Origin of the sequence: Enterobacter cloacae complex sp. 6730903, assembly GCF_048283985.1 — a bacterium.
GTDB classification, from domain to species: domain Bacteria; phylum Pseudomonadota; class Gammaproteobacteria; order Enterobacterales; family Enterobacteriaceae; genus Enterobacter; species Enterobacter hormaechei_C.
Genome location: NZ_JBLVXX010000002.1, coordinates 114,510 through 206,350 on the forward strand (window position 1 = coordinate 114,510; position 91,841 = coordinate 206,350).

89 protein-coding genes, 5 tRNA genes and 1 riboswitch (1 of these 95 only partly in view) are annotated in these 91,841 nt (G+C 56.6%); of the genes, 39 read left to right on the plus strand and 55 right to left on the minus strand.

Translation table 11 applies throughout. The features are described from left to right. The 9 genes from ACNQ0W_RS01485 to mntR form a co-directional block, all read right to left on the minus strand. Window positions 1-600, minus strand: partial view of a GntR family transcriptional regulator gene (locus ACNQ0W_RS01485; RefSeq protein WP_062932142.1) — the 5' portion only. Its footprint begins 117 nt before the window's first position; 600 of the gene's 717 nt are visible here — the first part of the coding sequence; it begins with the start codon at window positions 598-600; the stop codon falls past the left edge of the window. A 15-nt stretch (window positions 601-615) separates the two neighbouring features. Then, window positions 616-1,938, minus strand: a complete 1,323-nt coding sequence (locus tag ACNQ0W_RS01490) for a PTS sugar transporter subunit IIC (RefSeq protein WP_062932143.1) — start codon at window positions 1,936-1,938, stop codon at window positions 616-618. Between the two features lie 51 nt (window positions 1,939-1,989). Then, window positions 1,990-3,366, minus strand: coding sequence for a glycoside hydrolase family 1 protein (locus ACNQ0W_RS01495; protein ID WP_062932144.1), 1,377 nt, complete (start codon window positions 3,364-3,366; stop codon window positions 1,990-1,992). Window positions 3,367-3,527: 161 nt separating this feature from the next. Beyond that, a complete protein-coding gene (locus ACNQ0W_RS01500; protein ID WP_032608906.1) occupies window positions 3,528-4,568 on the minus strand; it encodes an aldo/keto reductase in 1,041 nt (346 codons plus the stop codon). A 102-nt stretch (window positions 4,569-4,670) separates the two neighbouring features. After that, window positions 4,671-6,194, minus strand: coding sequence for an efflux transporter outer membrane subunit (locus ACNQ0W_RS01505; RefSeq protein ID WP_062932145.1), 1,524 nt, complete (start codon window positions 6,192-6,194; stop codon window positions 4,671-4,673). Then, a complete protein-coding gene (locus tag ACNQ0W_RS01510; RefSeq protein ID WP_062932146.1) occupies window positions 6,194-7,765 on the minus strand; it encodes a DHA2 family efflux MFS transporter permease subunit in 1,572 nt (523 codons plus the stop codon). The genes ACNQ0W_RS01505 and ACNQ0W_RS01510 overlap by 1 nt, the downstream gene beginning before the upstream one ends. Continuing rightward, on the minus strand, window positions 7,762-8,856 hold the full coding sequence (locus ACNQ0W_RS01515; RefSeq protein WP_039271277.1) for an HlyD family secretion protein: 1,095 nt from the start codon (window positions 8,854-8,856) through the stop codon (window positions 7,762-7,764). The genes ACNQ0W_RS01510 and ACNQ0W_RS01515 overlap by 4 nt, the downstream gene beginning before the upstream one ends. Window positions 8,857-8,957: 101 nt before the next feature. Further along, entirely contained in the window at window positions 8,958-10,067 is a 1,110-nt protein-coding gene (locus ACNQ0W_RS01520) for an anion transporter (RefSeq protein ID WP_017384914.1), read from the minus strand. Further along, window positions 10,064-10,537 (minus strand): manganese-binding transcriptional regulator MntR, encoded by a 474-nt coding sequence (mntR, locus tag ACNQ0W_RS01525; RefSeq protein WP_015571059.1) that lies wholly within the window; start codon window positions 10,535-10,537, stop codon window positions 10,064-10,066. Before mntR ends, ACNQ0W_RS01520 begins: the two co-directional genes overlap by 4 nt. A 183-nt stretch (window positions 10,538-10,720) precedes the next feature. Between mntR and mntS the strand changes: the two genes are divergently transcribed. Both mntS and ACNQ0W_RS01535 read left to right on the plus strand, forming a co-directional pair. Continuing rightward, the gene (gene mntS / locus ACNQ0W_RS01530) at window positions 10,721-10,849 is read left to right on the plus strand and encodes a manganase accumulation protein MntS (protein ID WP_017384915.1); all 129 of its coding nucleotides are present in this window, start codon (window positions 10,721-10,723) and stop codon (window positions 10,847-10,849) included. 269 nt (window positions 10,850-11,118) lie between these two features. Further along, window positions 11,119-12,702, plus strand: coding sequence for a phosphoethanolamine transferase (locus ACNQ0W_RS01535; RefSeq protein WP_062932147.1), 1,584 nt, complete (start codon window positions 11,119-11,121; stop codon window positions 12,700-12,702). A 116-nt stretch (window positions 12,703-12,818) separates the two neighbouring features. Here ACNQ0W_RS01535 and ompX read toward each other — a convergent pair whose 3' ends face one another. After that, entirely contained in the window at window positions 12,819-13,337 is a 519-nt protein-coding gene (ompX, locus tag ACNQ0W_RS01540; protein WP_003858450.1) for an outer membrane protein OmpX, read from the minus strand. Window positions 13,338-13,690: 353 nt separating this feature from the next. On the opposite strand from ompX, the gene rhtA reads away from it, so the two are divergent. From rhtA to ybiO, 6 genes are all read left to right on the plus strand, one after another. After that, window positions 13,691-14,578, plus strand: coding sequence for a threonine/homoserine exporter RhtA (gene rhtA / locus ACNQ0W_RS01545; protein ID WP_047053111.1), 888 nt, complete (start codon window positions 13,691-13,693; stop codon window positions 14,576-14,578). Window positions 14,579-14,876: 298 nt separating this feature from the next. After that, window positions 14,877-15,380 carry a DNA starvation/stationary phase protection protein Dps gene (gene dps / locus ACNQ0W_RS01550; protein ID WP_000100801.1) on the plus strand — a complete coding sequence of 168 codons (504 nt, stop codon included), beginning with the start codon at window positions 14,877-14,879 and terminating at the stop codon, window positions 15,378-15,380. A 361-nt stretch (window positions 15,381-15,741) separates the two neighbouring features. Next, window positions 15,742-16,485 (plus strand): glutamine ABC transporter substrate-binding protein GlnH, encoded by a 744-nt coding sequence (gene glnH, locus ACNQ0W_RS01555; RefSeq protein ID WP_003858455.1) that lies wholly within the window; start codon window positions 15,742-15,744, stop codon window positions 16,483-16,485. A 93-nt stretch (window positions 16,486-16,578) separates the two neighbouring features. Continuing rightward, window positions 16,579-17,238 (plus strand): glutamine ABC transporter permease GlnP, encoded by a 660-nt coding sequence (gene glnP, locus ACNQ0W_RS01560; RefSeq protein ID WP_003858462.1) that lies wholly within the window; start codon window positions 16,579-16,581, stop codon window positions 17,236-17,238. Beyond that, entirely contained in the window at window positions 17,235-17,957 is a 723-nt protein-coding gene (gene glnQ / locus ACNQ0W_RS01565; protein WP_006809503.1) for a glutamine ABC transporter ATP-binding protein GlnQ, read from the plus strand. The genes glnP and glnQ overlap by 4 nt, the downstream gene beginning before the upstream one ends. A 120-nt stretch (window positions 17,958-18,077) precedes the next feature. Next, window positions 18,078-20,288 carry a mechanosensitive channel protein gene (ybiO, locus tag ACNQ0W_RS01570; RefSeq protein WP_062932148.1) on the plus strand — a complete coding sequence of 737 codons (2,211 nt, stop codon included), beginning with the start codon at window positions 18,078-18,080 and terminating at the stop codon, window positions 20,286-20,288. Between the two features lie 45 nt (window positions 20,289-20,333). On the opposite strand, the gene rlmF is transcribed toward ybiO, so the two are convergent. Beyond that, on the minus strand, window positions 20,334-21,245 hold the full coding sequence (rlmF, locus tag ACNQ0W_RS01575) for a 23S rRNA (adenine(1618)-N(6))-methyltransferase RlmF (RefSeq protein ID WP_032647782.1): 912 nt from the start codon (window positions 21,243-21,245) through the stop codon (window positions 20,334-20,336). Between the two features lie 242 nt (window positions 21,246-21,487). Here rlmF and mcbA point away from each other — a divergent pair, with 242 nt between their 5' ends. From mcbA to ybiJ, 3 genes are all read left to right on the plus strand, one after another. Then, window positions 21,488-21,751 carry a DUF1471 family periplasmic protein McbA gene (mcbA, locus tag ACNQ0W_RS01580; protein WP_003858470.1) on the plus strand — a complete coding sequence of 88 codons (264 nt, stop codon included), beginning with the start codon at window positions 21,488-21,490 and terminating at the stop codon, window positions 21,749-21,751. A 123-nt stretch (window positions 21,752-21,874) separates the two neighbouring features. Next, window positions 21,875-22,141 carry a DksA/TraR family C4-type zinc finger protein gene (locus ACNQ0W_RS01585; protein ID WP_062932149.1) on the plus strand — a complete coding sequence of 89 codons (267 nt, stop codon included), beginning with the start codon at window positions 21,875-21,877 and terminating at the stop codon, window positions 22,139-22,141. Between the two features lie 285 nt (window positions 22,142-22,426). Further along, entirely contained in the window at window positions 22,427-22,687 is a 261-nt protein-coding gene (gene ybiJ / locus ACNQ0W_RS01590; RefSeq protein WP_003858474.1) for a DUF1471 family protein YbiJ, read from the plus strand. A 115-nt stretch (window positions 22,688-22,802) separates the two neighbouring features. Here ybiJ and ybiB read toward each other — a convergent pair whose 3' ends face one another. Next, entirely contained in the window at window positions 22,803-23,765 is a 963-nt protein-coding gene (gene ybiB / locus ACNQ0W_RS01595) for a DNA-binding protein YbiB (protein WP_047053105.1), read from the minus strand. 256 nt (window positions 23,766-24,021) lie between these two features. On the opposite strand from ybiB, the gene ACNQ0W_RS01600 reads away from it, so the two are divergent. The 5 genes from ACNQ0W_RS01600 (at window position 24,022) to ACNQ0W_RS01620 (ending at window position 29,393) form a co-directional block, all read left to right on the plus strand. Continuing rightward, entirely contained in the window at window positions 24,022-24,558 is a 537-nt protein-coding gene (locus ACNQ0W_RS01600) for a fimbrial protein (RefSeq protein WP_047053102.1), read from the plus strand. Window positions 24,559-24,627: 69 nt separating this feature from the next. After that, window positions 24,628-25,302 (plus strand): molecular chaperone, encoded by a 675-nt coding sequence (locus tag ACNQ0W_RS01605; RefSeq protein WP_062932150.1) that lies wholly within the window; start codon window positions 24,628-24,630, stop codon window positions 25,300-25,302. A gap of 26 nt (window positions 25,303-25,328) precedes the next feature. Next, complete coding sequence (locus ACNQ0W_RS01610; RefSeq protein WP_074135636.1) at window positions 25,329-27,872, plus strand: fimbria/pilus outer membrane usher protein; 2,544 nt, start codon at window positions 25,329-25,331, stop codon at window positions 27,870-27,872. A 22-nt stretch (window positions 27,873-27,894) separates the two neighbouring features. After that, complete coding sequence (locus ACNQ0W_RS01615; RefSeq protein ID WP_062932151.1) at window positions 27,895-28,884, plus strand: fimbrial protein; 990 nt, start codon at window positions 27,895-27,897, stop codon at window positions 28,882-28,884. 5 nt (window positions 28,885-28,889) lie between these two features. After that, window positions 28,890-29,393, plus strand: coding sequence for a fimbrial protein (locus ACNQ0W_RS01620; protein ID WP_062932152.1), 504 nt, complete (start codon window positions 28,890-28,892; stop codon window positions 29,391-29,393). Here ACNQ0W_RS01620 and dinG read toward each other — a convergent pair. After that, the gene (dinG, locus tag ACNQ0W_RS01625; RefSeq protein ID WP_047053093.1) at window positions 29,380-31,557 is read right to left on the minus strand and encodes an ATP-dependent DNA helicase DinG; all 2,178 of its coding nucleotides are present in this window, start codon (window positions 31,555-31,557) and stop codon (window positions 29,380-29,382) included. The genes ACNQ0W_RS01620 and dinG overlap by 14 nt on opposite strands. A 97-nt stretch (window positions 31,558-31,654) precedes the next feature. Next, window positions 31,655-33,037, minus strand: coding sequence for an ATP-dependent RNA helicase RhlE (gene rhlE, locus ACNQ0W_RS01630; protein WP_062932153.1), 1,383 nt, complete (start codon window positions 33,035-33,037; stop codon window positions 31,655-31,657). A gap of 204 nt (window positions 33,038-33,241) precedes the next feature. On the opposite strand from rhlE, the gene cecR reads away from it, so the two are divergent. Genes cecR through ACNQ0W_RS01655 form a run of 5 tightly spaced genes read left to right on the plus strand, consistent with a single transcriptional unit; the run spans window position 33,242 to window position 38,930 of the window. Then, window positions 33,242-33,919 (plus strand): transcriptional regulator CecR, encoded by a 678-nt coding sequence (cecR, locus tag ACNQ0W_RS01635; RefSeq protein ID WP_062932154.1) that lies wholly within the window; start codon window positions 33,242-33,244, stop codon window positions 33,917-33,919. Next, the gene (gene hlyD / locus ACNQ0W_RS01640) at window positions 33,916-34,911 is read left to right on the plus strand and encodes a secretion protein HlyD (protein WP_023296152.1); all 996 of its coding nucleotides are present in this window, start codon (window positions 33,916-33,918) and stop codon (window positions 34,909-34,911) included. Before cecR ends, hlyD begins: the two co-directional genes overlap by 4 nt. After that, window positions 34,904-36,643 carry an ATP-binding cassette domain-containing protein gene (locus ACNQ0W_RS01645; RefSeq protein WP_062932155.1) on the plus strand — a complete coding sequence of 580 codons (1,740 nt, stop codon included), beginning with the start codon at window positions 34,904-34,906 and terminating at the stop codon, window positions 36,641-36,643. The genes hlyD and ACNQ0W_RS01645 overlap by 8 nt, the downstream gene beginning before the upstream one ends. Next, window positions 36,633-37,766 carry an ABC transporter permease gene (locus tag ACNQ0W_RS01650; protein ID WP_047740623.1) on the plus strand — a complete coding sequence of 378 codons (1,134 nt, stop codon included), beginning with the start codon at window positions 36,633-36,635 and terminating at the stop codon, window positions 37,764-37,766. The genes ACNQ0W_RS01645 and ACNQ0W_RS01650 overlap by 11 nt, the downstream gene beginning before the upstream one ends. 57 nt (window positions 37,767-37,823) lie before the next feature. Further along, window positions 37,824-38,930 carry an ABC transporter permease gene (locus ACNQ0W_RS01655; protein WP_062932157.1) on the plus strand — a complete coding sequence of 369 codons (1,107 nt, stop codon included), beginning with the start codon at window positions 37,824-37,826 and terminating at the stop codon, window positions 38,928-38,930. Here ACNQ0W_RS01655 and ACNQ0W_RS01660 read toward each other — a convergent pair. After that, window positions 38,892-39,302 (minus strand): YbhQ family protein, encoded by a 411-nt coding sequence (locus ACNQ0W_RS01660; RefSeq protein WP_003858499.1) that lies wholly within the window; start codon window positions 39,300-39,302, stop codon window positions 38,892-38,894. The two genes, ACNQ0W_RS01655 and ACNQ0W_RS01660, sit on opposite strands and share 39 nt — an antisense overlap. Window positions 39,303-39,435: 133 nt before the next feature. Between ACNQ0W_RS01660 and ACNQ0W_RS01665 the strand changes: the two genes are divergently transcribed. Genes ACNQ0W_RS01665 through ACNQ0W_RS01675 form a run of 3 tightly spaced genes read left to right on the plus strand, consistent with a single transcriptional unit; the run spans window position 39,436 to window position 42,394 of the window. Further along, entirely contained in the window at window positions 39,436-40,197 is a 762-nt protein-coding gene (locus tag ACNQ0W_RS01665) for an endonuclease/exonuclease/phosphatase family protein (protein WP_047053083.1), read from the plus strand. After that, window positions 40,194-41,432, plus strand: coding sequence for a cardiolipin synthase ClsB (gene clsB / locus ACNQ0W_RS01670; RefSeq protein ID WP_047364663.1), 1,239 nt, complete (start codon window positions 40,194-40,196; stop codon window positions 41,430-41,432). Before ACNQ0W_RS01665 ends, clsB begins: the two co-directional genes overlap by 4 nt. Next, window positions 41,432-42,394, plus strand: a complete 963-nt coding sequence (locus ACNQ0W_RS01675) for a lysylphosphatidylglycerol synthase domain-containing protein (protein WP_062932159.1) — start codon at window positions 41,432-41,434, stop codon at window positions 42,392-42,394. Before clsB ends, ACNQ0W_RS01675 begins: the two co-directional genes overlap by 1 nt. 125 nt (window positions 42,395-42,519) lie before the next feature. Here ACNQ0W_RS01675 and ACNQ0W_RS01680 read toward each other — a convergent pair whose 3' ends face one another. The 6 genes from ACNQ0W_RS01680 to moaA form a co-directional block, all read right to left on the minus strand. After that, window positions 42,520-43,227, minus strand: coding sequence for a Bax inhibitor-1 family protein (locus tag ACNQ0W_RS01680; RefSeq protein WP_015571081.1), 708 nt, complete (start codon window positions 43,225-43,227; stop codon window positions 42,520-42,522). A gap of 58 nt (window positions 43,228-43,285) precedes the next feature. Continuing rightward, on the minus strand, window positions 43,286-43,738 hold the full coding sequence (gene moaE, locus ACNQ0W_RS01685) for a molybdopterin synthase catalytic subunit MoaE (RefSeq protein ID WP_062932160.1): 453 nt from the start codon (window positions 43,736-43,738) through the stop codon (window positions 43,286-43,288). Window position 43,739: 1 nt separating this feature from the next. Then, window positions 43,740-43,985, minus strand: coding sequence for a molybdopterin synthase sulfur carrier subunit (moaD, locus tag ACNQ0W_RS01690; RefSeq protein WP_062932161.1), 246 nt, complete (start codon window positions 43,983-43,985; stop codon window positions 43,740-43,742). Beyond that, complete coding sequence (moaC, locus tag ACNQ0W_RS01695) at window positions 43,978-44,463, minus strand: cyclic pyranopterin monophosphate synthase MoaC (protein ID WP_017384934.1); 486 nt, start codon at window positions 44,461-44,463, stop codon at window positions 43,978-43,980. The genes moaD and moaC overlap by 8 nt, the downstream gene beginning before the upstream one ends. A 3-nt stretch (window positions 44,464-44,466) precedes the next feature. Beyond that, window positions 44,467-44,979: a molybdenum cofactor biosynthesis protein B gene (gene moaB / locus ACNQ0W_RS01700; RefSeq protein WP_045334163.1), complete on the minus strand. Its 513-nt coding sequence runs from the start codon at window positions 44,977-44,979 to the stop codon at window positions 44,467-44,469. Between the two features lie 24 nt (window positions 44,980-45,003). Next, window positions 45,004-45,993 carry a GTP 3',8-cyclase MoaA gene (gene moaA, locus ACNQ0W_RS01705; RefSeq protein ID WP_062932162.1) on the minus strand — a complete coding sequence of 330 codons (990 nt, stop codon included), beginning with the start codon at window positions 45,991-45,993 and terminating at the stop codon, window positions 45,004-45,006. After that, window positions 45,981-46,114, minus strand: a riboswitch (molybdenum cofactor riboswitch). (Overlaps the previous gene by 13 nt.) 226 nt (window positions 46,115-46,340) lie before the next feature. Between moaA and yvcK the strand changes: the two genes are divergently transcribed. Further along, window positions 46,341-47,249 (plus strand): uridine diphosphate-N-acetylglucosamine-binding protein YvcK, encoded by a 909-nt coding sequence (yvcK, locus tag ACNQ0W_RS01710; protein ID WP_062932163.1) that lies wholly within the window; start codon window positions 46,341-46,343, stop codon window positions 47,247-47,249. 78 nt (window positions 47,250-47,327) lie between these two features. Here the strand turns inward: yvcK and uvrB are convergent, their stop codons facing one another. Further along, on the minus strand, window positions 47,328-49,343 hold the full coding sequence (gene uvrB, locus ACNQ0W_RS01715) for an excinuclease ABC subunit UvrB (RefSeq protein ID WP_015571085.1): 2,016 nt from the start codon (window positions 49,341-49,343) through the stop codon (window positions 47,328-47,330). 748 nt (window positions 49,344-50,091) lie between these two features. Here uvrB and ACNQ0W_RS01720 point away from each other — a divergent pair. Beyond that, entirely contained in the window at window positions 50,092-50,814 is a 723-nt protein-coding gene (locus tag ACNQ0W_RS01720; RefSeq protein ID WP_062932164.1) for an ABC transporter ATP-binding protein, read from the plus strand. On the opposite strand, the gene bioD is transcribed toward ACNQ0W_RS01720, so the two are convergent. Genes bioD through bioB form a run of 4 tightly spaced genes read right to left on the minus strand, consistent with a single transcriptional unit; the run spans window position 50,777 to window position 54,404 of the window. Beyond that, complete coding sequence (bioD, locus tag ACNQ0W_RS01725; protein ID WP_062932310.1) at window positions 50,777-51,478, minus strand: dethiobiotin synthase; 702 nt, start codon at window positions 51,476-51,478, stop codon at window positions 50,777-50,779. The two genes, ACNQ0W_RS01720 and bioD, sit on opposite strands and share 38 nt — an antisense overlap. Beyond that, a complete protein-coding gene (gene bioC, locus ACNQ0W_RS01730; protein WP_062932165.1) occupies window positions 51,471-52,226 on the minus strand; it encodes a malonyl-ACP O-methyltransferase BioC in 756 nt (251 codons plus the stop codon). Before bioC ends, bioD begins: the two co-directional genes overlap by 8 nt. After that, window positions 52,210-53,367, minus strand: coding sequence for an 8-amino-7-oxononanoate synthase (bioF, locus tag ACNQ0W_RS01735; protein WP_062932166.1), 1,158 nt, complete (start codon window positions 53,365-53,367; stop codon window positions 52,210-52,212). The genes bioC and bioF overlap by 17 nt, the downstream gene beginning before the upstream one ends. After that, window positions 53,364-54,404, minus strand: a complete 1,041-nt coding sequence (gene bioB, locus ACNQ0W_RS01740) for a biotin synthase BioB (RefSeq protein WP_017384942.1) — start codon at window positions 54,402-54,404, stop codon at window positions 53,364-53,366. Before bioB ends, bioF begins: the two co-directional genes overlap by 4 nt. Before the next feature lie 86 nt (window positions 54,405-54,490). Here bioB and bioA point away from each other — a divergent pair, with 86 nt between their 5' ends. Both bioA and ACNQ0W_RS01750 read left to right on the plus strand, forming a co-directional pair. Beyond that, window positions 54,491-55,780 carry an adenosylmethionine--8-amino-7-oxononanoate transaminase gene (gene bioA / locus ACNQ0W_RS01745; RefSeq protein WP_074135635.1) on the plus strand — a complete coding sequence of 430 codons (1,290 nt, stop codon included), beginning with the start codon at window positions 54,491-54,493 and terminating at the stop codon, window positions 55,778-55,780. Between the two features lie 47 nt (window positions 55,781-55,827). Next, complete coding sequence (locus ACNQ0W_RS01750) at window positions 55,828-56,304, plus strand: kinase inhibitor (protein ID WP_062932168.1); 477 nt, start codon at window positions 55,828-55,830, stop codon at window positions 56,302-56,304. A 103-nt stretch (window positions 56,305-56,407) separates the two neighbouring features. On the opposite strand, the gene hutH is transcribed toward ACNQ0W_RS01750, so the two are convergent. The 5 genes from hutH to hutI all read right to left on the minus strand — a co-directional run bounded on the left by hutH (window position 56,408) and on the right by hutI (window position 62,653). Next, the gene (gene hutH / locus ACNQ0W_RS01755) at window positions 56,408-57,928 is read right to left on the minus strand and encodes a histidine ammonia-lyase (RefSeq protein ID WP_047053065.1); all 1,521 of its coding nucleotides are present in this window, start codon (window positions 57,926-57,928) and stop codon (window positions 56,408-56,410) included. Next, window positions 57,925-59,613 (minus strand): urocanate hydratase, encoded by a 1,689-nt coding sequence (gene hutU, locus ACNQ0W_RS01760; RefSeq protein ID WP_062932169.1) that lies wholly within the window; start codon window positions 59,611-59,613, stop codon window positions 57,925-57,927. The genes hutH and hutU overlap by 4 nt, the downstream gene beginning before the upstream one ends. 127 nt (window positions 59,614-59,740) lie before the next feature. Next, a complete protein-coding gene (locus ACNQ0W_RS01765; protein ID WP_017384945.1) occupies window positions 59,741-60,475 on the minus strand; it encodes a histidine utilization repressor in 735 nt (244 codons plus the stop codon). A gap of 19 nt (window positions 60,476-60,494) precedes the next feature. After that, window positions 60,495-61,433, minus strand: a complete 939-nt coding sequence (gene hutG / locus ACNQ0W_RS01770; protein WP_062932170.1) for a formimidoylglutamase — start codon at window positions 61,431-61,433, stop codon at window positions 60,495-60,497. Continuing rightward, window positions 61,430-62,653 carry an imidazolonepropionase gene (hutI, locus tag ACNQ0W_RS01775; RefSeq protein WP_015571093.1) on the minus strand — a complete coding sequence of 408 codons (1,224 nt, stop codon included), beginning with the start codon at window positions 62,651-62,653 and terminating at the stop codon, window positions 61,430-61,432. Before hutI ends, hutG begins: the two co-directional genes overlap by 4 nt. Before the next feature lie 223 nt (window positions 62,654-62,876). Here hutI and ACNQ0W_RS01780 point away from each other — a divergent pair, with 223 nt between their 5' ends. After that, entirely contained in the window at window positions 62,877-64,160 is a 1,284-nt protein-coding gene (locus ACNQ0W_RS01780; protein ID WP_062932171.1) for a putative acyl-CoA thioester hydrolase, read from the plus strand. 103 nt (window positions 64,161-64,263) lie between these two features. Here ACNQ0W_RS01780 and pgl read toward each other — a convergent pair whose 3' ends face one another. Next, a complete protein-coding gene (gene pgl / locus ACNQ0W_RS01785; protein ID WP_040117391.1) occupies window positions 64,264-65,259 on the minus strand; it encodes a 6-phosphogluconolactonase in 996 nt (331 codons plus the stop codon). 119 nt (window positions 65,260-65,378) lie between these two features. On the opposite strand from pgl, the gene ACNQ0W_RS01790 reads away from it, so the two are divergent. Continuing rightward, complete coding sequence (locus ACNQ0W_RS01790) at window positions 65,379-66,197, plus strand: pyridoxal phosphatase (protein WP_062932172.1); 819 nt, start codon at window positions 65,379-65,381, stop codon at window positions 66,195-66,197. On the opposite strand, the gene modC is transcribed toward ACNQ0W_RS01790, so the two are convergent. The 4 genes from modC to ACNQ0W_RS01810 form a co-directional block, all read right to left on the minus strand. After that, entirely contained in the window at window positions 66,198-67,256 is a 1,059-nt protein-coding gene (gene modC / locus ACNQ0W_RS01795) for a molybdenum ABC transporter ATP-binding protein ModC (protein ID WP_023303318.1), read from the minus strand. Beyond that, window positions 67,256-67,948 carry a molybdate ABC transporter permease subunit gene (gene modB / locus ACNQ0W_RS01800; protein ID WP_015571097.1) on the minus strand — a complete coding sequence of 231 codons (693 nt, stop codon included), beginning with the start codon at window positions 67,946-67,948 and terminating at the stop codon, window positions 67,256-67,258. The genes modC and modB overlap by 1 nt, the downstream gene beginning before the upstream one ends. Next, window positions 67,945-68,721 carry a molybdate ABC transporter substrate-binding protein gene (gene modA, locus ACNQ0W_RS01805; protein WP_022650631.1) on the minus strand — a complete coding sequence of 259 codons (777 nt, stop codon included), beginning with the start codon at window positions 68,719-68,721 and terminating at the stop codon, window positions 67,945-67,947. The genes modB and modA overlap by 4 nt, the downstream gene beginning before the upstream one ends. Window positions 68,722-68,899: 178 nt before the next feature. After that, window positions 68,900-69,052, minus strand: coding sequence for an AcrZ family multidrug efflux pump-associated protein (locus ACNQ0W_RS01810; protein ID WP_003858549.1), 153 nt, complete (start codon window positions 69,050-69,052; stop codon window positions 68,900-68,902). A gap of 127 nt (window positions 69,053-69,179) precedes the next feature. On the opposite strand from ACNQ0W_RS01810, the gene modE reads away from it, so the two are divergent. The 7 genes from modE to gpmA all read left to right on the plus strand — a co-directional run bounded on the left by modE (window position 69,180) and on the right by gpmA (window position 76,988). Continuing rightward, window positions 69,180-69,968: a molybdenum-dependent transcriptional regulator gene (modE, locus tag ACNQ0W_RS01815; RefSeq protein ID WP_033486384.1), complete on the plus strand. Its 789-nt coding sequence runs from the start codon at window positions 69,180-69,182 to the stop codon at window positions 69,966-69,968. 67 nt (window positions 69,969-70,035) lie between these two features. Beyond that, a complete protein-coding gene (gene modF, locus ACNQ0W_RS01820) occupies window positions 70,036-71,508 on the plus strand; it encodes a molybdate ABC transporter ATP-binding protein ModF (protein WP_062932173.1) in 1,473 nt (490 codons plus the stop codon). A 201-nt stretch (window positions 71,509-71,709) separates the two neighbouring features. Further along, complete coding sequence (gene galE / locus ACNQ0W_RS01825) at window positions 71,710-72,726, plus strand: UDP-glucose 4-epimerase GalE (RefSeq protein WP_003858554.1); 1,017 nt, start codon at window positions 71,710-71,712, stop codon at window positions 72,724-72,726. A gap of 9 nt (window positions 72,727-72,735) precedes the next feature. After that, the gene (gene galT, locus ACNQ0W_RS01830; RefSeq protein ID WP_062932174.1) at window positions 72,736-73,782 is read left to right on the plus strand and encodes a galactose-1-phosphate uridylyltransferase; all 1,047 of its coding nucleotides are present in this window, start codon (window positions 72,736-72,738) and stop codon (window positions 73,780-73,782) included. A gap of 2 nt (window positions 73,783-73,784) precedes the next feature. Further along, the gene (gene galK / locus ACNQ0W_RS01835) at window positions 73,785-74,933 is read left to right on the plus strand and encodes a galactokinase (protein ID WP_062932175.1); all 1,149 of its coding nucleotides are present in this window, start codon (window positions 73,785-73,787) and stop codon (window positions 74,931-74,933) included. Then, window positions 74,927-75,970 carry a galactose-1-epimerase gene (galM, locus tag ACNQ0W_RS01840; protein WP_062932176.1) on the plus strand — a complete coding sequence of 348 codons (1,044 nt, stop codon included), beginning with the start codon at window positions 74,927-74,929 and terminating at the stop codon, window positions 75,968-75,970. The genes galK and galM overlap by 7 nt, the downstream gene beginning before the upstream one ends. A 265-nt stretch (window positions 75,971-76,235) precedes the next feature. Then, on the plus strand, window positions 76,236-76,988 hold the full coding sequence (gene gpmA, locus ACNQ0W_RS01845) for a 2,3-diphosphoglycerate-dependent phosphoglycerate mutase (protein ID WP_047053047.1): 753 nt from the start codon (window positions 76,236-76,238) through the stop codon (window positions 76,986-76,988). 61 nt (window positions 76,989-77,049) lie between these two features. On the opposite strand, the gene aroG is transcribed toward gpmA, so the two are convergent. After that, a complete protein-coding gene (aroG, locus tag ACNQ0W_RS01850; RefSeq protein ID WP_003858564.1) occupies window positions 77,050-78,102 on the minus strand; it encodes a 3-deoxy-7-phosphoheptulonate synthase AroG in 1,053 nt (350 codons plus the stop codon). A gap of 304 nt (window positions 78,103-78,406) precedes the next feature. Here aroG and ACNQ0W_RS01855 point away from each other — a divergent pair, with 304 nt between their 5' ends. Further along, complete coding sequence (locus ACNQ0W_RS01855; RefSeq protein WP_062932177.1) at window positions 78,407-78,766, plus strand: protein YbgS; 360 nt, start codon at window positions 78,407-78,409, stop codon at window positions 78,764-78,766. A gap of 99 nt (window positions 78,767-78,865) precedes the next feature. Next, window positions 78,866-79,804, plus strand: a complete 939-nt coding sequence (gene zitB / locus ACNQ0W_RS01860; protein ID WP_047053044.1) for a CDF family zinc transporter ZitB — start codon at window positions 78,866-78,868, stop codon at window positions 79,802-79,804. Here zitB and pnuC read toward each other — a convergent pair. The 18 genes from pnuC to cydA all read right to left on the minus strand — a co-directional run bounded on the left by pnuC (window position 79,801) and on the right by cydA (window position 91,398). Further along, a complete protein-coding gene (pnuC, locus tag ACNQ0W_RS01865; RefSeq protein WP_062932178.1) occupies window positions 79,801-80,520 on the minus strand; it encodes a nicotinamide riboside transporter PnuC in 720 nt (239 codons plus the stop codon). The two genes, zitB and pnuC, sit on opposite strands and share 4 nt — an antisense overlap. 22 nt (window positions 80,521-80,542) lie before the next feature. Next, entirely contained in the window at window positions 80,543-81,586 is a 1,044-nt protein-coding gene (gene nadA / locus ACNQ0W_RS01870; protein ID WP_062932179.1) for a quinolinate synthase NadA, read from the minus strand. Window positions 81,587-81,916: 330 nt separating this feature from the next. Then, window positions 81,917-81,992: transfer RNA gene (locus ACNQ0W_RS01875), tRNA-Lys, on the minus strand. 31 nt (window positions 81,993-82,023) lie between these two features. Beyond that, window positions 82,024-82,099, minus strand: a tRNA-Lys gene (locus ACNQ0W_RS01880). Window positions 82,100-82,140: 41 nt separating this feature from the next. Next, window positions 82,141-82,216 (minus strand) — tRNA-Lys (locus ACNQ0W_RS01885). A 3-nt stretch (window positions 82,217-82,219) separates the two neighbouring features. Further along, window positions 82,220-82,295 (minus strand) — tRNA-Val (locus ACNQ0W_RS01890). Window positions 82,296-82,322: 27 nt separating this feature from the next. Then, window positions 82,323-82,398 (minus strand) — tRNA-Lys (locus ACNQ0W_RS01895). Window positions 82,399-82,559: 161 nt separating this feature from the next. Beyond that, complete coding sequence (gene cpoB / locus ACNQ0W_RS01900; RefSeq protein ID WP_003858574.1) at window positions 82,560-83,348, minus strand: cell division protein CpoB; 789 nt, start codon at window positions 83,346-83,348, stop codon at window positions 82,560-82,562. Window positions 83,349-83,357: 9 nt separating this feature from the next. Next, window positions 83,358-83,879: a peptidoglycan-associated lipoprotein Pal gene (gene pal, locus ACNQ0W_RS01905; protein WP_003858578.1), complete on the minus strand. Its 522-nt coding sequence runs from the start codon at window positions 83,877-83,879 to the stop codon at window positions 83,358-83,360. Window positions 83,880-83,913: 34 nt separating this feature from the next. Beyond that, window positions 83,914-85,206: a Tol-Pal system beta propeller repeat protein TolB gene (gene tolB, locus ACNQ0W_RS01910; RefSeq protein ID WP_017384962.1), complete on the minus strand. Its 1,293-nt coding sequence runs from the start codon at window positions 85,204-85,206 to the stop codon at window positions 83,914-83,916. A gap of 100 nt (window positions 85,207-85,306) precedes the next feature. Next, on the minus strand, window positions 85,307-86,554 hold the full coding sequence (tolA, locus tag ACNQ0W_RS01915; RefSeq protein WP_047053039.1) for a cell envelope integrity protein TolA: 1,248 nt from the start codon (window positions 86,552-86,554) through the stop codon (window positions 85,307-85,309). A gap of 28 nt (window positions 86,555-86,582) precedes the next feature. Then, the gene (tolR, locus tag ACNQ0W_RS01920; protein WP_003858589.1) at window positions 86,583-87,011 is read right to left on the minus strand and encodes a colicin uptake protein TolR; all 429 of its coding nucleotides are present in this window, start codon (window positions 87,009-87,011) and stop codon (window positions 86,583-86,585) included. Window positions 87,012-87,014: 3 nt separating this feature from the next. Next, window positions 87,015-87,707 (minus strand): Tol-Pal system protein TolQ, encoded by a 693-nt coding sequence (tolQ, locus tag ACNQ0W_RS01925; protein ID WP_003858590.1) that lies wholly within the window; start codon window positions 87,705-87,707, stop codon window positions 87,015-87,017. After that, window positions 87,704-88,108, minus strand: coding sequence for a tol-pal system-associated acyl-CoA thioesterase (gene ybgC, locus ACNQ0W_RS01930; protein ID WP_003858593.1), 405 nt, complete (start codon window positions 88,106-88,108; stop codon window positions 87,704-87,706). The genes tolQ and ybgC overlap by 4 nt, the downstream gene beginning before the upstream one ends. A 148-nt stretch (window positions 88,109-88,256) precedes the next feature. Continuing rightward, a complete protein-coding gene (ybgE, locus tag ACNQ0W_RS01935; RefSeq protein ID WP_003858596.1) occupies window positions 88,257-88,547 on the minus strand; it encodes a cyd operon protein YbgE in 291 nt (96 codons plus the stop codon). Continuing rightward, on the minus strand, window positions 88,547-88,660 hold the full coding sequence (cydX, locus tag ACNQ0W_RS01940; RefSeq protein WP_003858598.1) for a cytochrome bd-I oxidase subunit CydX: 114 nt from the start codon (window positions 88,658-88,660) through the stop codon (window positions 88,547-88,549). The genes ybgE and cydX overlap by 1 nt, the downstream gene beginning before the upstream one ends. Before the next feature lie 14 nt (window positions 88,661-88,674). Beyond that, complete coding sequence (cydB, locus tag ACNQ0W_RS01945; RefSeq protein ID WP_023303309.1) at window positions 88,675-89,814, minus strand: cytochrome d ubiquinol oxidase subunit II; 1,140 nt, start codon at window positions 89,812-89,814, stop codon at window positions 88,675-88,677. 15 nt (window positions 89,815-89,829) lie between these two features. Then, window positions 89,830-91,398: a cytochrome ubiquinol oxidase subunit I gene (gene cydA, locus ACNQ0W_RS01950; RefSeq protein ID WP_003858601.1), complete on the minus strand. Its 1,569-nt coding sequence runs from the start codon at window positions 91,396-91,398 to the stop codon at window positions 89,830-89,832. Between the last annotated feature and the right edge of the window lie 443 nt (window positions 91,399-91,841).

Genomic DNA, 91,841 nt, shown 5'->3' on the forward strand with positions numbered 1-91,841 from the left:
GGTTGGCTCGCAGACAAGGTGCTGCATATCCAGCTCACTGGGCTTCAGCGCCCGCACCACCCGATACGATCCCATGATCTTCAGCCCCAGCGTCTCCTGCACATACCGGAATACCGAACTTTCAAGATGGGTTTTGTTCAGACCAGGCACCAGATTGAGCGGCATTACCGTGGCGTCCAGAGACATCGGCTCACCGTTGAGTAAACGCAGACGGATAAAGTCATAGATCGGCGTATCCGGATTTATCATCAGCGATGCCTGCTCTTTCTCGTTCGGGAAGCGCAGCTCGAAGTGCACCACCTGGCTCGTCACCGTGCCTAAATGTTCCCAGGTTTTGGTCGCCCCGAAGTAGTCGCTGCCGGAGAGATCCCACTGGGAAAGCTGGAGGAAATTTTTGCGGATGAACGTGCCCTGCCCCTGTCGGGTGTAGACCAGCCCTTCGACAATCAGCTGACGCATTGCCTGCTGAATGGTCATCCGGCTGGTGCTAAACTCCGCCGCCAGCGCGAACTGGTCCGGCAGCGGTTCATTGGCGGCGTACTGCTGGGTAATAATACGTTTCTTGATTTCCCGCGCTATGGTGATGTACTTCGCCGCCATCGTCCTTCCTTACCGTTAGTTTTCTATCCCGCTGTTTTTCAACGCCACTCGCTCGGCAATCTTGAGGAAAGGCAGGTAGAAGAATACACCAAATACGATGATTGCCAACTGCACCACCACCGCCCGCCAGTCCCCCGCCGTCGCCAGCCAGGCGCTGAGGATCGGCGGTGTCGTCCACGGGATCATCACCACGCAACGCGACATGAGCCCCAGCGTGGTACAGAGCCAGGCAAAGTAAATCCCGATGGCGGGCAGCAGCACAAACGGGATCATCAGCGGCAGGTTAAAGACTATTGGCAGGCCGAAAATCACCGGCTCGTTGATATTAAACAGACCCGGCGCCAGCGACAGACGCGCCACCTGCTTCGCTGATTTCTGTCTTGAGAAGATGAAGATAGCGATCAGCAATGAGATTGTGCTGCCCGTCCCGCCCACCATGCCAAAAGTCGGCACAAAGATGTTGTTGATGATGTGCGGGATCGGCTGGCCGTTGGCGAAGGCCAGCATATTCTCATTGGTATTGATCAGCAGGAACGGCTCCAGCACCACGCTGTTGACCACCGACTGATGAATACCGAGCGTGAACAGGAAGTTACCGAAACTGTAAATGAAGATCGTCCCGGGCAGGCTGGTGTTGATCAGCCGCAGCGGCTGCTGAATAAATGTCGTAATGAGATGGATCAGATCCGTGTGCAGCACGTTCGCCAGTATGGCCGCCAGCACCGCAAACAGGGAGAGCGTGAGGATCGTCGGGATCAGCGCGGTAAAGGATTTGCTCACCGCTGGCGGTACGTTCTCCCCCAGCGAAATGTGCAGCGCCTTCAGCCGTGAAATGGCGATAAACAGCTCGGTTGAGAGCAACCCAATCAGCACCCCGGCGAAAATCCCGGTGGAGCCAATATTGGCGAACGTCAGCACCTGGGTGACGTTCACCGTGGCGTCGCTGCCGACGGGGGTAATCTGTAAGCGCATCGGCATCATGATGATGAAACTGCTGACGGCGATAACCACTGCCGAGACCGGATTGTCGAAATCTTTGTTGCGCGCCAGCGACCAGGCGATCATCGGCGCCAGCAGCAGCGCGGCGATGTTCAGCGTGCCGTTGATGATCGCCTCGCCCCACACCTTAAACTGCGTGAGCGTGTCGCCCGCAAAAATCCACGGGAACACCACGTTATTCACCAGCACCGCCAGACCGGCAAGGATGAAAATCGGCATTACCGTGGCGAAGGCATCGCGCAGGGATCGCAGGTGCACCTGGTTTGCCAGGCGCGCCGAGAACTCAACAAATTTATCGACAAAAGACTGCATGTGCGGTGTTATTTTTGTTTCAGACATAGCGGAGTGTTCCCATCAATCAGTCACAAAAACGGCCCGGCAGCGTACGGCTTACATCTCGCGTCCGTTGGTATGGATAACCTGTTTCAACCACGCGTAGCTCTTCTTCGGCACGCGCTTCAGGTCTTTCAGGTCGTGATTTTCACGGTTGACGTAGACCACGCCGTAGCGCTTACGCATGTCGCCCTGGGAGCTGAGAATGTCAATCAACCCCCAGCCGAGATAGCCCATCACCTCTGCCCCGTCCTCGAACATCGCCTCTTTCATGGCCTCGATATGCGCCCGGTGGTAGTCGATGCGGTAGGTGTCTTCTATCGGGTTTATGCCGTCCCAGGACTCAATCACCCCAATACCGTTTTCAATCGGGAATACCGGCATCCGCCAGTCGTTGGCATAGCGGGTGATGATGGTGCGAAAGCCCAGCGGATCGATCTGCCAGTTCCACTCGGTGGCCTTCAGGTACGGATTGTTTTTCTCGCCGTGCAGCAGGTAATAGTTAACCGGCGTGCCTTCCGGGATGGCATCGCTGTCCAGCGTTTTGCTGGCGTAGTAGCTGAAGGCCATAAAGTCGTTCTTCGTGCGCGCAAACAGCGCGAGATCGTCTGCGCGGTAGATATCGCCGAAGCCTTCCTGCTCCACCACCGCCATCACCGCCGGGCTGTAGCCCTGGCCCGCGAAGACGCGCAGCAGGTTCTGGTTGAGGAATTCGTCGTACTGCTGGGCGCAGAAGATATCGCGCGGTTTGCAGGTGGCCGGATAAATCAGCTGGTGCGCCAGCATGCCGCCCATCAGCTTGCCCGGCTTAGTCTGGTGCAGGTATTCGGTCAGTGTCATGTGCGCCACCATCGCATGGTGCTGAAGCTCATACAGCTCGCGCAGGGTTTGCTCGCCTTTCATGTAACCGGAAATGCGGAACGCTTCCGGCATATGGAAAATGTTCTGCTCGTTGAAGGTCAGCCAGTACTTCACCCGGTCACCGAAGCAGTCGATCATCTTTTTGCCGTAGCGGATAAAGGCCTCCACCACGCGGTGATCGTTAAAGCCGTTGTACTCCTGCGCCAGCGCCAGCGGCATATCGAAGTGGTAGAGACAGACCATCGGCTCGATACCGCGGGCGAGCAGATCGTCAATAAAGCGGTCGTAAAACGCGATGCCTTCGTCGTTGAACTCGCCGTCACCCTGCGGGCAGACGCGGCTCCAGGAGATCTGGAAACGGTAGCAGTTCATGCCCAGATCCTGCATCAGATCGAAATCTTCCCGGTAGCGGTGGTAGGAGTCGGTCGCCACTTTCCAGTCAGAGATGTTCTCCCCGGCTTCCCGAATGTCGTACACCGACATCCCCTTCCCGCCCTCATTCCATGCCCCTTCCGTCTGCATGCTGGATACCGAGTTGCCCCATAAAAAGTTGGCTGGCAGTGATTTGTTCATGGTCGCTCCCTATATGACTAGTCATTTAAATTTCATGACTAGTCATATAGGCGAAGATGAAATTTCGATCAAAGGTGTGGATCGTTTTTTGTGAGGTGGGTTGAAATAAAGACCAGAGTTAGTAGCCCCGGTAAGCGAAGCGCCACCGGGGAAAAGGAAGGTTACTGCTGCGCGAGCTGGCTACGACGGTATTCTCCCTGCCGCTCAAGCATCCAGCCCGGATATTCACGCGGCAGCGCGCTGACGGTATCCAGCTGTTTAAGCTCGTCTTCGCTTAAGCGGATCCCGGTGGCGGCAATATTATCGTCCAGCTGATCGACGCGTTTCGCACCAATAATGACACTGGTCACCGCTTTCTGGTGCAGCAGCCACGCCAGCGCGATTTGCGCCACGGAAACGCCTTTACTTTCGGCGATGATACGCATCACGTCCACGCAGTCGAAGGCGCGATCCTTATTCACCGGCGGGAAGTCGAACGCCAGGCGACGACTACCGGCCGCGCTCTGCCCGTCGCGATCGTATTTTCCGCTCAGCAGACCACCCGCCAGCGGGCTCCATACCATCAATCCAACGCCTTCGCTCTGCATCATCGGCACCAGTTCGCGCTCAAGATCGCGCCCGGCGATGGTGTAGTACGCCTGCAATGAGGCAAAACGCGCCAGCCCCAGACGCTCAGAGATGCCGAGCGCTTTGGCAATCTGCCATGCCGCCCAGTTCGAGACGCCGATATAGCGCACGTGACCGTGCTGCACAAGATTATCCAGCGCGTAAAGCGTCTCCTCGATGGGGGTAGCGGGGTCGAAACCGTGCAGCTGATAGAGATCGATATGATCCAGCTGCAAGCGACGCAGGCTCTCCTTCACGCCGCTGATGATGTGATAGCGCGAGCTACCGCGCGAGTTCACCCCCGCAGTGCCGGTTTCACCGAACACCTTGGTGGCAACGACCACGTTTTCGCGCGGAATTTTCAGGTTCTTCAGCGCCTGCCCGGTGATCTCCTCCGAACGCCCTTCCGAGTAAACGTCGGCGGTGTCGATAAAGTTGATCCCGGCATCCAGCGCGCGGCCCACCAGCTGCTCGGCCTCGTTTTGCTGAAGCTGACCAATTTTGCCCCACATGCCGCCTTCACCGCCGAAGGTCATGGTGCCGAGGCAGAGTTCAGAAACAAACAGTCCGGTATTGCCCAGTTTTTGATAACGCATAACGCTTTCCTCGCATGTCGATTGGGTGTCTGTTAGTTATACCCGCCCCCCAGCCATCGCGAATGTGGCGTTCCTGTCCGTTTCTTGCCCAATCCTCTGAATCTATCCGCGCGGGGCGTCGCCAAAGACGCTGTAGTCTGGCAGCCGCACCTGCTGATACGGCTCCCAACCGCCGCCGAGGGCTTTGTAGAGCGCCACCAGGTCAAGCGCGCTCTGCACCTGCGCCTGCGCCCGCTGCTGTTCGGCCTGAGCGAGCTGGCGCTGGGCGTCCAGCACGTCAATAAAGCTGGCGATCCCCTGCCGATAGCTGTCGCTGGCGAGATCAAAAGCGTTTTGCAGCGCGTCGATAGTTTTCGCCAGGCCCGCTTCACGCTGCTGGTCGGTGCGATAGCTCACCAGCGCGTTTTCAACGTCGCCGAGCGCCGTCAGCACCGTCTGACGATAGTCCAGCACTGCCGCCCCCTGCTGCGCACGCGCCACCTTGACGCTGGAGACCAGCCGACCGCCCTGGAAGATGGGTATGGAAACCTGCGGGCCAAAGCTGTAGAAGTGGCTGCTCCAGTCGGTCAGCCAGTTAGATTCGCTGTTGCGCAGGCCAAACTGTCCGGAGAGGGTAAAGCTCGGGAACAGCTCTGCCACCGAGACGCCAATCTGCGCCGTGGCGGCATGGAGATTCGCCTCGGCTTCGCGCACGTCCGGGCGACGGCGTGCGAGGGTGGACGGAATACCGGTCTGCACAATATCCGGCAGGGCAGGCATCAGCTGCACGGATTGCAGTTCGGCATCCAGCGCGCCCGGCGGCTTACCAAGGAGGATCGCCAGCCCGTTCATCGCCTGGCGTTCCTGCGCCTGATACTGCGGCAGCTGGGCTTCAAGATTGCCCAGCTGCGCCCGGGCATTTTCCACGTCCATCTGCGGCGACAGCCCGCCCCGCTGGCGGCTTTCGGTCAGATCCAGCGTCTGCTGCGCGCTTTCAATTTGCGTATTAAGCGTGGCAATGATGCTCTGCGCCCCACGCAGCTGTAGCCACGCCCGCGCCACTTCGGCTTCCAGCGAGACCAGCGCATCGTTACGCTGCTCGATCGCCGCCCGCTGCTGCGCCTCGGCCGCTTCTACCTGACGGCGCACCTTGCCCCACAGGTCGATTTCCCACTGGGCGTCGAAGCTGCCCTGATAGAGGTTAATCGGCTGCGTCAGCGGGCCTAACGCGCCCCGCAGTTCAGGATCGACATTATTCAACTGGTCGTACACGCCGTGGGATTTCAGCTCCCCTTCCAGCCCAAGCTGCTGGCGCGTCGCCTGCACATTGCCATTCACCGACGGGAAAAACGCCCCGCCGGCCTGGTTAATCTGTTCGCGCGCGCCGGCAATGCGTAATACCGTTTGCTGTAGCGTCAGATTCCCGGCGATGGCGCGTTCAATCAGGCTGTCGAGCTGCGGCGAGCCGAAGGTTTTCCACCAGCGCGGGTTAGTGGCCGCGGAGGAAGTTTGCGATTTCACCGCGCTGTCGCCCTTATCGTTCCAGTGCGTGGTAGCGGGCGGTGCTGGCTGTTGGTAGTCCGGCCCGACGGCGCAGCCCACCAGCAGCATCATTATCATCAGAGGGTGTAAACGTCTGTGTATCATCAGTGTGCTCCTGCACTCCCCTCGCTCTTAACCGGCGAGAGCAACAAACAAAACGGAATCAGTAATAGGGCTACCGCGCTCAGAATGGTAAAGACGTCGATGTAGGCCAGAAAGCGCGACTGCTCGATCATCGTCTGGTACATCCGCCCGGTGGCAATGCCGGTCGGATCGCCCACCTGAGTGGTGAAGTTCTGGATCGCCTGGGCGCTTTCGCGTATCGCCAGCTGGAACTGCTCATTAAACGGCGAAGCGTGGTAAGCCAGATGCGCGCTGTGCGCCTGCGAGCGCTCGGTGATCGCCGCCGTCGAGAGCGAAATCCCAATCGAACCCGCCACGTTGCGGAACATGGTAAACAGCGCCGCCGCGTCGGCGTTAAGCCGCCTCGGGATCGAGATAAAGGCGATGGTGGTCAGCGGCACAAACAGGAACCCCAGCCCTATCGACTGCGCGCTGCGGAACAGCACCAGCGTTTCGAAGTCGATATCCGGCGTCAGCGTGCGGGACCAGAAGAACGACACCGCCAGGCAGGTAAAGCCGAAGGCGATGATCCAGCGCGTCTGCACCACCGGCATCAGCTTCAGCACCAGCGGGATGGTCAGCACAATCAGCACCGCGCCGGGCGAGAGCACCAGCCCGGACCAGGTGGCGGTATAGCCCAAATCCTGCTGCGCCAGCTGCGGAATAACCACCGAACTGCCGTACAGGATCATCGCCATCCCCGCCATCAGCAGGCTGGAGATCGCAAAGTTGCGATCCTTCATGCAGTGCAGATCCACCACCGACTTTCTGGCATACATCAGCCAGTAGATCGCGCCGATAATGCCAACCAGCGTCAGTACCGCGAAGGTGCGGATAAAGTTCGAATAGAACCAGTCATCATCTTCGCCCCGGTCGAGCATCACCTGCAAACAGCCAAGACCGAGGGCGATCAGGCCGATCCCCGTCCAGTCGACGGTGAGCTTCTCTTCCGACTTTTTCTCCCACGGCGGATCTTCCAGCAGCTGATAGATAGCCAGCACCGTCACAATCCCTACCGGGATATTGATAAAGAACACCCAGCGCCAGGAGTAGTTATCGGTGATCCAGCCCCCCAGCGTGGGGCCGAGTACCGGCGCAACGATAATGGCAATGGATGAAAGGCCAAAGGCTTTGCCCCTGTCCTCCGGCTTGAAGTAGTCGAGTAGCACCGACTGCTGGGTGGGCTGCAACCCGCCGCCAAAGAAGCCCTGCATCACGCGGAACAGGATGATTTGCCATAGCTCGGTGGCGATGCCGCACAGGAACGAGCAGATGGTGAACATCACAATGCAGATCAGGAAGAACTGCTTGCGGCCAAACAGACGGCTCAGAAAAGCCGAAATCGGCAGCACGATGCCGTTCGCCACCAGGTAGCTGGTGAGCACCCAGGTGGATTCGTCATAGCTGGCCGAGAGCGACCCTGCGACGTGGGGCAGCGCCACGTTGACGATGGTGGTGTCCAGAATTTCCATAAACACCGCCAGGGTGACCACAATCGCCACCGCCCACGGGTTACTGGCGGGCTTCCAGTTATCGTGGCTGTGATCCGTCATTCCACGGTGACCTTCGGTTCAACCGACAGCCCCAGCGGCAGCGGCTTGTTCGGATCCAGCCCTTTATCAATGACGATTTTCACCGGCACGCGCTGAACGATCTTCACAAAGTTACCGGTGGCGTTTTCCGACGGGAAGGCGGAGAAGCGCGAGCCGCTGCCCTGCTGGATGCTGTCGATATGGCCTTCCAGCTCCATATCCGGCCAGGCATCGACGGACACGGTCACTTTGTCGCCCGGCTTCATGCGCTCAAGCTGCGACTCCTTGAAGTTCGCCACCACCCACACGTTCGGGGAAACCAGCGAGAACAGCGCCGTACCTGCCTGCACCAGCGTACCGGGCTGGACGTTGCGTTTGGTGACAAAACCGTCGAACGGGGCGCGGACTTCGGTATAAGAGAGGTTCAGGTTGGCGGTTTCCAGCTGCGCTCTGGCCTGATCGACCTGCCGTTCGCGGGCTTCGACGTTGGTCTCCTGCTGGCGGATTTGCAGCTGAACCTGCTCCGCCACTTCCAGCTGCGCCTGCGCGCTGGCCAGACCCGCCTGGGCACTCCTCAGTTGAGCGTTCGCGGCATCGATACTTTGTTGCGTGGTCGCGCGCGGGTCAACGCCGCGCTGACGGCGGTACTCCGCCTGCGCGTTGGCCATATCCGCCTGGGCTTTCAGTACCTGGGCTTTGGCTTCATCGCGCTGAGCGGGATATTGCACCTTCGAGAGCGCCAGCTGCGCCTGCGCCTGATGCAACTGCGCAACCGCCAGCCCAAGCTGGGCCTGGGCCTGATCGCGCTGGGCGGTGGTATCACGCGGATCGATCACCACCAGCACATCCCCTTTCTTCACGCGCTGGTTATCCCGCACGCGAAGTTCGGTGACGTAGCCTGCCGTTTTTGGGGCAATGGTCACTACGTCGCCGTCGGTGAAGGCGTCGTCGGTGGTCTCTTCGTTACGGGTTAAAAACCACCAGACCAGCGCCACAATCACCATCACGATGACCACGATGCCAAGGATAATTAACGGTTTTTTCCCCGGGCGCTTGCGCTCGTTATTGTTTTGATCCTGCTTGTCAGCAGGTGGGTTTTGATCTTCTGCCATAGTTCAGCAACAGTCCTGTCAGTGAGCGGCATCACACTATGCCGTTCACTAAAGCTAGGACGTTGCTATACATTTGCCAGGAAAAACTGACAAATTGCGCACTATATGAGAAGGAATAGTCCGAAACCGACCGCCGCTGACCAGAGCAGCATCGGGATTGACCATAAATGGAAGCGCCACCAGATGCGGCGATCGTTGGCCATCCGCAGGGCGATGAGGTTGGCCAGCGAGCCAGGCAGCAGCCCAAAGCCGCCGACGTTGACCGCCCACGCCAGCAGTACCGTTGGGGGAACATAGTTAAGCAGCAAAATGGTGGACGGCACGTTACTGATCACCTGCGAGAGACCAATCGCCGTCAGCCATAATCCCGGCTGTGACAGACCGCTGACGCTATGGAGAACGTTCTGCAATACAGGGAGCTGGATCAGGAGATGGACGTCAATAAACATCGCCATAAACACCAGCAGCAGCGTCCAGTCAACGCTCACCAGCACCCGCCGGGCGAGGAACAGGAAGCCGCACGCCACCAGCAGCGCGCCCGCCAGCGCCTGGTTTAACTCCAGCGCGATAAGGAAAACGATATACAGCCCCAGGCAGCTCCAGACGAGACGCGGCTGCCACTGGGGGCCGGTTGTACCGCTGTGGTACTGCAACGATTTATTCGGGAAAGCAAACCAGCCCACCGCCAGCAGCGACGCCACGATCGCCAGCGCCAGCGGCGCCATCTGCCCGGTAAACGCGGTAAACGACAGGCCGGAGCGTCCCCACAGCAGAATGTTCTGCGGGTTACCGATAGGCGTGAGCAGCGAGCCCGCATTGACGGCCAGCGCTTCAAAGATAATCAGACGGGTAACCGGTATTTCGCACAGCTTACGCAGCGTGAGCGTAAGCGGCACCACGATAAAAAGCGCCACGTCATTAGTGAGAAACGTCGACAACAGCGCCGCCGAAAAGACCATAAACAGGGCCAGCTTGCGCTCGGTGGCGAAGCGGCGCACCATTTTGCGCCCCAGCACGTCAAAATAGCCGCTCAGCTCCACGCCTTTGGTGAGCATCATCAAACCGCTCAGAGTAATAATGGTGCGCCAGTCTATGGCCGCCGGCCAGGTGTGCGGCGTGAAGGGCACAAAGACGCTGAGCCCAACGCCAGTGATCAGTAAAAGATGGAAAAAGCGATCGCGTTTCAGGGCCTGCAAGCCGGGGATGTTCATTCAGCGGAGGGACCGTATTTGAGCGTAAACTCGCGGAACTTCAACAGCGTCTCTTCACTGACGTGGTGTTCCATACCTTCGGCATCCCGACGGGCAATTTCCGGGCTGACGCCCAGCACCAGTAAAAAATTCTCGACGATCTGGTGTCGCTCGCGGCTCTCCTGCGCCAGCTTCTCGCCCTCAGCGGTGAGAAACACCCCGCGCCAGGGGATCATTTCGATCAGCCCGACCGACGCCAGACGTTTTAACATTTTGGCAACGGTTGGCTGCGACACCCCCAGGCGTGCGGCCATATCCACCTGGCGCGCTTCTCCAACCTCACGGATCAGATCAGAGATCAGTTCGACATAATCATCAATCAGCTCCCGGCGGTGCGCCTCACGCACCTGGCGGAAGCCTTCCACATGCTCTTCAACGTTCACCAGTTGCGTCGTTTTTTTTGTTGTTGGCTTACCTGCGCGACGGTTCATTGTGCTTCCTCAATGGGGTTGACGCTTCCAGCGCCCTGTAACGGAGCGCACATTGTAAACCATAGCTCTACAAGCACAAAAAATTAACGAATTAGCCATAGCTATACAATATAGCCTGTGCTATATCTGTATGTAATGCAGTCACCCTTCACGGATCGAAGGGATCATGAATCAGGAGGTCTTATGAATGAATTCAAGAGGTGTATGAACGTGTTTACCCACTCTCCTTTTAAAGTGCGCCTGATGCTGTTGAACATGCTGTGCGATATGTTTAACGCCAAACCGCAGCAGGACGACAATTCTTCCCACTAAGCGGCGTCGCGGTACGCCGCTTCATTTTCCCGTCACACTTACGTTGTAAACTGGCCTGTTCCCGATTATTTTTGCGGATTTGCAGCCCCCTTCGCAAAACATCTGTTTAGCAACTGTTGACCTTAATTCACGCTCGCACTATCTTCTTGCAGCCCTGCACAATTTGCGGCTCGCTGAAGCGGACCTCTCATTCCCTTTCCACGCACTGTCCGGCAGGCTTTGACCCTTGACGCCAGGGTGAGCACATGGCGTTTTCGTGATAGTGATCTATGAACGTAACCCTGATTGATACACTTGTTACCCGCAGCCGGGCCTTAAGCCCGTGGACGGGATTCTATTTTTTGCAATCGCTGTTGATTAACTTTGCTCTTGGCTACCCCTTTAGCCTGCTTTATGCCGTCGGATTCACCTGTATTCTTCACCTGCTCTGGCGAAGCGCACCGCGCGTGCAGAAAATGCTTATCGGGATCTGTTGTCTGATTGCTGCCGCCTATTTCCCGTTTGGCCAGGCCTATGGCGCGCCGAACTTTAATACTCTGCTGGCGCTCCACTCCACCAATATGGAAGAGTCCACAGAGATCCTGACGATCTTTCCGTGGTACAACTACGTGGTTGGCCTTTTCATTTTTGCCCTCGGCGTGATTGCGGTTCGTCGTAAGCCCGTCGGGAAAAAGGCATGGGGTAAAATTGAAAGCCTGTGCCTGGCCTTTAGCGTGGTGACGTTTTTTGTTGCACCGGTACAAAATCTGGCCTGGGGCGGCGTGTTTAAGCTTAAAGATACCGGGTATCCGGTGTTTCGCTTCGTCAAAGACGTGGTGGTGAATAACGAGGAAGTGCTCGACGAGCAGGCGCGTATGGCCGAGCTTTCCACCATGAAAGATACCTGGAACGTGCTGGCGGTGAAACCGAAGTATCACACTTACGTGGTGGTGATCGGGGAAAGCGCGCGTCGCGATGCGCTCGGCGCGTTTGGCGGTCACTGGGATAACACGCCGTTTGCCAGCGCCGTTAACGGTACGCTGTTTACCGACTACGTGGCGGCCAGCGGCTCGACGCAGAAATCACTCGGTCTGACGCTCAACCGCGTGGTGGATGGAAAACCGCAGTTTCAGGATAATTTTGTCACCCTGGCCAACCGGGCAGGTTTTCAGACATGGTGGTTCTCTAACCAGGGACAGATCGGCGAGTATGATACCGCCATCGCCAGCATCGCGAAGCGTGCCGACGAGGTACAGTTCCTGAAAAGCGGTGATTTCGAAGCCGATAAAAACACAAAAGATGAAGCGTTGCTAAAAATGACGGCGCAGGTCTTTGCTACTCAGCGCACCCAGCCGCAGCTGATTGTCCTGCACCTGATGGGGTCACACCCGCAGGCATGCGATCGTACCGGGGGAAAATATGCGGAGTTTGTGCAATCCAAAGAGACCTCGTGTTATCTCTACACCATGACGCAAACCGACGATCTGCTCAGCAAGCTGTACGCACAGCTGCGCAACAGCGGCGACAGCTTCTCGATGGTCTATTTCTCTGACCACGGCCTGGCGTTTAAGGAGCGCGGTAAAGAGGTGCAGTATCTGGCCCACGATGACAAGTTCCAGCAGAACTTCCAGGTACCGTTTATGGTGCTGTCGAGTGATGACAAAACGCATCGCATCATCAAAGCGCGCCGTTCCGCGAACGATTTCCTGAAATTCTTCTCACAGTGGACGGGGATTAAGGCGAAAGAGATAAAAAATGATTACCCGTTTATCTCCGGGAAGAAGGGCCCGCCAGTTTACATTACCAACTTTAAGTTACAGAAAGTCGACTATAACCATCTTGGGACGGATATTTTCGATATTAAGAGTAAGTAATTTCTGCCGTTTCGTGCGGACGGATGCCTTCACTTTGGCTCTCTCCCACGGAGAGAGGGTACAAATAAAAAAAATCCGCCTCAAAGGGCGGATTTTTTACTGGCTCACCGAAGTGATTAGAAGCGGTAACCTACGCCCGCGATCCAGGTGCCAACGTCAACGTTGCGGATACGGCTCTGCTCATAGGAGAAGTCCAGAGCAACGTTTTCGATTGGGTTGAACTGCATACCTGCGCCATAGGAGAAACCATAGTCGCTGTTGCTTGCAGTACGGTTCAGACCCTGGTTTTCGGTCTGCTGGAATTTACCGTAGCCAACACCTACAACACCGTAGATGCTTGCCCAGTCATTCAGGCGGTAAGCAGGACCCGCGGTGATGCCGTAGTACTGACCTTTATTGTAAGAGCCATTTTCAGTACGATCTTTCTCGGTGTAAGTGAAAGAACCGATCACACCCAGCGGGTTGTTGTCTTGCTCATAACGGTACTTCAGGTTGAAACCGTTGGTTTTGTTCATCACGCCCTGCATATCGCTCTGAGCGTAACCACCAGTTACAGTAGAAGTTGCCGCTACAGCGGTACCTGCGGAAACAGCCAGAACAGCTGCCAGTGCTGAAAGACATGCAATTTTTTTCATAACCACCTCAAATGTGCTTCAAGTAAGTCCGTAAGTTTTAAATATATCAAAAAATTCTGTAAAACTCTTTGTCATTCACGATGTCTAATGCGACCTTTCCTGTAACAGAACATTTCCAGCACCAGCTATCTCGTTCAAATAACTCCAGATTTTCACCTGTAAATGCTAATAGTGCGCGTCATCGCCATTTAGTTCATCCAGATTATTCCTAATCTTCAGGCGATAAAATCATCAACGTTTTCTCATTTTACGGATTTTCCCTGGATTTTTTTCAACAGTAGCTCAACCGTTGCAGCTTATTTCCATTACACTGCGACTTTTACCTCATTTGACATAAATTGACAGGAGAAAGGATGCCAGGTTTACCTCGTAAATCGTCGGTCTGGATGCCGGTGGCAGTCATACTTATCGCGATGATGTCCATACAAAGCGGCGCGTCGCTGGCAAAATCGCTGTTTCCGCTGGTTGGTGCGCCCGGCGTCACGGCGCTGCGTATCGCATTAGGCACCCTGATCCTCGTGGTTGTCTTTAAACCCTGGCGGCTACGGTTTAAAAAGGAGCAGCGACTGCCTCTGCTTTTTTATGGGCTGGCGCTGGGAGGGATGAACTACATGTTCTATCTCTCTATTCAGACGATCCCGCTGGGGATCGCGGTCGCGCTTGAATTTACCGGCCCGCTGGCGGTTGCCCTCTTCTCTTCTCGTCGTCCGGTAGACTTTATCTGGGTCATACTGGCCGTGCTGGGGCTATGGTTCCTGCTGCCGCTCGGGCAAAGCGTTTCACAAGTCGATCTGACCGGGGCAGCTCTGGCGCTGGGCGCGGGGGCGTGCTGGGCGGTGTATATTCTCACTGGCCAGCGTGCGGGCGAAGAGCACGGCCCCGCGACGGTCGCCTTAGGCTCGCTGATTGCCGCCGTTATCTTTGTCCCGATCGGAATGGCACAAGCGACGGACTCAATATGGCAATGGTCAATCCTGCCGGTTGGGCTGGCGGTTGCCATTCTCTCTACGGCGCTGCCCTACTCTCTGGAGATGATCGCCCTGACGCGCCTGCCCACGCGCATTTTTGGTACGCTTATGAGCATGGAGCCCGCGCTGGCCGCCATCTCAGGAATGATTTTCCTCGGTGAGACCCTGACCCTGGTACAAACGCTGGCGCTCTGTTCCATTATCGCGGCGTCAATGGGCTCCACCCTGACCATGCGTCCGGAACCTAAAGTGCAAAAAATCGACCTCAACTAAGCCTTAAATTCTGCATGGCTAACCCGCCATGCAGAATATACGTCTCGTCAGTAGTTCAAATAATTTCTTACAAACTCTCTTATATTGCCAAAATATTTCAGCTGCCCGCCTTCCCGGAGAGTGAATTAAGATTGATCTGTATCAACTTAAATAAACCACTTACTTTTCAAACAGTTGATAATACAAGCCTCCTTTCGCTATTAAACCAATAGGCAGAGCCAAACCGCAGAGAAAAAATCCGGTGCTATACTTAGTTCCGTAATTACCTGGGACACAAACATCAAGAGGATATGAGATTATGAGTACCGCTAAACTGGTGAAAACGAAAGCGTCTAATCTGCTTTATACCCGTAACGATGTATCGGATAGCGATAAAAAAGCGACCATTGAGCTGCTGAATCGCCAGGTGGTCCAGTTCATCGATCTTTCGCTGATCACCAAACAGGCTCACTGGAATATGCGCGGTGCAAACTTTATTGCCGTTCATGAAATGCTGGATGGCTTCCGCACAGCACTGGTGACTCACCTGGATACCATGGCCGAACGCGCCGTACAGCTGGGTGGCGTGGCACTGGGTACCACACAGGTGATCAACAGCAAAACGCCACTGAAAAGCTATCCGCTGGATATCCATACCGTTCAGGATCACCTGAAAGAGCTGGCGGATCGTTATGCGATTGTGGCGAACGATGTTCGTAAAGCGATTGGCGAAGCCAAAGACGAAGATACCGCTGATATCTTCACTGCCGCATCACGCGACCTGGATCAGTTCCTGTGGTTCATTGAGTCCAACATCGAATAATCCCTGCGGATTTTCCGAATAACCCTCGCCCCTGGCGGGGGTTTTGCACATTTATGGTGCGCACTTTTGCCCGCAACGGCCGCAAAAGTGAATAAAATGTAATAATCACCTCACACAACCGTTAACGGAAGATTGTTTTTTCGTCAGATTCTGCGCTAAATATCCCCCTGTCAGAAGACCTTAACGAAGCGCACCAAAACGGTGCTCCATTCTGGTGCAACCTGACAGAATTGCCACGCTTTTTGTGCAATGCGTGACATCATCCCCTTTGCAAAACAACAGCTTGTAAAACTGGCACGATTTTTTCATTGTGCCAGAGGTTCTCGCAGGGGATCGCCCCGTGGATATAAAAGGAAATGCTATGAAGTCTGTATTAAAAGTTTCACTGGCTGCACTTACCCTGGCGTTTGCGGTGTCCTCGCAGGCTGCCGACAAACTGGTTGTGGCGACTGACACGGCGTTCGTACCGTTTGAATTTAAACAGGGTGATAAATACGTTGGTTTTGACGTCGATCTGTGGGCCGCGGTCGCAAAAGAACTCAAACTGGATTACACCCTGAAGCCAATGGATTTCAGCGGCATTATCCCGGCACTGCAAACCAAAAACGTTGACCTGGCGCTGGCAGGCATCACCATTACCGAAGAGCGTAAAAAAGCGATCGATTTCTCTGACGGCTACTACAAAAGCGGCCTGCTGGTGATGGTGAAAGCGGATAACAACGACGTGAAAAGCGTGAAAGATCTCGACGGTAAAGTGGTCGCCGTGAAGAGCGGCACCGGCTCCGTTGATTACGCGAAAGCCAACATCAAAACCAAAGACCTGCGTCAGTTCCCGAACATCGACAACGCTTACATGGAACTGGGCACCAACCGCGCGGATGCGGTGCTGCACGACACGCCTAACATCCTTTACTTCATCAAAACCGCCGGTAACGGCAAGTTCAAAGCGGTAGGTGATTCTCTGGAAGCACAACAGTACGGTATTGCGTTCCCGAAAGGCAGCGACGACCTGCGTAACAAAGTTAACGGCGCGCTGAAAACCCTGAAAGAGAACGGCACCTATAACGAAATCTACAAAAAATGGTTCGGTACCGAGCCTAAATAATTTCACCTGACTTCAGGTTTGTAACGCCCGGTGGCGCTTCCGCTTACCGGGCCTACGTTTTTTGTTTTTCACCACGGTATACAGGAATACATCATGCAGTTTGACTGGAGCGCCATCTGGCCTGCCATTCCTCTCTTGCTTGAAGGCGCTAAAATGACCCTGTGGATTTCGGTCCTCGGTCTGGTTGGCGGGTTGATTATCGGTCTGGTGGCCGGTTTCGCCCGCACCTACGGCGGCTGGATTGCAAACCACATCGCACTGGTTTTCATCGAAGTGATCCGCGGCACCCCTATTGTGGTGCAGGTCATGTTTATCTACTTCGCCCTGCCGATGGCCTTCACCGACCTGCGCATCGACCCGTTCAGCGCCGCCGTTGTCACCATCATGATCAACTCCGGCGCCTACATTGCGGAAATTACCCGCGGTGCGGTGCTGTCGATTCATAAAGGCTTCAGCGAAGCTGGCCTGGCGTTAGGTCTTTCCCGTCGCGAAACCATTCGTCACGTGATCCTGCCGCTGGCGCTGCGCCGCATGCTGCCGCCGCTGGGTAACCAGTGGATCATCAGCATTAAAGACACCTCGCTGTTTATTGTTATCGGCGTGGCCGAGCTGACCCGTCAGGGCCAGGAGATCATCGCGGGTAACTTCCGCGCCCTGGAAATCTGGAGTGCGGTCGCCGTTGTCTACCTGATTATCACGCTTGTCCTGAGCTTTGTTCTGCGTCGTCTTGAAAGAAGGATGAAAATCCTGTGATTGAATTTAAAAACGTTTCCAAGCACTTTGGCCCAACCCAGGTGCTGCACAATATCGATTTGAACATCAGGCAGGGCGAAGTGGTGGTGATCATCGGGCCGTCCGGTTCCGGTAAATCCACCCTGCTGCGCTGCATTAACAAGCTCGAGGAGATCACCAGCGGCGATTTGATCGTCGATGGTCTGAAGGTTAACGATCCGAAAGTGGACGAGCGCCTGATCCGCCAGGAAGCGGGCATGGTGTTCCAGCAATTCTACCTGTTCCCGCACCTCACGGCGCTGGAAAACGTGATGTTCGGTCCTCTGCGCGTGCGCGGGGCCAGCAAAGCGGCAGCGGAAGCGCTGGCAAAAGATCTGCTGGCGAAGGTTGGTCTGGCGGAGCGTGCCCACCACTATCCTTCCGAGCTGTCCGGCGGCCAGCAGCAGCGCGTGGCCATTGCCCGTGCGCTGGCGGTGAAGCCAAAGATGATGCTGTTCGATGAGCCAACGTCGGCACTCGACCCGGAGCTGCGTCACGAAGTGCTGAAAGTTATGCAGGATCTGGCGGAAGAAGGCATGACGATGGTGATCGTTACCCACGAAATCGGCTTTGCCGAAAAGGTGGCGTCCCGTCTGATCTTCATTGATAAGGGCCGTATCGCGGAGGACGGGAATCCGCAGGCGCTGATTGCGAACCCACCAAGCCAGCGCCTCCAGGAGTTCCTGCAACACGTCTCCTGATAGCCACACCCAGAGCCGGGCATGCCCGGCTTTTTTACGCCGGATTGTTCCCAAAAACTCCCCTCCGCTCCCCGCGCTCTATACTTATCATTTTGCACGATATTTTTGTCGGAGGACGCCGTGCCGTGGATCCTGTTGCTACTGTTTAGCCTGTTTAGCGCGCCATCACTTGCTGTAACCCTTCCCGGCGTTACCACCGGAGCCACCGCCACCCAGCAAAATGCGCCGCCAGAGCCAGACGCTGAAAAGAAAAAAGCCGCCTACGGCGCGCTGGCCGACGTGCTTGAGAACGACACGTCCCGACAGGAGCTGATCGATCAGCTGAGGAAGGTGGCCGCCACGCCGCCTCAGGATCCGGTTCCTGCTATTGCGCCGCCGGAAGCCGAAGAAGAAAAAACGGTGCTGGAAAACGTCACCGACATCAGTCGCCGCTACGGGGAAGCCCTGTCGTCGCGTTTTGCCCAGCTCTATCGCAACCTGGTTGGCACCTCACATAAGCCTTTTAATCCTCACACCTTTTCCGCAGCCGCCACCCAGTTTGCTATTCTGGCCGGCGCCGTCTTCATTTTTTACTGGCTGTTGCGCCTGTCTGTCTGGCCGTTTTACCGGAAAATGGGCCAGTGGGGACGCAAAAAGAATCAGCATAAAAGCAGCTGGCTGCATCTTCCGGCAATGATTACCGGGGCGTTTGTCATCGATTTACTGCTGCTGGCCCTGACGCTGTTTGTCGGCCAGATGCTGGCCGACCGCCTTAATACCGGAAACAAAACCATCGCGTTTCAGCAGGGACTGTTCCTCAATGCATTTGCCCTGATTGAGTTCTTTAAAGCCCTCCTGCGGTTGATCTTCTGCCCGCGCGTGCCGGACCTTCGCCCCTTCGCCATTTCGGATCAGAGCGCCAAATACTGGGCGGTGCGGCTCAGCGTGCTGAGCGGGTTGATCGGTTATGGCCTGCTGGTTGCCGTGCCGATTATTTCCAACCAGGTTAACGTGCAGTTCGGGGCGCTGGCGAACGTGCTGATCATGCTGTGCATTACCGTCTGGGCGCTGTACCTCATCTTCCACAATAAAAAAGCGATCACCGACAGCCTGCTGCACCTGGCCGATCGCTCCCTCTCCTTTTTCAGCCTCTTTATTCGCGCCTTTGCGCTGGTGTGGCACTGGCTGGCCAGCGCCTATTTTATTGTGCTCTGTTTCTTCTCCCTGTTCGATCCGGGCAATAGCCTGAAATTTATGATGGGGGCGACGTTCAAAAGCCTGGCGATTATCGGCATCGCGGCCTTTGTCTCTGGCCTGCTCTCCCGCTGGCTGTCGAAAACGATCACCCTGTCGCCGCAGGTTCAGCGTAACTACCCGGAACTGCAAAAGCGGGTGAATGGCTGGATGACGGTATCCCTGAAGGTGGCGCGTATTCTGACGGTCTGCGTGGCAATTATGCTGCTGCTGAACGCGTGGGGGCTGTTTGATTTCTGGAACTGGCTGCATAACGGCGCGGGGGAAAAGACCGTTGATATTCTTATTCGTATCGCGCTGATCCTGTTCTTCTCCGCCGTCGGCTGGACGCTGCTGGCAAGCCTTATCGAAAACCGTCTGGTGTCGGATGTCCACGGCAGGCCACTGCCGAGCGCCCGCGCCCGCACGCTGCTCACCCTGTGCCGCAACGCGCTGGCGGTGATCATCAGCACCATCACCATCATGATTGTGCTGTCGGAAATCGGCGTGAATATCGCCCCGCTGCTGGCGGGTGCCGGCGCCCTGGGGCTGGCGATCTCCTTTGGTTCGCAGACGCTGGTGAAGGATATTATCACCGGCATTTTTATCCAGTTTGAGAACGGGATGAACACCGGGGATCTGGTGACCATCGGACCGCTCACCGGCACGGTGGAACGCATGTCCATTCGCTCCGTCGGTGTGCGTCAGGATACCGGCGCGTACCACATTATTCCGTGGTCATCGATCACCACCTTTGCCAACTTTGTGCGCGGCATTGGTTCGGTGGTGGCGAATTATGATGTCGATCGGCATGAGGATGCAGAGAAGGCGAAACAGGCGTTGCGGGATGCGGTAAGCGAACTGATGGAGATGGAGGATATTCGCGGGCTGGTGATTGGTGAACCGTCGTTCGCGGGCATCGTCGGGCTGACGAACACTGCCTTTACCCTGCGCGTGTCGTTCACCACCCAGCCGCTTAAGCAGTGGACGGTGCGCTTCGCCCTCGACAGCATGGTGAAAAAACACTTCGATCTGGCGAACGTGAGAGCGCCGGTGCAGACGTATCAGGTATTGTCGCCGCCCGCTTCGCCGCTCCCTCCGCAGGAGCCGACGCTGTAACCGAGCCGGGTGGCGGCTTCGCCTTATCCGGCCTGCGATGGGGTGCTATTTGCGGCGTTTGTTATCGTCCATAAAGGTCCAGGCGATAAAGCGGCTCTGCTTCTGGCCCTGCGCCATCTCTTTTTTGACCACTTTCACCGCGCCGACGTCGGTCAGGGCGCGGTAAAGCGGCGGCAGGTTATCACCGCGGGAAACCAGCGTGGTAAACCATTTCACCTGACGACCGAAGCCCTTACTCTCGGCAATCATGCGCAGAATAAATGCCACTTCCCCGCCCTCGCACCACAGCTCCTGCTGCTGGCCGCCAAAGTTCAGCGCGCCATCTTCAGCCTGGCCCAGGTTACGCCGCTTGCGTTCACTACCCGCACGAGCGGAGGCGGCAGAGTCGTGGAAGGGTGGGTTGCACAGGGTGGCATCATATTGTTCGTTCTTGTGGATAATGCCGTTGAAAATAGCAGCGGCATCCTTCTGACGACGCAGACGAACGGCCCGGCTTAACCCTGGGTTAGCGTTGATAATGGCCTGCGCGCTGGCGAAGGCCTCGGCGCCGATCTCGCTGCCGGTAAACCGCCACTGGTACTCATGAGCGCCTATCAGGGGATAGATCAGGTTCGCGCCCGTACCGATATCAAGCACGGTGGCCTGTTTCGGCACCACGCCGCCATTATCATCCGCCAGCAGATCGGCAAGATGATGGACATAATCCGCACGGCCTGGCACCGGTGGGCAGAGAAAGCCATCCGGGATGTCCCAGTGCGTAACGCCATAAAAATGGGCCAGCAGCGCTTTGTTCAGCGTTTTAACCGCCAGCGGATCGGCAAAGTTTACCGACGGTTCACCGGCTGGTGTCTGAACAATAAAATCCTGCAATTCCGGGCAGCTCAGGCACAGGGCTTTCATGTCGTAGCGGCTACGGTGGCGGTTACGCGGGTGCAACCCCGGCTTTTGGGAAGTCATGGCATTCTCCTTTAGACAGCCGCGTAAGATACCCTGTGACGGCGCGGGGGTAAATATCTGTCTGCGCGGCACAAAAAACTGACGAAAATCAGCAACCTGTATGTCTATGATCTGTCAGCAAATTGTCAGAATTTATCGTTCAAAAAATAAGCAGATCATCATCAAATTTTTGCGCTAAATCACACGCGTCAGGCTTCTAAACTTAAGAGGAATCACCTGTTGTTTCCCCTGAGGATGTGATTATGAAAAAGTATCTGACCTTTATTATTGCGGGTGCGCTGGCAGGCGCATCGTTCTCAGCCTGGTCCGTTCAACCGCTAACCGACAGCAACGACACCAGCCAGCTACGTGCGGCGGGGACGGTCTCTGTCAGCCGGGCAAGCAACCTGGATGACCTTCAGGACAAGCTGGCCGAAAAAGCGCGTCAGGAAGGGGCTAAAGGCTTCGTGGTAAACGCCGCCGGTGGCGATAACCATATGTACGGCACCGCGACCATCTATAAATAATCGATTTCCTTCCCACACTGCATCTGCCAGGCAGATGCAGTTCTCATTCCTTTCCTTCGCCTTGACTGTGCGTTTTTTAACCCCATATTAAGATGAATGGCTTAAACAGATCAGGAGAACATGATGGCTTCCGGCTGGGCGAATGACGACGCCGTTAACGAACAGATCAACAGTACCATTGAAGATGCGGTCGCGCGTGCTCGCGGTGAAATTCCGCGCGGCGAAAGTTTAACGGAATGCGAAGAGTGCGGAGATCCGATTCCTGAGGCACGGCGTAAAGCCATTCCTGGCGTACGGCTATGTATTGCCTGTCAGCAGGAGAAAGATTCAAAAAATTCGACACATTCAGGATATAATCGCAGGGGATCGAAAGACAGCCAGTTACGTTGACTTTCCTTTACCGAAGTTAACCGCGCCAGTCGTTTACTTTACGCTCACGACTTTTAGCGAAACGCGTAGCAAAACGTGCCCTTCCGATGGCTTCTGTAAAGCGCATCCACAAGAAGTGTCAATTGCGCTTCTGAATTTATTAATAATCAATAAGTTATTTGTCATTCAATTTTTTTGAGCAACCACGTCAATTCTCTTCTATTTTATCTTCCGCTAAAAACCGTGATACTTATCACATCGACGGAACATCGTCCCCTTAACAGAATAACCTGCGAGAATTGACCTATGAAAACCATCAAATATGCTGTTGCCGCTGTTGCCCTGTCCGCTCTCTCTTTCGGCGCTTTCGCCGTGGAGCCAGTCTCCTCTACTCAGGCACAGGATCTGAACAAAATCGGGGTGGTGAGTGCTGAAGGCGCGACCACGCTGGACGGTCTGGAAGCAAAACTGGCGGAAAAAGCGGCCGCTGCTGGCGCAAGTGGATACACCATCACCTCCACTAACGGTAATAACAAACTGAGCGGTACTGCGGTTATCTACAAGTAATCGAACAAATTATGCTCCACCCTCACCATACCCTCTGGTGAGATGCTCCAACCCTCATTGACCCTGTTGTTGTTACCCTTGTTTGCCCGTCCGCCACTGGACGGGCTTTTTTTGCTTAAAACGACTGCGCCACGCGCTGCAATCCGGCTTCCACGGATGCCACTTCCCCTGCCGCCAGCAGGCAACAGGCCATTTGCAGCTTGATCGACTGCGGAACAGGCACCTTTCCGGCCAGACACTGCACGATCCAGTGCGCGGTGACCTGCGGATCTTTCGACTCAGGCAGGATCACACCGCTGTTCTCTTCCCCACGCTCCAGCACGACCCGCGTCCCGGCAGGCTCAATCAGCATCAGCTGTGGACAACGCTGCGGGTTGGCGTAAACCTCCCCTTCCGTCCCGTGCATCAGCAGCGCCCGCCCGCCGATTTCGGCAAAGAATTGCCCGACCCGCGTCACATACTCCGGATGGGAGACGCTGGAAAGACGTAGCGCGGCGTCTTCGGCAAACGGCGTCGCCAGCTTCGCCAGGGTGTGGGCGCTGTTACGAACTCCCATACGCCAGCGCATGTCCAGCTGCTTTTCCAGCGGCGGGCAGAGCGCGCGCACGGGAATATAGACCGGCTGGTTCCCCTCCAGTTTGGCCTGCGCCTGGCCAGCATGGAGAGTAGGTTCGATGCCTAATAATTCCAGAATGGTCTCTGTCAGCACGCGCGTTGGATCTTCGCTCACGCCATGCACCACCACCGGGAAACCGAGTTTCTGCAACAGAATAGCCAGCAGCGGCGTGAGGTTTGCCTGCTTACGCGCGCCATTGTAGGTCGGGATCACAATCGGCATCGGCTTCGTGACGGGCGGGGTTAAACGCATCGTCTGCGACTGCATGGCCTCATAAAAACCGCGCATCTCTGCCTCACCTTCCCCTTTGATACGCAGCGCAATCAGAATGCCGCCCATTTCCAGTTCCGGCACGTCGCCATTCAGCATATGCGTGTACAACGCACGGGCCGTTTCCTGGTCCAGATCGCGAGCATGGTTTTTCCCACGCCCTACCTCTTTGATAATTTTGCGGTAATCCACGACATTTCTCCTGACAGCATCATCTTGTTAACAATATAGCCCGATGAACACGCACCCGATAGTGTTTTGTGATCATTATCAACCTGCTGTTTTCAGGTAAAAAAAATAAACTCAAGCATTATTTGCATTATTTGTGATTGGGACAAAAGATTCGTCTCTGCCCTTTTTTTGATTAAATAAACATCTGAAAGTCATTAAAGGTCAACGGTGAAAACGTCCAGGCAACGTTTTTGCCAGAAACACATTGGGATTTACTATGAACAAGGTTGCATTAGGGTTGTTTATCGCCGCAACGGTGGGATGTTCTGCATCCGCATTTGCGGCAACCAACGGTGAAGGGCAGATTAATTTCACCGGAGAAATTATCGATTCTGCTTGCCAGGTCGTGAATGGATTAAGTAATCCATTAAATGTTCAGTTGGGAAAAGTATCTAAAACGGTATTTACCGGCGCAGGCTCTACCAGCACATTAACGAAGTTTGATATTAAGTTAACCAATTGTCCGGAAACCGTAACCTCGGCTGCAATTAACTTCGGTGGTACCCCGGATGCGGATAATAATGCCGCGCTGGCATTAACGCCCGATACCGATGCGGCTACCGGTGTAGCTATTCAGCTGGTTGACACGTCCGGGCAGCCTGTCACCCTGTATACCCCTTCGCAGCAATATCCTTTAGCCTCCGGCACGGCGGTTAACGATCTGGAGTTCGGCGCACGTTATATTCAAACCCAGGCGGCAGTCACCGCAGGCCCCGCTAACTCTGTATCGACCTTCACCGTTATTTATAACTGATCTTATCAATCCTGAGATATTAATGCTTTTGCGGGCATTAATATCTCATCTTTTTATTGAGAAATCTTTATGCGCCACGGTTATTTACTGAGCACTCTTTTACTGGTAGCAGCCTCGGCACAGGCGGGTGTTGTGATTAATGGCACCCGCCTGGTCTATCAGGGAGATAAAAAGGAATCATCTCTTGGTCTTTCAAACCCGGATACCACGGATTATCTGGTGCAGTCCTGGGTCGATTCTGGCGGTAAAAACCAGGCTAATGCCCCGTTCCTGATCACCCCGCCGCTTTTCCGGCTGGACGCGAAAGAGGATAACGTCCTGCGCGTGGTCCGTACGGGAGGAAATTTACCGGAAGACAGGGAATCTCTGTACTGGCTGAATATTAAAGCGATCCCGTCCTCGAAGCATGTTGAAGGCGTAAATACGCTGCAAATTGCCATTAATACCCGCATTAAATTGCTCTATCGCCCGTCAGCGGTAAAAGGCAGACCTGAAGATGTGGCCGATAAACTTGAATGGCATCGCGAAGGTAATGATTTAGTGGTGAATAATCCCACACCTTTCTATATGAATTTTCAGACCGTCACCCTCAATGGTCAGAAAGTCACGAAAGCCACCTGGGCCGTGCCGAAAACTGAAACGCATTTTGCTTTACCTGGCAACGTCGGAGGCTCGACCGTCGCGTATTCCATTATTACCGATTACGGCAGCATCAGCCAGACATGGTCTAAACCCGTTCATTAATCGTATTACCCGGTAATAAAATCATCATGTACAGCCATAAAAAGCCGTTCACCTGCCGATTTTCGTCATTGCTGATGGCTATTTTTTGCCTGGCAATGGCGATCTTTGCGCAGCAGGTTTTGGCTGATGATTATTTTAACCCCGCCCTGCTGGACATTGATAACCCGCAGCAGGGAAAGACCGATCTGTCTGTCTATGAAAAAGGTCCCGGCCAGGCGCCAGGTAAATATCAGGTCGCGGTTTTTATCAATAACAATAAAATTGATACCCGCGACGTGACCTTTAACTTAGTTAAAGATCCACAGGGCACCAGCACGCTTCAGCCTTGTTTTACACTGGACGAATTAAAGCGCCTCGGGATCAAAACCCAAAACTATCCACGGCTGATGGTAGAGGGTCAGTGCGCCGATCTACACGCCATCCCTTCGGCATCCGCGACCTTTCGCGTGCGCAACCAGCAACTGCTGCTGAGCATTCCGCAAAAGGCGCTTGGACAGGTTCCTCGCGGTTACATCGACCCGAAAGAGTTTGACGAAGGGATCAACGCGGGCCTGCTTAACTACAGCGTCAACGCCAGCCAGAGCCATGCGCGCCAGCAGGGTGAAGAGGATAGCAGCAGCCAGTACGTTAACCTGCGTCCCGGCTTCAACATCGGGGCATGGCGCGTTCGTAACTACTCCACCTGGAATCGCAGCACCACGGGTAACGAGGAGGAACAGAAATTCACCTCCGTTTATACCTATGCGCAACGCGATATTGTGGCGATGAAAAGTGACGTGACGGTAGGGCAAAGCACCTCGCCTGCCGACGTTTTTGACAGCGTCCCCTACACCGGCGTGGAGCTGAAATCCGACAACGACATGTTGCCGGACAGCAAAAAAGGCTATGCCCCCATTATTCGCGGCACCGCCCACAGCAACGCGCTGGTAATGGTCCGCCAGAACGGATACGTGATTTATCAGAATACGGTCGCGCCTGGCGCGTTCGAAATTAACGACCTCTACCCCACCGGCAGCAGCGGCGACCTCCAGGTCACAGTGAAAGAAACTGACGGCAGCGAAAGTCATTTCGTCGTGCCGTTTGCCTCCGTGCCGGTATTGCAGCGTGAAAAAAACCTGCGCTACAGCGTAACCGCCGGGCGCTATCGCTCTTATGACAAAGACGTTGAAAAGACCCCGTTTGCCCAGGGGAGCGCCATCTACGGTTTACCTTATGGTTACACGGCCTACGGCGGCGTGCAGCAGAGCAGCCATTATCAGTCTCAGGCGATTGGCGCCGGGAAAAACATGGGCGATTTAGGGGCATTCTCCATTGACGTGACCCGCGCCAGAGCCCTGTTGAAAAAACAGAAGTCCAGCAAAGGCCAGTCATGGCGCATCCGTTACAGCAAAGATTTCGCCGGTTCGGGCACCAACTTTACCCTTGCGGGCTATCGCTATAACAGCAAGGGGTTTTACACCCTGGACGACACCATGGAGTCGTATACCCGCTCCGACGACTGGTCTGCTCCCCAGCAGCGCCGCGCCCGTACCGAAGCCACCGTTGACCAGACGCTGCCAGAAGGCTGGGGGTCGGTCACGCTGAGCATGGTGAAGGAAACCTACTGGAGCCAGAGTCAGGACATGACTTCCCTGAGCGTCAGCTACAACAACAGCTGGCACGGCGTGAGCTACAGCCTCAGCTACAGCATGAACAAAAACACCCACGACAGCGATGAAAACGGTAATGAGGTAACAAACGACAACCAGTTCTCGCTGAGCGTTTCGGTTCCGCTGGATCGCTGGATGCATAACACCTGGGCCACCTACAACCTGAACAACACCAAAGACGGCACCACGCAGAACATTGGCCTGAACGGTACGGCGCTGAAAGAAGACAACCTGAACTGGAATATCCAGGAAGGGCTGAGCAACACCGGCAGCGGTAACTCCACCAGCATCAACGCCGATTACAAAGCAACCTACGGCGAAGTGAGCGCAGGCGTCAGTCAGGATAAGTATCAGCAGACCCTGAACGTCGGTTTGCAGGGTGGCGTGGTGGCCCACGCTAACGGGATCACCCTGAGCCAGCCGCTCGGTGAAACCATCGCGCTGGTGAAAGCGCCGGGTACGCACGGCACCCATATTACCAACCAGACAGGCGTGGAGACCGACTTCCGCGGCTATACCGTCGTGCCGTTCGTGACCGCGTATCGCCATAACACTATCGCGCTGGATACCGAAACGCTGCCGGACGATGCCGACGTCACCCACGCGGCGCAGATCGTGACGCCGACCCGCGGGGCCGTGGTGCGCGCCAGCTTTACTACCCGCGTGGGTAACCGCGTCCTGATGACGCTTACACAAAATGGTAAACCGCTGCCCTTCGGCGCAACGGTCACCACCGGGGATAAGGACAGCGAATTTATTGTCGGGAATGACGGCCAGACCTACCTCTCGGGTCTGCCACAGCAAGGGCATCTCATCGTTTCCTGGGGACAGGAGGCGAGCGAGCACTGCGTCGCTGACTATGCGCTAACGGATGAGAAAGAGAAAACCAGCATCATTAACGCTGCCGCGCAGTGTCACTGATCCACCGTTCAGGCTAACGATTATGCAGATGATTAAACAGTGCTTTTTCTTACTGGTTCTGGGAACCGCCGCGTTATTTATGCCGCATGCGAAGGCGACCTGCACCACGCCGGATCTGCCCAAAATGATTAATGTGGCCTCCATCTCTGTCCCCACGACGCTGGCGGTTGGCGCAACCATTCCGGGTACAGAGCAGAGCGTTCATGTTGCCGGGCACTGCGATCAGAGTATCGACAGCGGACTGGAAATTGTCTCGTGTTACTACGGTACCGGAGCGGAAATTCCGGGGCTGAAGGGAGTATATGAATCCGGCGTACCGGGTGTCGGGGTCGCATTGATGAACGATCAGGGTCAGCGAATCAGCGGAGCAGGCGGAGTACAGTGCGATTCACGCGGAACGCCTGTTGGCTATGTTTCTGGTGATGGCACACAGTCGTTCAACTTTGACGTCACGCTTGAACTGGTCAAAACAAGCGACGCCGTGACCTCCGGCACGCTGGTGCAGTCTCAGACCGAATTTGGCATTGGCGTTTTCGGTCACGAAGGGATCGGCAGCCCTAACCATATTGCGTATGCAGGTAACGTCATTTTGCATCAAGTCACCTGCTCTGTTTCGCCAAAAAATCTCACCGTTAATTTGGGTGATTTTCCCGTCAGTGATTTTATGAGCGTGGGGTTTTTATCCAGCCCCGCTCAAACGTTTAATATCACCGTTAACTGTGACACAACCGTTCAGCCTGAGCTAAAAATCACCAGTGCTAACGGCTACGAGACGGCATTCGAGGGGGTGATCAAACTGACGAAGCAGACAGGCATGGCAACGGGCGTCGGGGTGAGAATGCTGTTTGATGACCGCATTGCGACCTTTGACACCTACGTCAGCACCCAAAGCCAGGCCGTTGCCAATGAAACGCTGGATATCCCCTTTCAGGTTCGCTACGAGCAGATCAGCGATGTGGTGACGCCCGGCCCCGCCAACACCGTAGCAACCATCACTCTCGCCTATAAGTGACCGACATGAAAAAGACAATCGCGTTTCTGGCGGTGGGCTTACTGGCCCAGGCCCACGCAGACGATATTCAGATCCAGATGACGGGAAATATTTACGCCAATACCTGCGTCATTGACAGAGCCAGCCGCAACCTGACGGTGGACTTAGGCCAGGCGGTGTCGGGCAGTTTTAAAGACGTGGGGGATACCGGCGAGTGGAAAGACTTTTCCCTGTCCGTATCGCACTGCCCTGCCACGCTGGCGCTTGCCACGGCCTTTTTCTATGGCCAGGCAGACAGCGTGCATCCGACAAAATTTGCCAATATCGGTAGCGCAAAGGGACTGGCGCTGGAGCTGGCAGACCGACAGGACAAAATACTGATTGCCCCGCAGGCCGCCTTTAACGCCGCCATCAATCCGGGTGACCACACAGCAACCTTTCCCCTGTCCGCACGTTACTATGCCACCTCAATGCCCGTCACTGCCGGGACATTCAGCAGCGTGATTCAGGTGACATTCACTTACCAGTAGGACCGCGCCCCTTAGCACGGAAGCTTTTTCGACGCCCGGCAGCAAGTTTTGCCGGGCGTTTTTTTACTTCCGGCACGTCCGGCTGCTCAATCGGGAAGATCGGCAGCGCATTCAGCAGCCGCTGGCCATAGTTTTTGGTGAGCAGACGTTTGTCATAAATCACCACCTCGCCCCAGCAGCCGTGGCTACGGATCAAGCGCCCGACCTGCTGGATCAGGTTAAACGACGCCGCAGGCAGGCTTTGCACTTCAAACGGATAACGGTTGAGGCTTTTCAGCCATTCGCCTTCGGTGATCACTACCGGGCTGTCGATGGGCGGGAAAGCGATTTTATGGATATGCACCTGCGTCAGGTAGTCGCCTTTCAAATCCAGCCCTTCCGCAAAGGACTGTAGCCCCACCAGCACGCTGCGCTCGCCGTTATCAATACGTTTACGGTGGGTTTCCACCAGCCGATAGCGCGGCTGATCGCCCTGCACCAGCAGGAGTAAGCGCAAATCGGTGACGTGCTCAAGGAAGCGTTGCATCGCGCGGCCACTGGCAAACAGCACCAGCATGCCGGGATATTTTTTACTCTCAACCTGCTCGCGGAAGTAGGCCGCCATTTCCGCAATATGCTGCTCTTCGTTATCGATAAGCGGCTCATAGTTCATGCGCGGGATCACCAGCTTGCCCTGCTCACAGTGGTTGAACGGCGAGTCAAGGGCCACAAAACGGTCGCCCGCTTTCTCTTTCAGGCCGCTCATTTCCTGCAACCTTGAGAAGCTGTTCAGGGAACGCAGGGTCGCCGACGTCACTACCACGTGCGGCACGCTGCGCCAGATCAGCTTTTCCAGCTGATCGGCCACGCGAATGCCCACGCAGTGGAAGAACAGATGTACCTGCCCGTCCCGCACTTCGCGGGTGGCCCACTTAGTCACTGGCGCCCCGGATGCCTGCGCCATTGAGGCCAGCCGCCAGAGTTTGCTCTGCGCCTCAAACATGCCCAGCGCGCGGTTCATTTGCAGCAGAATGCGGTGCAAGCGCACCACGTCATGGGTACCGGTTTTCTCGCTGAGATCGTTTAAGAACATCTCCGCCAGCCCGCGCAGCTTTTCAAGGTGCTTCGCCAGCTGCTGGCAAATCTCCATCACTTCCTGCGGCAACTCACCCATCGCAAAGCGGTGTTCCGCTTCCTGGGTGGCGGGGAGATACAGGTTGAGAATGTTATTCAGCGAGGCGATGAGGCCGTACACCTCTTCACAGTGCTCGCTCAACCGCTCCGGGACCGCCAGCGGCGGCGTGGTTTTCGGGCGGAACTGCTCCATGCAGGTTGCCACCAGCTTGCAGAACAGATCCAGTTGCAGGCGAAACCACGGGGCGGTAATTTCCGCGCTCATCTCCAGCGCATCCCGTGCCACGTCGGGCAGATGATGACCTTCATCAAGCACCAGCAGCAGGTTTTTGGGCTCCGGCAGGACCGCTTCACTCTCCAGGGCGGCCATCACCAGCGCGTGGTTGGCGACAACCACCTCCGCTTCCTGAATCTCACGCCGGGCGACAAAGAACGGGCACTCGCGGTAGTAGTGACAGTTGCGGTTCAGGCAGCTCGCTTTATCGGTGCTGAGCCTGCGCCACAGGTCGTCGCCGATTGCCTGGCTGGTGTGATCCCGCAGGCCGTCCCACCTGTAGCCGTCGAGATCGGCCTTCAGCTTTGCGCACTGCTCCTGCTCCGCCTTGTTATTTGGCGTCAGCTCGTCATCAAGAAACGCGAGCAGATCCTGCTGGGAGGGTTCACTGCTGGCCAGCGCCGCCAGATTGCGCGGGCAGACGTAGCGCCCGCGACCAAAGGCGGCGGTGAAGCGTAAATCGGGGATAATTTTGCGCAGCAGCGGTAAATCTTTGCTGAAGATCTGATCCTGCAAGGCCACGTTGGCGGTGCTGACCACCAGCGTTTTGTCTTCTTCCCGCGCGATGGCAATGCCGGGAATGAGATACGACAGGGTTTTCCCGACGCCGGTCGGGGCTTCAATCGCCAGATGTCGCCCGTCGTCCCCGGCGAGCGTTTTTGCCACGTCGGCAATCATCTGCCGCTGCGGGGCTCGGGGGATAAAATCGGGGATCTGCTGTTGTAGCGCCTTATACCATGCGCCAATTTGCGCCTTGAGCGCAGCGGTTAAAGCCATCGGAAAACCTGAAATACTGTATAAACAGCCACTATTGTGGCACTTTCTCTCCGCTGCCGCAAAAAGAAAAGCCCGGCTTTACGACCGGGCTTCCAGATTACTGCGGGTTAGCAGGTTTACGCGGGCGGCGTCGGCGCTGCCCCTCGCCTGCCGGTTTCCCTTCGCCGCTACGCCACGGGTTTTCACCGGCCGGTTTGCTGTCGTTATGACGACGCGGCGGTTTGCCCGAAGATTTCGGTGCGCCACCTTCTGAACGACGCGGCTGCTGGCCGCGACCACCGCCGCCCTGACCGCGCCCGCCGCCCTGACGACCGTTCTGAATTGGCTCGGCTTTGATCGACGGGTCCACTTCATAACCCGGGGTTTCAATGCGCGGGATCTCTTTCTTCAGCAGGCGTTCGATGTCGCGCAGCAGCTTGTGTTCATCCACGCAAACCAGAGAGAGCGCTTCCCCGGTTGCCGCCGCGCGTCCGGTACGGCCGATACGGTGTACGTAATCTTCCGGCACGTTTGGCAGCTCGTAGTTCACCACGTGCGGCAGCTCTTCAATGTCCAGGCCACGAGCGGCGATGTCGGTTGCCACCAGCACGCGAATGTCGCCGGATTTAAAATCAGCCAGCGCACGGGTACGCGCGCCCTGGCTCTTGTTGCCGTGAATAGCCGCGCTGCGGATGCCGTCTTTATTCAGCTGTTCCGCCAGGTGGTTGGCGCCGTGCTTGGTGCGGGTAAAGACCAGCACCTGCTGCCAGTTGCCCTGGCCGATCATCTGGGAGAGCAGTTCCCGCTTGCGCTTCTTATCCACAAAGTGAACGTGCTGCGTCACCTGTTCGGAGGCGGTGTTGCGGCGCGCGACTTCCACTTCCAGCGGGTTATGCAGCAGCTTTTCCGCCAGCGCCTTGATCTCGTCGGAGAAGGTCGCGGAGAAGAGCAGGTTCTGACGACGCGCAGGCAGTTTAGCCAGCACGCGGCGAATGTCGTGGATGAAGCCCATGTCGAGCATGCGGTCGGCTTCGTCCAGCACCAGAATTTCAACGCTATCGAGCTTCACCGCGTTCTGGTGTTCCAGATCCAGCAGACGCCCCGGCGTTGCCACCAGCACGTCCACGCCGCCGCGCAGCTTCATCATCTGCGGGTTAATGCTTACCCCGCCGAAAACCACCAGCGAACGAATGTTGAGATAGCGGCTGTATTCACGCACGTTCTCGCCAATCTGGGCTGCCAGTTCGCGGGTTGGGGTGAGGATCAGCGCACGCACCGGACGACGGCCTTTGGCGTGCGGCTGGTTTTTTACCAGCAGCTCCAGCAGCGGCAGGGTAAAGCCCGCGGTCTTACCAGTACCGGTCTGCGCGCTTGCCATCAGGTCACGACCCTGCAAAACGGCCGGAATGGCCTGCTGCTGGATGGGGGTTGGCTCAACGTAGCCCTGCTCTGCGATGGCGCGCAGAATTTCCGGGTTCAGACCAAGGGAATCAAAAGACATAAAAACTCCGAACCGCCCCGACCATCACAGGTGTAGTTTTCAGGGAGATATAGCGAATAGAAGGACAAAAACCACAATGTCGCGAAGGTGCGGAGTGTAGCAGCTTTTGTGACGTGGCGCATAAAATATCCCCGGCGATGACTCGACGTATACTGGAATCAGGCATAATCTTAATCAATCGATTGATTAATTTTTAATGCCGCTATGAATACAACACCCACAACAATCAAAGGCGAACAGGCGAAAAGTCAGCTTATCGCCGCTGCGCTGGCGCAGTTTGGCGAGTATGGTCTGCATGCCACCACGCGGGATATCGCCGCTCAGGCCGGGCAGAATATTGCGGCCATTACCTACTATTTTGGCTCAAAAGAGGATTTATACCTCGCCTGTGCCCAGTGGATCGCGGATTTTATCGGCACCAGCTTTCGCCCGCATGTGGAAGAAGCCACCGCGCTGTTCAGCCAGCCAGAGCCGGACCGGGCTGCCATCCGCCAGTTGATCCTTAACGCCTGTCACAACATGATCCGCCTGCTGACGCACGACGATACGCTGAACCTGAGCAAATTTATCTCGCGCGAGCAGCTCTCCCCCACTGCCGCGTACCAGCTGGTGCACGATCAGGTGATCGCCCCGATGCACGGCCATCTGACCCGGCTGATCGCCGCCTATACCGGACGGGACGCCAGCGATACCGACACCATTTTGCATACCCACGCCCTGCTGGGCGAAGTGCTCGCCTTCCGTCTGGGGCGTGAGACCATCCTGTTACGTACGGGCTGGACACAATTCGATGAGGATAAAGCCGCGCAAATTAGCCAGGTCATTACCTGTCACGTTGATCTGATCCTGCAAGGCTTAACGCAAAGGAGCCAGAAGTCATGAAAAAACCTGTCGCCATCATTCTGGTGGTTGTTGTGTTACTTGCTGCGGGAATCGGTGGCTGGCTGTGGTATCAGAGCCAGCAGGATCGTGGCCTGACGCTGTACGGCAACGTGGATATCCGCACCGTGAACATGAGCTTCCGCGTCGGCGGGCGGCTGGCCTCGCTGAACGTTGACGAAGGCGATGCCATCAAAGCCGGGCAGACGCTGGGGATGCTGGACAAAGCCCCGTTTGAGAACGCGCTGATGCAGGCAAAAGCAGGCGTTTCCGTTGCACAGGCGCAATACGACCTGATGCTGGCGGGCTACCGTGACGAAGAGATCTCCCAGGCGGCCGCTGCCGTTAAGCAGGCAAAAGCCGCCTATGACTATGCGCAGAATTTCTATAACCGTCAGCAAGGCTTATGGAAAAGCCGCACTATTTCCGCCAACGACCTGGAAAACGCGCGCTCATCCCGCGACCAGGCGCAGGCAACGCTGAAATCTGCCCAGGATAAGTTAAGCCAGTACCGCACCGGTAACCGTGCGCAGGACATTGCCCAGGCGAAGGCCAGCCTTGAGCAGGCGCAGGCGCAGTTAGCCCAGGCGGAGCTGGATCTGCACGACACCACGTTAGTCGCCCCGTCTGACGGCACGCTGATGACCCGCGCCGTGGAGCCGGGCAGCATGCTCAGCGCGGGCAGCACCGTGTTAACGCTCTCCTTAACCCGTCCGGTGTGGGTGCGCGCTTACATTGATGAGCCAAATCTTGGCCAGATGCAGCCGGGCCGCGAACTGCTGCTCTATACCGACGGTCGCCCGGACAAGCCGTATCACGGCAAAGTGGGCTTCGTCTCTCCTACCGCCGAGTTCACGCCAAAAACCGTTGAAACCCCGGACCTGCGTACCGACCTGGTGTATCGCCTGCGCATCATCGTCACCGATGCGGACGACGCGCTGCGTCAGGGCATGCCTGTTACCGTGACCTTAAACGACGGGGAACGACATGAATGATGCGGTTATCCAGCTCAATAATCTGGTCAAACGCTTCCCGGGAATGGCTAAACCGGCGGTCGCGCCGCTGAACTGTACGATCCAGAAAGGCTATGTGACCGGGCTGGTGGGGCCGGACGGCGCGGGCAAAACCACGCTGATGCGGATGCTGGCGGGATTGCTGAAGCCGGATGAAGGCAGTGCCAGCGTGCTTGGCCTCGATCCGATCAAAGACGACGCGGCGCTCCACGGCATACTCGGCTATATGCCGCAGAAGTTTGGTCTGTACGAAGATCTGACGGTAATGGAAAACCTGAACCTGTATGCCGATCTGCGCAGCGTTACCGGCGAAACCCGGCAGAAAACCTTTGAGCGTCTGCTGGCGTTTACTTCCCTCGGCCCGTTCACCGACCGGCTGGCGGGCAAACTTTCCGGCGGGATGAAGCAGAAGCTGGGGCTGGCCTGCACGCTGGTGGGCGAACCGAAGGTGCTCTTGCTGGATGAACCCGGCGTGGGCGTGGACCCGATTTCCCGCCGCGAGCTGTGGCAGATGGTGCACGAGCTGGCGGGTGACGGGATGCTGATCCTCTGGAGCACCTCCTACCTCGACGAAGCAGAACAGTGCCGCGACGTGCTGCTGATGAATGAAGGCGAACTGCTCTATCAGGGCGAACCTACCGAGCTGACGCAAACCATGGCCGGGCGCAGTTTTCTGCTGCACAGCCCGCAGGAATCCAACCGCACGCTGCTGCAACGGGTGCTCAAGCTGCCGCAGGTGAGCGACGGGATGATTCAGGGCCGTTCGGTGCGCGTGATCCTCAAAGAAGAGACTACCGCCGACGATATCCGCCGTGCGCAGGGGATGCCTGAGATCGACATGACAGAGACCGCGCCGCGCTTTGAAGATGCGTTTATCGATCTGCTGGGCGGGGCGGGAACCTCAGAATCACCGCTTGGTGCCATCCTGCACACGGTGGAAGGCACGCCGGGCGAAACGGTCATTGAAGCGAAATCGCTCACCAAAAAATTCGGTGATTTCGCCGCCACCGATAACGTCAATTTTGCCGTGAAGCGCGGTGAGATCTTCGGCCTGCTCGGGCCGAACGGCGCGGGAAAATCCACCACCTTTAAAATGATGTGCGGCCTGCTGGTACCGACGTCCGGCAAAGCGCTGGTGCTGAACATGGATCTCAAAGTCAGCTCCGGCAAGGCGCGCCAGCACCTGGGCTATATGGCGCAGAAGTTTTCGCTCTACGGCAACCTGACGGTGGAGCAAAATCTGCGATTTTTCTCCGGCGTCTACGGCCTGCGGGGACGGGCGCAGAATGAGAAGATCGGCCGCATGTGCGACGCCTTCGGCCTGACCGATATCGCCTCACACGCGACCGACGCGCTGCCGCTTGGCTTCAAACAGCGGCTGGCGCTGGCCTGCTCACTGATGCACGAGCCCGATATTCTGTTTCTGGATGAACCGACTTCGGGCGTTGACCCCATTACCCGCCGCGAGTTCTGGCTGCATATCAATAGCATGGTGGAAAAAGGCGTGACCGTGATGGTCACCACCCACTTTATGGACGAGGCGGAGTATTGCGACCGTATCGGGCTGGTCTATCGTGGCAAGCTGATTGCCCACGGCACGCCGGATGACCTGAAAGCGCAGGCCGCCGACGACGCGCAGCCAGACCCGACCATGGAGCAGGCGTTTATTACCCTCATCCACGACTGGGATAAGGAGAATACTCATGCGCAGTAACGCCCTTTCCTGGCGCCGGGTGCGCGCCCTGTGCGTCAAAGAGACGCGGCAGATTGTGCGTGACCCCAGCAGCTGGCTGATTGCGGTGGTGATCCCCCTGCTGCTGCTGTTTATTTTCGGCTACGGGATTAACCTCGACTCCAGCAAGTTGCGGGTCGGGATCCTGCTGGAGCAACAGAGCGAAGAGGCGCTGGACTTTACCCACGCCATGACCGGCTCGCCCTACATCGATGCCACCATCAGCGACAACCGGCAGGAACTGATCCAGAAAATGCAGGCCGGAAAAATTCGCGGTCTGATCGTCATCCCGGTCGATTTCGCCGCCAACATGGCACGCCCGGGCGCCGATGCCCCGATTCAGGTGATCACCGACGGCAGCGAGCCAAACACCGCCAACTTCGTGCAGGGCTACGCGGAGGGTATCTGGCAGCTCTGGCAGATGCAGCGCGCCGAAGACCGGGGGGAAAAGTTTGAACCGCTGATTGACGTGCAGACGCGCTACTGGTTTAACCCTGCCGCCATCAGCCAGCACTTTATTATTCCGGGGGCGGTGACGATTATCATGACGGTGATTGGCGCGATCCTCACCTCGCTGGTGATCGCCCGCGAATGGGAGCGCGGCACCATGGAGGCGCTGCTCTCCACCGAAGTGACGCGCGTCGAGCTTTTGCTCTGCAAGCTGATCCCCTACTACTTCCTCGGCATGCTGGCGATGCTGCTCTGTATGCTGGTCTCGGTATTTATTCTTGGCGTGCCGTACCGCGGCTCGCTGGTGCTGCTGTTCTTTATTACCAGCCTGTTTTTGCTCAGCACGCTGGGGATGGGTCTGTTAATTTCCACCATCACCCGCAACCAGTTTAACGCCGCGCAGGTGGCGCTTAATGCCGCCTTCCTGCCGTCGATTATGCTCTCCGGCTTTATCTTCCAGATAGACAGTATGCCAGCGGTGATCCGCGCCGTGACCTACATCATTCCGGCGCGCTACTTTGTCAGTACCCTGCAAAGCCTGTTCCTGGCGGGGAATATTCCGGTGGTGCTGATCATCAATACCCTGTTTTTGCTGGCGTCGGCGGTGATGTTTATCGGGCTGACGTGGATGAAAACCAAAAGAAGATTAGATTAGCCATCGGATTTTGTAGGTCGGGTAAGCGCAAGCGCCACCCGACAGGAGGACGACGCGATGTTTCACCGTTTATGGACATTGATCCGCAAAGAGCTGCAATCCTTGCTGCGCGAGCCGCAGACCCGCGCCATTCTGGTGCTGCCGGTGCTGCTTCAGGTTGTACTGTTTCCGTTTGCCGCCACGCTGGAGGTCACCAACGCCACCATCGCCATTTACAACGAAGACAACGGCAAGCATTCCGTCGAGCTGACGCAGCGTTTCGCCCGCGCCAAAGCCTTTACCCATGTCCTGCTTCTGGAAAGCCCGCAGGCGATCCAGCCCACCATCGACATGCAGAAAGCATTATTGCTGGTGCGCTTCCCGGCGGACTTCTCCCGCAACCTGGACACCTTCCAGACCGCGCCGATGCAGCTGATCCTCGACGGACGTAACTCCAACAGCGCCCAGATTGCGGCGAACTATTTGCAACAGGTGGTGAAGGATTACCAGCAGGAGCTGATGGCGGGCAAACCCAAACCCAACAACAGCGAGCTGGTGGTGCGCAACTGGTACAACCCGAACCTGGACTACAAATGGTTTGTGGTGCCGTCGCTGATCGCCATGATCACCACCATTGGCGTGATGATTGTCACCTCGCTGTCCGTGGCGCGCGAACGTGAGCAAGGTACGCTGGATCAGCTGCTGGTCTCGCCGCTCGCCACCTGGCAGATTTTTGTCGGCAAGGCGGTGCCGGCACTGATTGTCGCGACGTTCCAGGCCACCATCGTGCTGGGGGTGGGAATATGGGCGTACCAGATCCCGTTTGCCGGATCGCTGGCGCTGTTTTACTTCACGATGGTAATTTACGGCCTGTCGCTGGTGGGGTTTGGGCTGCTGATTTCCGCGCTCTGCTCAACGCAGCAGCAGGCGTTTATCGGGGTGTTTGTCTTTATGATGCCGGCGATCTTGCTTTCAGGGTACGTTTCGCCAGTGGAGAACATGCCGGTGTGGTTACAGGATTTGACGTGGATAAACCCGATTCGTCACTTCACGGATATCACCAAGCAAATCTATCTGAAGGATGCGAGTCTGGATATTGTATGGGGAAGTTTGTGGCCGCTACTGGTCATCGCGGCCACAACGGGCTCAGTGGCCTATGCGATGTTTAGACGAAACATCGCGTAGCTTTTTCTCTTTGGTGAGTAACGACACCACCGCAGGCCCTGCGAGGATAGCCAGACCCGCCAGGGCCAGCAGCAGGTTGTTTTGCAGCACGCGTGACAACAGCCACAGGACGATCATTGCCGCACCAAAATACCAGGTGGTGGTGAGCTCTTCGAGCACATCACCCACTTCACGCCAGCGCGCGTCGTGGTGACGCTGTAAAAACAGCATCGACAGCACGGTCACGCCGTAAACCACGCATAACCCTAAGCCGACGCGCACCAGCGTGCCGCTCATCCAGCCCATCACCAGTACGGCCACGACCAGTAAATGCAACATTATCTGCCAGCAACTCAAACCGGTTGCGACACGAACGCGTTGTTGCCACTTCATGGCTTCTCTCCTGAAGGATTTTTCTCTGCTAATTCAGACTACCGCACTTTACGGAAAATTCCGTAACGCCGCATCTTTTTGTGACGCCTACTACACTTTATTTTCATCGGGATAGTCACCCAGGAAGGTGTTTATGAGCAAAAAAACGCAGCATTTCTCGCTTAAGGTGCTGACGATAAACATTCATAAGGGCTTCACAGCATTTAACCGCCGCTTCATTTTACCGGAGCTGCGCGACGCGGTACGCACCGTCAGCGCCGATATTGTCTGCCTCCAGGAGGTCATGGGCGCGCACGAAGTGCACCCGATGCATTTCGAAAACTGGCCCGACACGCCCCATTACGAGTTTCTGGCGGATACTATGTGGAGCGATTACGCCTACGGGCGCAATGCGGTCTACCCGGAGGGGCATCACGGAAACGCGGTGCTGTCGCGTTTTCCTATCGAGCATTATGAGAACCGGGACGTCTCCGTTGGCGAGAGCGAAAAACGCGGGCTGTTATACTGTCGTATCACCCCCCCGGCGCTCGATTTTCCCATTCATGTAGGCTGTGTTCATCTTGGCCTGCGTGAAGCCCACCGTCAGGCCCAGCTACAGATGCTGGCAGACTGGACCAATGCGCTGCCGGAGGGCGAGCCCGTGGTGGTGGCCGGTGATTTCAACGACTGGCGACAGCGGGCCAACCATCCTTTGAAGGTGAATGCGGGGCTGGAAGAGATTTTCACCCGCGCACGCGGTCGTCCCGCGCGGACGTTTCCGGTGCGCTTCCCCCTGCTGCGCCTTGACCGTATCTACGTAAAAAATGCCCACGCCAGCAGCCCGACGGCGCTGGCTCTACTCAACTGGCGACATCTCTCCGACCATGCCCCACTCAGCGCGGAGATCCACTTATGAAATGCACATGGCAGGAAGGTAACCGTATTACGCTGCTGGAAAATGGCGATAACTACTATCCGGCGGTTTTTGAGGCGATTAGCCACGCGCAGCAGAAAGTCTTTCTGGAAACGTTTATCTGGTTTGAAGACGACGTGGGCAGGCAGTTGCACAGCGCCCTGCTGCATGCCGCCCGTCGCGGTGTAAAAATCGAGGTTCTGCTCGACGGATATGGTTCGCCGGATCTCAGCGACGAATTTGTTAACGAGCTCACCGCCGCAGGGGTGGTTTTCCGCTATTACGATCCCGGCCCGCGTCTGTTCGGCATGCGCACCAACCTGTTCCGTCGAATGCACCGCAAAATTGTGGTGGTGGATGAAACGGTGGCCTTCGTTGGCGGCATTAACTACTCCGCCGAGCATATGTCGGATTACGGTCCTGAGGCCAAACAGGATTATGCAATCCGCATTGAGGGGCCGGTAGTTCAGGATATCCAGCTGTTCGTGCTGGAAAACTTACCCGGCAAAGAGGCCGCTCGCCGCTGGTGGCGACGCCGTCATCGTCCGGAAGAGAACCGCAAGCCCGGCGAGGCGCAGGCGTTGTTTGTCTGGCGGGATAACGAGGAGCACCGGGACGATATCGAGCGTCATTACCTGAAGATGCTGGCGAACGCGAAGCGCGAGGTGATTATTGCCAACGCCTATTTCTTCCCCGGTTACCGGATTTTGCACGCCATGCGCAACGCGGCCCGACGCGGCGTGAGCGTGAAGCTTATCGTGCAGGGTGAGCCCGATATGCCAATTGTGAAGGTGGGCGCGCGTCTGCTCTATCGCTATCTGGTCAAAAGCGGCGTGCAGATCTATGAATATCGCCGCCGTCCGCTGCACGGCAAAGTCGCCGTGATGGATGACCACTGGGCGACCGTTGGCTCCAGCAACCTTGATCCGCTGAGCTTATCGCTCAATCTGGAAGCGAACCTCATCATCCACGATCGCCAGTTTAATCAGACCCTGCGCGATAACCTTCAGGGTCTGATCAATAAAGACTGCGTGCGGGTGGATGAGTCCATGGTGCCGAAACGCAGCTGGTGGAACGTGGGCATCGGCGTGGTGGTGTTCCACTTCCTGCGCCACTTCCCGGCCATGGTGGGCTGGCTGCCCGCGCATACGCCGAAACTGGCGCTGGTGGATCCGCCTGTGCAACCCGAAATGGAAACCCAGGACCGCGTAGAGGCGGAAGATGGAGGGAAAACCTGATGTCGAAATCTCATCCTCGCTGGCGGCTGGCGAAAAAAATCCTGACCTGGCTGTTCTTCATTGCCGTCGCGGTCCTGCTGGTGGTGTATGCCCAGAAGGTGGACTGGGAAGAGGTGTGGAAGGTTATTCGCAACTACAACCGGACAGTCCTGCTGGGAGCCGTTGGGCTGGTGATTGTGAGCTACCTGATGTACGGCTGCTATGACCTGTTAGGGCGCGCCTACTGCGGGCACAAGCTGGCAAAGCGGCAGGTCATGCTGGTGTCATTCATCTGCTACGCCTTTAACCTGACGCTGAGCACCTGGGTGGGCGGGATTGGTATGCGCTATCGCCTGTACTCCCGCCTTGGCTTACCGGGCGGCACCATCACGCGTATTTTCTCCTTAAGCATCACCACCAACTGGCTGGGCTATATTCTCCTCGGCGGGGTGATTTTCGCCATCGGCGTGGTGCAGCTACCTGCGCACTGGTATATCGATGAGGCCACGCTGCGCATTCTGGGCATCGTACTGCTGCTGATCATCGCGGCCTACCTGTGGGCCTGCGCCTTTGCCAAACGTCGCCACATGACCATTAAAGGCCAGAAGCTGGTGCTGCCGTCATGGAAGTTTGCCGTCCTGCAAATGGTGGTTTCCAGCGCTAACTGGATGGCGATGGGGGCCATTATCTGGCTGTTGATTGGCGAAGATGTGAACTACTTCTTCGTGCTGGGCGTGCTGCTGGTAAGCAGTATTGCCGGGGTGATTGTGCATATTCCGGCGGGTATTGGCGTACTGGAAGCGGTGTTTATCGCGCTGCTTGCAGGGGAGCATGTGTCTCACGGGACGATTATCGCCGCCCTGCTCGCGTACCGCATGATCTACTACTTCCTGCCGCTGGCGCTGGCAACGGTCTGTTATCTGGTGCTGGAGAGTCGGGCGAAGAAGCTGCGCGCGAAGAACGAGAGGATGTTAGCGAAGTGAGTTGTGTCGGGTAGCGCTGCGGTCTGATGCCCTCACCCCGGCCCTCTCCCACGGGGAGAGGGAGAAAAGCCCGCACCGTGCAATCCCCTCTCCCTGAGGGAGAGGGTTAGGGTGAGGGGAAATAACTAGCGACGGTTGCCGAAGATACGCAGCAGCATCAGGAACAGGTTGATGAAATCCAGATAAAGCGTCAGCGCGCCCAGAATCGAGTATTTGCGCAGGTTTGAACTGTCGCGAACATCAATTTGTTCACCGATGTTTTTCAGCTTCTGGGTGTCATAGGCGGTTAAGCCCACGAAGATCACCACCCCGATATAGGTCACCGCCCACATCAGCGCGTCACTCTTCAGCCACAGGTTCACCAGCGACGCCAGCACAATCCCAATCAGCCCCATAAACAGCATGTTGCCGAAGCCGCTCAGGTCACGTTTGGTGGTGTACCCGTACAGGCTCATCACACCGAACATCCCGCCGGTCACCACAAACGTGCTGGCGATGGAAGAGTAGGTGTAAACGATGAAAATACTGGAAAGCGTCAGCCCGGTCAGCGCCGAATAGAGCATAAACAGCGTGGTCGCCATACCCGCGCTGAGCTTATGCACCAGCCCGGAGAGCACGAACACCAGCGCCAGTTGCGCAATAATCAGCCCAAAGAAGGTGATTTTGCTGGAGAAGATAAACATCATCAGTTCAGGCGTATTTGCCGCATACCACGCGATAAACGCGGTAAGCAGCAGGCCAACCGTCATCCAGCCATACACCTGAGCCATGTAGGTTTGCAGCCCGCTACGGGTCTGCTGAACTATCGAATCGGAACGCGGAAATCGGTCCATGATTCACTCCTGATTAAGTAAACACACACGTTAAGACTAACACATCCACGTAAACCTGTTACCAGCGGCTGGCAGCCTGTTTGTCGCTGTCGCGCGATTCCACCCAGCGCTCACCTTCCGGCGTCGCTTCACGCTTCCAGAACGGCGCTTTGGTTTTAAGGTAATCCATGATGAACTCCCCCGCCGCAAAAGCACTCCCGCGATGGGCGCTGGTGACGCCGACAAACACAATCTCTTCGCCGGGCCACATTTCGCCGATGCGATGGATAACCGTAACGCGCCCCAGCGGCCAGCGGCCTCGCGCCTCTTCCACAATGGCCGCCAGCGATTTTTCGGTCATTCCCGGATAGTGCTCCAGCGTCAGCGCTTTTACGCTGTCGCCGAGATTATGATTACGCACTTTCCCGGTAAACGTCACGACCGCGCCGTCTTCGTCGCGCCCGGCCAGCCAGTCATATTCCGTGCCCACGTTAAAACGCTCATGGCTGACCAGAATTCGGGTTTCCGTCATCTTAACCCCCTGTAACTGGCGGGAAGAAGGCCACTTCGTCCCCATCGGCCAGCGGGTGGGTCAACTCCACCAGCGTCTGGTTCACGGCGGCCAGCAGTTTGCCTTCGTCCAGCGCCAGCGCCCAGCGGTCGCCTTGCGCCGCCAGATGCGCACGCAGGGCGGCGACGTTTTCGAAAGCGCCGTCCAGCGTCAGGCTGTCGGTATTCACCAGCTCACGGACTTGGGCAAAAAAGAGCACATTAATCATGGCTTTCCACCTTAAAATCACCGGATTTGCCGCCGCTTTTTGCCAGCAGACGCACCGGGCCAATCACCATATCTTTCTGTACCGCTTTACACATGTCGTAGATGGTCAGCGCCGCCACGGAGGCCGCCGTCAACGCCTCCATCTCCACGCCGGTTTTCCCGGTTAAGCGGCACAGGGACTCGATACGCACGCGGTTATGCGCCGGCTGCGCCTGCAAATTTACCTCCACTTTGCTGAGCATCAGCGGATGGCAGAGCGGGATGAGGTCCCAGGTACGTTTAGCGGCCTGAATACCGGCGATGCGGGCGGTGGCAAACACGTCACCCTTGTGATGGCTGCCGTCGATAATCATCGCCAGCGTCTCCGGCAGCATGGTGACGAACGCTTCAGCACGCGCCTCGCGCACCGTTTCGGCTTTGGCGGAGACATCCACCATATGCGCTTCGCCAGCGGCGTTTATGTGGGTCAGTTGTGACATAGCTTATTTCTTTAAATGGGGATGAAAATTACACGGACGGGTACGGGCATCCAGCTGCGGGGCAATAATGTTTTCCCACGCGGTGCGGCAGGCTTTGGTCGACCCCGGCATGGCGAAGATCAGCGTCTTGTTCGCCACCCCCGCAACGGCACGGGACTGAAGCGTAGAGGTGCCAATCTCTTCAAACGAGAGCATGCGGAACACTTCGCCGAAGCCTTCCACTTCGCGATCGAACAGCGGGAGCAGCGCTTCCGGCGCCTGGTCGCCTGCGGTAAAGCCGGTGCCGCCAGTGATCAGCACCACCTGGACGTCATCACCCGCAATCCACTGTGAGACCTGAGCGCGAATGGCGTAACGGTTTTCTTTGACGATCGCTTTATCAACAATCTGGTGTCCGGCCTCGTGTGCCGCCTCGCGCAGCCAGTGGCCGGAGGTATCATCCTCTTCACCACGACGATCGGAAACGGTAAGAATAGCAATGCGTGTCGGGATAAATTCCGCGCTTACCTGACTCATCTTTTGGTTCCTTCTAAAGCCTGATTACCCGCCGATATAGGACAGGTTCTGAGTAATGCCGGTGTTGCCCTGATGCAGGAAATGGGTCTGCTTTTTGTGCGTCAGCGCCTCGGAAATGCGTGCTTCAAGCGCGTCCTGCTGGGCGTCATCTTCCAGCAAATCGCGCAGATCGACGCCGCCATCCCCGAACAGGCAAAGATGGAGCTTGCCGACGGAGGAGACGCGCAGGCGGTTGCAGCTGGCACAGAAGTCTTTTTCATAGGGCATGATCAGGCCGATTTCGCCTTCATAATCCGGATGACAAAAGACCTGCGCCGGGCCATCGCTGCGCTGGCGGATCTGGTGGAGCCAGCCGCGTTTCAGCAGTTCGTCGCGCAGAACCATGCCGGAGATATGATGGCGACGGAACAGCTCGCTGCCCTCCCCGGTCTCCATCAGCTCAATAAAACGCAGTTGAATGCGGCGCGGTTTGATCCACGCCAGGAAGGTGTCCAGCTGATGGTGGTTCACATCACGCATCAACACGGTGTTGACTTTGACCTTGTCGAAACCGGCGGTGAACGCGGCATCGATGCCGTCCATCACCTGCTGGAACTTGTCCTGGCCGGTAATGGCGTGGAACTGACGGGCGTCCAGGCTATCGACGCTGACGTTGATCGCCGTCAGCCCCGCATCGCGCCAGTTCGCCACGTCACGCGCCATGCGGTAACCGTTGGTGGTTACTGCAATCTGGCGGATACGTTCGTTTTCACGCACGGCGGCAATGATGTCAGGGAAGTCACGGCGCAGGGAGGGCTCTCCCCCGGTAAGACGCACTTTTTCCGTGCCGAGTTCAGAGAACGCGCGCGTGACGCGGCGTACTTCATCCACGGAGAGAAAGCCGTTATTGGTGACGCTGCCCGGCTTGTAGCCATCGGGCAGGCAGTAGGTGCAACGGAAGTTACACACGTCGGTAATCGACAAACGTAAGTAGAAAAACTTACGCGCGAAAGCATCAGTAAGTTGTGAAGCCATGTACACCTTTCCAGATCGGGAGGCACAGTCATTTCTTTCTGTACCCTGGTGGCAAATCCGCCACGGCCAGGGCGCCATATCTCTCGACACAGGCGCCAGGGCTAGAGTGTATGTTTTCAGTTTTGAAAACGTGGTTATGGCGATAGTAGCGTGGAAATCGCGACTTCGCCATTGTCGCTTTTCGCTATATAAATTTATACATAACGATGTTATCGTGCATTTTCACTACAGAATACGCAAAAACAGCGCTTTCGCATTGATATACGTCATTATGGATTGTGAGAGGCATCGTCTTTTAGGAGTAGTTGCGTTACTGTGACGCAAGCTTAACAGGATAAGGAATTGGTATGCGCAATCGCACTTTTGCGGATCTGGACCGCGTGGTCGCTCTTGGCGGAGGTCACGGTCTGGGACGCGTCATGTCGTCATTATCGTCACTGGGCTCGCGCCTGACGGGCATCGTGACAACAACGGACAACGGCGGCTCAACCGGGCGGATCCGACGTGCTGAAGGCGGGATTGCCTGGGGTGACATGCGCAATTGCCTTAACCAGCTCATCACGGAGCCAAGCGTGGCCTCGGCAATGTTTGAGTACCGTTTTGGCGGGAATGGCGAACTTTCCGGCCATAACCTTGGAAATCTGATGTTAAAGGCGCTGGATCACCTTAGCGTGCGCCCTCTGGAAGCGATCAATTTAATTCGTAACCTGTTAAAGGTGGATGCATTCCTGATCCCGATGTCTGAACAGCCGGTGGATTTAATGGCGATCGATGCCGACGATCACGAAGTGTATGGTGAAGTGAATATCGACCAGCTTCTTCTGCCGCCAAAAGAGCTGATGACCTACCCCAGCGTACCCGCAACGCGTGAAGCGGTAGAAGCGATTGCCGAGGCCGATCTGATCCTGATTGGGCCGGGAAGTTTTTATACCAGCCTGATGCCGATCCTGCTGGTGAAAGAGCTGGCGCAGGCGCTGCGCAGAACGCCTGCGCCCATGGTCTATATCGGTAATTTAGGCCGCGAACTCAGCCCGGCGGCGGCAAGCCTGGCGCTGGCGGATAAGCTGGGCCTGATGGAACAGTACGTTGGTAAGAAAATTATCGATGGTGTCGTGGTCGGGCCGAAAGTGGATGTATCGGGGATTGGCGATCGCGTGGTGGTGCAGGAGCCGCTGGAAGCCAGCGATATTAAATATCGCCACGACCGCCATCTGCTGCGCGAGGCGCTGGAGAAGGCGATTCAGGCATTAGGTTAGGTTCGTTTTATGCGGCCTGATGCCCTCACCCCGGCCCTCTCCCACAGGGAGAGGGAGAAAACGCCACCGGGCAAAAAACTACGATGCCGCAATAAACAGATCCCGCAGCTGATGCAGCTGATCGCGGATTTGCGCGGCCTCTTCGAACTCCAGGTTCTGCGCGTGCTGCATCATCTGCCCTTCCAGCTCGTGGATCTTCTGCTGCAACGCTTTCGGCGTCAGCGCGACGGTATCCTCTTCCACCACGGAACGGGCCTTGCCGCGGCCTTTCGCTTTGGTCTTCGCAATATTCTGACCCAGCGCCAGGATATCCACCACCTTCTTGTTCAGCCCCTGCGGCGTAATGCCGTGCTCTTCGTTGTAGCGCTGCTGCTTCTCGCGACGACGTTCCGTTTCGCCAATCGCTTTGGCCATCGACGGGGTGATTTTATCCCCGTACAGAATCGCCTTGCCGTTGACGTTTCGCGCGGCGCGGCCAATGGTCTGGATCAGCGAGCGCTCGGAACGCAGGAAGCCCTCTTTGTCCGCGTCCAGAATCGCCACCAGCGACACCTCCGGCATATCCAGACCTTCTCGCAGAAGGTTGATACCCACCAGCACGTCGAACTCGCCCAGACGCAAATCGCGGATGATCTCCATACGCTCCACGGTATCGATATCCGAGTGCAGATACCGCACCTTCTCGCCGTGTTCTTCCAGATACTCCGTCAAATCTTCCGCCATACGTTTGGTGAGCGTGGTAACCAGCACGCGCTCGTTGATGGCGGAGCGGGCACGTATTTCCGAGAGCAGATCATCCACCTGCGTCGCCACCGGACGCACCTCGATAATCGGATCCAGCAGCCCGGTCGGACGCACCACCTGGTCCACCACGTCATCACCGGATTTTTCCAGCTCGTAGTTGCCCGGCGTCGCCGATACGTAGATGGTCTGCGGAGCAAGCGCCTCAAATTCTTCAAACTTCATCGGACGGTTGTCCAGCGCTGACGGCAGTCGGAACCCGTACTCCACCAGCGTCTCTTTACGCGCGCGGTCACCGCGGTACATCCCGCCGATCTGGGGGATCGTAACGTGGGATTCGTCGATCACCAGCAGGCCGTCCGCCGGAAGGTAGTCAAACAGCGTCGGCGGCGCTTCGCCCGGCCCGCGCCCGGAGAGGTAGCGCGAGTAGTTTTCGATGCCGGAGCAGTAGCCCAGCTCGTTCATCATCTCCAGATCGAACTGGGTACGCTGGCTCAGGCGCTGCTCTTCCAGCAGCTTATTGTTCGCCAGCAGCACCTTGCGGCGGTCCGCCAGCTCGGTTTTGATCTCTTCCATCGCCTGCACGATACGCTCGCGTGGCGTCACGTAGTGCGTTTTCGGGTAGATAGTGAAGCGCTGGATCACCGACTCGACGTGACCGGTCAACGGATCGAACAGCGACAGGCGTTCAACCTCTTCGTCGAACAGCTCCACGCGCAGCGCCATATCGTCCGACTCCGCCGGGAAGATATCAATCACCTCGCCGCGCACGCGGAAGGTCCCGCGCTGGAACGCCTGATCGTTACGGGTGTACTGCAACTCCGCCAGACGGCGCAAAATCGCCCGCTGATCGATGATCATCCCCTGCGTCAGGTGCAGCATCATCTTGAGATAGAGATCCGGATCGCCCAGGCCGTAGATCGCCGACACCGAGGCCACCACCACCACATCACGACGCTCCAGCAGCGCCTTGGTCGCCGACAAACGCATCTGCTCGATATGTTCGTTCACCGAGGCATCTTTCTCGATAAACGTGTCGGAGCTGGGAACGTAGGCTTCCGGCTGGTAGTAGTCGTAGTAGGAGACGAAATACTCCACCGCGTTTTCCGGGAAGAACTCTTTCATCTCACCATACAGCTGCGCCGCCAGCGTTTTGTTCGGCGCGAGGACCATCGTCGGACGCTGGAGATCGGCAATGACGTTGGCAATGGTGAAGGTTTTGCCCGAACCGGTAACCCCCAGCAGGGTCTGGTGCGCCAGCCCGTCTTCCAGCCCCTCTTCCAGGCGACGAATAGCCTCGGGCTGATCCCCGGAAGGACGGAAAGCAGAATTCAGTTTAAACGGTTTACTCATGGGCGACGACCTGATGACAGAATAAGCGGCAGGTGAGTAATTTTACTCGTTGTGGCCAGGATTGCCAGTAAAAAACACTGGATGAAAAACCAGTAGCGTGTCAGGATATTTAGCGTAGCGCAGAGAGGATTAGCGCGTTCGCGAGCCAAATTTCGACTGTGACAAAATAAAACACCAGCCTCAGGGGGTTATCCCCAGAACTATTACTTTTTTAACATTTGTCAAGGGCGGTTATGAAAGTTTTATGGCAACAGGTGTCGCTGGCGTTGAGGGAATTGCTTTTATCTAATTCGTTAAAAAATAAAGACTAATTTATTAAGCCGCGTTTCGCATCAATTTGGTCGTAACCCGCGTATTCTCTCGCTTATCGCGGGTTTTCTAACTCTAATGCACAAGGTTATCCACAGGAATAGTGGATAACTGCCTCCAGCCCGTACAGCATGCACTCCAGCAAATTCCCGGTTTTTCCCACGAAGCGGCAGTAAAAAATTTTTATCACTCTTTTTTGCCTGGAAAACGTTCATTTTTTCATAAGCGACTGGCGAGATCTTAATCACAATTCTGTCATTTCTCCTGCACCACGATTCGACATGCGCAGCACCGGGAGTGTGCATTTCGTATAAACGTTCAGCTTTTGATAGTGAGTTATTCCTAAAAATGGCCTTTTTTTAATCATTCTGAAGTTCCTGGCAGGCGTTTTGCAGACATCACTCTGTGCATCACCCCACACATTTTTAAGGAGAGAAAGATGTTGAGTCTGCGTGCTGTAAATCAGTTTTACGGAAGCCAACATACGCTATGGAACGTGAATATCGATTTCCCGCAAGGCATCTGTACGGGCATTGTTGGCCTGCCTGGGATGGGTAAATCCACGCTTATGAACTGCATTACCGGAAAGGTGCCCGTCGAGAGCGGCACCATCATCTGGCATGAGGCTGGCGCGCCGCCGCGTAATTTGCTCAGCCCTGTGTCAGCATTCCCGGCGCCGCCGACGATAGGCTACGTCCCGCAGGATCGGCGAATATTTTCCCAGCTGACCGTCGATGAAAATCTGCATATCGCTATGCGGGCGACGGGGAAACCCGACCCGGCATCAAAAAGTGACGTGTATGCCCTGTTTCCGGAGCTTTATCCGCTGCGACAGAGCCGTGCCTCTGCGCTGTCCCCTGACGACCAGTATCAGCTGGCCCTCGCCAGTGCGCTGGTTAATCGCCCGCGCGTGCTGATTCTGGATGAGCCCATGTATGGCGCAGGGCACGGTTTCGCGCGCAGGCTGGGGCAGCTGCTGGTGCGGCTGAATCGGGAGCTGGGAATGACGGTGCTGTTAGCGGAGCAACAGCTGTCGTTTATCCGCCGGGTAGCGGATCGTTTCTGCATGCTCTATCGGGGTCGTAACGTGGCACAGGGCCACGTTAACGAGCTGGATGACGATCTTATTGCGCACTGGATGGCGCGGGACATAAGGCGCTAAGGTCAAGATAGCGTCCGGTTTCCGCCTGCTCTGCGCCGTCGGCAAGCCACGGGATCTCGCCGAGAAACGGCGCAGGCAGCACCCGCTTCAGCGTCGCCAGATACTCAGGATGGCGTTTTCCCGGCGCTACCACGTCATTGGCAATCCACCCTGCCAGACGCAACCCGGCCTGCTGCACGGCCTGAGCGGTCAGCATAGCGTGATTGATACAGCCAAGCTTCACGCCGACCACCAGAATGACCGGAAGCTGCTCGGCCTGCACCCAGTCAGCAAATGTCTGCTCGTCGGACAGCGGGGTAAACCAGCCGCCAGCCCCCTCCACCAGCACCCAGTCGGCCTGCATTTCAAGAGCGCGTAACCCGCAAGAGAGCACCGAAAAATCAATCGGACGATCTTCATCGGCGCTGACGATGTGCGGCGAGGTGGGTTCAGCAAAGGTATAGGGGTTCACCGCAGAATAGGCCAGCGCAAGGCTGCTGTTACGCTGAAGCGCCAGCGCATCGGTATTGCGTAAGCCTTCCGGCGTCATCTCGCTGCCGGAGGCTACGGGTTTATACCCGGCCGTTGTTTTCCCCAGCAGACGCGCCGCCTGCAACAGCGCGGCGCTGGCAACCGTTTTACCGACTTCAGTGTCCGTGCCGGTAACAAAATAACGTTCAGTCACGTTCAATAATCCCATGAAAAAGATGATAAGAGAGCGGGAATCGGCCCCGCTCCTGCGGCCAGGCCAGCTCGAGACGCTGGAGTTGGCCGCGGGTAAGGGGTCTCTTCTCCCGTCCGGCGTGCAGGTGCGTCGCGCCTATGCCCTTAAGCGATCGCATGGCGCTTAACGCATCGCTAAATTCGAGGGTGACGGTCTGGACCACGCTGCGATAGCGCCAGCCTGCCAGCGCCTGAGTGACCTGTTCGTGTGAAAGAAACCGGTTGGCGTGCGGCTGCGCATCCACTGCCTTCCACGCCTGATTCAGCTCTGGCAACGAACTTTCCAGCAGGGTGGTAAAGGCCACCGCTCCGCCGGGCCGCGCCACGCGGTATAGCTCGCGTAAGGCCTGCGGCAGGCTGGCGCACCACTGCACCGCCAGATGGCTCCAGACGAGGTCAAACAGCGCATCCTCCAGCGGGATGGCCTCAATATCGGCCACCAGATAACGGTCTGCTGACTGCTGCTGGCGGGCCTCATCCAGCATCTGCGCGGATAAATCCAGCGCCGTGACGTGGCTACCCGTTGCACGCCAGTAGCGGCTATTGCCGCCTGGCCCGCAGCCAGCGTCGAGCACCTGCGCAAAACGCCCCTCACCGAGCGCGGCCAGCAGCCCGCGGGCGCTCAGGCGTTGCAGCTCATCGTGCTGTGAATAGCTTTGCGCTGCCCGGCCAAACGCGGCGGCAACGGCCTGTTTATTGACGGGAGACATACAGTGCCTCCAGAAGCGTATCGATATCCTGAGGCTCGTGCGCTGCGGTGAGCGTCAGACGCAAACGCGCGGTGCCTGGCGGCACGGTGGGTGGGCGGATCGCCGTGACCCACTGCCCGCGTTCTCGTAACGCCTGTGCCAGCATCACCGCCCGAGGGTTCTCACCCACAATCACGGGCTGAATGGCGCTGTGCGAGTCGGTAAGCCGGTAAGACAGCTCGCTTACCCCCCGGCGAAAACGCTGAATATGGTCGGCCAGCCGCGCCCGGCGTTCAGCGCCGTCTTCGCCGCGGATCACCGCAAGCGACGCAGAGAGCGCCACGGCCTGCGCCGGGGGCATGCTGGTGCTGTAGATCAGGTGCCGGGCGAACTGCACCAGGTAATCGGCCACCGGCTCGCTGCACAACACCGCCGCGCCGCTGACGCCGAAGCCTTTGCCGAAGGTGACCACCAGCAGTTCCGGCCTGACGCGTTGCTGGTGCGCGCTTCCGCGCCCCTCCTCGCCGGTGACGCCAATGCCGTGGGCATCGTCGACCAGCAGCCAGGCGTTCTGCTGCTTTGCGACGTCATGCAAGGTGGCAAGGGGCGCGCTGTCGCCGTCCATGCTGAATACCCCTTCCGTCACCGCCAGCTGAAGCCCTGAACAGGGTTTACCCAGCAGGACGTTCAGCTGAGAGGCATCGTTATGGGCAAAACGCCGCAGCTGCGCCGGGCTGAGACTGGCCGCTTCAAGCAGGGACGCGTGGCTCAGGCGGTCCGCGACGATGCGGTCATCTTTGCCCATCAGGGCGGCAATCACCGCCTGATTCGCGGCAAAACCGGAGATAAACAGCAGCGCCCGCGGGTACCCCAGCCAGTCGGCCAGCTCTTCCTCCAGCGCGTGATGCGCCGTGGTGTAGCCGCTGACGTGCCCGGAGCCACCGCTACCCACGCCGTAACGATCCGCGCCCTGCTGCCAGGCGCGAACGATCTGCGGGTGCTGGCTCAGGCCCAGATAATCGTTGCTGGAGAAATTACAGAACCGCTCTCCTTCCCGGGTGAGAAAACGGCCTGCACCGTTTTCCACGACCCTGCGTACCCGAAACGCATCCGCTGCCCGCCGCTCGTCGAGCGCGGTCCTGATACGTGCCTGCCAGGTCATACGGCTGCCGCGTTGTAGAACTGGTCGGTGTCGGCGTTGAAAATCTGCTGCTCCAGCTGCTGCTGTTGCTCGTTATCCCCCGCCTGTACCCCGGTCTGGTGTGGGTTCAGCCCCAGCTTGCGGAACAGCTGGACATCTTTGTCCTCTTCCGGGTTTGGCGTGGTCAGCAGTTTGCAGCCGTAGAAGATGGAGTTGGCCCCGGCCATGAAGCACATCGCCTGGGTCTGCTCGCTCATCTGCTCGCGACCGGCAGAGAGGCGAACGTAAGAGGTCGGCATCATGATGCGCGCCACCGCGATGGTGCGGATGAAATCGAAGGCATCCACGTCCTCGTTATCCGCCAGCGGCGTCCCTTTTACCTTCACCAGCATGTTGATGGGCACGCTTTCCGGCGGGGTCGGCAGGTTTGCCAGCTGTAACAGCAGGCCGGCACGATCTTTTACCGTCTCGCCCAGTCCCACGATCCCGCCGGAACAGACCTTGATCCCCGCATCACGCACTTTATCCAGCGTGTCCAGACGCTCCTGATAGGTGCGCGTGGTGATGATGTTGCCGTAGAACTCCGGCGAAGTATCGAGGTTGTGGTTGTAGTAATCCAGCCCCGCCGCCGAGAGACGCTGCGCCTGCTCCTCGTTCAGCGTGCCCAGGGTCATGCAGGCTTCAAGCCCCATCTCCTTCACCCCCTTCACCATCTGCTCCAGATAGGGCATGTCGCGGTCATGCGGATTTTTCCACGCCGCGCCCATGCAGAAGCGGGTCGAGCCAGCGTTTTTGGCCTTGCGCGCGGAGTCGAGCACCTGCTCGACTTCCATCAGGCGCTCGGATTCGAGACCGGTTTTATAGCGCGCGCTTTGCGGGCAATATTTGCAGTCTTCCGGGCAAGCCCCGGTTTTGATCGACAGCAGCGTGCTGACCTGAACATGACGCGGATCGAAGTGCTGGCGGTGCACCTGTTGCGCCTCAAACATTAGCTCCAGGAAAGGTTTGTTGAATAATTCAGTGACTTGCGACATCGTCCAGCGTGCGTGGTGAGCCATCGGGCTTCTCCAAAGGGTTTTGTTAATTGTCGGTTCGGTTTATACTTGTAAACCTAAAACTTTTCAAAATGGTTTACAAGTCGATTATGACCCAGGACGATCTCGCCTTCGACAAGCAGCATATCTGGCACCCTTACACCTCCACGACCCGCCCCCTTCCCGTCTATCCGGTAGCCTCTGCCCACGGCTGCGAGCTGCATCTCGCCAGCGGCGAGCAGCTTGTTGATGGGATGTCCTCCTGGTGGGCGGCGATCCATGGCTACAACCACCCGCGACTGAACGCGGCGATGAAAGCGCAGATTGACCAGATGTCACACGTGATGTTTGGCGGGATCACGCATCAGCCCGCGGTGGATTTATGCCGTCGCCTGGTAGCGATGACGCCTGAATCGCTGGAGTGCGTTTTCCTGGCCGACTCCGGCTCGGTGGCCGTGGAAGTGGCGATGAAAATGGCGTTGCAGTACTGGCATGCGAAGGGCGAAACGCGCCAGCGGTTCCTCACCTTCCGCAACGGCTATCACGGCGACACCTTCGGCGCGATGTCGGTATGTGATCCGGACAACTCCATGCACAGCCTGTGGAAAGGCTATCTGCCGGAAAACCTGTTTGCGCCAGCCCCGCAGAGCCGCTTCGACGGCGAATGGGACGAGATGGACATGGTGGGCTTCGCGCGGCTGATGGCGGCCCATCGCCACGAGATTGCCGCCGTTATTCTCGAACCGATTGTGCAGGGCGCGGGCGGAATGCGGATGTACCATCCCGAGTGGCTGAAGCGCATTCGGAAGATGTGCGACCGCGAAGGGCTCCTGTTGATTGCCGATGAGATCGCCACCGGCTTTGGCCGCACCGGGAAATTGTTCGCCTGCGAGCATGCGGGGATCGCGCCGGATATTCTGTGCCTGGGGAAAGCGCTCACCGGCGGCACCATGACGCTCTCCGCCACGCTTACCACCCGCCAGGTTGCCGATACCATCAGCGACGGCGACGCGGGCTGCTTTATGCACGGCCCGACGTTTATGGGCAACCCGCTGGCCTGCGCCGTGGCAAGCGAAAGCCTCGCCATTCTGGAAAGCGGCGCATGGCAGACGCAGGTGGCGGCGATTGAGGCGCAGCTGAAGCAGCAGCTAAGCGCGGCGGCGGAGGCGAAATACGTCGCGGACGTCCGCGTACTGGGCGCCATCGGGGTAATCGAGACAACGCATCCGGTGAACATGGCCGCGTTGCAGCGCTTCTTCGTTGATCAGGGCGTGTGGGTGCGACCTTTCGGTAAGCTGATTTACCTCATGCCGCCGTACAGCATTTCTGCGGATCAGCTCCGCAAGCTGACCGGGGCAGTGGTTAAAGCCGTTACCATTTCAGCGCATTTCACGATTTAACCCCATGCGTTACACTTTCTGAATGAGTGAGTAACGAGGGAAATCGGATGAAAATCATCAGTAAAGATTTGCGCGACGGCGAAAAGCTGCCGGAACGTCACGTGTTTAACGGGATGGGTTATCAGGGGGATAATATCTCTCCCCATCTGGCGTGGGACGATGTGCCCGCGGGAACCAAAAGTTTTGTCGTGACCTGCTACGATCCGGATGCGCCAACCGGGTCAGGCTGGTGGCACTGGATCGTGGCAAACCTGCCCGCCGACACGCGCGTGCTGCCGCAGGGCTCCGGTTCCGGTCTGGTTGCTCTGCCCGACGGTGCGATTCAGACGCGCACGGACTTTGGCAAAGCGGGTTACGGCGGCGCGGCGCCGCCAAAAGGGGAAACGCACCGCTATATCTTCACCGTGCACGCGCTGGATGTGGATAAGATTGAGGTCGACGAAGGGGCGAGCGGCGCAATGGTAGGCTTCAACGTGCATTTCCATTCGCTGGGTAGCGCGTCGATTACGGCGATGTATTCGTAATCGTGCGGGCTGATGCCCTCACCCCAGCCCTCTCCCTCAGGGAGAGGGAGAAAACCTAACAATTCCCTCTCCCTGTGGGAGAGGGTTAGGGTGAGGGTAAAAATCACAGCACGGAAGGTAACAGCCCCACCAGCCGCCCTTCTTCCAGAAGCTGCATTGCCTTATCAATATCCGGCGCAAAGAAGCGGTCGTCATCGTAGTGCGTAACGTGCTCGCGCAGCGTATGACGCGCCTGCTCCAGCAGCGGGCTGGATGTTAACCCTTCACGCAAATCAATACCCTGACACGCCGCCAGCCACTCCACCGCCAGCACGCCGCGGGTGTTAGAGGCCATCTCCCAGAGGCGACGCCCGGCAGCCGGGGCCATCGAAACGTGATCTTCCTGGTTGGCTGAGGTTGGCAGGCTGTCCACGCTGTGCGGATGCGACAGGGCTTTGTTCTCGCTTGCCAGTGCCGCGGCGGTGACCTGGGCGATCATGAAGCCCGAGTTTACGCCGCCGTTGCGCACCAGGAATGGCGGCAGCTGGGACATGTGCTTATCCATCATCAGCGCGATTCGACGCTCAGACAACGCCCCGATTTCGGCAATCGCCAGGGCGATGTTATCAGCGGCCATCGCCACCGGCTCGGCGTGGAAGTTACCGCCGGAGACCACCTCGTTTTCCTGGGCAAACACCAGCGGGTTGTCGGACACCGCATTGGCCTCCACCAGCAGCACTTCTGCCGCCTGGCGCAGCTGCGTCAGGCATGCGCCCATCACCTGCGGCTGGCAGCGCAGGGAATACGGATCCTGCACCTTCTCGCAGTTGTGATGCGAATCGGCAATGTCGCTGGTATCGGTAAGTACGTGGCGGTACATGGCGGCGGCATCAATCTGCCCGCGCTGGCCGCGCACCTCGTGGATGCGCGCGTCGAACGGACGACGCGAGCCGAGCACCGCCTCAGTGGTCAGCGCACCGCACACCACCGCGGAGGCGAACAGATCTTCCGCTTCAAACAGACCGCGCAGCGCGAAAGCAGTCGACGCCTGGGTGCCGTTAAGCAGCGCCAGCCCCTCTTTTGCCGCGAGGGTGATCGGCGTTAAGCCAGCTTTTTTCAGCGCCTCTTTCGCAGGCAGCCACTCCCCTTGCCAGCGCGCCTGGCCTTCACCCAGCAGGAGCAGCGACATATGCGCCAGCGGCGCCAGATCGCCGGAGGCGCCGACGGAGCCCTTCGCCGGGATCCACGGATAAACTTCCGCATTGACCAGCGCCATCAGCGCCTGGATCACGCTCAGACGAATGCCGGAGAACCCACGCGCCAGGCTGTTGATTTTCAACACCATCATCAGGCGGACGATCTCATCGTCCAGCGGCTGTCCAACCCCCGCCGCGTGCGACAGCACCAGCGAACGCTGTAAATTCTCCAGATCGTGCGTGGCGATGCGGGTCTGCGCCAGCAGGCCAAACCCGGTATTGATTCCGTAGGCGGTGCGCCCCTCCGCCACGATCGCCTCCACGCAGGCTACGCTGTCGTTAATGGCACGGTGGGCGCTTTCATCAAGGGAGAGTGTCACCGGCTGACGCCAGACGTGACGCAGCTGTTTGAGCGTCAGCGAGCCGGGAGTAAGTGTTAACGCGTTCATGCAGGCTTTCCTTGTGTGGCGGGGATCATCGGCAGGTTCAGGCCCTGCTCTTTGGCACAATCAATGGCAATCTCGTAACCCGCATCCGCGTGACGCATCACGCCGGTTGCCGGGTCGTTGTGCAGCACGCGAGCGATACGCGCGGCCGCTTCATCAGTTCCGTCACAGACGATGACCATCCCGGAGTGCTGGGAGAAGCCCATCCCGACGCCGCCGCCGTGGTGCAGCGATACCCAGGTCGCGCCGCTGGCGGTGTTCAGCAGGGCATTCAGCAGCGGCCAGTCGGAGACCGCATCCGAGCCGTCGCGCATGGCTTCGGTTTCACGGTTCGGACTGGCGACAGAGCCGGAGTCCAGGTGGTCGCGGCCAATGACGATCGGCGCGGAGACTTCGCCGCTGCGCACCATTTCGTTAAAGGCGAGGCCGAGTTTTTGCCGCCACTCCAGCCCGACCCAGCAGATACGCGCCGGCAGGCCCTGGAAGTTAATGCGTTCGCGCGCCATATCCAGCCAGCGATGCAGGTGTTCGTCATCGGCGACAATCTCTTTCACTCTGGCGTCGGTTTTGTAGATATCCTCCGGGTCGCCGGACAGGGCAACCCAGCGGAATGGCCCAACGCCGCGGCAGAACAGCGGACGAATATAGGCGGGCACGAAGCCGGGGAAGTCAAAGGCGTTATTCACCCCCATCTCTTTCGCCATCTGGCGGATGTTATTCCCGTAATCAAAGGTCGGAATCCCCATCTTACTGAAGGCCAGCATCGCGGAGACGTGTTCCGCCATGGCGCGTTTAGCCGCCAGTACCGTGCCCTCAGGATCGGTTTCCGCTTTTTGCTGGTAGTCTTCCCACGTCCAGCCTTTTGGCAGATAGCCGTGGAGCGGATCGTGAGCGCTGGTCTGGTCGGTGACCAGATCCGGACGCACGCCGCGCGCCACCAGTTCCGGCAGAATATCCGCCGCGTTGCCGCACAGGGCAACCGACACGGCTTTGCCTTCAGTAGTGTACTTTTTGATGCGCGCCAGCGCGTCATCGAGGTTGTCGGCCTGTTCATCGACATAGCGGGTACGCAGACGGAAATCGATGCGGCTCTGCTGGCACTCAATGTTCAGGGAGCACGCACCCGCCAGCGTCGCGGCCAGCGGCTGCGCGCCGCCCATGCCACCCAGTCCGGCGGTGAGCACCCAGCGGCCTTTCAGTGAGCCGTTATAATGCTGACGGCCCGCTTCCACGAAGGTTTCATAGGTGCCCTGCACAATCCCCTGGCTGCCGATGTAGATCCAGCTACCCGCGGTCATCTGGCCGTACATGGCCAGCCCTTTTGCGTCCAGCTCGTTGAAGTGTTCCCACGTCGCCCAGTGCGGCACCAGGTTGGAGTTGGCAATCAGCACGCGGGGCGCATTTTTATGGGTTTTGAATACGCCCACCGGTTTGCCGGATTGCACCAGCAGCGTTTCGTCGTTTTCGAGATTCGTCAAAGACTCGACAATCGCGTCATAGCACGCCCAGTTGCGCGCGGCGCGGCCAATGCCGCCGTAGACCACCAGTTCGTGGGGATTTTCTGCTACCTCAGGATCAAGGTTGTTCATCAACATGCGCAGCGGTGCTTCGGTGAGCCAGCTTTTTGCGGTGAGCGTGGTGCCGCGCGCGGCGCGGACAACCTGCTTGCGGTATTTATCTGACGACATTGTGTGTTCCTCATAAGGGACAGGTGATGCATTTAGATATACTTGTATAGACAAGCACACACAAGGTCGGATTTAACAAAAAAGATACAATTTTGCTATATTGCGTTAGCGATCACGCTTATAAAACTTATGACATAAAGTGGCCCTGCAACCGGTAGCGATTCCCCGGGAATAGCAGCTTCGCATGCGACACAATTTGCGAGGACGACCAGGTACGACGGCGGATCAGCAGACAGGGATCGTGCTCTTTAATACGCAACAGCTCGCACTCCTGCGGCGTGGCGCGCACGGCTTCCACGATATGCTCCCCTTCCGTCAGCGGGGCGACGAGCGAGAGATACGCATGCGGTGTGGTTTGGGTGTAATCCTGGCTCAGGTAGTCCGGTATCCGCTCCGCGTTGACGCAGCGGTCTTCAATCTGGACCGGAATGTCGTTCTCATAATGCACCATCACCGAATGGAAAATCCGGGTGCCCTCGGTAACGTTCAGCTCGATGGCCTGTTCGGCGCTGGCCTGCGTCTCTTCAAGCACCAGCACCTCGCAGTGGTGCTGATGGTTGCGGGCGGCAATTTCATCGGCAATGCTGCGGATTTCAAACAGCGCCGACTGTCCTTTTGGCTCGGCGACAAAGGTTCCGACACCCTGCAAACGCACCAGCAACCCTTCATCGGTCAGTTCACGCAGTGCGCGGTTGATGGTCATTCGGCTAAAGCCAAACTGCGCCACCAGCTCGGCCTCGGACGGAATGCGGTCATGCGGGCGCCAGACGCCGGCGGCGATTTTTTCGCTGATCGCCTGCTTCACCTTTTCGTAAAAAGGCGCGGGAGGGCTCGGCTGCGGCAGGGGCGAGCGTGAAAACATCATGACTCCTTGAATGTTGTTATGCCCACCAGTGAGCAATTTGCCAGGCCAGTCGGGCGGCAAGCTTCGCCCCCTGTCCGTCCCGATCGTAGTGCGGATTAAATTCCACCAAATCCGCCGCCTGTAGTTTACCGCTTCGGCAGATACGCTCAATCACCGGGAACAGATCCAGCGCCGGGATCCCCAACGCCGCAGGGGCGGACACGGCGGGCATTTCTGCGGCGGGCAGCACATCGAGGTCAACGGTAAGATAAACCCGGTCAGCTTGCGCAAGCACGCTATCCAGCGCGGATAGCGCATCCCGGCGAAAATCGAGATCTTCAACCAGCGTCACGTTCAACCGCTCAGCTTCCTCCCACAGCGCCTGAGTATTCGCCGCACGGCTTACCCCCAGGCATGCGTAGTGAAACGCCCGCGACTGAGACGCGCAGTAGTGCGCCAGCTGGCGGAACGGCGTGCCGGACGTTGCCCGTTCGGCCTTGCGTAAATCGAGGTGCGCATCCAGGTTGATCACCGCAATGCGATCGTTCGGAAAGGCGTCCAGCACGCCGCGCCCGTGCGCCCAGGCGGTTTCATGTCCACCACCGAAAACCAGAGTACGCATCCCGGATTGCTGGCACGCGGTTATGGCCTCGCTCAGCGCCTGCTGTGCCGCCTCCAGCGCGTGGCCTTCAACATAAATAGCGCCCATATCCACGAGGCGCGCATGCCCCTGATGGCTCGCCATATTCGCCAGCGCGCCACGCAACACATCGGGCGCCTGTGCAGCACCGGGCCTGCCCTGGTTACGCTTAACCCCTTCATCACATTCAAAGCCCAGCAGGGCGATGCCTGACGGCGCGGGAGAAAAGTGTTCGCGCTGCTGTATGGTCTGGAAGAGACGTTTCGCGGTGCTGGACTCGGCGCTGTCGTCACGACCCTGCCAGACCTGCGGAGAGACGGGATGCCACAGTTTCATGCTACCTGCCCCCGAAACACGCGTTGATACATAGGATTCCGCCCCGGCTCGTAAACCATCTCAACCGGATGATTCGCCTCCCAGACGACGAAATCAGCCACATAACCTGGCTTTAACTGCCCGTGCGTCGCACCACGTCCTAGCGCCTGCGCCGCATGCCGCGTCACGCCAGCCCAGGCCTCTTCCGGCGTGAGGCCAAACTGGACGCAGGCCATGTTCATTGCCAGATGCAGGCTGGCAAACGGGCTGGTGCCCGGATTGTAGTCGGTAGCCACCGCCATCGGCACGCCCTGCTCTCTCAGCTGCGCCACCGGTGGACGCTGGCGCTCCTGAAGAAAATAGAACGCGCCGGGGAGCAATACCGCCACCGTGCCGCTTTGCGCCATCGCCTGAATACCTGCATCATCGAGATACTCAATATGATCGGCCGACAGCCCTTTATACTGGCTGACCAGCGCCGCGCCGCCGAGATTCGACAGTTGTTCTACATGCCCTTTTACCGGGATCCCGAGCGCGGCGGCGGCCCGGAACAGGCGCTCGGTTTGCGCCGGGGTAAAGCCGACGTTTTCACAAAACACGTCCACCGCTTCAAATAACTCTTTTTGCCACAGCGTGGGCATGATCTGCTCACAGACCAGCGCCAGATAGGCATCCGGATCCTGTCGGTACTCGGCAGGAACGGCGTGCGCGGCCAGCAGCGTCGGGCTGATATCGACCAGATTATTCAGGCTGAGCTGGCGGGCAACCAGCAGCATTTTCTCTTCGGCTTCGGCATTCAGTCCGTATCCTGATTTGATTTCAACGGTCGTTACGCCTTCATTCATCAGCCGCTGGAGTCGCTGCTGCGCCACCGTCAGGAGCGTTTCCGGCGAACTGTTGCGGGTGGCCGTGACCGTGGCGTTAATTCCGCCGCCCTGCGCGCTAATGGTCTGATATGACACGCCGTTAAGCCGTTGCTCCCATTCCGCTGCGCGATCGCCGCCGAACACCAGATGGGTGTGGCAATCGATCAGGCCGGGGGTAACCAGACGCCCGTCGAGATCGACACACTGACGATGCCCGGAGGGGATCTCGGATTCAGGAATAATGGCCAGAATCGTCTGGCCGCGCACAACCAGGGCATGTTGTTCTCTCAGGCCGTAGGGCTCCGCCTCACCTGTCGCCAGGGTTGCCAGTCGCGCATTTCGCCATATCACATCATCGGGATGAAGCTGCTGCATGTGCCTTCCACTTGTCATGGGTTGTATAGACATTTATTTTCATCTACCGCCTGCTGTCAACCGCATTGGGGGAAAATGTTATTTATTTGTGATGACTTTCCCGTCGCCTGCGGGCAAAAATGCAACTTTTCCGGTTTTTATCTTCCCGTTTCGCTCAACTTAGTATAAAAAAGCAGGCTATTTCGTCTATCCAGATAAGACTTGCATACCCAGGAGCATTACCTTGAATATTTCCAGGATTTCCCGTCTGGCGTTGGCACTCGCCCTTGGCGTGACTTTATCCGCTTGCAGTTCAACACCACCGGATCAGCAACCTTCTGAGCAGGTTGCTCCGGGCACCGCTTCCCGTCCGATCCTGTCAGCGGCTGAAGCGAAGAACTTCACCCGTGAGCACTATTTCTCGGCGATGGATCCCAATGCAGCCCCGTGGACGCCTTCTTCTATTAACCTGCCTAAACAGCCAGACTTCGTTGTCGGCCCGGCCGGGGCGCAGGGTGTAACTCACACCTCTATTCAGGCAGCCGTTGATGCGGCAATCACCAAACACAGCGCATCTCGTCAGTACATTGCCATCCTGCCGGGTGAATACGAAGGAACCGTTTATGTTCCGGCGGCACCGGGAAGCATTACGCTTTACGGCCTGGGCGAAAAAGCGGTCGATGTAAAAATTGGCCTGGCGATTGATTCAGAGATCGACAGCACCACCTGGCGCCATCTGGTGAACCCGGCCGGTAAATACATGCCAGGTAAACCGGCGTGGTATATGTTTGATAACTGCCAGCGCAAGCGTGCCGCCACCATTGGCGTGATGTGCTCGGCGGTATTCTGGTCACAGAACAACGGCCTGCAATTACAGAACCTGACCATTCAGAACACCCTGGGCGACAGCGTTGACGCAGGTAATCATCAGGCCGTGGCGCTGCGTAGCGATGGCGACAAGGTACAGATTAACAACGTCAATATCCTGGGCCGCCAGAACACCTTCTTCGTGACCAACAGTGGCGTGCAGAATACCCTTCAGAACAACCGTCTGACGCGTACTCTGGTCACCAACAGCTACATTGAAGGCGACGTGGATATGGTCTCCGGCCGCGGCGCGGTGGTGTTTGATAACACCGACTTCCGCGTAGTGAATTCACGTACGCAGCAGGAAGGTTACGTCTTTGCCCCGGCCACGCAGTCTAACCTGTTCTATGGCTTCCTGGCCGTGAATAGCCGCTTTACTGCTGCTGGCGATGGCGTGGCGCAGCTTGGTCGCTCTCTGGACGTGGACTCCGCCACTAACGGCCAGGTCGTGATCCGCGACAGCGTGATTAACGAAGGCTTTAACATGGCGAAACCGTGGGCGGATGCGGCGATCTCGAAACGTCCTTTCTCCGGCAACACCGGCACGATGGATGATAAAGACAACGTGCAGCGTAACCTGAACGACGCTAACTTTAACCGCATGTGGGAATACAACAACCGCGGTCTGGGTAGCAAAGTGGTTGCTGAGCCGAAGCAGTAAAATGCCTGCTGCCGGGTGGCGGATGCGCCTTACCCGGCCTACCTCATGCATTAACCGCGCATAAAAAAACCTCGCATTTGCGAGGTTTTTTTTCGTCTACGGATCAGTGAGCGTTAATCACAACCCACATCGGCCCTTGTCCGACCGCATAGCGTCCTTTCTCTTCCAGTAGACCCTGCACGCCCTGGATTTCATAGAGCGCGATGTGGTGGGATTTCTGCCCCGCCGCAATCAGGTATTTGCCGCTGTGGTCGACATTAAAGCCGCGCGGCTGGGTTTCTGTCGGCTGGAAGCCTTCAACTGCCAGAACGCTGCCGTCTTCAGAGACGCTGAAGACGGTGATCAGACTGGAGGTACGGTCACAGGCATACAGGTGACGGCCATCCGGCGTGATGTGAATGTCTGCCGCCCAGCGTGTGTCGGAGAAATCAGCTGGCATCATATCCAGCGTCTGTACGCACTCGATCTGCCCGTTAGGATCGTTCAGCTCCCACACGTCTACCGAGCTGTTCAGCTCGTTAACGACATAGGCATACTGCTGATTCGGGTGGAAGACCATGTGGCGCGGGCCTGCGCCTTCCACGGTGGTGACTTCCGCCGGGCTCTGCGCGACCAGATGGCCGTCATCGCTCAGGGTGAACAGGCAGATGCGGTCCTGCTTCAGCGCTGGCACCCACAGCGTGCGGTTATCCGGCGAAATGTTGGCGGAGTGGCAACCTTCTAGCCCTTCTACCACGTCGACGGTTTCAACGGGAATACCGTCTTCCAGGCGGGTGACGCTCACGCAGCCTGCATTGTAGGAGCCGCTGAAGATAAAGTTGCCTTTATGGTCAGTGGAAATATGGGTCGGGCTGCCCGGCAGCGGGGCTTCTGCGGTATAGGTCAGCGCGCCGTCATCCGGGGAGATGCGGTATGCCAGCACGCGGAATTCCGGGCGTACGCCGACATAAAGAAAACGTTTATCCGGGCTGACGACCATCGGCTGCACCTGGCCTGGCACATCAACAACCTGAACCAGCGTAAGCGAACCTTCTGTATTCAAACGCCAGACATGGATCTGCTGACTTTCAGGACTGGCGGTATAAACGGTTTGTTTCATGAATACTCCTGATTATTTTTAACGGTGAATGCTGAATTGTAGTCCGGGATTTTGCAGGGTTCCGCTCTCGGTGTACCATCCCGACAGACCTTAAATTCAACATTAACCCGGAAGAAAAAATGACCTCGCGAGTGATTGCCCTGGATTTAGACGGAACACTGCTTACCCCTCAGAAAACCCTGCTCCCCTCTTCTCTTGAGGCCCTCAAACGAGCCCAGGAAGCGGGGTATCAACTTCTCATCGTAACGGGTCGACATCACGTAGCCATTCATCCTTTTTATCAGGCACTGGGCTTAGATACACCTGCAATTTGTTGTAATGGCACCTATATGTATGATTATCAGGCAAAAAAGGTTTTAGCCTCCGATCCGCTTCCCGTTACGCAGGCGCTGCAATTGATTGATTTGCTGGATGAGCACGCCATTCACGGCCTGATGTATGTGGATAACGCCATGGTGTATGAACGCCCTACCGGCCATGTGATCCGCACCAGCAACTGGGCCCTGTCTCTGCCGGAAGCGCAGCGTCCGGTATTCACTCAGGTTTCCTCCCTGCGCCAGGCGGCGGAAGACGTCGAAGCAATCTGGAAATTTGCCCTGACCGATGAAGACACCGCCAAACTGAATACCTTCGCAAAACATGTCGAGCATACGCTGGGTCTGGAATGTGAATGGTCCTGGCACGATCAGGTGGATATCGCCCGCAAAGGCAACAGTAAAGGAAAGCGTCTGACCCAGTTCGTTGAATCGCAGGGCGGATCAATGCAGGACGTGATTGCTTTCGGCGATAACTATAACGACATCAGCATGCTGGAAGCGGCCGGAACGGGCGTGGCGATGGGTAATGCCGATGACGCGGTGAAAGCGCGTGCTGACGTGGTGATTGGCGATAACACCACCGACAGCATCGCGCAGTATATTTATACCCACCTGCTGTAATCAGGCGGTGATGGAGACGCTCTTGATTTGCGCGTAAAGCCACAGGCCAGGCTTGATGCCCAGCTCATCCCTGGCCCACGGGCTGATGCGCGCCCACAGCGTTCTGCTGCCCACTTCCAGCTGCACTTCCACCTGGCCGTTATCATCAAAACACTGCGCTACTTTTGCGCGCAAAATATTGCGGATACTGGTTTGCAGCGGCGGTTGCAGGACCAGAGAGACATCCGACGCCTGAATGCGGATCCGTAACGTGGACTGAATCGGCGTATCGATTTTATTCACCCACAAATGCTGATCGCCCAGCGCCAGCGCAGTCATCGCGTAGTGCGGATGGTGCTCCAGCACGCTCACCTTCAGAATGCTGCTCTGCTGCTCCTTTGGCAGCCATGGATGCATAACGCTGCTGCCCCACACCTCCTCCAGATTGCCGAATGCCTTCACCCTGCCCGCTTCCAGCACCAGCACTTTGTCGGCCAGATGTAAGATCTCATCCAGCGAATGGCTGACGTAGAGCATGGGCACGTTGATTTCCCGCGCCAGACGTTGCAGATACGGCAGCAGCTCGCGCTTGCGCGGAATATCCAGCGAGGCCAGCGGCTCATCCAGCAGCAACAGTTCCGGCGCGGTTAACAGGGCGCGGCCAATCGCCACGCGCTGTTTTTCACCCCCCGACAGCGACGACGGCAGACGATCCAGCAGCGGTTCGATGCCCAGCAGCGCCACCAGCTTATCGAACTGTCCGGCCATGCTTTTTGCCATGCCGTAACGCAGGTTCCCGCGTACGCTGTAGTGCGGAAACAGGCGCGCATCCTGAAACACATAGCCGATACGGCGTTTGTCCGGTGACAGGCAGACCTTCTTCTCCGCGTCATTCAAGACGCGGTTATTTAACACAATACGGCCAGACTGGGGACGCGTCAGGCCGCTAATCGCATTAATCAGCGACGTTTTCCCCGCCCCGGACACGCCAAAAATGGCGGTGATACCGCTGGCAGGCAGCGTTTCGTTCAGCGTCAGGGTGTGGCTGCCCAGGGTTTGCGTAAAGTTGAGTTCCAGCATCACGGTTTCCCCATCCGTTCACGGCTGAGGCGCGCCAGCCACTCAGACACCAGCAGCGAGACCAGAGCGAGCACAATCGAAATAATACACAGCCGGGCCGCCGCACCTTCGCCGCCCGGGGTCTGAATCAGGGTATACATGGCCGACGGGATGGTCCGCGTCTCGCCGGGAATGTTCGACACAAAGGTGATGGTCGCGCCAAACTCACCCAGCGAGCGGGCGAAGGCTAACACCGTACCGACGATAATGCCCGGTAACGTGAGCGGAAGCGTAATGGTCAGGAATACCCGCCAGCGGCCTGCGCCCAGCGTGCGGGCGGCCTGTTCTAACCGAGTATCCACCCCTTCCAGCGCCAGACGGATAGCGCGCACCATCAGCGGGAAGGACATTACCGCCGCGGCCAGAACCGCGCCGCGCCAGCTGAAAGCAAAGGTCAGTCCGAACCAGTCGTACAGCCATTCGCCGATAAAGCCGCGTCGACCCATGGAGATCAGCAGCAGATATCCGACCACCACAGGCGGTAAGACAAGCGGAAGATGGAGAACACTGTCGAGCAGGGCTTTGCCTGGAAACTTCACGCGAACCAGTAACCAGGCAAAGAACACCCCAAAGGGCAAACTCAGCGCAACCGCCAGGGAAGAGACTTTCAGGCTCAGCAGCACGGCCTGCCATTCAGGTTCGGTCAATATCATTCGTGAGTCGTAAATCCGTAACGTTTAAAGATCGCGGACGCTTCTGGCCCCTTCAGGTAGTCAACGAAGGCCGTCACGCTCGCATTTTTATGTCCATCAACTATCGCAACAGGATATTCCACTTTCTTATGCGAGTCTTCCGGGAAGGTGCCCACCACCTTCACCCCTTTACTGGCGACGGCATCGGAGCCGTAAACGATCCCGAGTGGCGCTTCGTTACGCTCCACCAGCGCCAGCGCGCCACGCACATCTTCTGCGGGAGCCAGCTTCGGCGATAAGGTCTCCCACGCGCCCAGTTTTTGTAGCGCTTCTTTCGCATAAATCCCGGCAGGAACATGCTCCGGATCGCCTACCGCCAGACGGCCACCGTTGAGCAGACGGGTCCAGTCCGTCTGTTTGTTGATGGCGATGTCGCCCTGCTTGCTGTTTGCGGGCGCGACCACCACCAGGCTATTTCCCAGCAGCGTTTCGCGGGTAGCCGTATCAACAGATTTTTTCTCCACCGCGTAATCCATCCATTTCTGATCGGCAGAGATGAACAGATCCGCGGGCGCCCCCGCTTCAATCTGGCGGGCCAGCGTGGACGAGGAGGCAAACGACGAGACCACCTCGACGTTTTTCTCTTTTTTGTATACCGCAGCAATATCCTGCATCGCGTTAGTCAGCGACGCCGCCGCAAAGACCGTGATTTTGCCTTCATCCGCCAGCGCGTGGCCGGTGAGTGAGAGAGTCAGCGTGGCCCCTGCGAAAAGGCGTACCCATGAACGTGCCATTTGAAGCTCCTGTGCGTATCGTTATATACAAATAAATATAACGACATATCGCATGCGTTCCTAGCGCTAAATCGTACCCATTAATGCGTAAACTCAAGGAACGTTGTAAAAGATATCGGCGGGAGAGGAATAAACTTGAGAGCAAAACGCCCGGGCTGGCCGGGCGTTTTGGAGGAAATCATTGCTGCTTTTTAGGCTGGTCACGACGATGACCAATGTTCGAAAAGACGTTGAACACTTCACCCAGGCCGTAGATGGCACCGAGGATGATAGCCATCACTACTGGCACCATGATTACCGCGAATACCAGACTTTTCAACAACTCTAACATGGTTTTCTCCAGATCTTGTGAACGGCTTATTCTACCCTGAAAAGTAAGAAAAACATCCCCTTTTGTGCGGTGCGCTTTCCGCCCCCGGGCATTTGGGTCACAATAGCCTTTTTGCCGGGACACTGATATGCAGGCTGAAATTCTCCTCACCCTACGACTTCAGCAGAAGCTTTTCGCCGATCCGCGACGCATCGCCCTGTTAAAACAAATAGAACAAACTGGCTCGATTAGCCAGGGTGCCAAAAACGCTGGCATCAGCTATAAAAGCGCCTGGGATGCGATTAACGACATGAACACCCTGAGCGAACATACGCTGGTTGAGCGCGCCACCGGCGGGAAAGGCGGCGGCGGCGCCGTGTTGACGCGTTACGGGCAACGTCTGATCCAGCTCTACGATTTACTGGCGCAGATCCAGCAAAAAGCATTTGATGTGCTGAGCGATGACGACAACCTGCCGCTGGACAGCCTGCTGGGCGCCATCTCCCGTTTCTCTTTGCAGACCAGCGCCCGCAACCAGTGGTTTGGTACGGTGACGGGGCGCGATCATTCGCAGGTGCAGGAGCATATTGAGATCCTGCTCGCGGACGGTACGACGCGCCTGAAAGCCGCCATCACCGCGCAAAGTGGTCAACGCCTTGGGCTGAACGAAGGTCAGGAGGTGCTGGTATTACTCAAAGCGCCCTGGATCAGCATCGCACTCAACCCTGAGCAGGCCGCAGAGGCCGACAACCAGCTACGCGGGCGTATCAGCCACATCGAGCGCGGCGCAGAACAGTGTGAAGTGCTGATGACCCTGCCGGATGGACAGTCGCTCTGCGCCACCGTTCCGGTGAACGACGCGACAGAATTAGACGAAGGTGCTGTGGTGACCGCATATTTCAATGCAGACCGGGTAATTATCGCCACATTGTGCTAAGCGCATTGACAACCCCGCTAACACTGAGTATCCCTGACATCTGTTGCTGCAAAAAATGGGATAACACATGTCATCATTGCATATTTCGCAAGGCACGTTTCGTCTTAGCGATACCCGTACCTTATCGCTGCCAGAGTTAACCCTTCGCGCCGGAGAAAGCTGGGCGTTTGTGGGCACGAATGGCAGCGGAAAATCCGCGCTGGCCCGCGCTCTGGCAGGCGAATTAACCCAACTGAAGGGTGAACGTCGGTGCACCTTTACCCGGCTGACGCGCCTTTCCTTCGAACAGCTGCAAAAGCTGGTCAGCGATGAGTGGCAGCGTAACAATACCGATTTGCTCAGCCCCGGCGAAGAAGATACCGGCCGCACGACGGCGGAAATTATCCAGGATGAGATAAAAGATCCTGCCCGCTGTCAGCAGCTGGCGGAGCAATTTGGCATTACCGCCCTGCTTAACCGCCGCTTTAAATACCTTTCTACCGGCGAGACGCGCAAAACGCTGCTGTGTCAGGCGCTGATGAGCGAGCCGGAACTCCTGATCCTGGATGAACCGTTTGACGGACTGGATGTGCAGTCCCGCGCGCAGCTGGCCGCGTTGCTGGCGTCGCTTAACCAGCAGGGATACACGCTTGTGCTGGTTCTTAACCGTTTTGATGAGATCCCGGATTTCGTACATTATGCGGGCGTGCTGGCGGACTGTAGCCTGACCGAAACCGGCGAGAAAGCCGTACTGCTTCGGCAGGCGCTGATTGCGCAGCTGGCGCACAGCGAGAAACTGGACGGTATTACCCTGCCGGAGCCGGATGCGCCTTCGGCACGCCACGGGCTGGATCCTGACCAGCCGCGCATTGTGCTGCGCGATGGGGTGGTTGCTTACGACGATCGCCCTATTCTTAATCACCTCAGCTGGACGGTTAATCCTGGTGAGCACTGGCAGATCGTCGGCCCCAACGGGGCGGGTAAATCCACGCTGCTGAGCCTTATCACCGGGGATCACCCGCAGGGATACAGCAACGATCTCACCCTGTTCGGCCGTCTCCGCGGCAGCGGGGAAACCATCTGGGATATCAAAAAGCACATCGGCTATGTCAGCAGCAGCCTGCATCTGGACTACCGGGTGAGCACCACGGTGCGAAACGTGATCCTCTCTGGCTTCTTCGACTCCATTGGTATTTATCAGGCGGTATCTGACAAGCAGCACAAGCTGGCGCAGCAGTGGCTGGATATTCTGGGTATGGACAACCGGGTCGCCGATGCGCCATTCCACAGCCTGTCGTGGGGACAGCAGCGGCTGGCATTGATCGTCCGCGCGCTGGTCAAGCACCCTACGCTGCTGATTCTGGATGAACCGTTGCAGGGGCTGGATCCGCTCAACCGTCAGCTGATCCGCCGCTTTGTGGATGTCCTGATTAGCGAAGGTGAAACCCAGCTACTGTTTGTGTCCCACCATGCTGAGGATGCCCCCTCCTGCATCACCCATCGGCTGGAATTTGTGCCTGACGGCGAGCAGTACCGCTACCTGCTGAGCAAAATCGATTAACGCGTGGAGGGCGCTGCCCTCCGCTTTTCAGACAACCTGCAACAATACATCTCTATCTCTTTGATCTACAATGCACTCAGTCTGTGAAAAAGCGGGTGTGAAAACCAGTGTAAACGATACCACTATTTTATCCCATGTCACACTTTTCGCGTCTCTGATATGCTATGGTTAATTCATACCATAAGCCTAATGGAGCGAAATATGCGAGTTCTGGTAACAGGTGGTAGCGGTTACATAGGAAGTCATACCTGTGTGCAACTGCTGCAAAGCGGCCACGATGTCGTCATTCTTGATAACCTGTGCAACAGTAAGCGCAGCGTGCTGCCGGTCATTGAACGTCTTTCGGGTAAACAGCCGACTTTCGTGGAAGGCGACATCCGCAATGAAGCGTTGATGACTGAAATCCTTCACGATCACGCGATTGAAACCGTTATCCACTTCGCTGGCCTGAAAGCGGTTGGCGAATCGGTGGCAAAACCGCTTGAGTACTATGACAACAACGTCAACGGTACCCTGCGTCTGATCTCCGCCATGCGTGCGGCCAACGTTAAGAACTTTATCTTCAGCTCCTCCGCGACCGTCTACGGCGATCAGCCAAAAATTCCTTACGTTGAAAGCTTCCCGACCGGTACGCCGCAAAGCCCGTATGGCAAAAGCAAGCTGATGGTAGAGCAGATCCTGACCGACCTGCAAAAAGCCCAGCCTGAGTGGAGCATCGCCTTGCTGCGCTACTTCAACCCGGTTGGCGCGCATCCGTCAGGTGATATGGGCGAAGATCCGCAGGGCATTCCTAATAACCTGATGCCGTATATCGCGCAGGTTGCCGTAGGGCGCCGCGATTCCCTGGCGATTTTTGGTAACGATTATCCCACCGAAGATGGCACCGGCGTGCGCGATTACATTCACGTCATGGATCTGGCCGACGGCCACGTGGCGGCGATGCAGCAGCTGGCGGATAAACCGGGCGTGCATATTTACAACCTCGGCGCCGGGATCGGCAGCAGCGTGCTGGACGTGGTGAATGCCTTCAGTAAAGCCTGCGGCAAGCCGGTGAAGTATCACTTCGCTCCCCGCCGTGATGGCGACCTCCCGGCTTACTGGGCCGATGCCACCAAAGCGGATAAAGAGCTTAACTGGCGTGTCACCCGCACGCTTGATGAAATGGCACAGGATACCTGGCACTGGCAGTCACGCCATCCGCAGGGTTATCCGGATTAAGGATTTGTCATGACGCAATTCAATCCCGTCGATCACCCGCATCGTCGTTTTAACCCGCTCAGCGGGCAATGGATTTTAGTTTCACCGCATCGCGCCAAGCGCCCCTGGCAGGGGGCGCAAGAGACGCCTGCCAAACAGACGCTGCCGCAGCATGATCCGGACTGTTTCCTCTGCCCGGGCAATACGCGCGTGACGGGCGATAAAAACCCGGACTACCAAGGCACCTTCGTGTTTACTAATGACTTTGCCGCGCTGATGACCGATACGCCAGACGCGCCGGAAAGCCATGACCCGCTGATGCGCTGCGAAAGCGCCCGCGGCACCAGCCGCGTGATCTGCTTCTCGCCCGATCACAGCAAAACGCTGCCGGAGCTGAGCGTGGAGGCCCTGAAAGAGGTGGTCACCACCTGGCAGGCGCAAACCGCAGAACTGGGGCAGAGCTATCCGTGGGTGCAGGTGTTCGAAAACAAAGGCGCGGCGATGGGCTGCTCCAACCCGCATCCACACGGTCAGATCTGGGCGAACAGCTTCCTGCCGAATGAAGCCGAGCGTGAGGACCGACTGCAAAAAGCGTATTTCGCCCAGAACGGTTCGCCGATGCTGGTGGATTACACCCAGCGTGAGCTGGCGGATGGCAGCCGTACCGTGGTGGAAACCGAGCACTGGCTTGCGGTAGTCCCTTACTGGGCGGCGTGGCCGTTTGAGACGCTGCTGCTGCCGAAGGCCCATGTTCAGCGCATTACCGAACTCAGCGACGCCCAGCGTGACGACCTTGCTCTGGCGCTGAAAAAACTGACCAGCCGCTACGACAACCTCTTCCAGTGCTCCTTCCCCTACTCCATGGGCTGGCACGGCGCGCCGTTTAACGGCGAAGAGAATCAACACTGGCAGTTACATGCACACTTCTACCCGCCGCTGCTGCGTTCTGCGACGGTACGTAAATTTATGGTGGGCTATGAAATGCTGGCGGAAACCCAGCGCGACCTGACGGCGGAACAGGCGGCAGAACGTCTGCGTGCCGTTAGCGACGTCCATTACCGCGAATCAGGAGTCTAAAAATGAGTCTGAAAGATAAAACACAATCCCTGTTTGCTGAAAAATTTGGCTACCCTGCCACCCATGTTATCCAGGCGCCAGGCCGTGTTAATCTGATCGGCGAGCACACCGACTATAACGACGGTTTTGTACTGCCGTGTGCCATCGACTACCAGACGGTGATCAGCTGCGCGAAACGCGACGATCGTCAGGTGCGAGTGATCGCCGCGGATTACGGCAACGAAATTGACGAATTTTCCCTCGATGCGCCGATCGTGACCCACGACAGCCAGCAGTGGTCGAACTATGTTCGCGGCGTGGTGAAGCACCTGCAAAAGCGTAACAAGAATTTCGGCGGGGCCGATCTGGTGATCAGCGGCAACGTGCCGCAGGGGGCGGGATTAAGCTCTTCCGCATCGCTGGAAGTGGCGGTCGGCACCGTGTTCCAGCAGCTTTATCATCTGCCGCTGGACGGGGCGCAGATCGCCCTCAACGGTCAGGAAGCGGAAAACCAGTTCGTGGGCTGCAACTGCGGCATTATGGATCAGCTGATTTCCGCGCTGGGCAAGAAAGAACACGCTTTGCTGATTGACTGCCGCTCCCTCGGGACCAAAGCGGTTCCGCTGCCTGAAGGTGCGGCTGTGGTGATCATCAACAGCAACTTCAAACGCACCCTGGTGGGCAGCGAGTACAACACCCGACGCGAACAGTGCGAAACCGGCGCGCGCTTCTTCCAGCAGCCAGCCCTGCGTGATGTCTCACTTGATGAATTTAACAAGGTCGCCCACGAGCTGGACCCGGTTGTCACGAAGCGCGTGCGTCATATACTGACGGAAAATGCCCGTACCGTAGAAGCCGCCTCCGCGCTGGCGAAAGGTGACCTGAAACGGATGGGCGAGCTGATGGCCGAATCGCATGCCTCCATGCGTGACGATTTCGAAATCACCGTGCCGCAAATCGACACCCTGGTTGAAATTGTGAAAGCCACGATTGGCGACAAAGGCGGCGTGCGTATGACCGGCGGCGGATTCGGCGGGTGCGTCGTCGCCCTGGTGCCGGAAGAGCTGGTCCCTGCCATTCAGGACGCGGTGGCTAAACAGTACGAAGCCAAAACGGGCATCAAAGAAACTTTCTATGTCTGCAAAGCATCACAAGGAGCCGGACAGTGCTAAACGAAACACCAACACTCGCACCGGATGGTCTGCCGTATCGCCTGTTAACCCTGCGCAACAGCGCCGGGATGGTGGTTACGCTGATGGACTGGGGCGCAACGTTACTTTCTGCCCGCGTACCGATGCCTGACGGCAGCGTGCGCGAAACCCTGCTCGGCTGCGCATCGCCGGAGCAGTATATCGAGCAGACCGCTTTTCTGGGCGCATCCATAGGCCGCTACGCTAACCGCATCGCCAGAAGCCGGTTTACGCTGGACGGCGTAGAATATTCCCTGCTTGCCAGCCAGGGCGAAAATCAGCTGCACGGCGGCCCGGAAGGGTTTGATAAACGTCGCTGGAAGATTGTGCAGCAAAATGACGGTGAGGTCTGGTTCTCTCTGGACTCCCTCGATGGAGACCAGGGCTTCCCGGGCAATCTCACTGCAACCGCGCGCTTCACCCTGACCGAAGATAATCGCATCGCCATTGAGTACCGCGCGACCGTCGATAAGCCGTGCCCGGTCAATCTGACTAACCACGCCTATTTCAACCTTGACGGTAATCAGACCGATGTCCGCAGCCACAAACTCCAGATCCTGGCGGATGAGTATCTGCCGGTCGATGAGATGGGTATCCCTTATCAGGGGCTGAAACCGGTAAGCGGAAATAGCTTTGATTTCCGTCAGCCGAAAACCATTGCTCAGGATTTCCTGAGTGATGACGATCAGCGCAAGGTGAAAGGCTACGACCATGCTTTCCTGTTGCAGGCGAAAGGCGATCTTTCTCAACCTGCCGCACAGGTCTGGTCTGCTGATGAGAAGTTACAGATGACGGTCTACACCACCGCCCCCGCCCTACAGTTCTACTCCGGTAACTATCTGGAGGGTACAACGGCGCGTGAACATGACGCCTACGGCGCCTGGCAAGGACTGGCGCTGGAGAGCGAGTTCCTGCCGGACACGCCTAACCATCCTGAATGGCCGCAGCCGGACTGTGTGCTTCGTCCGGGTGAAGAGTACGTAAGCGTCACCGAGTATCATTTCATTCCGCGCGCTTAATGTCCGGCGGCGCACGGGCCTGCGAATGTAGGCCTGATAAGCGAAGCGCCATCCGGCAAAAAAGCCTGGCCCTCACCGCGAGGGCTTTTTTATCTCCGCCTTGCTGAAAATAGCGGCGATCGCAGACAAAATCATAACCCTGGATTCACATGCATCTTACACTCTCGAACTATTTTCGCTATGGTTAGGGTTAAGCGTTGCTGCTGGCACAGTCACGGCAATATAATGAGAATTGTTATCATTCAAAATGCTTGAGGAGTAAGAAATGGCTAATACTAAGCTTGTCCTGGTGCGCCACGGCGAAAGCCAGTGGAACAACGAAAACCGCTTCACCGGTTGGTATGACGTTGATCTGTCCGAGAAAGGCGTGAGCGAAGCAAAAGCGGCAGGTAAACTGCTGAAAGATGAAGGCTTCACCTTTGACTTTGCTTACACCTCTGTGCTGAAACGTGCCATCCATACCCTGTGGAACATTCTGGACGAGCTGGATCAGGCCTGGCTGCCGGTTGAGAAATCCTGGAAACTGAACGAGCGTCACTACGGTGCGCTGCAAGGTCTGAACAAAGCGGAAACCGCAGAAAAATACGGTGACGAGCAGGTTAAGCAGTGGCGTCGTGGTTTTGCGGTCACGCCTCCAGAGCTGAGCAAAGATGACGAGCGCTACCCGGGCCACGATCCGCGTTACGCGAAGCTGACTGAGGCTGAACTGCCGCAGACCGAAAGCCTGGCGCTGACCATCGACCGCGTTGTGCCTTACTGGAACGAAACCATTCTGCCACGCCTGAAAAGCGGCGAGCGCGTCATTATCGCTGCTCACGGTAACTCCCTGCGTGCGCTGGTGAAATACCTGGACAACATGGGTGAAGATGAAATCCTCGAGCTGAACATCCCTACCGGCGTGCCGCTGGTGTACGAGTTCGACGAAAACTTCAAGCCAGTTAAACATTACTACCTGGGTAACGCCGACGAAATCGCTGCAAAAGCGGCGGCCGTGGCGAACCAGGGTAAAGCGAAGTAATATTCGCCGGACATAAAAAAAGCGTGGAGCAATCCACGCTTTTTTATTGCCCGCGACAAACTTAGCCGCGACGCGCTTTTACCGCATCCGCCAGCTGACGCAGGATCGCATCGGTATCGTCCCAGCCAATGCAGGCATCCGTCACGCTTTTACCGTAGACCAGCGGCTCGCTGCCCTCCAGATTCTGGTTGCCTTCCACCAGATGGCTCTCAATCATCACCCCAATCACTGCACGTTCACCGCTGGCGATTTGCTGACACACATCTGCGCCGACTTCCATCTGCTTTTTAAACTGTTTGCTGGAGTTGGCATGGCTGAAATCGATCATCACCTGCGGTGCCAGACCCGCTTTCTCCAGCCCTGCTTTTACCTCCGCTACGTGTTTAGCACTGTAGTTAGGCTCTTTACCGCCGCGCAGTATGATATGGCAATCGCCATTACCGCTGGTATTCACGATAGCCGAGTGGCCCCACTTGGTCACCGACAGGAAGCAGTGCGGCGCGCCCGCCGCATTGATGGCGTCAATGGCTACCTTAATGGTGCCATCAGTGCCATTTTTGAAACCCACCGGGCATGACAGGCCAGATGCCAGTTCACGGTGAACCTGAGATTCAGTCGTACGCGCGCCAATAGCGCCCCAGCTCATCAGGTCAGCCAGATACTGCGGGGTGATCATATCGAGGAATTCACCGGCAGCAGGCAGCCCGCTGTCGTTGATCTCCAGCAGCAGCTTACGCGCAATGCGCAGGCCGTCGTTGATCTGGAAACTGTTGTCCATATGCGGATCGTTGATCAACCCTTTCCAGCCCACGGTGGTACGCGGTTTTTCGAAATAAACGCGCATCACGATTTCCAGTTCGCCTTTCAGCTCTTCACGCAGGGCGAGCAGGCGCGACGCATACTCTTTGGCCGCAGCAGGATCGTGAATGGAGCACGGCCCAATGACTACCAGAAGACGATCGTCGCTACCTTTCAGGATCTTGTGGATCGCCTTGCGGGCATGAGACACCGTGTTGGCGGCATTTTCGGTGGCGGGGAATTTTTCAAGGAGCGCTACGGGAGGTAATAACTCATTGATCTCTTTAATGCGTAAATCGTCGTTCTGATAATTCATCTTCTTTCCGGCTCTGCCATATCTTTAGTAATGAAAGCAATCCTTTCAATCTAACTTGTCGGCCACGAAGTGTAAACGGGCTTTTACACTTCGCGCAGATAATTCCTGGAATTCGCCTAAAATACGCAACAAAATAGCGAAAAATGAGATCTGGCCTAAGCTTTTTACTTGTAACGACTGTTTTTAAATATTTATACGCGATTCCATCCTGACATAAATCAGGAAACCGGGATCTTTCGCCACTGAACAAGATGCACTGTTGGAGAATGTTATCCAGCGTAACGATAAGAACAGGAGCACCATGATGAAAATGACGAAACTGACTACGCTTTTCCTGACGGCAACCCTTACCCTGGCAAGCGGTAGCGTACTGGCTGCTGATGCAGGCTCATCCGGCAGCAACGGCGACGCGAATGCCGCTGCCGAGGCGGGCCAGGTTGCGCCGGATGCAAAACAGAATATTGCGCCAAACAATGTTGATAACAGTAATATCAACACGGGCAATACCAATACCGGCGGGACGAGCACAGGCACGATGAACCATGACGGTATGAGCACCGACGAGGTGCACAAAAACTCAGTGTGTAAAGACGGAAAATGCCCAGACCCGAATGACAAAGTGGGCAGCGATGCCAATACCAAAACGGACGGTACTACCCAGTAACCTTCCGTAAGGTAAAACAGGGAGAGCGAATGCTCTCCTTTTTTATTTAAGCTCTTAAAAACGCTACACTAAAAATAATAATAAATCAGGAACGATACCATGGCGCACTCCCACTCCCATTCCCACTCCACTGGCGATGAAAATGCCAAACGGCTTTTGCTGGCTTTTGGCGTCACTGCCACCTTTATGATAATTGAGGTAACAGGCGGGCTGATATCCGGATCGCTGGCGCTGCTGGCCGATGCCGGGCATATGCTGACCGACGCTGCCGCGCTCCTGTTTGCTCTGCTGGCCGTGCAGTTTGCCCGTCGCCCTCCCAATGCCCGCCACACCTTTGGCTGGCTCAGACTGACCACGCTTGCCGCCTTTGTGAATGCGATTGCACTGGTTGTCATTACCATTCTTATCGTCTGGGAGGCATTTCAGCGCTTTCGTCATCCCCAACCGGTAGCCGGGACGACAATGATGGTTATCGCCATTGCCGGGTTGGTCGCCAATATTCTGGCGTTCTGGATATTGCACCGCGGCAGCAGTGAAAAAAATCTGAACGTACGGGCCGCGGCGCTTCATGTACTGGGCGATCTGCTGGGTTCCGTAGGGGCCATCGTAGCCGCGCTGATCATTATGGGCACGGGCTGGACCCCCATCGACCCGATTCTTTCCGTGCTGGTATCGTGCCTTGTATTACGCAGTGCTTGGCGGCTGTTGAAAGAGAGCGTCAATGAGCTGCTGGAAGGCGCTCCCACGTCGCTGGATATTGGCGAGCTAAAACGCAATCTGTGTCGTTCCATTCCTGAAGTCCGTAACGTTCACCACGTTCACGTCTGGCTGGTGGGTGAGAAACCGCTTATGACGCTGCACGTTCAGGTTATTCCGCCCCACGATCACGATGCGTTGCTTGAACGTATTCGGCACTTCCTTGAGCATCACTACGAAATTGCGCACGCCACCATTCAGATGGAGTATCAGCCCTGTAACGGGCCAGACTGTCACCTGAACGAGGCGCAGTCCGGCCACTCACACGTCCATCACCATTAACGGGAAAGCGCGCGAGAGCCACGCTCACGCGCGCTGTTAATCCACATGCGGCTACCGTTCAGGGCAATGACGGTCAGCAGCATATACTCCAGCGACATGGCATAAACACCCTGACGGGCAAAAATCACCACGCTAATGACGTTGATGACCACCCACAGCAGCCAGTTCTCAACGTATTTACGGGTCATCAGGATCATTGCGGCAATCGACAACACCATCATGCACGAATCCCAGAACGGGAAGGCATCCGGCTGAAGCACAGGCATCGTCACGTTTAATCCCAGACCCGACATGACCGAGACCGCCACGCGCGTCAGGAAGGCAAATACCGGATCAATAAAGACGGTCATAAAGCCGATAGCCACCACGCAGGCCGCGAACCAGGCGATGGCTTTTGGCAACGGCAGCCAGCGGATTTGCAGTTCCGCCTCCTGCTGACTGTTTTGCCGAGACCAGGCGTACCAGCCATAGATATTGGCTGCGAAGAAGAACAGCTGTAGAAGCAGGCTGGCGTAGAGCTGGATCTGGAAAAAGATGATCGCAAACAGCGTGACGTTTATCAGCCCGAACGCATAGTTGCTGATCTTCTCAAGGCTGGCCAGCCAGATACAGAGTAAACCGGCCAGCGTACCGACCGCTTCAATCCACGACAGGTCATAGCCGCCCGCACCAATCGGAATATGAACCAGGATGTTCTGTGTGCTAAAAAAATCCATTTTTTCTCCGGGGCGTAATGAGTTAAGTACGTAGTGTAGCCGCAAAATCCAGCATACGGTTAAGTGGAATTAACGCGCCTTCACGCAGAGCGGCATCCACGTGGATCTCATGCGCTTCGCCACCGTTCTCCAGCCCCTCCGCAAGCGCTTTGAGCCCATTCATCGCCATCCACGGACAATGCGCGCAGCTTCGGCAGGTCGCCCCTTCTCCGGCGGTCGGCGCTTCGAGCAACGTTTTTTCCGGCACGGCCTGCTGCATCTTATAGAAGATACCGCGATCGGTCGCCACAATGAGCTGCTTGTGCGGGAGGGTTTTCGCAGCATGAATAAGCTGGCTGGTTGACCCGACGGCATCCGCCATGTCGACGATGGACTGCGGGGATTCCGGGTGCACCAGAATCGCGGCGTCCGGGTATAACCCTCTCATGCGCGTCAGGGCCTGGGTCTTAAACTCGTCGTGAACGATACAGGCACCCTGCCAGCACAGTACATCCGCACCGGTCTGTTTTTGTACGTAGTTTCCCAGGTGACGATCGGGCGCCCAGATGATTTTCTCCCCCAGGCTGTCCAGATGCTCAATCAGCTCAACGGCGATACTGGACGTCACTACCCAGTCTGCCCGGGCTTTCACCGCCGCAGACGTGTTGGCATAGACCACCACGGTACGATCAGGGTGGGCATCACAGAAGGCGGTGAACTCATCAATCGGGCAACCGAGGTCAAGGGAGCATTCGGCATTCAGCGTCGGCATCAGTATGGTTTTTTCCGGGCTGAGAATTTTTGCCGTTTCGCCCATGAAGCGCACACCTGCAACCAGCAGCGTGGAGGCAGGATGTTTAGCACCGAAACGCGCCATTTCCAGGGAGTCTGAAATACAGCCGCCCGTCTCTTCCGCCAGCTGCTGAATTTCCGGGTCGGTGTAGTAATGCGCCACCATCACCGCATCACGCTCTTTAAGCAGGCGCTTGATTTTCTCACGATAGAACTGTTTTTCATCCCGGCTTAGCGGAGCGGGCTTCGGCGGGAAGGGATAGATTGCGGTTTCGGGATCAAACATCACACTCATTATGGCTTCTCGTTTTACTGGCTTAACAATATTGCCTTTGTTTTGCATGAGATAACAAAAATGAGGCAATGGTGTTTTATATACTAAACAAGATAGCGAATTTGAGGGGGAATGTCATCGGGATTTGATACCGGTAGCATTTGTCGGGTGGCGGCTTCGCCTTACCCGACCTACAAGGCCCTGACGAACGACAGATAGCAAAAAGGCGCCTTTAGGGCGCCTTTCAACACTGGTGGGTCGTGCAGGATGACTCGGCTTCGCCTCGCCCTTCGGGCCGTTGCTAAAGCAACGTTATCCTTCACGTTTAATATCTGAGTAAAACATTAAAATTGGTGGGTCGTGCAGGATTCGAACCTGCGACCAATTGATTAAAAGTCAACTGCTCTACCAACTGAGCTAACGACCCCTTGCGGGATGTACTTCAAATCTATTCAGGCTGGTGGGTCGTGCAGGATTCGAACCTGCGACCAATTGATTAAAAGTCAACTGCTCTACCAACTGAGCTAACGACCCATTCGGGTGTTGCCTGAATCATCACTCGGAACCAATAAAATTGGTGGGTCGTGCAGGATTCGAACCTGCGACCAATTGATTAAAAGTCAACTGCTCTACCAACTGAGCTAACGACCCGAGTGGTGGGTGATGACGGGCTCGAACCGCCGACCCCCTCCGTGTAAAGGAGATGCTCTACCAACTGAGCTAATCACCCACTCTGTACTGCCGGAACTGCTTTAAGTGGTGGGTCGTGCAGGATTCGAACCTGCGACCAATTGATTAAAAGTCAACTGCTCTACCAACTGAGCTAACGACCCACTTTTGCGCTGCTTTCACGTTGTTTGATATCCCGTGGCAACGGCGGCATATATTACTGATTTAAGAATTCTGCGCAACAAAAATTTCGATGAAGATCACTTAACTGCTTAGGAATCATGCTGCACGACCAGAAATGACGCGATTTCTGGTCATGCGATAATCAACCCATCGAACTCAAACGTTTTTGCGCTTGTTTGGCGCCGTCTGTACCCGGGAATTTCGCAACCACCTGCTGATAAACCGCTTTGGCTTTTGCAGTGTCGCCTTTGTCCTGCATGATCACGCCGACTTTATACATCGCATCAGGCGCTTTCGGTGATTTCGGGTAATTTTTCACCACAGAGGCAAAATAAAACGCCGCATCATCCTTTTTACCCTTGTTGTAATTCAACTGACCCAGCCAGTAGTTCGCATTTGGCTGGTAAGTGGAATCAGGGTACTTCTTAACGAAGTTCTGAAACGCAACGATAGCATCGTCCTGGCGCGATTTGTCCTGCACCAGGGCAATGGCCGCGTTGTAGTCCGTATTCGCGTCACCGCTCTGTACAGGCGCACCAGACGACGCGGAGGCATCTGCCGCAGGTGCAGGCGTCGCCGCACCGCTTTGATCGCCTGCTGCTGGCTGTGCTGCTGCTCCGCCGCTGTTCAGGCTATCCATCTGCAACAAAATTTGCTTCTGGCGCTCCACAACCTGATTAAGCTGATACTGACTCTCCTGGATCTGGCCACGAAGGGAATCAATATCATTCTGGTTATCGGAAAGCTGCTGCTGGAGTTGAGTTAAAAGCTGGCTGTGAGCGTTAGAAATACGCTCGAGTTGAGTGACCCGGTCTTCTACCGAGCCTGAGCCGACACTACTGATTGGTGCCTGAGCAAAAGCGGCCCAGGGGGCCGCTATTCCAACCAGTAACGACAGACTCATCAGATGATGTCTGAAGTTACTGCTCATGCAATTCTCTTAGTAAACGAGTACGGCACGACGGTTTTTGGAGTAAGCCGCTTCGTCGTGACCCAGTACTGCTGGTTTTTCTTTACCGTAAGAAACGATGGAGATCTGGTCAGCAGAAACGCCTTTACCCTGGAGGTACATTTTCACAGCGTTTGCACGACGTTCACCCAGGGAGATGTTGTACTCCGGAGTACCACGTTCGTCCGCATGACCTTCTACGGTGACTTTGTAAGACGGGTTGCTACGCAGGAAGTTTGCGTGCGCATCCAGCATTGCAGCGAAGTCAGAACGGATGTCGTATTTATCCAGATCGAAGTAAACGATGTTGTTCTGCTGTAACTGCTGCATCTGAAGACGCGCTTGCTCTTCAGAAGACATATTGCCATTGCCGTTAGCGTCCATACCGGTGCCGGCACCCATCATGCCTTCGCCGCTCTGGTCATTGCTTGCGTTCTTGTTAGAAGAACACGCTGCGATTGCCATAACAGGCAGAGCGATCATCAGCCCCTTCAGCACTTTGTTCAGTTGCATTTCTAAGATTCCTTTAGTAATCAATTAATTATTATTACAGATACGGCGACCAGGCAGGTGATTTTACCTGTCCATCAGTTGCCGGAAGACGCGCTTTGAAACGCCCATCTGTAGAAACCAGATTCAGCACGGATCCCATCCCCTGAGAAGAGCTGTAGATTACCATGGTGCCGTTAGGTGCCAGACTTGGCGTTTCATCCAGGAACGTTGACGACAGTACTTGTACGCCCCCCGTTACCAGATCTTGTTTGGCAATGTGCTGCTGACCACCCGCAGTACTGACCATTACCATTGTTTTACCATCGGCACTGACGTCAGCATCCTGGTTCTGAGAACCTTCCCAGGTAATACGCTGCGCTGCTCCGCCGTTGATATTCACTTTATAAACTTGTGGACGACCTGCCTGGTCAGACGTAAAGGCCAGATTCTGGCTGTCCGGGAACCAGGTTGGCTCAGTGTTGTTGCTACGACCATCCGTGACCTGACGGATCTGACCAGAACCAATATCCATCACGTACAGGTTCAGGCTACCGGTTTTAGACAGGGCAAACGCCAGTTTGGTACCGTCCGGAGAGAACGCAGGCGCACCGTTGTGACGCGGGAATGACGCAACCTGACGCACAGCACCGTTAGAGAGCGTCTGGATGACCAGCGCGGAACGGCCGCTTTCGAAGGTCACGTACGCCAGCTTAGAGCCGTCCGGAGACCATGCCGGAGACATCAGCGGCTGTGGTGAACGGTGTACGGTGAACTGGTTGTAGCCATCGTAGTCAGAGACGCGCAGCTCATAAGGGAACTGGCCGCCGTTGGTCTGTACTACGTACGCGATACGGGTACGGAACGCACCTTTAATACCGGTCAGCTTCTCAAACACTTCGTCACTCGCCGTGTGGCCTGCGTAACGCAGCCACTGCTTGTTCACCTTATACGTGTTTTGAGCCAGAACGGTACCCGGCGCACCGCCAGTATCCACCAGCTGATAAGCGACGTTATAGCCGCCGTCTGGCGCAGGAGTAACCTGTCCGACAACCACGGCATCAATACCCAGTGCAGACCATGCAGCAGGTTGAACTTCCTGAGCGGTACCCGGCTGCTGCGGCAGACGAGAACGATCTAAGGGGTTAAATTTACCGCTGTTACGCAGGTCAGCTGCAACAATGCCGCCAATATCTTCAGGCGCAGCGCCCGGGCCTGCCCACTGGAACGGAACGACACCGATTGGACGCGCTGAGTCGTTCCAGTCGGTAATGTCGATGCTTACTGTGGCATGCACTGCTGACGTCAACAGTACTAAAAAACCAAAAGCTAATCGTAATGCCTGCTTCATCATATCTCCCTTATCCGAACAATAAGTCCTGGATAATTTAGCAGAAGGTTAACAAACTCAAATACACAAAACTATCAGAACCCGATAACCGCAGCTCTGCTTATGGCTTAAAGTTCAGCGAAGCGTCTTTGAACACTTCATAGACAGCCTGTGACGGAGGTTTTGGCAATTTTGCCTGGTTCACTGCCACAAGTGCAGCCTGGCATAACGCTTCATCTCCCCCTTCTGACTCAACGCTCAGCACCATACCATCCGTAGCCAGTTTAATATGCAGTCGGCACGTTTTCCCGGTATAGAGCGATTTATCGTTAAGTCTGCTGGCAATAGCCGCAGCAATCTGATTCTTATAGTCGTTGATCTCAGCGCCAGAAGCACCGTTGTTCTTAGTGTTACCACTTCCTGCCGGTGCTGCGTTACTTCCTTTCGCCCCACCGCCCGTTTTCGGTGCATTCTTACCGGAGCTCAGGTCGCCCAGCAGATCGTCAACCCCTGCGGCAGCGGCTTTTTCCGCAGCAGCGGCCTTTTTAGCCGCGGCTTTTTCGGCAGCCGCTTTCTTATCAGCAGCGGCTTTCTCAGCTGCCGCTTTTTTATCAGCAGCGGCTTTTTCCGCAGCGGCGGCTTTTTCTGCCGCAGCTTTCTCGGCGGCGGCCGCTTTTTTCGCAGCATCGGCAGCCGCTTTCTTCTCTGCTTCCTGCGCAGCTTTTTTGGCGGCTTCCGCTTCGGCTTTCTTCTGTGCGTCAGCCGCCGCTTTTTTCGCCGCTTCAGCTTCTGCTTTCTTCTTCGCATCAGCAGCGGCTTTCTTCGCCGCTTCGGCTTCCGCTTTCTTCTGCGCATCAGCCGCCGCTTTCTTCGCCGCTTCTGCGGCTAACTTAGCCTGAGCATCTGCCTGCGCCTTCGCGTCTGCTGCGGCTTTGGCTGCCGCCTCTTCCGCCTGCTTCTGCTGTTCCTGAGCTTTCTTCGCTGCGGCTTCAGCCTGTTTCTGCTGCTCCGCCTGCTCTTTTGCGGCTTCCTGCGCCTGCAAACGCTCTTTCTCAAGCTGCTTCAGACGTTCCTGCTCGGCGGCCTGCTTTTCACGCAGCTCTTCCGCCTGCTGTTGCGCCTGTTTTTCACGCTGTTCTTCCGCGCGTTTTGCGCTCGCCTGCTGCTGTTGCTGGCGATTATAGTTCTGCACTACCGCACCGGGATCCACCATGACGGCGTCGATGGACGAGCCTCCACTGCCGCCTGATGCATCAAGGTGCTCATCGAACGAACTCCAGATCAGCGCTGCAAAAAGAATTACGTGCAGCACTGCGGAGACGATTATCGCTCGCTTAAGCTTGTCGTTCTGTTCGGTTGCCTTTGACACTATCGGTTCCCAAAAACTACGCAGATGATCAAATAGGCTGAGTCATTAAGCCAACTGACTTAACGCCCGCGCTATGTAGCAAGTTCAGCGCTTTGATAATTTCATCATATGGTACGTCTTTCGCACCACCGATTAAGAAGACCGTCTTCGGATTTGACTCCAGGCGTCGTTGCGCTTCAGCAATAACCTGCTCTGGCGGAAGCTGATCCATACGATCTTTCTCTACCACCACGCTGTACTGCCCTACGCCGGAAACCTCAATGATGACCGGAGGATCGTCATTGGTGCTTACCGCCTGTGATTCTGTCGCATCCGGCAGATCAACTTCCACGCTCTGGGTGATGATGGGCGCTGTCGCCATAAAGATCAGCAGCAGCACCAGCAGCACGTCCAGTAACGGAACGATATTGATTTCGGACTTGAGCTCGCGACGACCTCGTCCACGCGATCTGGCCATGGTTTACCCCTTGTTGCTCTCGGTGCTGGTAAACGCCTGACGATGCAGAATCGCGGTGAACTCTTCCATAAAGTTGTCGTAGTTCAGTTCCAGTTTGTTCACGCGCTGGTTCAGACGGTTGTACGCCATTACCGCCGGAATTGCGGCGAACAGACCGATTGCGGTCGCGATCAGTGCTTCTGCGATACCCGGCGCAACCATCTGCAACGTTGCCTGTTTCACCGCCCCAAGGGCGATAAAGGCGTGCATGATCCCCCACACCGTACCAAACAGGCCGATATACGGGCTGATGGAGCCAACGGTTCCGAGGAAAGGAATATGCGTTTCAAGATTTTCCAGTTCGCGGTTCATGGAGATGCGCATCGCACGCGACGCTCCTTCTACCACGGCTTCCGGCGCATGGCTGTTAGCGCGATGTAAGCGAGCGAACTCTTTGAAACCGCTGTAGAAAATTTGTTCGGAGCCTGAAAGGTTATCACGGCGTCCCTGGCTTTCCTGGTACAGACGAGAAAGCTCAATACCCGACCAGAACTTATCTTCAAACGCTTCGGCTTCGCGGCCAGCGGCATTGAGGATACGCGTTCTCTGGATGATGATGGCCCAGGATGCGATTGAAAAACCAATCAAAATCAACATGATAAGTTTAACCAGAAGGCTTGCCTTCAGGAACAAATCAAGGATATTCATGTCAGTCACTGCTTAAACTCCGCGACAATAGACTTAGGAAGCGCACGAGGCTTCATTATGGTTGGATCAACACAGACAATCAGGACTTCAGCTGAGTTCAGTACCGTATTCTCTGCATTGACTATCCGCTGCGTGAAAACCAGTGAAGTTCCGCGCATTGATGTAATTTCTGTTTGAACTTCGAGCATATCGTCGAGTCTGGCAGGCGCAAAATACTCAAGCGTCATCTTGCGTACCACGAAGGCAACTCGCTCAGCCAACAGCACCTGTTGACTAAAGTGATGATGGCGCAGCATCTCTGTGCGTGCCCGTTCATAAAAAGCAACGTAGCTGGCGTGGTAGACCACACCACCGGCATCAGTATCTTCGTAATAGACACGTACCGGCCATCGAAACAGCGTTGTATTCACTTTACATCCCGGTAATACAAGAAAAGTTGGAGCTTTCAAACTTCGCTACTATACGCGCGGGAATGATGGTTTGGAATGGGGGAAAGTAAACGGAGAGTAAATTTTTATGGGCCAGGGTAAGCCCATAACGTTAACGGACATTTCTTATTCAGAAGAAGAAGAAAATCAAACCGGCGAGGAGAACCAGATCGGCAATCAGTGGGCAGAAGATGCCCTGCCAGTGAAGCGCTTTCGGACGAAAGCCGACACCGTGAATCACGCCTGCGCACACCGCCCACATAATCAGGAAGCCGTGCCAGATTTCAAGCTCGCTGGTTTTCGCCGCGAAGCGCGACGGGTCCCAGAAGATACAGCCTGCCAGCAGTAATGCCATAATGAGGGAAAGCGCCCTCAAGGGGCGCTTATCCATTACCGCATATAACGTTGCGATAATATTCATTAGTGCTTTTCTTCACCTGCTTTGGTCGCTTCTACATGCTCAAGCGCCAGGGCAGTGATGACACCAAACGCACAGGCAAGAAGCGTCCCTAAAATCCATGCGAAATACCACATATTCAGCTCCTTACTTAGTACATAGAGTGGGTGTTGCTTTCGATATGTTCTTTAGTGATACGACCGAACATTTTCCAGTAACACCAGATGGTGTAAGCCAGAACAATCGGAACGAACACGCAAGCAACATAGGTCATTAAGTTCAGCGTCATATGGCTGGACGTTGCATCCCACATGGTCAGACTGGCATTCATCATGGTGCTGGATGGCATCACGAACGGGAACATCGCAATACCGGCCGTCAGGATGATGCACGCCAGCGTCAGGGAAGAGAATACGAACGCCAGAGCGCCTTTCTCCAGACGAGACGTCAGCACGGTCAGCAGCGGCAGCAGCACACCCAGAGCCGGGATAGCCCACAGCACAGGGGTATTGTTGAAGTTCACCAGCCATGCACCGGCCTGACGCGCCACCTCTTTGGTCAGCGGGTTAGACGGCGCAGCATGGTTGATAGCAGACGTCACCACGTATCCATCAATACCATACACCACCCACACGCCTGCCAGCGCGAAGCAGACCAGCGTCACCAGCGCCGCCACCTGAGCGGTAGCGCGGGAACGCAGATGCAGTTCACCTACGGTACGCATCTGGAGATAGGTTGCCCCCTGGGTGATGATCATCGCCACGCTCACCACGCCCGCCAGCAGACCAAACGGATTCAGCAGCTGGAAGAAGTTACCGGTATAGAACAGACGCATATATTCGTCGACGTGGAACGGTACGCCCTGCAACAGGTTACCGAACGCTACACCAATGACCAGCGGTGGAACGAAGCTACCGATGAAGATGCCCCAGTCCCACATGTTACGCCAGCGGGTGTCTTCAATCTTGGAACGGTAGTCGAAACCCACCGGACGGAAGAATAAAGAAGCCAGCACCAGAATCATCGCCACATAGAAGCCGGAGAACGCAGCCGCGTAGACCATCGGCCAGGCAGCGAACAGCGCGCCGCCTGCGGTGATCAGCCACACCTGGTTACCGTCCCAGTGCGGGGCGATGGAGTTGATCATGATTCGACGCTCGGTGTCATTACGACCGAGGAAACGGGTGAGCATGCCCACGCCCATGTCGAAACCATCGGTGACCGCAAAACCAATCAGCAGAACACCGATCAGCAGCCACCAGATAAAACGCAATACTTCATAATCGATCATTTGATGACTCCTGTCTTAGCGTGCCGGCTGAGTAGTCGCAACAGACTGCTCGTAGTGGTAGCGACCGGTTTTCAGGCTGCTTGGGCCAAGGCGCGCGAACTTGAACATCAGGAACAGTTCAGCCACCAGGAACAGGGTGTACAGACCGCAAATGAGCAGCATGGAGAAGATCAGGTCGCCTGCGGTCAGGGAGGAGTTTGCTACCGCTGTTGGCAGCACCTCACCGATCGCCCACGGCTGACGGCCATATTCCGCAACAAACCAGCCGGACTCGATAGCAATCCATGGCAGTGGGATACCGTACAGCGCGGTGCGCAGCAGCCATTTTTTCTCACCGATACGGTTACGAATGACTGACCAGAACGAGGCCGCGATGATCAGCAGCATGATAATGCCGCAACCCACCATGATGCGGAACGCGAAGTACAGCGGCGCAACGCGTGGAATAGAGTCTTTGGTTGCCATCTGAATCTGCGCTTCCGTCGCGTCGGAGACGTTCGGGGTATAGCGTTTCAGCAGCAGACCGTAACCGAGGTCTTTCTTCACGTCGTTAAATTGATCGCGAACGGCCTGGTCGGTAGAGCCGGCGCGCAGCTGTTCCAGCAGCGAGTAGGCTTTCATCCCGTTACGGATACGCTCTTCATGCTGCACCATCAGATCTTTCAGGCCAGTCACCTGTTTGTCGACTGAGCGCGTGGCGATAATACCCAGAGCGTAAGGAATTTGAATGGCGAAGCGGTTTTCCTGCGCTTCCTGGTCAGGCACGCCGAACAGGGTAAACGCTGCCGGTGCCGGCTGGGTTTCCCATTCAGCTTCAATTGCGGCGAGTTTGGTTTTCTGCACGTCGCCCATTTCGTAACCGGATTCATCACCCAGAACAATAACGGACAGAATCGCGGCCATACCGAAGCTTGCTGCGATAGCAAAAGAACGCTTGGCAAAGGCGAAGTCGCGGCCGCGCAGCATATAGTAGGAGCTGATGCCCAGCACGAACATCGCGCCGCACACATAGCCAGACGCCACGGTGTGAACGAATTTAACCTGAGCAACCGGGTTCAGGACTAGCTCAGCGAAGCTGACCATCTCCATACGCATGGTTTCGAAGTTGAAATCAGATGCGATTGGGTTTTGCATCCAGCCGTTCGCCACCAGGATCCACAGTGCGGACAAGTTGGAGCCTAATGCCACCAGCCAGGTTACCGCCATATGCTGGACTTTACCCAGACGGTCCCAACCGAAGAAGAACAGACCTACAAAGGTGGATTCGAGGAAGAAGGCCATCAGACCTTCAATGGCCAGCGGCGCACCGAAAATATCCCCCACATAGTGGGAATAGTAAGACCAGTTTGTCCCGAACTGGAACTCCATGGTCAGACCGGTTGCCACGCCCAGCGCAAAGTTGATACCAAACAACTTGCCCCAGAACTTGGTCATATCTTTATAAATCTGTTTGCCGGAGAGGACGTAAACCGTTTCCATGATGGCCAGCAGGAACGCCATACCGAGCGTCAGCGGCACAAACAGGAAGTGGTACATCGCGGTCAAGGCAAACTGTAAGCGCGACAGTTCGACTACGTCTAACATTATGACTCCTTGCTCATCGCATGAAGACTCCGAGAGTGAACCCCGTTAGATAAGGATCCACACGCATGCCCCAATACAAAGTAATCTGCTTCCCTTCTTCGTTGCTTATTCTCTACATGAGGAAAAAGCAATGATGAAAGGTTACAAATACGTTAAGAAAAAACCAAATTGATCCCGTAAATATAATACGCTGCAAAACCCTTACAATAAACAGGTTTTTATTCGAACAGATTTACGTTTTTCGACGGCGATCAATTTATAGCAAAATTACCACTTTTCGGCCATTTTGATCGGGAACAATTTAACGCCTTTTGGAGCCTTTTTCCAAGGATTAAACATTGATTTAAATCAAAAACAGCCAGAGCTGTTAATGATGTTTCTTTGTGGTACGGATAGTAAAAACCTTGTTAATAATATGTATATTTAAAGGCGTTATTGGTTAT

Excerpts from the sequence above, each read along its gene's own strand:
- ACNQ0W_RS01720 (WP_062932164.1), top strand. The coding sequence starts at position 50,092 with ATGTTGAGTCTGCGTGCTGTAAATCAGTTTTACGGAAGCCAACATACG.
- ACNQ0W_RS01645 (WP_062932155.1), top strand. The coding sequence starts at position 34,904 with ATGAATGATGCGGTTATCCAGCTCAATAATCTGGTCAAACGCTTCCCG.
- modF (WP_062932173.1), top strand. The coding sequence starts at position 70,036 with ATGTCATCATTGCATATTTCGCAAGGCACGTTTCGTCTTAGCGATACC.
- ACNQ0W_RS01585 (WP_062932149.1), top strand. The coding sequence starts at position 21,875 with ATGGCTTCCGGCTGGGCGAATGACGACGCCGTTAACGAACAGATCAAC.
- ACNQ0W_RS01650 (WP_047740623.1), top strand. The coding sequence starts at position 36,633 with ATGCGCAGTAACGCCCTTTCCTGGCGCCGGGTGCGCGCCCTGTGCGTC.
- modB (WP_015571097.1), bottom strand. The coding sequence starts at position 67,948 with ATGATATTGACCGAACCTGAATGGCAGGCCGTGCTGCTGAGCCTGAAA.
- hlyD (WP_023296152.1), top strand. The coding sequence starts at position 33,916 with ATGAAAAAACCTGTCGCCATCATTCTGGTGGTTGTTGTGTTACTTGCT.
- bioA (WP_074135635.1), top strand. The coding sequence starts at position 54,491 with ATGACCCAGGACGATCTCGCCTTCGACAAGCAGCATATCTGGCACCCT.
- glnH (WP_003858455.1), top strand. The coding sequence starts at position 15,742 with ATGAAGTCTGTATTAAAAGTTTCACTGGCTGCACTTACCCTGGCGTTT.
- cydB (WP_023303309.1), bottom strand. The coding sequence starts at position 89,814 with ATGATCGATTATGAAGTATTGCGTTTTATCTGGTGGCTGCTGATCGGT.
- clsB (WP_047364663.1), top strand. The coding sequence starts at position 40,194 with ATGAAATGCACATGGCAGGAAGGTAACCGTATTACGCTGCTGGAAAAT.
- ACNQ0W_RS01790 (WP_062932172.1), top strand. The coding sequence starts at position 65,379 with ATGACCTCGCGAGTGATTGCCCTGGATTTAGACGGAACACTGCTTACC.
- mntR (WP_015571059.1), bottom strand. The coding sequence starts at position 10,537 with ATGAACCGTCGCGCAGGTAAGCCAACAACAAAAAAAACGACGCAACTG.
- mcbA (WP_003858470.1), top strand. The coding sequence starts at position 21,488 with ATGAAAAAGTATCTGACCTTTATTATTGCGGGTGCGCTGGCAGGCGCA.
- aroG (WP_003858564.1), bottom strand. The coding sequence starts at position 78,102 with ATGAATTATCAGAACGACGATTTACGCATTAAAGAGATCAATGAGTTA.
- rhlE (WP_062932153.1), bottom strand. The coding sequence starts at position 33,037 with ATGTCTTTTGATTCCCTTGGTCTGAACCCGGAAATTCTGCGCGCCATC.
- galE (WP_003858554.1), top strand. The coding sequence starts at position 71,710 with ATGCGAGTTCTGGTAACAGGTGGTAGCGGTTACATAGGAAGTCATACC.
- ACNQ0W_RS01510 (WP_062932146.1), bottom strand. The coding sequence starts at position 7,765 with ATGACGGATCACAGCCACGATAACTGGAAGCCCGCCAGTAACCCGTGG.
- cydA (WP_003858601.1), bottom strand. The coding sequence starts at position 91,398 with ATGTTAGACGTAGTCGAACTGTCGCGCTTACAGTTTGCCTTGACCGCG.
- modE (WP_033486384.1), top strand. The coding sequence starts at position 69,180 with ATGCAGGCTGAAATTCTCCTCACCCTACGACTTCAGCAGAAGCTTTTC.
- galK (WP_062932175.1), top strand. The coding sequence starts at position 73,785 with ATGAGTCTGAAAGATAAAACACAATCCCTGTTTGCTGAAAAATTTGGC.
- ACNQ0W_RS01520 (WP_017384914.1), bottom strand. The coding sequence starts at position 10,067 with ATGAACATCCCCGGCTTGCAGGCCCTGAAACGCGATCGCTTTTTCCAT.
- mntS (WP_017384915.1), top strand. The coding sequence starts at position 10,721 with ATGAATGAATTCAAGAGGTGTATGAACGTGTTTACCCACTCTCCTTTT.
- ACNQ0W_RS01680 (WP_015571081.1), bottom strand. The coding sequence starts at position 43,227 with ATGGACCGATTTCCGCGTTCCGATTCGATAGTTCAGCAGACCCGTAGC.
- ACNQ0W_RS01655 (WP_062932157.1), top strand. The coding sequence starts at position 37,824 with ATGTTTCACCGTTTATGGACATTGATCCGCAAAGAGCTGCAATCCTTG.
- ACNQ0W_RS01505 (WP_062932145.1), bottom strand. The coding sequence starts at position 6,194 with ATGATACACAGACGTTTACACCCTCTGATGATAATGATGCTGCTGGTG.
- ACNQ0W_RS01515 (WP_039271277.1), bottom strand. The coding sequence starts at position 8,856 with ATGGCAGAAGATCAAAACCCACCTGCTGACAAGCAGGATCAAAACAAT.
- glnP (WP_003858462.1), top strand. The coding sequence starts at position 16,579 with ATGCAGTTTGACTGGAGCGCCATCTGGCCTGCCATTCCTCTCTTGCTT.
- ompX (WP_003858450.1), bottom strand. The coding sequence starts at position 13,337 with ATGAAAAAAATTGCATGTCTTTCAGCACTGGCAGCTGTTCTGGCTGTT.
- ybgE (WP_003858596.1), bottom strand. The coding sequence starts at position 88,547 with ATGAATATTATCGCAACGTTATATGCGGTAATGGATAAGCGCCCCTTG.
- bioF (WP_062932166.1), bottom strand. The coding sequence starts at position 53,367 with ATGACCTGGCAGGCACGTATCAGGACCGCGCTCGACGAGCGGCGGGCA.
- moaC (WP_017384934.1), bottom strand. The coding sequence starts at position 44,463 with ATGTCACAACTGACCCACATAAACGCCGCTGGCGAAGCGCATATGGTG.
- hutG (WP_062932170.1), bottom strand. The coding sequence starts at position 61,433 with ATGAAACTGTGGCATCCCGTCTCTCCGCAGGTCTGGCAGGGTCGTGAC.
- ACNQ0W_RS01490 (WP_062932143.1), bottom strand. The coding sequence starts at position 1,938 with ATGTCTGAAACAAAAATAACACCGCACATGCAGTCTTTTGTCGATAAA.
- cecR (WP_062932154.1), top strand. The coding sequence starts at position 33,242 with ATGAATACAACACCCACAACAATCAAAGGCGAACAGGCGAAAAGTCAG.
- ACNQ0W_RS01605 (WP_062932150.1), top strand. The coding sequence starts at position 24,628 with ATGCGCCACGGTTATTTACTGAGCACTCTTTTACTGGTAGCAGCCTCG.
- ACNQ0W_RS01610 (WP_074135636.1), top strand. The coding sequence starts at position 25,329 with ATGTACAGCCATAAAAAGCCGTTCACCTGCCGATTTTCGTCATTGCTG.
- galT (WP_062932174.1), top strand. The coding sequence starts at position 72,736 with ATGACGCAATTCAATCCCGTCGATCACCCGCATCGTCGTTTTAACCCG.
- cpoB (WP_003858574.1), bottom strand. The coding sequence starts at position 83,348 with ATGAGCAGTAACTTCAGACATCATCTGATGAGTCTGTCGTTACTGGTT.
- zitB (WP_047053044.1), top strand. The coding sequence starts at position 78,866 with ATGGCGCACTCCCACTCCCATTCCCACTCCACTGGCGATGAAAATGCC.
- pnuC (WP_062932178.1), bottom strand. The coding sequence starts at position 80,520 with ATGGATTTTTTTAGCACACAGAACATCCTGGTTCATATTCCGATTGGT.
- uvrB (WP_015571085.1), bottom strand. The coding sequence starts at position 49,343 with ATGAGTAAACCGTTTAAACTGAATTCTGCTTTCCGTCCTTCCGGGGAT.
- pal (WP_003858578.1), bottom strand. The coding sequence starts at position 83,879 with ATGCAACTGAACAAAGTGCTGAAGGGGCTGATGATCGCTCTGCCTGTT.
- ACNQ0W_RS01675 (WP_062932159.1), top strand. The coding sequence starts at position 41,432 with ATGTCGAAATCTCATCCTCGCTGGCGGCTGGCGAAAAAAATCCTGACC.
- ACNQ0W_RS01810 (WP_003858549.1), bottom strand. The coding sequence starts at position 69,052 with ATGTTAGAGTTGTTGAAAAGTCTGGTATTCGCGGTAATCATGGTGCCA.
- moaB (WP_045334163.1), bottom strand. The coding sequence starts at position 44,979 with ATGAGTCAGGTAAGCGCGGAATTTATCCCGACACGCATTGCTATTCTT.
- ACNQ0W_RS01620 (WP_062932152.1), top strand. The coding sequence starts at position 28,890 with ATGAAAAAGACAATCGCGTTTCTGGCGGTGGGCTTACTGGCCCAGGCC.
- hutI (WP_015571093.1), bottom strand. The coding sequence starts at position 62,653 with ATGCAGCAGCTTCATCCCGATGATGTGATATGGCGAAATGCGCGACTG.
- rlmF (WP_032647782.1), bottom strand. The coding sequence starts at position 21,245 with ATGACTTCCCAAAAGCCGGGGTTGCACCCGCGTAACCGCCACCGTAGC.
- nadA (WP_062932179.1), bottom strand. The coding sequence starts at position 81,586 with ATGAGTGTGATGTTTGATCCCGAAACCGCAATCTATCCCTTCCCGCCG.
- rhtA (WP_047053111.1), top strand. The coding sequence starts at position 13,691 with ATGCCAGGTTTACCTCGTAAATCGTCGGTCTGGATGCCGGTGGCAGTC.
- bioB (WP_017384942.1), bottom strand. The coding sequence starts at position 54,404 with ATGGCTCACCACGCACGCTGGACGATGTCGCAAGTCACTGAATTATTC.
- modA (WP_022650631.1), bottom strand. The coding sequence starts at position 68,721 with ATGGCACGTTCATGGGTACGCCTTTTCGCAGGGGCCACGCTGACTCTC.
- moaA (WP_062932162.1), bottom strand. The coding sequence starts at position 45,993 with ATGGCTTCACAACTTACTGATGCTTTCGCGCGTAAGTTTTTCTACTTA.
- ybiJ (WP_003858474.1), top strand. The coding sequence starts at position 22,427 with ATGAAAACCATCAAATATGCTGTTGCCGCTGTTGCCCTGTCCGCTCTC.
- ACNQ0W_RS01750 (WP_062932168.1), top strand. The coding sequence starts at position 55,828 with ATGAAAATCATCAGTAAAGATTTGCGCGACGGCGAAAAGCTGCCGGAA.
- ACNQ0W_RS01535 (WP_062932147.1), top strand. The coding sequence starts at position 11,119 with ATGAACGTAACCCTGATTGATACACTTGTTACCCGCAGCCGGGCCTTA.
- ACNQ0W_RS01600 (WP_047053102.1), top strand. The coding sequence starts at position 24,022 with ATGAACAAGGTTGCATTAGGGTTGTTTATCGCCGCAACGGTGGGATGT.
- ACNQ0W_RS01495 (WP_062932144.1), bottom strand. The coding sequence starts at position 3,366 with ATGAACAAATCACTGCCAGCCAACTTTTTATGGGGCAACTCGGTATCC.
- yvcK (WP_062932163.1), top strand. The coding sequence starts at position 46,341 with ATGCGCAATCGCACTTTTGCGGATCTGGACCGCGTGGTCGCTCTTGGC.
- ACNQ0W_RS01500 (WP_032608906.1), bottom strand. The coding sequence starts at position 4,568 with ATGCGTTATCAAAAACTGGGCAATACCGGACTGTTTGTTTCTGAACTC.
- dps (WP_000100801.1), top strand. The coding sequence starts at position 14,877 with ATGAGTACCGCTAAACTGGTGAAAACGAAAGCGTCTAATCTGCTTTAT.
- ACNQ0W_RS01765 (WP_017384945.1), bottom strand. The coding sequence starts at position 60,475 with ATGTTTTCACGCTCGCCCCTGCCGCAGCCGAGCCCTCCCGCGCCTTTT.
- ACNQ0W_RS01660 (WP_003858499.1), bottom strand. The coding sequence starts at position 39,302 with ATGAAGTGGCAACAACGCGTTCGTGTCGCAACCGGTTTGAGTTGCTGG.
- modC (WP_023303318.1), bottom strand. The coding sequence starts at position 67,256 with ATGCTGGAACTCAACTTTACGCAAACCCTGGGCAGCCACACCCTGACG.
- cydX (WP_003858598.1), bottom strand. The coding sequence starts at position 88,660 with ATGTGGTATTTCGCATGGATTTTAGGGACGCTTCTTGCCTGTGCGTTT.
- bioC (WP_062932165.1), bottom strand. The coding sequence starts at position 52,226 with ATGTCTCCCGTCAATAAACAGGCCGTTGCCGCCGCGTTTGGCCGGGCA.
- tolR (WP_003858589.1), bottom strand. The coding sequence starts at position 87,011 with ATGGCCAGATCGCGTGGACGAGGTCGTCGCGAGCTCAAGTCCGAAATC.
- pgl (WP_040117391.1), bottom strand. The coding sequence starts at position 65,259 with ATGAAACAAACCGTTTATACCGCCAGTCCTGAAAGTCAGCAGATCCAT.
- hutU (WP_062932169.1), bottom strand. The coding sequence starts at position 59,613 with ATGTCGTCAGATAAATACCGCAAGCAGGTTGTCCGCGCCGCGCGCGGC.
- tolB (WP_017384962.1), bottom strand. The coding sequence starts at position 85,206 with ATGAAGCAGGCATTACGATTAGCTTTTGGTTTTTTAGTACTGTTGACG.
- gpmA (WP_047053047.1), top strand. The coding sequence starts at position 76,236 with ATGGCTAATACTAAGCTTGTCCTGGTGCGCCACGGCGAAAGCCAGTGG.
- ACNQ0W_RS01855 (WP_062932177.1), top strand. The coding sequence starts at position 78,407 with ATGAAAATGACGAAACTGACTACGCTTTTCCTGACGGCAACCCTTACC.
- moaE (WP_062932160.1), bottom strand. The coding sequence starts at position 43,738 with ATGACGGAAACCCGAATTCTGGTCAGCCATGAGCGTTTTAACGTGGGC.
- dinG (WP_047053093.1), bottom strand. The coding sequence starts at position 31,557 with ATGGCTTTAACCGCTGCGCTCAAGGCGCAAATTGGCGCATGGTATAAG.
- ACNQ0W_RS01615 (WP_062932151.1), top strand. The coding sequence starts at position 27,895 with ATGCAGATGATTAAACAGTGCTTTTTCTTACTGGTTCTGGGAACCGCC.
- ACNQ0W_RS01665 (WP_047053083.1), top strand. The coding sequence starts at position 39,436 with ATGAGCAAAAAAACGCAGCATTTCTCGCTTAAGGTGCTGACGATAAAC.
- moaD (WP_062932161.1), bottom strand. The coding sequence starts at position 43,985 with ATGATTAATGTGCTCTTTTTTGCCCAAGTCCGTGAGCTGGTGAATACC.
- hutH (WP_047053065.1), bottom strand. The coding sequence starts at position 57,928 with ATGAACGCGTTAACACTTACTCCCGGCTCGCTGACGCTCAAACAGCTG.